109 protein-coding genes and 4 tRNA genes (1 of these 113 running past the window's edge) are annotated in these 112,568 nt (G+C 68.5%); 62 read left to right on the plus strand and 51 right to left on the minus strand.

What is annotated here, in order from left to right:
* The first annotated feature begins 24 nt into the window (after window positions 1-24).
* Window positions 25-783, plus strand: a complete 759-nt coding sequence (locus J4H86_RS15840) for an SDR family oxidoreductase (protein WP_236538487.1) — start codon at window positions 25-27, stop codon at window positions 781-783.
* Window positions 784-893: 110 nt separating this feature from the next.
* Here J4H86_RS15840 and J4H86_RS15845 read toward each other — a convergent pair whose 3' ends face one another.
* Both J4H86_RS15845 and J4H86_RS15850 read right to left on the minus strand, forming a co-directional pair.
* Window positions 894-3,422: an ABC transporter permease gene (locus J4H86_RS15845; protein WP_236538489.1), complete on the minus strand. Its 2,529-nt coding sequence runs from the start codon at window positions 3,420-3,422 to the stop codon at window positions 894-896.
* A complete protein-coding gene (locus J4H86_RS15850) occupies window positions 3,422-4,183 on the minus strand; it encodes an ABC transporter ATP-binding protein (protein WP_236538491.1) in 762 nt (253 codons plus the stop codon). The genes J4H86_RS15845 and J4H86_RS15850 overlap by 1 nt, the downstream gene beginning before the upstream one ends.
* Before the next feature lie 433 nt (window positions 4,184-4,616).
* On the opposite strand from J4H86_RS15850, the gene J4H86_RS15855 reads away from it, so the two are divergent.
* The 3 genes from J4H86_RS15855 to J4H86_RS15865 all read left to right on the plus strand — a co-directional run bounded on the left by J4H86_RS15855 (window position 4,617) and on the right by J4H86_RS15865 (window position 6,891).
* Window positions 4,617-4,862: an FAD-dependent oxidoreductase gene (locus J4H86_RS15855; RefSeq protein WP_236538492.1), complete on the plus strand. Its 246-nt coding sequence runs from the start codon at window positions 4,617-4,619 to the stop codon at window positions 4,860-4,862.
* Window positions 4,863-4,934: 72 nt separating this feature from the next.
* Window positions 4,935-5,576 carry a PAQR family membrane homeostasis protein TrhA gene (trhA, locus tag J4H86_RS15860; RefSeq protein WP_236544048.1) on the plus strand — a complete coding sequence of 214 codons (642 nt, stop codon included), beginning with the start codon at window positions 4,935-4,937 and terminating at the stop codon, window positions 5,574-5,576.
* Between the two features lie 64 nt (window positions 5,577-5,640).
* Entirely contained in the window at window positions 5,641-6,891 is a 1,251-nt protein-coding gene (locus tag J4H86_RS15865; protein ID WP_236538493.1) for a sensor histidine kinase, read from the plus strand.
* Between the two features lie 21 nt (window positions 6,892-6,912).
* On the opposite strand, the gene J4H86_RS15870 is transcribed toward J4H86_RS15865, so the two are convergent.
* Window positions 6,913-7,485, minus strand: a complete 573-nt coding sequence (locus J4H86_RS15870; protein WP_236538496.1) for a TetR/AcrR family transcriptional regulator — start codon at window positions 7,483-7,485, stop codon at window positions 6,913-6,915.
* A gap of 102 nt (window positions 7,486-7,587) precedes the next feature.
* On the opposite strand from J4H86_RS15870, the gene J4H86_RS15875 reads away from it, so the two are divergent.
* The 3 genes from J4H86_RS15875 (at window position 7,588) to J4H86_RS15885 (ending at window position 10,320) form a co-directional block, all read left to right on the plus strand.
* Complete coding sequence (locus J4H86_RS15875; RefSeq protein ID WP_236538497.1) at window positions 7,588-8,004, plus strand: VOC family protein; 417 nt, start codon at window positions 7,588-7,590, stop codon at window positions 8,002-8,004.
* A gap of 112 nt (window positions 8,005-8,116) precedes the next feature.
* On the plus strand, window positions 8,117-8,788 hold the full coding sequence (locus J4H86_RS15880; protein WP_269134587.1) for a response regulator: 672 nt from the start codon (window positions 8,117-8,119) through the stop codon (window positions 8,786-8,788).
* 206 nt (window positions 8,789-8,994) lie between these two features.
* Window positions 8,995-10,320: a uracil-xanthine permease family protein gene (locus tag J4H86_RS15885; protein WP_236538498.1), complete on the plus strand. Its 1,326-nt coding sequence runs from the start codon at window positions 8,995-8,997 to the stop codon at window positions 10,318-10,320.
* A 126-nt stretch (window positions 10,321-10,446) separates the two neighbouring features.
* On the opposite strand, the gene J4H86_RS15890 is transcribed toward J4H86_RS15885, so the two are convergent.
* The 3 genes from J4H86_RS15890 to J4H86_RS15900 form a co-directional block, all read right to left on the minus strand.
* On the minus strand, window positions 10,447-11,016 hold the full coding sequence (locus tag J4H86_RS15890; protein WP_236538500.1) for a methyltransferase domain-containing protein: 570 nt from the start codon (window positions 11,014-11,016) through the stop codon (window positions 10,447-10,449).
* Between the two features lie 18 nt (window positions 11,017-11,034).
* Window positions 11,035-11,940 carry a PrsW family intramembrane metalloprotease gene (locus tag J4H86_RS15895; protein WP_236544050.1) on the minus strand — a complete coding sequence of 302 codons (906 nt, stop codon included), beginning with the start codon at window positions 11,938-11,940 and terminating at the stop codon, window positions 11,035-11,037.
* A 193-nt stretch (window positions 11,941-12,133) separates the two neighbouring features.
* Window positions 12,134-12,997 (minus strand): putative RNA methyltransferase, encoded by an 864-nt coding sequence (locus J4H86_RS15900; protein WP_236538502.1) that lies wholly within the window; start codon window positions 12,995-12,997, stop codon window positions 12,134-12,136.
* Between the two features lie 72 nt (window positions 12,998-13,069).
* Here J4H86_RS15900 and J4H86_RS15905 point away from each other — a divergent pair, with 72 nt between their 5' ends.
* Complete coding sequence (locus tag J4H86_RS15905) at window positions 13,070-13,270, plus strand: Arc family DNA-binding protein (RefSeq protein ID WP_236538503.1); 201 nt, start codon at window positions 13,070-13,072, stop codon at window positions 13,268-13,270.
* A gap of 73 nt (window positions 13,271-13,343) precedes the next feature.
* On the opposite strand, the gene J4H86_RS15910 is transcribed toward J4H86_RS15905, so the two are convergent.
* Complete coding sequence (locus J4H86_RS15910) at window positions 13,344-14,432, minus strand: C40 family peptidase (protein ID WP_236538507.1); 1,089 nt, start codon at window positions 14,430-14,432, stop codon at window positions 13,344-13,346.
* Window positions 14,433-14,541: 109 nt separating this feature from the next.
* Entirely contained in the window at window positions 14,542-15,489 is a 948-nt protein-coding gene (locus J4H86_RS15915; RefSeq protein WP_236538508.1) for a hydroxymethylglutaryl-CoA lyase, read from the minus strand.
* A 203-nt stretch (window positions 15,490-15,692) separates the two neighbouring features.
* Between J4H86_RS15915 and J4H86_RS15920 the strand changes: the two genes are divergently transcribed.
* Entirely contained in the window at window positions 15,693-17,033 is a 1,341-nt protein-coding gene (locus J4H86_RS15920) for an MFS transporter (protein ID WP_236538510.1), read from the plus strand.
* Window positions 17,034-17,160: 127 nt separating this feature from the next.
* The gene (locus tag J4H86_RS15925) at window positions 17,161-18,354 is read left to right on the plus strand and encodes an LCP family protein (RefSeq protein WP_236538512.1); all 1,194 of its coding nucleotides are present in this window, start codon (window positions 17,161-17,163) and stop codon (window positions 18,352-18,354) included.
* Between the two features lie 36 nt (window positions 18,355-18,390).
* Here J4H86_RS15925 and J4H86_RS15930 read toward each other — a convergent pair whose 3' ends face one another.
* From J4H86_RS15930 to J4H86_RS15945, 4 genes are all read right to left on the minus strand, one after another.
* Window positions 18,391-19,149: a hypothetical protein gene (locus J4H86_RS15930; RefSeq protein WP_236538513.1), complete on the minus strand. Its 759-nt coding sequence runs from the start codon at window positions 19,147-19,149 to the stop codon at window positions 18,391-18,393.
* A gap of 261 nt (window positions 19,150-19,410) precedes the next feature.
* Window positions 19,411-20,187 carry a hypothetical protein gene (locus J4H86_RS15935; RefSeq protein WP_236538515.1) on the minus strand — a complete coding sequence of 259 codons (777 nt, stop codon included), beginning with the start codon at window positions 20,185-20,187 and terminating at the stop codon, window positions 19,411-19,413.
* 851 nt (window positions 20,188-21,038) lie between these two features.
* A complete protein-coding gene (locus J4H86_RS15940) occupies window positions 21,039-22,466 on the minus strand; it encodes an amidase (protein WP_394356382.1) in 1,428 nt (475 codons plus the stop codon).
* Window positions 22,467-22,499: 33 nt separating this feature from the next.
* Entirely contained in the window at window positions 22,500-23,483 is a 984-nt protein-coding gene (locus J4H86_RS15945) for a D-2-hydroxyacid dehydrogenase (protein WP_236538516.1), read from the minus strand.
* A 290-nt stretch (window positions 23,484-23,773) separates the two neighbouring features.
* Here J4H86_RS15945 and J4H86_RS15950 point away from each other — a divergent pair, with 290 nt between their 5' ends.
* The 4 genes from J4H86_RS15950 (at window position 23,774) to J4H86_RS15965 (ending at window position 27,002) form a co-directional block, all read left to right on the plus strand.
* The gene (locus J4H86_RS15950) at window positions 23,774-24,256 is read left to right on the plus strand and encodes a DUF3830 family protein (RefSeq protein WP_236544052.1); all 483 of its coding nucleotides are present in this window, start codon (window positions 23,774-23,776) and stop codon (window positions 24,254-24,256) included.
* 244 nt (window positions 24,257-24,500) lie between these two features.
* Window positions 24,501-25,388: a maleate cis-trans isomerase family protein gene (locus tag J4H86_RS15955; protein ID WP_236538522.1), complete on the plus strand. Its 888-nt coding sequence runs from the start codon at window positions 24,501-24,503 to the stop codon at window positions 25,386-25,388.
* 98 nt (window positions 25,389-25,486) lie between these two features.
* Window positions 25,487-26,242, plus strand: coding sequence for a maleate cis-trans isomerase family protein (locus J4H86_RS15960; protein WP_236538523.1), 756 nt, complete (start codon window positions 25,487-25,489; stop codon window positions 26,240-26,242).
* Window positions 26,243-26,321: 79 nt separating this feature from the next.
* Window positions 26,322-27,002, plus strand: coding sequence for a GntR family transcriptional regulator (locus tag J4H86_RS15965; RefSeq protein WP_236538524.1), 681 nt, complete (start codon window positions 26,322-26,324; stop codon window positions 27,000-27,002).
* A 127-nt stretch (window positions 27,003-27,129) separates the two neighbouring features.
* Here J4H86_RS15965 and J4H86_RS15970 read toward each other — a convergent pair whose 3' ends face one another.
* The gene (locus J4H86_RS15970) at window positions 27,130-28,599 is read right to left on the minus strand and encodes an NAD-dependent succinate-semialdehyde dehydrogenase (RefSeq protein ID WP_236538525.1); all 1,470 of its coding nucleotides are present in this window, start codon (window positions 28,597-28,599) and stop codon (window positions 27,130-27,132) included.
* Between the two features lie 155 nt (window positions 28,600-28,754).
* On the opposite strand from J4H86_RS15970, the gene J4H86_RS15975 reads away from it, so the two are divergent.
* From J4H86_RS15975 to J4H86_RS15985, 3 genes are all read left to right on the plus strand, one after another.
* Entirely contained in the window at window positions 28,755-30,014 is a 1,260-nt protein-coding gene (locus J4H86_RS15975) for an aspartate aminotransferase family protein (RefSeq protein ID WP_236538526.1), read from the plus strand.
* Window positions 30,015-30,236: 222 nt separating this feature from the next.
* A tRNA-Arg gene (locus J4H86_RS15980) sits at window positions 30,237-30,309 on the plus strand.
* Between the two features lie 99 nt (window positions 30,310-30,408).
* On the plus strand, window positions 30,409-30,771 hold the full coding sequence (locus tag J4H86_RS15985) for a metallopeptidase family protein (RefSeq protein ID WP_236538527.1): 363 nt from the start codon (window positions 30,409-30,411) through the stop codon (window positions 30,769-30,771).
* 33 nt (window positions 30,772-30,804) lie between these two features.
* Here J4H86_RS15985 and J4H86_RS15990 read toward each other — a convergent pair whose 3' ends face one another.
* From J4H86_RS15990 to J4H86_RS16015, 6 genes are all read right to left on the minus strand, one after another.
* Complete coding sequence (locus J4H86_RS15990; protein WP_236538528.1) at window positions 30,805-31,569, minus strand: class I SAM-dependent methyltransferase; 765 nt, start codon at window positions 31,567-31,569, stop codon at window positions 30,805-30,807.
* 37 nt (window positions 31,570-31,606) lie between these two features.
* A complete protein-coding gene (locus J4H86_RS15995; protein ID WP_236538529.1) occupies window positions 31,607-31,948 on the minus strand; it encodes a hypothetical protein in 342 nt (113 codons plus the stop codon).
* Window positions 31,949-32,227: 279 nt separating this feature from the next.
* Window positions 32,228-32,539, minus strand: coding sequence for a DUF6506 family protein (locus J4H86_RS16000; protein WP_236538530.1), 312 nt, complete (start codon window positions 32,537-32,539; stop codon window positions 32,228-32,230).
* Window positions 32,540-32,607: 68 nt separating this feature from the next.
* Window positions 32,608-32,979: a MerR family transcriptional regulator gene (locus J4H86_RS16005; RefSeq protein WP_236538531.1), complete on the minus strand. Its 372-nt coding sequence runs from the start codon at window positions 32,977-32,979 to the stop codon at window positions 32,608-32,610.
* A gap of 18 nt (window positions 32,980-32,997) precedes the next feature.
* Window positions 32,998-33,804, minus strand: coding sequence for an SDR family NAD(P)-dependent oxidoreductase (locus tag J4H86_RS16010; RefSeq protein WP_236538532.1), 807 nt, complete (start codon window positions 33,802-33,804; stop codon window positions 32,998-33,000).
* 63 nt (window positions 33,805-33,867) lie between these two features.
* Window positions 33,868-34,494, minus strand: coding sequence for a response regulator (locus J4H86_RS16015; protein ID WP_236538535.1), 627 nt, complete (start codon window positions 34,492-34,494; stop codon window positions 33,868-33,870).
* Between the two features lie 160 nt (window positions 34,495-34,654).
* On the opposite strand from J4H86_RS16015, the gene J4H86_RS16020 reads away from it, so the two are divergent.
* The 3 genes from J4H86_RS16020 (at window position 34,655) to J4H86_RS16030 (ending at window position 38,178) form a co-directional block, all read left to right on the plus strand.
* Complete coding sequence (locus J4H86_RS16020; protein WP_236538537.1) at window positions 34,655-35,941, plus strand: NAD(P)/FAD-dependent oxidoreductase; 1,287 nt, start codon at window positions 34,655-34,657, stop codon at window positions 35,939-35,941.
* A gap of 94 nt (window positions 35,942-36,035) precedes the next feature.
* Window positions 36,036-37,256: an aromatic amino acid transport family protein gene (locus J4H86_RS16025; protein ID WP_236538538.1), complete on the plus strand. Its 1,221-nt coding sequence runs from the start codon at window positions 36,036-36,038 to the stop codon at window positions 37,254-37,256.
* Between the two features lies 1 nt (window position 37,257).
* Complete coding sequence (locus tag J4H86_RS16030) at window positions 37,258-38,178, plus strand: acetamidase/formamidase family protein (protein WP_236538540.1); 921 nt, start codon at window positions 37,258-37,260, stop codon at window positions 38,176-38,178.
* On the opposite strand, the gene J4H86_RS16035 is transcribed toward J4H86_RS16030, so the two are convergent.
* A complete protein-coding gene (locus J4H86_RS16035) occupies window positions 38,156-38,938 on the minus strand; it encodes an alpha/beta fold hydrolase (protein ID WP_236538541.1) in 783 nt (260 codons plus the stop codon). The genes J4H86_RS16030 and J4H86_RS16035 overlap by 23 nt on opposite strands.
* A 148-nt stretch (window positions 38,939-39,086) precedes the next feature.
* Between J4H86_RS16035 and J4H86_RS16040 the strand changes: the two genes are divergently transcribed.
* Window positions 39,087-39,731 (plus strand): TetR/AcrR family transcriptional regulator, encoded by a 645-nt coding sequence (locus J4H86_RS16040; protein WP_236538542.1) that lies wholly within the window; start codon window positions 39,087-39,089, stop codon window positions 39,729-39,731.
* 60 nt (window positions 39,732-39,791) lie between these two features.
* Here the strand turns inward: J4H86_RS16040 and J4H86_RS16045 are convergent, their stop codons facing one another.
* The 3 genes from J4H86_RS16045 to J4H86_RS16055 all read right to left on the minus strand — a co-directional run bounded on the left by J4H86_RS16045 (window position 39,792) and on the right by J4H86_RS16055 (window position 41,601).
* Window positions 39,792-40,382 (minus strand): peptidoglycan-binding domain-containing protein, encoded by a 591-nt coding sequence (locus J4H86_RS16045; protein WP_236538543.1) that lies wholly within the window; start codon window positions 40,380-40,382, stop codon window positions 39,792-39,794.
* 147 nt (window positions 40,383-40,529) lie between these two features.
* Window positions 40,530-41,207 (minus strand): FixH family protein, encoded by a 678-nt coding sequence (locus tag J4H86_RS16050; protein ID WP_236538547.1) that lies wholly within the window; start codon window positions 41,205-41,207, stop codon window positions 40,530-40,532.
* Between the two features lie 166 nt (window positions 41,208-41,373).
* Window positions 41,374-41,601: a heavy-metal-associated domain-containing protein gene (locus J4H86_RS16055; RefSeq protein ID WP_236538549.1), complete on the minus strand. Its 228-nt coding sequence runs from the start codon at window positions 41,599-41,601 to the stop codon at window positions 41,374-41,376.
* Between the two features lie 211 nt (window positions 41,602-41,812).
* Between J4H86_RS16055 and J4H86_RS16060 the strand changes: the two genes are divergently transcribed.
* The 3 genes from J4H86_RS16060 to J4H86_RS16070 all read left to right on the plus strand — a co-directional run bounded on the left by J4H86_RS16060 (window position 41,813) and on the right by J4H86_RS16070 (window position 45,187).
* Entirely contained in the window at window positions 41,813-43,780 is a 1,968-nt protein-coding gene (locus J4H86_RS16060; RefSeq protein ID WP_236538550.1) for an aconitate hydratase, read from the plus strand.
* A gap of 139 nt (window positions 43,781-43,919) precedes the next feature.
* Entirely contained in the window at window positions 43,920-44,585 is a 666-nt protein-coding gene (locus J4H86_RS16065; protein WP_394356383.1) for a ClpP family protease, read from the plus strand.
* Window positions 44,582-45,187: a ClpP family protease gene (locus tag J4H86_RS16070; protein WP_236538551.1), complete on the plus strand. Its 606-nt coding sequence runs from the start codon at window positions 44,582-44,584 to the stop codon at window positions 45,185-45,187. Before J4H86_RS16065 ends, J4H86_RS16070 begins: the two co-directional genes overlap by 4 nt.
* 67 nt (window positions 45,188-45,254) lie before the next feature.
* Here J4H86_RS16070 and J4H86_RS16075 read toward each other — a convergent pair whose 3' ends face one another.
* Window positions 45,255-45,638 carry a helix-turn-helix domain-containing protein gene (locus J4H86_RS16075; protein ID WP_394356384.1) on the minus strand — a complete coding sequence of 128 codons (384 nt, stop codon included), beginning with the start codon at window positions 45,636-45,638 and terminating at the stop codon, window positions 45,255-45,257.
* Window positions 45,639-45,741: 103 nt separating this feature from the next.
* Window positions 45,742-46,395: a response regulator gene (locus tag J4H86_RS16080; RefSeq protein ID WP_449451348.1), complete on the minus strand. Its 654-nt coding sequence runs from the start codon at window positions 46,393-46,395 to the stop codon at window positions 45,742-45,744.
* A 402-nt stretch (window positions 46,396-46,797) separates the two neighbouring features.
* On the opposite strand from J4H86_RS16080, the gene J4H86_RS16085 reads away from it, so the two are divergent.
* Window positions 46,798-48,168, plus strand: coding sequence for a hypothetical protein (locus tag J4H86_RS16085; protein ID WP_236538552.1), 1,371 nt, complete (start codon window positions 46,798-46,800; stop codon window positions 48,166-48,168).
* Window positions 48,169-48,181: 13 nt separating this feature from the next.
* On the opposite strand, the gene J4H86_RS16090 is transcribed toward J4H86_RS16085, so the two are convergent.
* On the minus strand, window positions 48,182-48,568 hold the full coding sequence (locus tag J4H86_RS16090) for a DUF2511 domain-containing protein (protein ID WP_236538553.1): 387 nt from the start codon (window positions 48,566-48,568) through the stop codon (window positions 48,182-48,184).
* A 271-nt stretch (window positions 48,569-48,839) separates the two neighbouring features.
* On the opposite strand from J4H86_RS16090, the gene J4H86_RS16095 reads away from it, so the two are divergent.
* From J4H86_RS16095 to J4H86_RS16105, 3 genes are read left to right on the plus strand one after another with little or no spacing between them, the layout of a single operon-like run.
* Window positions 48,840-49,385: a hypothetical protein gene (locus tag J4H86_RS16095; protein WP_236538555.1), complete on the plus strand. Its 546-nt coding sequence runs from the start codon at window positions 48,840-48,842 to the stop codon at window positions 49,383-49,385.
* 4 nt (window positions 49,386-49,389) lie between these two features.
* A complete protein-coding gene (locus tag J4H86_RS16100; RefSeq protein ID WP_236538556.1) occupies window positions 49,390-50,118 on the plus strand; it encodes a hypothetical protein in 729 nt (242 codons plus the stop codon).
* A 14-nt stretch (window positions 50,119-50,132) separates the two neighbouring features.
* Window positions 50,133-50,855: a hypothetical protein gene (locus J4H86_RS16105; protein WP_236538557.1), complete on the plus strand. Its 723-nt coding sequence runs from the start codon at window positions 50,133-50,135 to the stop codon at window positions 50,853-50,855.
* A 35-nt stretch (window positions 50,856-50,890) separates the two neighbouring features.
* Here J4H86_RS16105 and J4H86_RS16110 read toward each other — a convergent pair whose 3' ends face one another.
* Window positions 50,891-52,189, minus strand: a complete 1,299-nt coding sequence (locus tag J4H86_RS16110) for a hypothetical protein (protein WP_236538558.1) — start codon at window positions 52,187-52,189, stop codon at window positions 50,891-50,893.
* Window positions 52,190-52,482: 293 nt separating this feature from the next.
* Between J4H86_RS16110 and J4H86_RS16115 the strand changes: the two genes are divergently transcribed.
* The 3 genes from J4H86_RS16115 (at window position 52,483) to J4H86_RS16125 (ending at window position 54,343) form a co-directional block, all read left to right on the plus strand.
* Window positions 52,483-52,935, plus strand: coding sequence for a hypothetical protein (locus J4H86_RS16115; RefSeq protein WP_236538559.1), 453 nt, complete (start codon window positions 52,483-52,485; stop codon window positions 52,933-52,935).
* A gap of 91 nt (window positions 52,936-53,026) precedes the next feature.
* A complete protein-coding gene (locus tag J4H86_RS16120; protein ID WP_236544056.1) occupies window positions 53,027-53,866 on the plus strand; it encodes a DUF2786 domain-containing protein in 840 nt (279 codons plus the stop codon).
* A gap of 57 nt (window positions 53,867-53,923) precedes the next feature.
* The gene (locus J4H86_RS16125) at window positions 53,924-54,343 is read left to right on the plus strand and encodes a PNPOx family protein (RefSeq protein WP_236538560.1); all 420 of its coding nucleotides are present in this window, start codon (window positions 53,924-53,926) and stop codon (window positions 54,341-54,343) included.
* A gap of 129 nt (window positions 54,344-54,472) precedes the next feature.
* Here the strand turns inward: J4H86_RS16125 and dnaN are convergent, their stop codons facing one another.
* The 3 genes from dnaN to J4H86_RS16140 form a co-directional block, all read right to left on the minus strand.
* Window positions 54,473-55,609: a DNA polymerase III subunit beta gene (dnaN, locus tag J4H86_RS16130; protein ID WP_236538561.1), complete on the minus strand. Its 1,137-nt coding sequence runs from the start codon at window positions 55,607-55,609 to the stop codon at window positions 54,473-54,475.
* Between the two features lie 563 nt (window positions 55,610-56,172).
* Window positions 56,173-56,258, minus strand: a tRNA-Ser gene (locus J4H86_RS16135).
* A 55-nt stretch (window positions 56,259-56,313) separates the two neighbouring features.
* Entirely contained in the window at window positions 56,314-58,218 is a 1,905-nt protein-coding gene (locus J4H86_RS16140; RefSeq protein ID WP_236538563.1) for a MinD/ParA family ATP-binding protein, read from the minus strand.
* A gap of 163 nt (window positions 58,219-58,381) precedes the next feature.
* On the opposite strand from J4H86_RS16140, the gene J4H86_RS16145 reads away from it, so the two are divergent.
* Both J4H86_RS16145 and J4H86_RS16150 read left to right on the plus strand, forming a co-directional pair.
* Window positions 58,382-59,371 (plus strand): NAD(P)H-quinone oxidoreductase, encoded by a 990-nt coding sequence (locus tag J4H86_RS16145; RefSeq protein ID WP_236538565.1) that lies wholly within the window; start codon window positions 58,382-58,384, stop codon window positions 59,369-59,371.
* Window positions 59,372-59,385: 14 nt separating this feature from the next.
* Entirely contained in the window at window positions 59,386-59,919 is a 534-nt protein-coding gene (locus J4H86_RS16150; protein ID WP_394356520.1) for a bacterial proteasome activator family protein, read from the plus strand.
* A 106-nt stretch (window positions 59,920-60,025) separates the two neighbouring features.
* Here J4H86_RS16150 and pheA read toward each other — a convergent pair whose 3' ends face one another.
* The 5 genes from pheA to J4H86_RS16175 all read right to left on the minus strand — a co-directional run bounded on the left by pheA (window position 60,026) and on the right by J4H86_RS16175 (window position 64,571).
* Complete coding sequence (pheA, locus tag J4H86_RS16155) at window positions 60,026-60,973, minus strand: prephenate dehydratase (protein ID WP_236538566.1); 948 nt, start codon at window positions 60,971-60,973, stop codon at window positions 60,026-60,028.
* 10 nt (window positions 60,974-60,983) lie between these two features.
* Window positions 60,984-61,430: a DUF4446 family protein gene (locus tag J4H86_RS16160; protein ID WP_236538568.1), complete on the minus strand. Its 447-nt coding sequence runs from the start codon at window positions 61,428-61,430 to the stop codon at window positions 60,984-60,986.
* A gap of 62 nt (window positions 61,431-61,492) precedes the next feature.
* The gene (locus J4H86_RS16165; protein ID WP_236538570.1) at window positions 61,493-62,245 is read right to left on the minus strand and encodes a glycosyltransferase family 2 protein; all 753 of its coding nucleotides are present in this window, start codon (window positions 62,243-62,245) and stop codon (window positions 61,493-61,495) included.
* 3 nt (window positions 62,246-62,248) lie between these two features.
* The gene (locus tag J4H86_RS16170; RefSeq protein ID WP_269134472.1) at window positions 62,249-62,605 is read right to left on the minus strand and encodes an STAS domain-containing protein; all 357 of its coding nucleotides are present in this window, start codon (window positions 62,603-62,605) and stop codon (window positions 62,249-62,251) included.
* A gap of 103 nt (window positions 62,606-62,708) precedes the next feature.
* Window positions 62,709-64,571, minus strand: a complete 1,863-nt coding sequence (locus tag J4H86_RS16175; RefSeq protein WP_236538574.1) for a sensor histidine kinase — start codon at window positions 64,569-64,571, stop codon at window positions 62,709-62,711.
* Between the two features lie 216 nt (window positions 64,572-64,787).
* Between J4H86_RS16175 and J4H86_RS16180 the strand changes: the two genes are divergently transcribed.
* Complete coding sequence (locus tag J4H86_RS16180; protein ID WP_236538576.1) at window positions 64,788-65,438, plus strand: methylated-DNA--[protein]-cysteine S-methyltransferase; 651 nt, start codon at window positions 64,788-64,790, stop codon at window positions 65,436-65,438.
* Window positions 65,439-65,469: 31 nt separating this feature from the next.
* Here the strand turns inward: J4H86_RS16180 and J4H86_RS16185 are convergent, their stop codons facing one another.
* On the minus strand, window positions 65,470-65,796 hold the full coding sequence (locus tag J4H86_RS16185; RefSeq protein ID WP_236538580.1) for a rhodanese-like domain-containing protein: 327 nt from the start codon (window positions 65,794-65,796) through the stop codon (window positions 65,470-65,472).
* Window positions 65,797-65,871: 75 nt separating this feature from the next.
* On the opposite strand from J4H86_RS16185, the gene J4H86_RS16190 reads away from it, so the two are divergent.
* Window positions 65,872-66,390, plus strand: coding sequence for an SSI family serine proteinase inhibitor (locus tag J4H86_RS16190; RefSeq protein WP_236538582.1), 519 nt, complete (start codon window positions 65,872-65,874; stop codon window positions 66,388-66,390).
* 594 nt (window positions 66,391-66,984) lie between these two features.
* Here the strand turns inward: J4H86_RS16190 and J4H86_RS16195 are convergent.
* A tRNA-Leu gene (locus J4H86_RS16195) sits at window positions 66,985-67,067 on the minus strand.
* 323 nt (window positions 67,068-67,390) lie between these two features.
* Between J4H86_RS16195 and J4H86_RS16200 the strand changes: the two genes are divergently transcribed.
* The 8 genes from J4H86_RS16200 to J4H86_RS16235 all read left to right on the plus strand — a co-directional run bounded on the left by J4H86_RS16200 (window position 67,391) and on the right by J4H86_RS16235 (window position 76,808).
* Window positions 67,391-68,149 (plus strand): FhaA domain-containing protein, encoded by a 759-nt coding sequence (locus tag J4H86_RS16200; RefSeq protein ID WP_236538584.1) that lies wholly within the window; start codon window positions 67,391-67,393, stop codon window positions 68,147-68,149.
* 281 nt (window positions 68,150-68,430) lie between these two features.
* A complete protein-coding gene (locus J4H86_RS16205) occupies window positions 68,431-68,910 on the plus strand; it encodes an FHA domain-containing protein FhaB/FipA (RefSeq protein WP_236538585.1) in 480 nt (159 codons plus the stop codon).
* The gene (locus J4H86_RS16210; RefSeq protein WP_236538587.1) at window positions 68,907-70,241 is read left to right on the plus strand and encodes a Stp1/IreP family PP2C-type Ser/Thr phosphatase; all 1,335 of its coding nucleotides are present in this window, start codon (window positions 68,907-68,909) and stop codon (window positions 70,239-70,241) included. Before J4H86_RS16205 ends, J4H86_RS16210 begins: the two co-directional genes overlap by 4 nt.
* Window positions 70,242-71,630: an FtsW/RodA/SpoVE family cell cycle protein gene (locus J4H86_RS16215; protein ID WP_236538588.1), complete on the plus strand. Its 1,389-nt coding sequence runs from the start codon at window positions 70,242-70,244 to the stop codon at window positions 71,628-71,630.
* A complete protein-coding gene (locus J4H86_RS16220) occupies window positions 71,627-73,084 on the plus strand; it encodes a peptidoglycan D,D-transpeptidase FtsI family protein (protein ID WP_236538590.1) in 1,458 nt (485 codons plus the stop codon). Before J4H86_RS16215 ends, J4H86_RS16220 begins: the two co-directional genes overlap by 4 nt.
* Complete coding sequence (locus tag J4H86_RS16225) at window positions 73,081-74,565, plus strand: serine/threonine-protein kinase (protein ID WP_236538592.1); 1,485 nt, start codon at window positions 73,081-73,083, stop codon at window positions 74,563-74,565. Before J4H86_RS16220 ends, J4H86_RS16225 begins: the two co-directional genes overlap by 4 nt.
* A 69-nt stretch (window positions 74,566-74,634) precedes the next feature.
* Window positions 74,635-76,401: a Stk1 family PASTA domain-containing Ser/Thr kinase gene (gene pknB, locus J4H86_RS16230; RefSeq protein WP_236538594.1), complete on the plus strand. Its 1,767-nt coding sequence runs from the start codon at window positions 74,635-74,637 to the stop codon at window positions 76,399-76,401.
* A gap of 149 nt (window positions 76,402-76,550) precedes the next feature.
* Window positions 76,551-76,808, plus strand: a complete 258-nt coding sequence (locus J4H86_RS16235) for a cell division protein CrgA (RefSeq protein ID WP_236538595.1) — start codon at window positions 76,551-76,553, stop codon at window positions 76,806-76,808.
* 139 nt (window positions 76,809-76,947) lie between these two features.
* On the opposite strand, the gene J4H86_RS16240 is transcribed toward J4H86_RS16235, so the two are convergent.
* Together J4H86_RS16240 and J4H86_RS16245 are read right to left on the minus strand one after the other, a co-directional pair.
* Entirely contained in the window at window positions 76,948-77,847 is a 900-nt protein-coding gene (locus J4H86_RS16240; RefSeq protein ID WP_330932424.1) for a rhomboid family intramembrane serine protease, read from the minus strand.
* A gap of 21 nt (window positions 77,848-77,868) precedes the next feature.
* Window positions 77,869-78,384 carry a peptidylprolyl isomerase gene (locus J4H86_RS16245; RefSeq protein ID WP_236538597.1) on the minus strand — a complete coding sequence of 172 codons (516 nt, stop codon included), beginning with the start codon at window positions 78,382-78,384 and terminating at the stop codon, window positions 77,869-77,871.
* Between the two features lie 256 nt (window positions 78,385-78,640).
* Between J4H86_RS16245 and J4H86_RS16250 the strand changes: the two genes are divergently transcribed.
* Entirely contained in the window at window positions 78,641-79,144 is a 504-nt protein-coding gene (locus J4H86_RS16250) for a hypothetical protein (protein ID WP_236538599.1), read from the plus strand.
* A gap of 123 nt (window positions 79,145-79,267) precedes the next feature.
* On the opposite strand, the gene J4H86_RS16255 is transcribed toward J4H86_RS16250, so the two are convergent.
* Together J4H86_RS16255 and J4H86_RS16260 are read right to left on the minus strand one after the other, a co-directional pair.
* The gene (locus J4H86_RS16255) at window positions 79,268-79,885 is read right to left on the minus strand and encodes a DUF1707 and DUF4870 domain-containing protein (protein ID WP_236538601.1); all 618 of its coding nucleotides are present in this window, start codon (window positions 79,883-79,885) and stop codon (window positions 79,268-79,270) included.
* Between the two features lie 170 nt (window positions 79,886-80,055).
* Entirely contained in the window at window positions 80,056-80,847 is a 792-nt protein-coding gene (locus tag J4H86_RS16260) for a DUF427 domain-containing protein (protein WP_236538602.1), read from the minus strand.
* 176 nt (window positions 80,848-81,023) lie between these two features.
* Here J4H86_RS16260 and ligD point away from each other — a divergent pair, with 176 nt between their 5' ends.
* Together ligD and fdhA are read left to right on the plus strand one after the other, a co-directional pair.
* The gene (gene ligD, locus J4H86_RS16265) at window positions 81,024-81,980 is read left to right on the plus strand and encodes a non-homologous end-joining DNA ligase (protein ID WP_236538603.1); all 957 of its coding nucleotides are present in this window, start codon (window positions 81,024-81,026) and stop codon (window positions 81,978-81,980) included.
* A 105-nt stretch (window positions 81,981-82,085) separates the two neighbouring features.
* The gene (gene fdhA, locus J4H86_RS16270; protein ID WP_236538604.1) at window positions 82,086-83,300 is read left to right on the plus strand and encodes a formaldehyde dehydrogenase, glutathione-independent; all 1,215 of its coding nucleotides are present in this window, start codon (window positions 82,086-82,088) and stop codon (window positions 83,298-83,300) included.
* A 39-nt stretch (window positions 83,301-83,339) separates the two neighbouring features.
* On the opposite strand, the gene J4H86_RS16275 is transcribed toward fdhA, so the two are convergent.
* A complete protein-coding gene (locus J4H86_RS16275; RefSeq protein WP_236538605.1) occupies window positions 83,340-84,464 on the minus strand; it encodes a DUF1015 family protein in 1,125 nt (374 codons plus the stop codon).
* Window positions 84,464-85,462, minus strand: coding sequence for an NAD(P)-dependent oxidoreductase (locus tag J4H86_RS16280; protein WP_236538606.1), 999 nt, complete (start codon window positions 85,460-85,462; stop codon window positions 84,464-84,466). The genes J4H86_RS16275 and J4H86_RS16280 overlap by 1 nt, the downstream gene beginning before the upstream one ends.
* A 294-nt stretch (window positions 85,463-85,756) precedes the next feature.
* Between J4H86_RS16280 and J4H86_RS16285 the strand changes: the two genes are divergently transcribed.
* The 7 genes from J4H86_RS16285 to J4H86_RS16310 all read left to right on the plus strand — a co-directional run bounded on the left by J4H86_RS16285 (window position 85,757) and on the right by J4H86_RS16310 (window position 90,685).
* A complete protein-coding gene (locus tag J4H86_RS16285; protein WP_236538607.1) occupies window positions 85,757-86,389 on the plus strand; it encodes a TetR/AcrR family transcriptional regulator in 633 nt (210 codons plus the stop codon).
* Entirely contained in the window at window positions 86,382-86,972 is a 591-nt protein-coding gene (locus J4H86_RS16290) for a GNAT family N-acetyltransferase (RefSeq protein ID WP_236538608.1), read from the plus strand. Before J4H86_RS16285 ends, J4H86_RS16290 begins: the two co-directional genes overlap by 8 nt.
* Before the next feature lie 96 nt (window positions 86,973-87,068).
* Window positions 87,069-88,586: an MFS transporter gene (locus J4H86_RS16295; RefSeq protein ID WP_236538609.1), complete on the plus strand. Its 1,518-nt coding sequence runs from the start codon at window positions 87,069-87,071 to the stop codon at window positions 88,584-88,586.
* A 44-nt stretch (window positions 88,587-88,630) separates the two neighbouring features.
* Complete coding sequence (locus tag J4H86_RS16300) at window positions 88,631-89,257, plus strand: superoxide dismutase (RefSeq protein WP_236538610.1); 627 nt, start codon at window positions 88,631-88,633, stop codon at window positions 89,255-89,257.
* 19 nt (window positions 89,258-89,276) lie between these two features.
* Entirely contained in the window at window positions 89,277-89,378 is a 102-nt protein-coding gene (locus tag J4H86_RS27460; protein WP_330932425.1) for a MerR family DNA-binding transcriptional regulator, read from the plus strand.
* 47 nt (window positions 89,379-89,425) lie between these two features.
* Entirely contained in the window at window positions 89,426-89,809 is a 384-nt protein-coding gene (locus J4H86_RS16305) for a MerR family DNA-binding protein (protein WP_330932426.1), read from the plus strand.
* 75 nt (window positions 89,810-89,884) lie between these two features.
* Window positions 89,885-90,685, plus strand: a complete 801-nt coding sequence (locus J4H86_RS16310; protein ID WP_236538611.1) for an LLM class flavin-dependent oxidoreductase — start codon at window positions 89,885-89,887, stop codon at window positions 90,683-90,685.
* A 49-nt stretch (window positions 90,686-90,734) separates the two neighbouring features.
* Here J4H86_RS16310 and J4H86_RS16315 read toward each other — a convergent pair whose 3' ends face one another.
* On the minus strand, window positions 90,735-91,712 hold the full coding sequence (locus J4H86_RS16315; protein WP_236538612.1) for a helix-turn-helix transcriptional regulator: 978 nt from the start codon (window positions 91,710-91,712) through the stop codon (window positions 90,735-90,737).
* 132 nt (window positions 91,713-91,844) lie between these two features.
* Between J4H86_RS16315 and J4H86_RS16320 the strand changes: the two genes are divergently transcribed.
* Window positions 91,845-92,240, plus strand: coding sequence for a RidA family protein (locus tag J4H86_RS16320; protein WP_236538613.1), 396 nt, complete (start codon window positions 91,845-91,847; stop codon window positions 92,238-92,240).
* Window positions 92,241-92,456: 216 nt separating this feature from the next.
* Entirely contained in the window at window positions 92,457-94,793 is a 2,337-nt protein-coding gene (locus J4H86_RS16325) for an AAA family ATPase (protein ID WP_236538614.1), read from the plus strand.
* Between the two features lie 178 nt (window positions 94,794-94,971).
* Here the strand turns inward: J4H86_RS16325 and J4H86_RS16330 are convergent.
* From J4H86_RS16330 to J4H86_RS16340, 3 genes are all read right to left on the minus strand, one after another.
* Window positions 94,972-95,044, minus strand: a tRNA-Ala gene (locus J4H86_RS16330).
* A 162-nt stretch (window positions 95,045-95,206) separates the two neighbouring features.
* Window positions 95,207-95,329 (minus strand): DLW-39 family protein, encoded by a 123-nt coding sequence (locus J4H86_RS16335; protein ID WP_236538615.1) that lies wholly within the window; start codon window positions 95,327-95,329, stop codon window positions 95,207-95,209.
* Between the two features lie 141 nt (window positions 95,330-95,470).
* Window positions 95,471-96,304, minus strand: coding sequence for a helix-turn-helix domain-containing protein (locus J4H86_RS16340; RefSeq protein WP_236538616.1), 834 nt, complete (start codon window positions 96,302-96,304; stop codon window positions 95,471-95,473).
* A gap of 213 nt (window positions 96,305-96,517) precedes the next feature.
* Here J4H86_RS16340 and J4H86_RS16345 point away from each other — a divergent pair, with 213 nt between their 5' ends.
* Window positions 96,518-96,826, plus strand: coding sequence for a hypothetical protein (locus tag J4H86_RS16345; protein WP_236538618.1), 309 nt, complete (start codon window positions 96,518-96,520; stop codon window positions 96,824-96,826).
* Window positions 96,827-97,342: 516 nt separating this feature from the next.
* Here the strand turns inward: J4H86_RS16345 and J4H86_RS16350 are convergent.
* On the minus strand, window positions 97,343-98,362 hold the full coding sequence (locus J4H86_RS16350; RefSeq protein ID WP_236538620.1) for an asparaginase: 1,020 nt from the start codon (window positions 98,360-98,362) through the stop codon (window positions 97,343-97,345).
* 202 nt (window positions 98,363-98,564) lie between these two features.
* Here J4H86_RS16350 and J4H86_RS16355 point away from each other — a divergent pair, with 202 nt between their 5' ends.
* Both J4H86_RS16355 and J4H86_RS16360 read left to right on the plus strand, forming a co-directional pair.
* Complete coding sequence (locus J4H86_RS16355; RefSeq protein ID WP_236538621.1) at window positions 98,565-99,578, plus strand: tryptophan--tRNA ligase; 1,014 nt, start codon at window positions 98,565-98,567, stop codon at window positions 99,576-99,578.
* Between the two features lie 206 nt (window positions 99,579-99,784).
* On the plus strand, window positions 99,785-100,750 hold the full coding sequence (locus J4H86_RS16360; protein WP_236538622.1) for a bile acid:sodium symporter family protein: 966 nt from the start codon (window positions 99,785-99,787) through the stop codon (window positions 100,748-100,750).
* A gap of 11 nt (window positions 100,751-100,761) precedes the next feature.
* On the opposite strand, the gene J4H86_RS16365 is transcribed toward J4H86_RS16360, so the two are convergent.
* The gene (locus J4H86_RS16365; protein ID WP_236538623.1) at window positions 100,762-101,463 is read right to left on the minus strand and encodes an SIMPL domain-containing protein; all 702 of its coding nucleotides are present in this window, start codon (window positions 101,461-101,463) and stop codon (window positions 100,762-100,764) included.
* A 330-nt stretch (window positions 101,464-101,793) separates the two neighbouring features.
* Here J4H86_RS16365 and J4H86_RS16370 point away from each other — a divergent pair, with 330 nt between their 5' ends.
* The 3 genes from J4H86_RS16370 to J4H86_RS16380 all read left to right on the plus strand — a co-directional run bounded on the left by J4H86_RS16370 (window position 101,794) and on the right by J4H86_RS16380 (window position 109,702).
* A complete protein-coding gene (locus tag J4H86_RS16370) occupies window positions 101,794-102,474 on the plus strand; it encodes a DUF1449 domain-containing protein (protein WP_236538624.1) in 681 nt (226 codons plus the stop codon).
* A gap of 186 nt (window positions 102,475-102,660) precedes the next feature.
* Window positions 102,661-104,679 (plus strand): flotillin family protein, encoded by a 2,019-nt coding sequence (locus tag J4H86_RS16375; RefSeq protein WP_236538625.1) that lies wholly within the window; start codon window positions 102,661-102,663, stop codon window positions 104,677-104,679.
* Window positions 104,680-104,686: 7 nt separating this feature from the next.
* Window positions 104,687-109,702, plus strand: coding sequence for a DNA repair ATPase (locus tag J4H86_RS16380; protein WP_394356386.1), 5,016 nt, complete (start codon window positions 104,687-104,689; stop codon window positions 109,700-109,702).
* Window positions 109,703-109,784: 82 nt separating this feature from the next.
* On the opposite strand, the gene J4H86_RS16385 is transcribed toward J4H86_RS16380, so the two are convergent.
* Both J4H86_RS16385 and J4H86_RS16390 read right to left on the minus strand, forming a co-directional pair.
* Window positions 109,785-110,510 (minus strand): YidC/Oxa1 family membrane protein insertase, encoded by a 726-nt coding sequence (locus J4H86_RS16385; protein ID WP_236538626.1) that lies wholly within the window; start codon window positions 110,508-110,510, stop codon window positions 109,785-109,787.
* Between the two features lie 103 nt (window positions 110,511-110,613).
* Window positions 110,614-110,925 (minus strand): DUF6412 domain-containing protein, encoded by a 312-nt coding sequence (locus J4H86_RS16390; RefSeq protein ID WP_236538627.1) that lies wholly within the window; start codon window positions 110,923-110,925, stop codon window positions 110,614-110,616.
* Window positions 110,926-112,122: 1,197 nt separating this feature from the next.
* Between J4H86_RS16390 and J4H86_RS16395 the strand changes: the two genes are divergently transcribed.
* A protein-coding gene (locus J4H86_RS16395; RefSeq protein WP_236538628.1) for a DUF4231 domain-containing protein crosses the window boundary here: on the plus strand, window positions 112,123-112,568 show its 5' end (the start). 463 nt of this gene lie beyond the right edge of the window; only the first 446 of its 909 coding nucleotides appear in the window; it begins with the start codon at window positions 112,123-112,125; the stop codon falls past the right edge of the window.

The following is a 112,568-nucleotide window of genomic DNA, read 5'->3' on the forward strand; positions in this document are numbered from 1 at the left end:
GAGGCGACGGGGCACGGTGGGGGCATGACCAACACGATCGCACTGATCACCGGCGCGAACCGGGGGCTGGGGTACGAGACGGCGCGGCTGCTCGGGGAGCGGGGGATGACCGTCTTCCTTGGGTGCCGTGACGAGGAACGCGCGGGAGTGGCCGCGGCGGACCTGCGGGCGGCCGGCCACGACGCGCATCCACTCCACCTGGACGTGACCGACGAGAAGGCCGTCCAGGCGGCGGCGGAGACCATCGAGCGGACCCATGGGCGACTGGACGTCCTCGTGAACAACGCCGGCATCGGCGGGTTCGCCGAGAGCGGCGGGCCGAGCCAGACCCCCCTGTCGGCGATCCGGCGGGTGTACGAGACCAACGTGTTCGGGGTCGTGGCCGTCACGAACGCGATGCTGCCGTTGCTACGGCAGGCGCCCGCCGCGCGGATCGTGAACGTCTCGAGCGAGGTCGGCTCCCTCACCACGATGACGGACCCCGGAAGTCCCCTGGCCCAGCTCCAGGCCACGGTCCCGTATCCGTCCTCGAAGTCGGCGCTGAACATGCTGACCGTGATGTACGCCCGTGAACTCGCCGACACGCGCATCTTGGTGAACGCCGCCAATCCTGGCTACTGCGCCACCGACTTCAACGGGAACACCGGCTACCGCACAGCGGAAGCCGGTGCGAGCGTGAGCGTGCACCTGGCGACCCTGGACGCGGACGGGCCAAGTGGACTGCTCTGGGGCGACCAGTCCATGAGCCACAGGACCGACACCTCCGGCCCGCTCCCCTGGTGAGGCGACGAACGGGCCGGTGTGGGTGAGAGGTTCTCCCCTCACCCACACCGGCCCTCGACCGACCGTCCCGCGAGGACCGTCCTCGGTCGGCCGTCCTCAGTCGGCCGTCCTCAGTCGGCCGCCAGCGCCGCGGTGATGGACGTGCTGGCGGCCCGGCGCGCCGGGATCACCGCGGCGAGCAGCCCGGCCACCAACCCCGCGAGGAGGAAGATCGCGACCTGCCCGTAGGGCAACGAGAACACCAGGTCCGACAGCAGCGCACTGCTCGCCGCCCATCCGAAGAAGACTCCGAGCCCGACGCCGATCGCCGATCCGGTGAACGCCAACACGACCGCCTCGACCGCCAGCATGCGCCGGAGGCTTCGCCTGCCGAGGCCCAGCGCACGCAGCAGCGCCGACTCGCGTGTCCGTTCCAGGACCGACAGGGTCAGGGTGTTGGCGATCCCGATCAGGGCGATCACGATGGCCAGCGCCAGCATCCCGGAGATGGTGTAGAGGGCGATGGACAGGATGTCCTCGAACTCCGTCTTCGCCTCCGCCAACGAGGTCACCTGCAGCAACGGATCGTCCGCCACGGCGTCGTAGACGGCGGCGCGGGTGTCGGAGCGGTCGGCGTCCGTGGCCGCACTGACGTACAGCATGGAGTCACCGTCGACGTCGGGGAAGATGTCCTCGAAGTCGCTGGTGTCGACCACGGCTCCCCACAGGTTCTGCATGTCGCCGACCACCGCGGCGATCTCCAGCGTGACCTCACCCTCGCCGGTGTCCAGCACGTAGTCGTCGCCGGCCTCGAGGCCCTCGGCGTATCCCTCGGAGAGGACCACCTTTCCGGGGGCGAGGTCACTCACCTGTCCGGAGATCGGGTCGGCGGTGATGTCGCTGCCGACTGTCGCACCGGGGTAGCTCGAGATCGGCATCCCCATGGCGCCGTCGACCACGGTGACGCTCCGTTGGCCGAAGACGGTTCCGACGCTGTCGTCCGCCTCCAGCGCCGACCGGACCTCCGGAGCGACCGTCGCCTCCTCCTCCGGCTCCTGACCGGGAATGAACTGCGGCGCGATGCCGTAGTCGACAGGGAAGTTGTCCTCCAACTGCTTCTGCGTCGTCTCACTCAGCGACGCGCTCACCACCGAGTACCCGGTGATGAGGGTGGCGCCCACGGTGAGCGCGATCATCGCGGTCGCGGCCCGCTTCGGGCTGCGACGAACATTGTCGGCCGCGAGCTCCGACGCGATCCCGATGCGGCGGAACAGGGGCGCGACGGCCCGCACCGCCCATCGAACGAGCATCGGTCCGAGGACCACCACCGCCCCGAAGGCGATGATCCCGGCCACGACCACCATGACGAGTGGCACTTCCCCGGCCGGCATGGCGAGGGCGAACGTGACCAGTCCCGCGCACACCGCGCTGAGGACGGCTCCTACGGTCAGCCGTTTCCACCCCACGCGTTCCGCGAGCGACATGGACGTGGCGCTGCCGCGCAGCGCGACCAACGGCGGTACCCGCGTCGCCCGAAACGCGGGGAACAGGGCCGAACACACCGTCACTCCCGTGCCGAGCACCAACCCGACGAGAAGCGCCGTAGGACTGACCACGAGCGCGACGTCGTCGGTCGCGACCGCGAAGAGGCCGGCGAGCACGGTCACCGCGAGATAGCCGGCGCCGACCCCGAGCGCGGCGCCCAACAAGGAGGCGACCAGGCCCACGACGGTCGACTCGGCGAGCACGGTGCGGAACACCTGTCCCCGCCTCGCTCCCATGCACCGCAGGAGGGCGAGGTCCCGCTGTCGCTGGGCGATGAGGATGGCGAAGGTGTTGTAGATGACGATCCCCGCCACCACCATGGCGACCAGCGCGAACAGCATCAGCGCGATCCGGAGCAGGGCGACGTCGCCACCGGCGTTCTCCGCCAGCGCCTCGGCGAACTCGTCACCCGTGCGCACGAGCGTCCCGCCACCGGCGACGTCGCTGACCGCGTCGGTCACCTGCGCGTCGGTGTAGCCGTCCGCCGCCAGGACGTCGATCTCGTGGTAGCCGTCGATGCCCGTGAGCGCCCGGACGGCGTCCTCGGTGTAGACGACCGCGCCGTTGGCGGCGTAGGGCTGCTCCACGCCGAAGTCGACGGTCCCCACCACGGTGACCTCGTGCTTGGCGGAGTCGACGTCCAACACCATGACGTCGTCGCCGATCTCGGCGCCGAGGGAATCGACCATGTTGCTGGAGATCGCGACTTCGTCGTCGCTCTCCGGCAGACGGCCGTCGGCGGCCTCGAACCGTCCGGGGTCGCCGACGGACACCGCGGCCGGAGGGGTGAACCCGGCCGGACGGCCGTCCGCGTCGAGCACTGGCGCCAGGTCCGACACCATGCCGTCGGCGGCGGCGACCTCGGGCAGGTTCCGCACCTCGGCGAGGATGTCGGCGTTCAGGGGCTCGTAGTCCCTTTCGCCGTCGGATTCGGAGTGGACGGCCGCGCTCAGCGACTCCGCCGAACCCATGACGCGGGTCTCGAACGCCCCCTCAAGCGTGTCGCTGAAGACCATGGTGCCGCTGACGAACACGACGCCGAGGACGATCGCCAGGACGGTGGTGACGTACCGCGCGGTGTTGCGTCGCAGACTGGCCAGGGTGACCCGCAGCATCAGGCCTCCTCCAGGCGCAGCAGTCGGCCGGAGACCGCCTCCGCGGTCGGCTGGTGGATCTCGTCGACGAGTCGGCCGTCGCGGAGGAAGATCGCGCGGTTGGCGTAGGAGGCGGCCACCGGGTCGTGGGTCACCATGACGATGGTCTGGCCCAGGCGCTCGGCGGACTCGCGCAGGAAGCTGAGGATCTCCGCGCCGGATCGGGAGTCCAGGTTGCCGGTTGGTTCGTCGGCGTAGACGACGTCGGGTGAGGCGAGCAACGCGCGGGCCACGGCGACACGTTGCTGCTGGCCTCCGGAGAGGGCCGAGGGCAGGTGGGTCAGCCGCTCACGCAGGCCCACGGTCTCGACCAGGGCGTCGAAGCGCGCCATGTCGACTCGTCGTCCGGCGATTCGCGCCGGGAGCAGGATGTTGTCCCGCGCGGTCAGCATCGGCAGGAGGTTGAACGACTGGAAGACGAAACCGATCCGGTCCCGCCGCAACGTCGTGAGCTGGGCGTCACGCAGCGTCGTGATGTCGGTGTCACCGACGTGCACACTCCCGGAGGTCACCGTGTCCAACCCCGCGAGGCAGTGCATCAGCGTCGACTTGCCGGACCCGGACGGGCCCATGATGGCGGTGAACGCCCCACGGGCGAACTCCACGTTCACGTTGACGAGAGCGTGCACCGGGGTGGCGCCGGAGTCGTAGGTCTTCGACACCCCGCGGGCGACGACCACCGGCGGTGTCGCGACACGCGTTGGATCGGCGACGGCGCTCATGACTGGTCTCCTCGGTTCGTGGTTGTGATCATGAGGAGACGCTACGAACGAACCCCCTGGTCACACATCCCGCGTGTAGCTGATCTTCGCCCCGGCCAATCGGACGGAGCACACCTGCCTCGTCCGACTTTCGGCCGGTTCGTCGACCGACTTTCGGAGGGGTGTCACCGGCGTCGTGCGGATCCCCACGACCACGGCAGGCGGATGGCGCCGGGGGGCGTCCAACGGTTCGACCGTCGCTCGGGGCGTGTTCGCCGTCCCTGCGGGTGGTACGTGCACGGATCGCTCCCTGGGGTTCGATCGAGTGCGCGGAAAACCCACCGCGCCCGGTAGGGGTGCGGGTTGGCTCACCGCCGCGCCGTACCTTCGGACGATCGCGGCCCCTGGCCGTGCCAGCGGCTCGCCCCCGTCTGACATGCGCGAGGAGCGGGTCATGAGCGCAGTACCGAGTGAGGCGGATGTCGTCGTCGTGGGGGCGGGTCCGGTCGGGCTCACGGTGGGTATCACCCTGGCGTACTACGGCGTCGATGTCGTCGTCCTCGACGCCGCTGAGCAGGCGCCACGCGAAGGGGGATCGACCGGCAGCACGACGGGACCCGCCACGTGTGGCCGGCTCAGGGACCCGCCGCCGGACCGCCGTGGCGTAGCCCACATCACATACCTACAGCACTGTAAGTAGAGTGGACACGTGCCGTCCACGCAGCCCTCCGCCGCCTCCGCCGTTCGTTCCGACACCAGTTCGCCGGCTCCCGTGCCCGCGGACAAGCCGAAGCTGCGGGGCTGGTCGCATCTCGGGATGGCGCCGCTCGCGCTCGCGGCGGGGATCGTCCTCGTGTCGCTGTCGCCGACCGTGGAGGCTCGCGTCGCCAGCGCCATCTACGCGGTCACGGCGACGCTGCTGTTCACGACCTCCGCCGTCTACCACGTGGGGCGTTGGCGCCCGGTCACCTTCGCGACGTTGCGTCGAATGGACCACTGCAACATCTACCTGATCATCGCCGGCACCTACACCCCGTTCGTGGTTCTGGTCCTGGACGGACAACTGCGGACCGTGTTGCTCTGGTTGATCTGGGGGGCGGCACTGGCGGGTGTCGGGTTCAAGGCCGGGTGGGTGAACGCACCCCGGTGGCTGTCGACGTCGCTCTACCTCGCCCTGGGCTGGGTGGCGATCCTGTTCTTCCCGCAGCTCATCAACGGGACGCACACCGCGACCTGGATCCTTCTGCTGGTCGGGGGCGGACTGTACAGTCTGGGCGGCGTGATCTACGCGACCCGGTGGCCGAACATCGCGCCACGGTGGTTCGGGTTCCACGAGGTCTTCCACGCGTTGACGATCGCCGCCTACGTGTGCCAGTACATCGCGGTGTCCTTCGTGACCTACAGCGTGAGCTGACAGGAGCCCCGCGGCGTCGTCACGCTCCGGTGTCGACCTGATCCCGCTGCGTAGACTCCGGACCATGTCCTCCACCGTCGCTCCCCGCACCGGTCCACCCAACGCGGCCACGTCACGGTGGCCGGCCTGGGCTCGACGGTGGTGGGGTCGACGGCACCGGGTCGGCGACTGGCTCTGGGCCGGTGTGGTGTTCTGGTTCACCGGACTCGGCCAGTTGATCTTCGCGGTCGGTCTACTCAGAGGCGCCCTCGAGCGAGTCCTCCTCAACGCCACGGGAGTCCCCCTCGACGTGGCGATCATGGTCGCACTCTTCGTGGTAGTCCCCGCCATCGCCTCCGTCATGACACTGTTCCGCCGCAGCCGTCCCTGGTTGCTGCTGACGACGGCCGTACTGATGCTGCTGCTGTTCGGGAACCCCTTCCCCGCGGCGATGGGGATCTACTCCTACGCGGCGTGGTTCCCGCGCCGGGACCGGTTGGTCGCGTGGACGTCGGCGATGGTGCTCGCCTGGGTGATCGCGGCCGGGGGCGTGCCGAGCTCCATTCCCGAGTTCCTCGGCGGAATCGTCGCCGTGTCCACGCTGATCGTCCTGCCGCTCTGTTTCGGCCTGTGGATCGGCACCCGCCGGGAGCTCATCCGCAGCCTCCACGAACGGGCGGAGCGCCTGGAGCGTGAGCAGCACCTCCTCGCGTCCAGCGCGGCGGCGGAGGAGCGTACCCGTATCGCTCGGGAGATGCACGACGTGGTCGCGCACCGGGTCAGTCTCATGGTTCTGCACGCGGGCGGACTGGAGGTCTCCGCCTCCGACGAGAGGACGACGGAGACGGCCGGCACCATCCGCAGCGCCGGACGTGAGGCGCTGACGGAACTCCGCGACATCCTCGGTGTGCTGCGCGCGGAGCGGGCTCCCTCCGAGACCGCCCCGCAGCCGGGGCTTTCCGACCTGGACGGCCTCGTCGCCGGGTGGCGGTCCGCGGGGATGCGGGTCGAGCTCTCTCGGCGGGACACCAAGGAGTTCTCGTCCTCGCTCCAGCGGACCGCCTACCGGGTCGTGCAGGAGGGCCTGACGAACTGCGCCAAGCACGCACCGTCCGCGGCCGTCGACGTGGCTCTGGAGGACGGGGCCGACTCACTCGTGGTGTCGGTCACCAACGGCACGTCGCCGGGCAGCGAGGATCTCCCGGCGCCCGCGAGCGGTTACGGCCTGGGCGGTCTCGGTGAGCGCGTGAACGTCGTCGGCGGCACCCTCACCTGGGGAGCGACTCCCGGCGGCGGGTGGGCGCTACGCGCCGAGATCCCCATCGGTTCGCCCTGACCGGCGAACCCGGGCGGCGTCTCACTCCGGGATGACGCGGTCCACGATGTCGTCGATCACCGCGTCGAATTCGGTCCCCTCCCACGCGGCGGGGAGGGTGAGGTGTTCGGTCAGCAGGCCCGTCATCGCGAGGTACAGGGCGGTGAACGCCGCGACGCCTCCCGGGTAGTCGCCCTCGACGTGAAACTCGAGGTTCGCCCGGATGTTGGCGCCGATGGTGTCGAGGAGCACGTCCCCGAGTTCCGGGCGTCGGGTGCCTTCCAACCGGAGCTCCAGCAGGGCCAGGTACGCGCGGCGATCGGCACTGACCCGGGCGTAGAGGTCGTGCATCCCCCACCGGACGACCTCTCGGCCGGGAGGTCGGCTCGCCATCTCCGTCAGGACCTCCGGTCGGGGCGCGAGGCGTTGGTGCACGTGAGCGGCGGCCTGGGCCAGCATCGCGTCGCGGTTGGGGAAGTAGTTGGTGGCGGTGCCGACGGGAACACCAGCCCGTTCGTCCACCGCGCGGAAGGTCAGCTTGCGGGCGCCGGCGTCGGCCAACACGTCGATGACCGCGTTCACCAGTGTCGTGCGTCGCTCAGGGTTCTCTCGCATACTCCCAACTTAGTACTTCAGTTGACGTGGTTTAAATGAAGTACTATGTTCATAGTGGTTCAAGAGACGATCCGTTCCCCAGCCCGAACTTGGAGGACCCGCATGCGAATCAACGCCATTGGAGCTTTCGCCATCGCCACCAACCCCACCGCGAGCGCGGCCTGGTTGGTCAATCACTTCGGCTTCCGGGTCGGTGTGGACATCGGCTGGTACGTCAACACGCAACATCCCGATCATCCGAACCTTCACTTCGACTTCTGTCTCCAGGGCCACGAGTCGGTTCCCGCGGTCGAGCGAGACCACCTCGGTGGAGGTCTCGGGCTCCTCGTGGACGACGTCGACGCGGAGGCGCGCCGACTCGAGGCCGCGGGTGTGGAGTTCCTCCTTGCCCCGGTGACCGAACCCTGGGGACAGCGCCGTTTCCAGGTACTCGGTCCGGACAACCTGTGCGTCGAGGTGATCCAGATGGTGACCCCCGACCCCACGTGGCTGGCGGAACACGGTCTCGCTCCAGAGTGACGCGCGCCCGGCGTGTCACTGTTCGCCGCCCGCCGCCCACGCCCCGTGCGCGGCGGGCGGTTAGGGTGTGCCGTCGGGACGACGCGACGCGAGCTGAGGGGGACCCGTGGCACTGGGGGCCGACCAACCGGAACCGGCGACCGTCCGGGTCCTGATCGTCGACGACGAGCAGCTCGTCCGTGCGGGGCTACGGATGATCCTGGACGCCGCCCCGGACATCACGATCGTGGGAGAGGCCGCCGACGGTGCCGAGGCGGTAGAACTCACCTCGTCCGTCGGTCCGGACATCGTGCTTCTGGACATCAGGATGCCCGGGACCGACGGGCTCACGGCGGCCGAGCGACTCGCCACGCTCCCCGCACCGCCCCGTGTCGTCCTGCTGACGACGTTCGACCTGGACGAGTACGTTCACCGCGGGCTTCGCGCCGGAGCGGTGGGGTTCCTGTTGAAGGACACCCCGCCGCGGGACCTGGTCGACGCGGTACGAACCATCCACGCGGGCAACGCCATGCTCGCCCCGAGCGTGACGCGCCGGATGCTGCACCACTTCTCGTCACACGCCGACGGTTCCGCCCCGGCGGAGCGTCGTCTCGCCACCCTGAGCGACCGCGAACGCGACGTCCTCCTCGCGGTGGCCCGCGGCAGGTCCAACGCCGAGGCCGCTCGTGAACTCGGCATGCGCGAACCGACCGTCAAGGCCCACGTGAGCCGCATCCTCGCCAAGCTCGAACTCACCAACCGGGTCCAGGCGGCGATCCTCGCCCACGACGCCGGCTGGGTGTGACCGAACGTAGGGGCCCCTGGAACGTGGCGGCCGAACACCGACGCACGCCGCGGCGCGACGGCGATAACGCACCAATCGCCACGGGCGAATTGAACAATCTCGATGATCCTTCTGACGATGATCATTCCGTAGCGTGCTCGAAACGCGCGTCCCACAGGGTGTGCACGAATCACCCCCAATTCGCAGCGCGTCGCGGAAGGAACATCGTGTCGAACAACGAGCACGACCCCCAGGCCTCCGAAACATCCATCACCTACGGCGTCAACGACATGCCTCCCCTGCGGAAGGCGATCCCGCTCGGTATCCAGCACGTGCTCACGATGTTCGCGAGCAACGTCACCGTCCCCATCCTGATCGCCGGCGCCGTGGGCGCGACGGTGGGAGAGACGGCTCTCCTGGTGCAGGCCGCCCTCCTGTGCGCGGGTCTCACCACATTGCTGCAGACCGTCGGAATCGGCCGCGTCGGCTCGCGACTGCCCATCGTCCAGGGCACGAGCTTCGGTTTCCTGGTCGTCGCCGTCTCGGTCGGCCCCACCTACGGGCTGCCCGCGATTCTGGGCGGCGCCATCGTGGCCGGCGTGGTCCAGTGCCTGATGGGCCTGGTCATGCCGTGGCTGAAGCGCCTCTTCCCGCCCCTGGTGAGCGGAATCGTGGTGCTCACCATCGGCGTGGGCCTCTTCCCGTCCGGACTCAACCTCATGGCGGGGGGAGCGGGCGCGGAGGACTACGGTTCCTACACCAACCTCGGCTTCGCGTTATTCGTCTTCGTCCTCGTGATCGGGATCAGCCAGTTCGGACGCGGGTTCTTCGCCACCTCGGCGGTGCTCATCGGGCTGACGGTCGGCTACCTCGCCGCGATCCCGTTCGGACTGGTCGACTTCAGCGGTGTCGCCGAGGCGGCCTGGTTCGACATCCCCCGCCCGATGCAGTTCGGCCTGTCCTTCCCGATGGCCGCGGTCGTCGCCATGGCGGTGATGGGAATCGCGACCACGGTCGAGACCATCGGTGACCTCTCCGCGGTCACCAAGGGCGGCGCCGGCCGGGAGGTCACCAACCGGGAAATGACCGGCGGTGTACTCGCGGACGGGGTCGGAACCATCATCTCTCCCTTCCTCAACGCGTTCCCGAACACCACCTACGCGCAGAACGTCGGGCTCGTGACCCTCACCGGTGTCATGAGCCGCCACGTCGTCTCCATCGGCGCGGGGTTCCTCCTGATCTGCGCCCTGTCGCCGAAGCTCGCCGCGGTCATCACGGCGATGCCCTCCTCGGTCCTGGGTGGTGCCGGCATCGTCATGTTCGGGCTCGTCGCCGCCTCGGGAATCCGGCTGATCACCGACCGGCCGATGTCCCGACGCAATCTCACGATCATCTCGGCGTCCGTGGGTCCGGGCCTCGGTCTGGCGATGGTCCCCGACGCGATCGCGGTGCTGCCCGAGACGCTCTACATCCTGCTGGAGACGGGCATCGTTCCCGCCGCGACCATCGCGGTGATCCTGAACCTGGTCATCCCGGACCAGGCCGACCGGTGAGGGTTGGCCCGCCGGCGTCGGCGGGCCAACCCAGGGACCGGTCCGCGGGTGGGTGTGCCACCCACCCGCCGTTCGACTTCCACGCGGCCCGGACCTTCGCAGGAAGGGCGCGCCCCGGTGCCGGACTCAGTGGGTCCGACGCGCGAGCAGCCGGGTGGTACGGGCGTGGCCGGCGGTGAGCTGGCGCTCGGTCAGGATCGCGAAGCCACGGGGCAGGCGGGCGCCCAGCGCCCCGTGGCGCACCCGGAAGCGCGTGGTCTCGCCGTCCACCGCCGCGAGGGCCTCCCACCCGAACAGCCCGCCGGGACTCACCGCGGCGGCGCCGACGTCGAAGGCCCCCTCGTCCCAGTAGCGTGTCGCCAGGACGATCGCGTAGGACTCCTCGGGGCGGAACCGGGTGGCGTCGGCGAGGACACAGTGGACGCGGTCGCCGAGGTCCCGGCGCTCCGCCTCCTCCGTCAACTGGTCCAGTGCCACGTCGGACACGTCCACGACGGTGACGGTGCGTCCCATCGCCGCGAGCTCCAGCGCGCTGCCGGAACGTCCCGCGGCGAGTTCGAGGACGGGGCCGGGAGGAGGATTGGCCTCCATCGCGTCGGCGGCGAGGGGGTGAGGTGGGAAGCCGGGGGGATCATCAGCGAAACGAGCGTTCCACCGGCGTCGGTCTGGGTGATCGCGCAAGTCTTCTGGAACCACCCCACCAGTGTGACGCAGTCACTCGGGGACGCGTTGGGCGCGGTTCGCCCAATAGCGCAACCACAGCAGGTTCACGAGGATGACGACGAGCAGTCCCAGCGCGTAGAGGATCCCCACCATCGCCTGCTGTTCCGAGGTGAAGTGGGCGTTGCCGTCCCGGGCGACCAGGCGCAGTTGTGCCTGTGTCCCGGTCAGGAGCAGCACGATGCCCGTGACGAACGGATGCATCGCGTCCCACACCGCGTGCAGCACCGACACCCCCAGGTAGACGAGGAGGAACCATCCGGTGACGCGGTACCGGCGCCCGTGCGCGGCCTGGAACAGCGCCGCGACCGCGATCGCCGTCCACAGCCCGTGCATGAACGGGCTGAGCATGCCGCGGAGTACCTCCACCTGGACCACGGCCATGATGTCGAGCCCACGTTCGGTGATCACCGCGCTCAGCGCGTATCCGGCCGACTCGAAGGCCGCGAACCCGAACCCGACCGCGGCGCCCAGGAGCAGCCCGTCCCGGACGGTGTAACGCGTCAGGTGCCGGGCGACGATCGCCGCGGCGAGGATCTTGACGGCCTCCTCGATGAGCCCGACGCCCAGGAAGAGGAAGAGGTTCGGGCGCAGGAGGTAGGACTCCAGTACGGAGGCCCCGAGGACCCCGATCAGTCCACCGATGATGAACGCGCGGACCATGAGGACGATGCTGACCTCGTCGCTCCGCGCACGTTCGTAGGCCCAGACCACGAACGTGACCGGAACCAGGAAGCTCCCCAGCAGCACGATCGTGGGGACGAGGTTGGTGTTCCGGGTCAACAGCGTGATGACGACGGTGGCCAGCCAGAGCAAGAGACCGATCCAGAACACCCGGGACCACGCGCTTCTGGCCCGCCGGCGCCGATGCGGTACCGATCCGCCCAGCGGCGCGTTCATGTCCGTCACGGCCCAACCACCACTCCGTTGCGGGGATCCACGACCGGACGGCGCCGCCTCCAGCGACGACACCACGACCTTCGCCGCGGAACGACATCAAATGATTACTTTCCGCAATGAACGTGTGTGAACCCTGACGAGGCGACCGCGAGGTCGGCACGCCCCCGGTGGCCAAGTGTCCGCAGGAGCGGGGTCAGCGTGGCCGGTAGGCGGTCACCAGCACGGACACCGTCACGGAGATCGGTTCCTCCGCCCGCCCCAACGCGGCGAGTCGCTCCCCGTCCAGATGGTGCGCGGAGGGTCCCATCGACACGGCGGACACGGCGAGCTCCGGCGCCAGGTCGACGCTGTACTCGACCCGGCGCTCGACCACGGAGGTGAACCGGGAGCCGAGTCCACGGTCGAGGCGTTCCTCCTTGTCCGCGTCCACGCTGACGAGGCCGAGACCCTCCCGCAGCTCGCCCAGGTGACGGCCGGTCGGACGCGCGACGACCAGAAGCCCCTTCGCGGTGAGGACCCTGTGGAACTCCGCGGGGTTGCGCGGCGAGAAGACGTCCAGGAGCACGTCGACCGACGCGTCCCGGAGCGGGAGCGTCTGCCACACGTCACTCGCGACGGCGGCCGCCCGTGGGTGAACCCGCGCGGCACGGCGCAACGCGAACTTCGACACGTCCAGGCCGAGCCCGACCGCGTCGGCGTGCCGATCGAGGAACGACGCGAGGTAGTAGCCCGTCCCCACACCCGAGTCCACCACCACCTCCGGGTGCGCCTCGCATTCTCCCGCGACCTCGGCCACCGCCGTGGCCACGGGTGCGAAGTGCCCCGACCCCAGCAGTTCCTCCCGAGCGCGCACCATCGCGGCGGTGTCCCCGGTCCCCGCGGTCGGACGCCCGGTCAACAGACTGACGTAGCCCTGCCGGGCCAGGTCGAAGGAGTGCCCCCTAACGCAGCGAAGCGCGCGTCCGTCCAGTGCCAACTCCGCGCCGCACACCGGACACACCACGACACCCAGCACCCGCCGCAACACCGGCGACTCCCCACCCTGCCCACCAGTCATGACTCCATTGTCGAGTCCCCGCTCCACCAGCTGGACCATGACAGTGATGCCAATTTCTGACACCATCCGACTGTGAACACGCGGCGACGCCCTCCCCAGGAAGTCCACACGCGCGTGAAACGCGCCGCGGAGGAGGATGGAAACAGCGTCACTTCCGAGGCCGCGACCGCGATCGAGGATTGCCTGGAACGACGCCAGACGGAACGAGTACGGGAAATCGCACGAGAGATCGCTCGGCGTGACGCCGAACTCCTCGACCTGCTGGCGCAGTGACCGGCTATCTCACCAAGAACGACCTTCTTGCCGTAGCGGACGACGTGCTTCCCGCGCCCCACACCCTCATGGTCTAGTTCGGGCTGATGCGCACCACGCCGGCGAAGCCGGAGAAGCGGACGTCGGTCACGCGGACGACCTGGCCGGAGCTGGGTGCCTCGATCATCTGCCCGTCGCCGAGGTAGATGGCGACGTGGGAGATGTAGTCCGGCTGGTTGGGATCGGTGCGCCAGAAGAGGAGGTCGCCCCGTTCGGCCTCGGAGTAGTCGAGGCGGGGACCGACCGTCCACTGCTCGTGGGTCACGCGGGGGAGCGAGACTCCCGCCTGGGCGAAGGCCCATTGCACCAGCCCGGAGCAGTCGAAGTTGTCCGGACCGCTGCCGCCCCACACATAGGGTGCGCCGAGTTTGGACTCCGCCGCGTCGATCGCGGACTCGACCGACTCGGAGCTGAGTCGGTCCCCGTCCCAGCGCGCACCGTCGTCTCCGGTTCCCTCGGTCTCCTCGAGCTCCGCACCGGGGAGGAGCTGCACTCCGCTCTCCGGTGGGAGCTTCTCGGTGAGCTCCTCCTGCAAGGCGATGACGTCGGCCCCTGGCGCGCTGACCAGAGCCGCGTTGCCGACCGGCATGCCGAGCTCCTCAGCCCGGTCCGCGGCGACGTAGCCGTCAACGCCGGGGATACGTGAGTCCACCGCGTCGCCGACGGTCAGTCGCCAGGTATCGTTCTCCTCGTCCTCGCCCAGTCGTTCGCCGGGCTCCAGCCCGCCGTGTTCGGCGGGCAGGATCGTCCCCTCGCGCAACGCGGACACCGTGGCGTTCTGGACGTCGGACAGTTCCTCCTCCGAGCCGCCGAACCGCGCCAGGGACTCGGGGTCGGCGCCGACGACCGCCGTGTCCCGGTCGTCCACGCCCAGGCGGGCCGCGGAGGCGAGAAGGACGTCGTCCACCCCATCGCGTTCCGTCAGCTCGCTGAGCAATTCCTCGGGCAACGCGTCCGCCGAGGCGATGAACAGGTCGGCGTCCGCCGGCAGCGGGACCGCTGCCTCCTGGGTGTCCGAGCTCTCCGCGTCCGTGGGGTCCGCGGCCGCCGGCGTGGCGACCATCGTGGTCGCGGCGACGGCGAACAGAGTCAGGGACGACAGCATCGTCGGCCTTCGGTGCACGTGGTTCCTCCCGTTCCGAGGATTTCGCCCGGGCATGCCGGACCACCACCGAATATAACACTTCGTACTTGTTTGACTACGTACAGGAATGTCCGTGTTGCTCTGATTCTTACTGTTCTCTCTGAGCGAGTGCGGCGACGACCCGCGATGGACTGGGTCGCCCGAGATGCTTCGCCATCCACAGGCTTGTGGACACCAACGCGTCCAGGTCCACACCGTGGTCGATTCCGAGACCGGTCAGCAGCCAGACAAGATCCTCCGTGGCGAGGTTCCCGGTGGCGCTACCGGCGTAGGGACACCCTCCGATGCCACCAGCGGACGCGTCGAACTCCGCGATCTCCGTCGACAGCGCTGCGTAGACGTTGGCGAGAGCCTGCCCATAGGTGTCGTGGAAGTGCATGGCGACCTGCGACGGCGGGATACCCGCTCCTCCCAGGGCTTCCACCATTCGTGTCACCTGGCCCGGTGTCCCGACCCCGATGGTGTCGCCGATCGAGATCGTCCCGCAGCCCATCTCCCGCAGCCGCAGCGAGACCCGCACGACGTCCTCGACCGGGACCGGTCCCTCCCACGGGTCACCGAAACACATGGATACGTACCCGCGCACCGGGATCCCATGCGCCGTCGCACTCGCGACCACCGGCTCGAACATCCGCAGGACCCCGTCGACGTCCCGGTTGAGGTTGCGACGCGCGAACGTCTCGGTCGCGCTCGCGAACACCGCGATCTCTCTCGCCCCCGCGGCCAGGGCCCGCTCCAACCCCTTTTCGTTGGGGACCAGCACGGGATAGCTCACTCCCGGCCCCGGTTCCAGGGCGAGTGTGACCTCCCGGGCGTCGGCCAACTGCGGAATCCAACGCGGCGAGACGAAACTCGTGGTCTCGATCGTGCGCAGCCCGGCGGCACGCAGCCGGAGAATCAGCTCGACCTTCACCTTCGTCGGGATGACCGCCGCCTCCGCCTGCAGTCCGTCCCGCGGGGCCACCTCATAGACCCGCACGGATCTCGGCAGACCCGTGCGCGGTTCGACGGCGGGAAGTCCGGGATTTGTCGACACGCTACCTCCTGTGTCCACGTCAGTCGCCTTTCGCCTGACGCGATGCCGAGTGTGTTTCGAAGTTACGTGAACCTGGCCCAAAAATGGCGTGCGAGTTGCGGAGCGGATTCCTCCCGCGGGAATTCCATCCCTATGAGCACGGGGAGGAAATCCTGAGCGCGCACCGGCAGCCAGCGAAAGTGCGCAGACTGGAACATCGCACCGTGCGGCGCGCCGTTTTGGCGACCGCGATCGGAAATGCGACCGAGTGGTACGACTACGGCGTCTACAGCTACCTCGCGGTGACCATTGGGCTCGTCTTCTATCCCGGTGGCTCACAGGCGACCCAGCTCATCGCCACGTTCACCACTTTCGCGGCCGCGTTCCTGATCCGTCCGATCGGGGGCCTGATCCTTGGCCCCCTCGGCGACCGCGTCGGGCGCCGCCAGGTGCTCGTCGTGACGATGCTGATGATGGCCGGCGCGACCTTCGCCATCGGCCTCATCCCGTCGGCCGCGACGATCGGGATCTTCGCCCCGATCCTATTGTTGTTGGCGCGCCTGGTGCAGGGCTTCTCCACTGGTGGTGAGTACGCGGGCGCCGCGACGTTCATCGCCGAGTTCGCGCCCGACCGACGGCGTGGATTCTTCGGGTCCTGGCTGGAGTTCGGCACCGTGGCGGGCTATATCACCGGAGCCGGACTGGTCACCATCTTCACGTTGCTGCTGACCCCGGAACAGATGATCGACTGGGGCTGGCGGATCCCGTTCCTCCTCGCTCTGCCCCTCGGCGCGATCGGACTTTACCTGCGTTTCACCCTCGGAGAGACGCCCGTCTTCGAGGAGTCGAAGGGGGGTTTCAAGCGCGGCGAGGACGGAGGCGTCGGGGGACAGTTCAAGGCCACGTTCGCCGACCAGTGGCGCGCGATCCTGCTGTGCATCGGCCTCGTGATGGCGTGGAACGTCGTCAACTACACGATGACGGCGTACCTTCCCAGCTACCTCGACGCCGTTCTCGGCTACACGAGTGCCCTCGGAACACTCCTCGTGGTCATCGCGCTGACGGTGACGCTGGTGACCGTGACCCTGTTCGGCCGCCTCAGCGACCGGTTCGGGCGCCGCCGTGTCCTCATGTCCGGCTGTCTGGGGTCGATCGTCCTCGCGGTACCGTCGTTCTGGCTGATCCAACAGGGCCACATCGTGACGGTGCTGGCGGGGGTGGTCATCCTGTCCTTGATCCTGGCCCACTTCTCCGGAGCGGGCCCGTCGACCGTCCCGGCGTTCTTCCCCACCGCGGTGCGGTACGGCGCGCTGGCGATCAGCTTCAACGTCTCGGTCGCGGTCTTCGGGGGCACCACACCCCTCGTCGCGGAGTCGCTGATCGACCTGACCGGCAACACCTATGTGCCCGCGTTCCAGGTGATGCTGGCTGGCGTGGTGGGACTGATCGTGGTGCTGACCATGAGTGAGACGGCGAATCGTCCCCTGCCCGGCTCCCAGGCGATGGAATCGACAGAGGGTCCAGGGAGAATCACCGACCCAGGACAATCCACGTCAAAGACGTGAGTGCCACCGGATACGTTTATTCTTCGCGCCACGTGGGAACGGTGGTGATTCCAGGAGAGAGGCAGGGACGCTAGAATTGGGCGCCCCGTCTTCCCTATACCCGAACGTGGAAAGCGCCCCATCAGCCATGGCCGAACGGACCCAGCGAAAAGGGCGCGCCCGCGTGATCCGGTTGGTGCTCGCGACATTCGCCGCGTGCCTCGTCCTGGTCCTCCTCGCGGCGGCATCGATCGCCTACTCCTACTACCGTGACCTGCGCGACGAGGTCGCCCAGCACGACCTCGGCTCGGTCCTGGACGAGTCCGAACGGCCCGAGAAACTCAACGAGGCCATCACCATCCTGCTCATCGGATCGGACGACCGCGCGGAGAACGAGGAGTACGGCGGGCACTACATGGAGGGCGAGCGTTCCGACTCGTTGATGCTGGTCCACATCTCACCGGACCGCGACGAGGTCACGGCGATCAACTTCCCCCGCGACTCCCTGGTTCAGCTTCCCGAGTGCGGCCCCTACGCGGGACACGACGGCACCGACGGCTACTACGGGATGATCAACGCGGCCCTGTTCCATGGTGGACCGCCCTGTGTGGTGCGCACCATCGAGTCCCTGACCGACATCCACATCGACCACTTCGCGCACATGGACTTCAGTGGCTTCCGCGACATGGTGGACGCCGTTGGTGGTGTCGAGATGTGCGTCCCCGAACCCATGCAGGACGAACGCGCCCACCTGGACCTCGAGGCCGGCGACCAGCGCCTGGACGGTGAACAGGCCCTGGCTTTCGTCCGCGCGCGGTACGAGATCGGTGACGGTGGCGACATCGGGCGGATCGACCGCCAGCAGATGTTCCTCGCCGCGTTCGCCAGCGAGGTACTGGACGACGACCTACTGGTCCAACCGAACCAGCTCCGGGCGTTGCTGGACTCGGTGATGGAGCACGTCACCACCGACACCGAACTCACGTTGACCACGATGCTCTCCCTCGGCTCCACGCTGTCCGACGTGGAGCTCGATGACATCTCCTTCTACACCGTCCCGTGGTGGCAGGCCCCGTCCGATCCCAACCGCGTGATCTGGAACGAGGACCTCGCCGCGGCTCTCTTCGAGTCCGTCGCACAGGACGATCCGATCGACCCGGAGCTCTTCATCGAGAGCGGAGAAGAGCCCGACGAGCCGACCGACAGCCCGACGGCGGAGTACCCCGCTGAGGAAGAGGAACCGAGTCAGGCCGCGACGGCCCCCGGCGACCTGGACCGCCGGGACGCGACCGCGAACCCCTGCGAGGAGGGCCTGGGCTCGGGCACAGAGGCCGAGTGGTGACCCAAAACCCTCCGCGCGACATGGTGGGGTCGGGTCCTAGCCCAGCAGGGACCCACCAAGGCCACCCGCGACACCCTCGACCAGGGACTGCACGCCACCGGTCGCGCTCTGCGGCGTGACCTCGGCACCCTCGACCTCGGAGGTGTCCGCGACGCCCTCGCCGGTCTCGGTCGCACCGTCCGCGACACCCTCGCCGGTCGACACGACGTCGCCCGTCAGGTCATTGTCGGTCACCTGGCCGCCGAGGTCGCTCACGACCCCGTTCACCTGGTCGCCCACGGGCCCGACAGTGCCGGAGACGTCGCCGAGCGGGTTGGCCTGCTCCTCACGCTGCGGCGTGGCCGAGATCTCGCCGGGCTCCACCTGCGCCGCCGGGGAGACGACGTCCTGCAGGCCGCGCACCACGGACTCGGTGTCCACGGCCGCCGCCAGGTCCTCCACACCGGAGCCGACCCGCTCGGACTGCTGCGTGGTCGAGGGGACACCGTCCACCGCGCCGGTCAGCTCGCCCAGGTCGGCCAGGTCACTCACTGACGACATCGGCACCGTCCCGGTGGGGTCGAGGCCGGCGAGGGTCGACTCGTCGAGCAGCGCGGTCGGGTCGGCACTGGCGGCGTTCTGCGACACCGCGTCGTCGCCGGGCCCGTTGATGTTCGTGTTCACCGCGTCGCCGAGGTTGACGGTGTCGAGGACCTCGTTCAGGTCCTGCGCGCTCGCGCTGGCCGATCCCAGTCCGAAGACGGCGAGGGCACCGACGGCGACGAGGGCGGAGCGGGTGAAGAACGAAGTACGCATGTGTGCTTCCAATCCACGTTGCTGACTGCGGAACAGTCAGGTGTGTTCGATCCCGGTTGGAGAAGGGTGACTGAGCGAGGATGGGCCCTATCCGGCACTCGACATCGCCTTCACGGTCAGCCTCGGGATCTGGCAGATCTCGGGCTGACGACAGCCACGCCATACGTGGCTCTCGTCAACTCGCAGTGACACGGCACTGACCGAAGACCGCTGGGCGGGTGCACGACGCGCGCCGAGACGTGGCGCGGCCCGTGCTCGGGGTCAGTCCGGGGAGAAGGAAGGTTCGCCGGCGTCGTACGCGGGCGGCGGGCTCGCGGCGCCGCCGAGGGCGAGCGCCTGCCCGAGGTCGGCCGGGGCCGCCTGGTGGTGGGTGAGGTCCGCGAACGCCGGCCCCTGGGCCGCGGAGCCCCCGCTGACCACGGCGCTCGCACGGTCGGAGGTTCCGGCCGGAGAGTCGTCATCCGACGGCGCGGAGTCGTCCGCGTGGTGATGCGCCCCACCGTCGTCCGGGAGGACGACCACGCTTCGCGGCAGGGGCTGGGCCCCGTCACCGTCCGTCGCGTCCTCCGCCTCGTCGGACCGGGAGGTCTCGTCGGACTCCTCGGAAGCCTCGTCGCTCGCCTCCGGCGGTTCGGAGGCGTCGTCCTCGGCGGGAACCGACTCCTCCCGGGGAGGATCGACGTCAACGAGATCGGTGGACGTGTTGACCACGTCCGTCACGGGTGCCAACGACCGGTCGGAGGTCGCCGCGACAGCGCCCACCGTGGAACTCACCGGCTCACTCTCGCTGACCGCGGAGGTCGACGACCCCACGGCGGAGCCCGCCGTGCGCACCACGTCGGTGACGGGTTCCACGGCATCGGTGGAGGTGTCGGCCAGGTCCTGGGCCGTGGTGGAGACGTCCGCGCTCTCGACAACACTCGTCGTCGAGAGCACGTCCCCCGCGAGCCCGTCATCCGCGCTCGCGCCCGCAGACCCGGCGACCCATGCCGCGAAGAGAAAACCGAAGAAGAGGACGATCCGCCGAATCCCGGACATCAAGGGGCGCTCTCGGCGTAGGTCACGCCTGAGGCCATGAACCAACACCGCACACCCCCGATCACCGCTCACAACTTCAGGACTACGGATCGTGACCGTAGCACAGAAGAGTCAACGCGCGGCAAGCCTTCCCCGAAACCCGGCCGGAATCGCACTCGAGATTGGCACGCGGAATCACGTTCGCAGGGCGAATGCCACCCACCGACAGGGTGTTCACCAAACCTGGAATCCCATGATTGGGACCACACCACACTCCGCATCGGCAAAACCACCCCATGCCAGCGGAAACACAAATCCCATTGGTCGCATTTTCCGGAAACATATGGGCAAGCCGGTCGGTCGATCGCTATTCTGGACCCTCGGCGCGGCAGCGCGGAAAGAATGGCCGTGCGAGCCGCATCTCGCCGTGTGTCTTCGGGAGGGGTACACACGGCGCGTGTGGCTCGCACACCGCGCCGGAACCAGGCCGATGATCCCCGCGGGCCCGCGGGCACTGCCGGGTAACGCCCCGCCCCGCCCGGGATAGCACTCGACCTCGCCGCTCGAGCGGCCCGCCCGAATCGGAGGGTTCGGGTCAGCGCCCAGGACGCACACGGGGACGGGTCCGTCCCCACACGGTGGGCGACCGCCGCACCCAGCCTCGCGGTGGGACCCGACCACGGACGACCACACGTCGTGGTAACCGTACGCCTCAACCACACCGGGCCCGTAGGGGCGTTGGACCGACCGCGGCGCGTCGGATCCCCGCGGGACTGCGCCCACGACACACCGCGGTCAGGATCGAGGCCGCCGGTCGGCCCGCGCGGGGAGTGAGCGTCCCCCTGGGCCCGAGCCGGCGGCGGGTCGACGTGTCAGGGCCAGTCGGAGGCCCAGGGACGTGCCATCTCCACGGCGTGGGCGGCGCGGAGGATCGCCGCGTCGTGGTGGCGGGCGGCGACGATCTGCAGGCCGACGGGAAGCCCACCCGGCGTGAAGCCGCAGGGAATGCTCGCGGCCGGCTGCTGGGTCATGTTGAACGGGAAACTGAAGGTCGCCCACTCCAGCCAACGCTTGGCACCGGAGTCCGCGGGCACCTCTCGGCCGGCCTCGAAGGGCGGAATCGCGACGGCCGGCGTCAGCAGGAGGTCGTACTCCTCGTGCAGCTCCCCCATCCGCTTGCCCATGGCCATACGGGTCGCCATGGCGGTGAGGTAGTCCTGCGCGGAGTAGGTAAGGCCTACCTCGATGATTTCCGCCAGCCCCGGGTCGAGCAGTTCGCGTTCCTCGACGGAGAGGTGTTCGGTGGCCTTGGCCGCACCCGCGAACCACAACACCTGGAAGTCGTCGATCGGGTTGGCGAACCCGGGGTCGACTTCGTCGACCTTCGCTCCGAGGTCCTCGAACACCGCCGCCGCGCCGGCGACGACACCGGCGACGTCGGGGTCCACACTCGCGTAGCCCAGAGTCGGACTGAACGCGATCCGGAGGCCCGCCACGGAGGCGCCGTCGAGGTCGGCCAGGAAACTCCCGGTGGGAGGAGCCAACGCCGCCCAGTCCCGGTGGTCGGGGCGGGAGATGACGTCCATCATGAGCGCGGTGTCCGCCACCGTCCGCGTCATCGGCCCGGTGTGCGCGAGCGTCCCGTAGGGGCTCGCCGGGTAGTGCGGGACGAGACCGTAGGTCGGCTTGAGGGTCACGATGCCGCAGAACGACGCGGGGATCCGCACCGATCCGCCGCCGTCGGTCCCCAAGGCGAGCGGCGCCATCCCAGCGGCGACGGCCGCGGCCGCGCCACCACTTGACCCACCCGCCGTGCGCGTTGTGTCCCATGGGTTCCGGGTAACGCCGGCGAGTGGGCTGTCTGTTACGGCCTTCCAGGCCAGCTCCGGTGTGGTCGTCTTTCCGACGAAGACCGCGTCCGCCTCACGCAGACGCGCCACCGCGGGGGAGTCCTCCGTCCACGGGCCCGCCGCGTTGACCGTGCGGGAGCCCCGGAGGTTGGGCCAGCCGCGGGTGTTGAACACGTCCTTGATCGAGGTGGGAACCCCGTCCAGGACGCCGTTCGGCTCACCCCGCGCCCAGCGGTCCTCGGACTCGCGCGCCGTCCGCAGCGCCTCCTCGCCATGCACCTGGCAGTAGGAGTTGATGCGCGGGTCCTCCCGCTCGATGCGCTCCAGGACCGCGGCGGTCGCCTCGACGGGCGACAGGTCCTTCGCGGCGTACGCGGAGAGGAGTTCGGTCGCGGACATGGCGGTGGGGTCGCCGGGTTCACGGCTGGTGCCGGGGGGCTGGGGACTCACACACTTCTCCGTTCACTGCGGTTCCACTGCGGGTCAGCCATGCGGCACGTATCCGCGCCGCTTGTCCACGATGTTCCTGAGTTCCCGACCGTCGAGGTAGCGGTCCAGGTTGTCGTAGAAGAGCTGGGCGAGGTCGGCGCGCCATCCCACGGTGTCGCCGGACATGTGCGGTGAGACGATCACGCCGGGCATGTCCCACAGCGGGGAGTCCGTGGGGAGGGGCTCGGACTCGAAGACGTCGAGAGCGGCGCCGGCGATGGCGCCGTCCCGAAGCGCGGCGACCAGGTCGCGCTCCACGACCAGCGGTCCCCGACCGATGTTGATCACGCGCGTGCTCGGGCGCATGGCCCGCAGGGCGGCGTCGTCGATCATTCCGTGCGTCGCCTCGGTGAGGGGCGCGGCCAGGACCACGAAGTCGGCCTCCGACACGGCGGTGTGCAGCTCCTGTTGCGGATGCACTGTGGTGAAGTCCGGGTCGTCGGTCCGTGCCGTCCTGCCCAGACCCCGCACCGTCAGTCCCACGGCGGAGAGCTGGCGGGCGATGGCCCGCCCGATGGGCCCGGTGCCGATGACGAGAGCGCGCTTTCCGGCGACGCGTTCCGTCTCGCGGTGCTCCCACTCGTGGCGTGTCTGCCGGGAGAGGGTGCCCGGCAGGTCCTTGGTGTAGGCCAGGACGAGACCGAGGACGTACTCCGCGATCGACTGGTCGAAGATGCCCCGGGAGTTGGTGAGGACCACGTCGCTCGCGGTGAGCTCGGGGAACATCAGGTTGTCCACGCCCGCCGTCGCGGCGTGGATCCATCGGAGCTGGTCCGCCTTGCCCCAGGCGTCGACCAGCGCACGCGAGAACAGGTCCCACACCAGCAGGACGTCGGCCCCAGGCAGGGCGCCGGCCAGCTCGTCCGCGGACACGTAACGCACCTGCGCGAGGCGCGCGTCACTGTCGAGCCGAGCGGCACCGGGGGGAGCGGCGCCCCCGCTCAGGACCACCACTCGGGGGGGTGTTTCCACAGCCACGAGGTAATTCCTCCCCTTCACAACGGACAGCACACCGGATGACCTGCGGCGCGATGCCTTGACGCAGAGTTAACGATTCGGAGCCGAAGAAACCATTGACACGCTAGAGAGCAATCGTATGATTGTCAACAATCGGCGGATGTGCTCCGCGCGGTCACGTGGATGAATGTTGTCGAGTTGTCGAACAGCTTCTCCCGTCCAGGGCGGAGCGCTACTGACGAGTTCTCACCTCACCACCAGGAAACACGACGAACCGTGAACGGAGGAACCTTCCGGCGATGCCCAGATACATGTCCATCTCCCTGGAACGTCGCGGCGTGAGCTGCGTCGCGGAGCTCCTGGACAAGGAAGCTCCCCGCACCTGCGACGCGGTCTGGCAGGCGCTCCCCCTCGAAGGTCCGGCACAGCACGCCAAGTACGCCCGCAACGAGGTGTACACGATGGTGCCCCGGTTCTCCCCCGAGGAAGTCGGACAGGAGAACCCGACGGTTACCCCCATTCCCGGCGACGTGGTGTACTTCTCCTTTCCCGGTGGGATGCTCGACCGGGAGTTCAAGGAGGACAAGGGCGTCGAGCACCTTCCGGGGGTGATTGACCTGGCGATTTTCTACGGACGCAACAACCTCCTGATCAACGGCGACGTCGGCTGGGTCCCCGGCAACGTCTACGCGACCATCGTCGAGGGGCTGGACGCCATGGCGGAGGCCTGCCACGACGTGTGGCGATCGGGCAGCGTTGGGGAACGGCTTGTTTATCGCAGGCACGAGGAATAGCCACAGCGAACAGAAAAGGGCAGTCGGCAGGTCCACCGATCATTGGTGGTGCTCTCGGTCCGCGGCACCCAGAACCACCGAACGTCACGACCCCGTGTAAACACGGGGAAGTAGCCGTCCTGGACCGCGCATCGGACCTCACCACCCGTGCGCGGAACAGGACGTCGCCGCGACCAATTGTTCATGCCCCCACGGGGGCGCCAGGGGGAACCGCCAGGACGCGAACGAAGGAGGTGAGTGACCAATGCGGACCGATCGGCTGGCCGGATACCAACCGGATGAGACCGACCAGGAGGAGCGGGTCATCCAACGCCGAGCCGCTTGGACAGCGGAACCGGTGACCATCATCCCGGCCGCGGGGGAGCCGACTCGCGACAGGTTCGTCGAGTTCGTCACTCCGGTGGAGCCACCCGGCCAGTCCGGCGTGGGCATCGTGGCACCATTCGACTTCGCCCTTGATCGGGAGCTGTGGCGATGGACGCCCGACAACGTATCCCTCTACGTCACCCGCCTGCCGTACACCACGGCGCCGGTGACGGTGGAGATGGCGTCGTCGCTCGCCGATGACGAGAACGTGGCGCGCGCGACCCAGGACCTGCTCGTCCCCGAGCCCCTCGTGGTCGCCTTCGCCTGTACGTCAGGCAGCTTCATCAACGGGCGTGAGGGCCAGGCCCGGTTACAGAACAGCATTACGGGTGCCGGCGCTCCCGCCGCGGTGACCACCTCGGGCGCGATGGTCGACGCGCTCAAGGCGCTGGACGTCAGCAAGGTCGCCATCGTGACGCCGTACGTGGACAGCGTGACCGAACGCCTCCTGCACTACCTCTCCGAGCACGGCGTGGAGAGCGTGTCCAGCGTCGGTCTGGGTCTGCTGAACCACATCTGGCGGGTCAGCTACTCCGAGGTCGTCCAGGCGGTCCGCGACGTGGACCGCCCCGAGGCCGAGGCGGTGTTCATTAGCTGTACCAACGTACTGACCTACGACATCATCGCTCCGCTCGAGCGGATGTTGGGAAAACCCGTCCTCACCGCCAACCAGGTGACCATGTGGGGCGCGCTGAACACCATCGGTCGCCAGGCGATCGGGTACGAGCAGCGGCTCATCGAGGACACAGCTCAGACGGACGTCTGAGAACCGAGTAGGACGACCGGGCGGAACACACTGCCCGGTCCGTTTGTGACCGGTCCTTACCGAGCGACCGGTCACCCATCAGCGTGAAGGGAGACCGCGTGGGCACCACGAGTCAGACGATCGGGTTCCTCTACCCCGGATACAGCGCCGAGGACGACTACCCCGCCTACCAGGAACTTCTCGGTGGGACACCCGAGCTGCGCGTCGTGCACACACTGATGCGCGAGGACGCGCACCGCGTGGACGCGCTCCTCGACGTCGGCGGTGCCGACGTGCTCGCCGAGGGCGCACGTCAGCTCACGGGCGCCGCGGCGGTGGTCTGGGCCTGCACCAGCGGAAGCTTCGTCTTCGGATGGCAGGGGGCCGAGGAGCAGGTCGCCGGCGTGGCCGACGCGTCGGGGGTTCCCGCCTCCAGCACGTCGTTCGCCTTCGTGAACGCGGCCCGACACCTCGGCGTCCGACGTGTCGCGGTCGCCGCCACCTACCCGGAGGACGTCGCGGGACACTTCCGGGAGTTCCTCGCCACCGCCGGCATCGAGGTCCTGTCCCTCTCCAGCCGTGGGATCGTCACCGCGGCCGAGGTCGGACTGCTGGAGCGGGCCGACGTCATCGACTTCATCAGTGAGAACGACCACCCTGAGGCCGACGCCGTCCTCGTCCCGGACACGGCGCTGCACAGCGCGGGCCTCCTCGCCGATGCGGAGAAGCGGCTCGGCAAGCCCATCCTCACCGCGAACCAGGTGAGTGTGTGGGAGGGAATGCGTCTGGCGGGCGAACCCCTCCAGCGGGACGGACTCGGTCAGCTCTTCGCCAGTGAGGCCCCGGCCGCCACCACGGCGGTACTGCCGGGCTGACCGTCACTCAACTACCAACCGACGAAGGCAATCCGGACAAACCGGTAATTTAGGACAATAAGGCAGGTGATGGAATGTTATGAGTGCTCCTGGAAATCTTGTCCCCGTCCCCCGGAAGTCCACGGCCGCGCTGATCGCCGATCAGTTGCGGGCGGCGATCATGAGCGGTGTCCTGGCTCCCGGGGACCAACTGGGCGAGACGGAGCTCGCGACTCGGCTCGGCGTGAGCCGTGGCCCCCTGCGCGAGGCAATGCAACGTCTCGTCCAGGAAGGACTGCTGCGTTCGGAACGACACCGGGGGCTGTTCGTCATCGATCTGACGCACAACGACGTACGGGACATCTACACCGCCCGATTGGCAGTGGAACGCTGTGCCTGCGAACTGGTGATGCGCGGCAACCGCGGCGAGGCCGTCGCACGGCTCACCGAGGCGCTCACCCGACTCCGGGAGGCCGCCCGAACCAGGGACCGGCTCGCCATGAGCGAGGCCGACCAGGCGTTCCACCAGACCCTCGTGAGTTCCTCGGGTAACTCCCGACTGGAACGCATGACCGAGACCCTGCTCGTGGAGACACGGATGTGCCTCACCGCGATGCAGAAGGTCTACCCCGAGCCCGCGGAACTCGTGGAGGAGCACGAGAAGCTCGTCGACGCCATCTCCGACGGCGACGAGGAGCTTCTTCTGCGCCTCATCGAGGAACACATGACTGACACCGTGCAGCGCATGAACCTACGCCACGACGACCAGCAGGCCAGTTGACGGGAGGGGCACCCCGCACACCACGCGGGGTGCCCCCTTTCACGTTCTCGCCCCGTTCGATCGGTCGCCTGGACGGAACCGGCTCCCCTCTCCGGAGAGCCGGTCCATCAGTGTCACCGTTCCGGGGTCAGACGTTCCCGATCCCGACGTACTTCAGGTCCAGGAACTCGTCGATCCCGACCCGGCCTCCCTCGCGGCCGAGGCCCGACTGCTTCACCCCACCGAAGGGCGCGGCCGGGTTGGACACCACTCCCTGGTTGAGGCCGACCATTCCGGTCTCCAACGCCTCGCTGACCCGCAGGGACCGCGCGAGGTCCTGCGTGAAGACGTAGCTCACCAGACCGAACTCGGTGTCGTTGGCGAGCGTGATCGCCTCCTCCTCCGAGTCGAAGGTGAGAACCGGAGCCACAGGGCCGAAGATCTCGGTGGTCGACAGCTTGCTGGAGGGTTGGACGTCAGCGAGAACGGTCGGACGGTAGTAGTACCCGTCACCGTCGCCCCGCTCACCGCCGACCAGCACCCGCGCCCCGCGCTCGACCGCGTCGTCCACCAGCCCCTGCACCTTGTCCAACGCGGCGGAGTCGATCAGCGGACCGACCTGGACACCGTCCTCGGTGCCGCGCCCGACAGTGAGGGCCCCCATCCGCGCGCTCAGCCGCGTGGAGAACTCCTCGGCGACGCTGGAGTGCACGTAGATACGGTTGGCGGCGGTGCACGCCTCACCGATGTTGCGCATCTTGGCCTGCATCGCGCCCTCGACCGCGGCGTCGAGGTCGGCGTCCTCGAACACCAGGAACGGCGCGTTCCCGCCCAGTTCCATGGACGTACGCAGAACCTTCTCCGAGGCCTGCCCCAGCAGCAGTCGCCCGACGGCGGTGGAGCCGGTGAACGACAGTTTCCGGATCCGCCCGTCCTTGATCAGCGGTTCGCTGACCTCTCCGGCGCTCGTCGTCGGCAGGACGCTCAGCACGCCCTCGGGCAGCCCGGCCTCGCGCAGGATGTCGGCGAGGGCCAGCGCGGACAGCGGGGTCTGCTGCGCCGGCTTCAGCACCATGGTGCAGCCGGCGGCCACGGCCGGTCCGATCTTCCGCGTCCCCATGGCCATGGGGAAGTTCCACGGAGTGATCAGCAGGCAGGGGCCGACCGGCTGACGCATGAGAAGAAAACGCGACTGGCCATTTGGGGCGACCGAATAGCCACCATCGATGCGGACCGCTTCCTCGGCGAACCACCGGAAGAACTCCGCGGAGTAGGCGATCTCACCCTTGGCCTCGGCCAGGGGCTTGCCCATCTCCAACGTCATCAGCAGGGCGAGGTCGTCCTGCCGCTCCAACAGGAGGTCGTAGGCACGGCTGAGGATCTCGCCGCGCTGGCGCGGTGGATACTTGGCCCAACTGTCCTGGGTCGCGGCGGCGATGTCGAGGGCGGCGCGGGCGTCCGCCTCACCGGCGTCGGCCACCTCACACAAGGTTCGTCCGGTGGAGGGGTCCTCGACGGCGAACGTCCGCCCGGTCGAGGCGTCCCGCCACTGACCGCCCATGAAGAGCTGCTTTGATACCTGGTCGACGACCACGGATTCACGTTCCGTCACTGCCATGCCCAACCCTTTCCAGCAGCGTCGGGGAAACATCCCAGTTCAGGCCCGGATTTACGGGTTACCAGGGAGTTTCCTGGACACGATGTCTGTCGCGTTCGCGATGCACGCAGTATATTGTCAACAATCCTACTAACCGTTGGGAACGAGGTTCGAGAATGGCTGAGGAGACGGCCCAGCTCTCCGCGCGACTGAAGCAGGCTACGCCGGTGCTCGCCGCTCGCGGCGAGGGCGTGTATCTGTACGACGAGGACGATCGTCGCTACCTCGATTTCACGGCAGGAATCGGGGTCACGAGCACTGGACACTGCCACCCCCGGGTGGTCGAGGCCGCGCAGAACCAGGTCGCCACGCTGATCCACGGCCAGTACACCACGGTTATGCACCGTCCCCTCCTGAAGCTCACCGAACGACTCGGCGAGGTTCTTCCGGCCGGCATCAACCGCCTGTTCTACGTCAACTCCGGCAGTGAGGCCGTGGAGGCCGCGCTGCGCCTCGCCCGTCAGGCGACCGGCCGGCAGAACGCGATCGTGTTCCAGGGGTCCTTCCACGGGCGCACGATGGCCGCGGCGTCGCTGACCACCTCGGGGGTCAAGATCCGGGCCGGGATCGGCCCGCTGATGCCGGGAGTCGCCGTCTCCCCGTTCCCCTACGCCTACCGGCTGGGAATGACGGAGGACGAGGCGACCGAGTACGCGCTGCGGGAGCTGGACTACCTGTTCGCCACGGTGAGCGCGCCGCAGGACACCGCCGCGTTCTTCATCGAGCCGGTCCTCGGCGAGGGCGGATACGTCCCGGTGCCGCCCGCCTTCCTGCAGGGACTACGGGAGCGGGCCGAGCGACACGGGATCCTGCTGGTCGCGGACGAGGTCCAGACGGGATTCGGACGCACCGGAACCTTCTGGGGGCACGAGCACGCCGGCATCAGCCCTGACGTGGTGATCACCGCGAAGGGTCTGGCCAGTGGCTTCCCGATCTCGGCCATCGCCGCCCCGGCGGACATCATGGACAAGGCATGGCCGGGCTCCCAGGGAGGCACCTACGGCGGAAACGCGGTCGCGTGCGCTGCCGCGCTCGCCACCCTGGACGTGATCCAGGACGAGAAGCTGGTGGAGAACGCCGCCCAGATGGGCCGTCGACTGCGCCAGGGTCTGGAGAAGGTCGCCTCCACGAGCCCGGTCATCGGGGACGTCCGGGGAATCGGCCTCATGCAGGCGTCGGAGTTCGTGGACGCCGACGGCCAGCCCGACGCGGACTCCGCCACCCGTGCCCACAAGGCCGCCGCCGACGCCGGCCTCCTCCTGCTGACCTGTGGTCCCCACGGCAACGTGGTCCGCATGATCCCCCCCCTGGTCGTCAACGCCGACCAGGTCGACGCCGCCGTCCAGATCTGGGACGACGCCGTCAACGGCCTGTGACCCACAGCCCGAACCAGTCGAACCCCCATGGCTCCCACCCAGAGCCGGCGGCGAAGACACCGAGTGCCCCTGGTGACACCCACCAGGGGCACTCCCCTATCCCGTCCCACCGCCACCCCGACGGCGGCGGTTACGCCGGAATAATGTGGTGTCAGCCCACTGTGCGCCCGTGGTAAAGTTGTCACCGTTGCCAGTTGGCGCAGGTCAACCGGCAGAACAACTGCACTCGTAGCTCAACGGATAGAGCATCTGACTACGGATCAGAAGGTTGGGGGTTCGAATCCTCCCGAGTGCGCCGCCTTGAGACAGCGCGACGAAGGCCCCGAGCAGAGGAAACTCACTCGGGGCCTTCGTCGTTTCGCGTCCGGCCCTGGGTCCTGGGTAGATCCCTCGCATGGACACTGGAGCGATGGGCGCGCAGGAGTTCGAGGACCTGGTCAGTGCGTCGTTCGCCGAGTTGCCCGCATGGGTACGGAGAGCGGTGTCGGACGTGGCGCTGATGACGGATGACGACCCGCCCGCTGACTGGACTGGTCCCGGCCAGCTCTTGGGGCGGTTCTCCGGGGTTCCGACGACGGCACGCGGTGAGCGCGCCGGCGGGAGCCTGCCCAACCGCATTGAGCTCTACCGCGTTCCGATTCTGCGAGTGTCCCACTCCCGCATGGAGGTGGTGGAGCAGATTCGTCGAGTGCTCCGGCACGAGATCGGCCACGCTCTTGGCCTGGGAGACGAGCGCCTCCGGGAGCTTGACTACTGACCGACGGCCCTCCCTCCGGGAGCTCACACCCGCTCACCCGGCTTTCTCGACCTCGACGAGGAAGCGGGTGGAGTGGGCCACGAAGGAACCGTCGCGGTTGATCTGGTCGTGGAGGTCCTCGAGTCGGTCGCGGTAGCGCTCGACGGTGAAGTCGGGCACGGTCCAGATCACCTTTCGCAGAAAGTAGACCACCGCCCCCACGTCGAAGAACTCCATGCGCAGACGTTCGGAGCGCAGGTCCCGAACGGTGAGCCCGGCCGTGGCGGCCTCGGCGGTCTCGTCGTCGGGATGCCGGCGACGACGCACGTCCTCAGGCTGGGGTCCGAGGAAGAACTCGACGAGCTCGAACGCGGTCGCGGGACCGACATGCTGCGCGAAGTAGGTTCCCCCCGGCCTGAGGACCCGTGCGATCTCCGACCACCACACGGTGGCGGGGTGCCTACTGGTCACCAGATCGAACGCACCGTCGGCGAACGGGAACGGTGGCTCCTCGGGGGCGGACACGACCACCACACCGCGCGGGTGGAGTCGAGCGGCGGCTCGGGCGACGTTCGGTGGCCACGCCTCCGTCGCCGCCATGGTGGGCGGGAACGCCGGGACCGTGGCGAGGACCTCCCCGCCCCCGGTCTGGAGGTCCAGGGCGCTGGTGACCGTCGCCAACCGCGCCGCGAGGAGACGGTGGTACCCCCACGACGGCCGCTCCTCCGTGGCGCGCCCGTCCAGCCACGAGAAGTCCCACCCGTCCACGGACGCGGTAGCGGCCTCGGTCACCAGGTCGGCGAAGGTTCTGGAAGGCATCGACGTGAGCTCTCTTCCTGGTCGTGTCCGGGCGGCCTCACACCCCCATCGGTGTGTTGATCAGCGCGATGGCCCCGACGAGGAACAGCACGACGTAGAGGGCCAGCATGGTCCATCGTGCCGGCGTGAACGTCGGCCGCCTCGGAAGCAGCCACCCGACGACGACCGGGAGCAGACCCGCTCCCAGCATAGCCCTCCCGACACCACGGTACGCCTCGGCCCGCGGGCATCCGTCCGCGCCACAGCTCGCGAGCGCCATGGCGGAGATGCCGAGAAGTGAGATGAGGACGATGGAGCCGGGGATGAGGAGCACGGTGGTGATGAGGGGCGGGAGCCACCACAAGTGGGCCCGCGGTGGGGGAGTTGGCGCGGGGTACATGCCTCCAGTGCAACACACCCGTTAGCCGGTCGCGCCCTTAGGGCCCCCGGGACCCTCGGGGCGTTCCGCTCCTTCGGTCTCGCCGGTCCGGGTGCGGAGAACACCTCCTGGTAGACCTCGGCCGTGCGCACCCACGTCGGCGTCGGAGCCTCTCCCCCAGGCCACCGTGCCCATCGGGGTTCTCACTCCCCGACGGGCATCGTGAGAACACATGCCCCCTAGTGCAACACACCCGTTAGTTAGGCCATGTTCGGCGCGGGGCGCGCGAAGCCCCCCGCCTCAGTCCGTGAACTGCTCGGCGTAGGCCGCGGCGGGCCGTATGGCGTCGACTGAGTAGGTGACGTGTCCGACCGCGACCCGGTCACCGACCTCGGCGATCACCGCGGCGACGGTGGCCGTGGCGAACCCGCCGCACAGCTCGATCAGGCTGACCCCCTCCCGCTCCACCAGCTCCTTGGCGACCCGCGGGGCGTCGGCTTGGTCGGCCACGGGCACGAGGAGCGTACGTTGGCCGGCGCGGTCGATGACGGTGCGATCGGCGCTGGGGTCGGTGTCGGGGTGCTCGAAGACGCTCGCCCAGGTGGTGTTCATGGTGGATGCCTCTCGTCGGTGGTGATCTCGTGGACGGGACCACGTTAGAACTTCAAGCAACCTTCAGGTCAAGGTGTCCGTGGGGTCTCTCCCGCCTCCGTCCGGTCGAGTGCCGCGGCGAGCCGGTCCCGTACCTCGATCTGCGCCGCGATGCGATCGTTCAGGGTGGCCAGCCGGGTGCGCGCGAGCGCCAACTTCTCCGGGTCGGGCGGCGCGGCGGCGACGTCTCCGTCCAGGCAGGGCAGGAACTCCCGCACGTCGGCGAGGGTCAGGCCGACCGACACCAAGTGAGCGATGTTGGCGACGCGGGTCACCGCCCCGTCCGGATAGACGCGGTAGCCGTTGCCCGCACGCGTTGAGGTGACGAGGCCAGCCTGCTCGTAGTGCCGAACGGCCCGGGCCGAGACCCCGGCACGTTTCGCGACCTCACCGATGTACACCTGGCACCTCCGCCCGGATTATGCCACCACGGCACCTCCGTCCACGGGGAGCACGACGCCGGTGACGAAGCTCGCGGCGGGGGAGAGCAACCGGGTCACGGCCCAGGCCACCTCGTCCGGTTCGCCTCGGCGCCCCAAGGGTGTCCGCTCGACCTGCCACCGGCGGATCTCCTCCTGTCGTTCCGGCGGGATCCCGTTGTTGTCACCGATCGTGGTATCCACCGCTCCCGGTGCGACGGCCACCACGCGGACGCCCCGCGGGGCCAGTTCCACGGACCAGCTCCTCGTCAGCGACTCCAGAGCCGCCTTGGACGCGACGTAGGGTCCGCTGCCGGCCCATCCCCGCTGTCCGACCGAGGTGGAGACGTTGACGATCACGCCGTTCCCCCGCTCCAGGTGGGGGAGGGCGGCTCGGCTGAGCAACATCGGGGCGACTACGTTGGTCTCCCACAGCGGTGCCGTACTTTCGCGGGTGGTCTCGGCCAGTGGACCTCCACCCAGCACCCCGGCGTTGTTGACCAGCCCATCCAACCGCCCGAAGGACTCGAGCGCGGCGTCCACGATCCGGTCAGGGGCGTCCGGGTGGGTGATGTCGGCCGTGAGGGGGATGACGGAGTCGGAGTCGTCGGCTGTCGCCCGCAGCGGTTCGAACCGCCGCCCGACGGCCAGCACCCTCGCACCCGAGCGGGCGGCCCGACGCGCGGTCGCCCGCCCGATCCCGCTGCCCGCGCCCGTGACCACGATGGCCATTCCGCGCAGGGAGCCGTCCCCGCGCTCGGTGTCCGCTTCCTCGGCCGACACCTGCGTGTTCCTCACGATGTCCATGCGGAGAGACTGCGACATTGACGCTGACGTCAAGGTCAAGTCGCCGACCGGAGATGCCTGTGCTCAGGAGGCCGTGTCCAGGAACAGTTCCTGGCGGCTACGCAGCCCGAGCTTGCTCAGAATGTTGCTGACGTGCGTCTTCACCGTGGGGAGCTCGATGAAGAGCTCGTGGGCGATCTGCGCGTTGGTGAGGTGCTGCAGCATGAAGCCCAACACCTCCCGCTCCCGCTGGGTGAGCCCGGACCGTTCGACCGCCGCCGCCAGCCGGGCCGACTGGTCCTGGGTCTCCGCTCCCAACAGCCAGGTGCGGCGTCCCGCGCTGGTCGACCGGATGGTGTCGAGCAGGCGGGCGGAGTCCTCACCCTTGTGGACGAAGCTGTCGGCACCGGACAGGAACGAGGCGGAGGCGTCCTGTGAGGAGTTGTACGAGGTGTAGATGAGCACCCGCACGCGCTGCGGCAGTGCCTTCAGCTCCCGACACAGCTCGACGCCCCGGGGTTCGCCCCCCAGTCGCAACGGAAGGATGACGAGGTCCGGGGAGAAGCTGCGGACGGAGACGAGCGCGCTCTCGGCGGCGGCGACCTCCGCGACCACGCGCATGTCCGGCTGGGCGTCGATCACCGTCTTGAGGCCGAGACGCACGACCGGATGGTCCTCGACGAGGAGGATGTCGATCACTCGCTGTCCCACGTGCACCTCCGCGGCGGACGAATCCCCCGAAACCAACCTCCTACGTTACCGGTGTAACGGCTCCGACCAGCAATCTCGTTCCTTAAGAATGATCACATTGCTCCAACGGGGACCTAACGTCTGCGTAGCCGACCCGTCCCAGTAGAGGAGTGATGTGACCGTGCCTGCGACCTCAGCCGATGTCGTCGTGATCGGTGCCGGCAATGTGGGTGCCGCCATCGCGTATGAGGTGGCGTCTCGCGGCGCGTCCGTCATCGTGGTGGAGGCGGGGGAAGACGTCGGCAACGGGTGCTCCTACGCGAACGCGGGTCTCCTGGCACCGAGCCACGTCGAACCGCTCACCACGCCGAAGAACGTGTTGTCGGGCATGCGCTACATGTTCCAGCCGGACAGCCCGTTCCACATCCACCCCGCGCCGCGGCTCGCGCCGTTCTTCGCCCGCTTCGTTCGGTCCTCCGGCCCGGGACGTGCCCGGGAACTGACGGCCCGCATGCAGGAACTGGCGATGTACAGCACGAACCGGCACCGGGACTACGCCGAGCGCGGCCTGGACACCGGGTACCGGGCGGACGGCGCCCTGGACGTGTTCCTCACCGAGAAGGCGTTGAGCGCCGCCGCCGGGAAGCTGGGCTCGTCGGTCGAGCGCAGCGAGCTGCTGAGCGCCGACGAGGCCCGCGAGCGGGAGCCCGCCCTGGGAGAGATCGCCGGAGCCGTGCTGCGTCCGGACGAAGCACAGGTCGGTTCGCAGCAGTTCGTCCGCGCGACGTTGAAGGCCGCGGAGGAGCACGATGCGGAGATCCGCTGGGGAACCCAGGCCCGCCTCCTTCCAGCACCGCACGGTCGTATCCGTGGGGTCGACACTCCGGACGGGAGGATCGTGGCCGACACCTATGTCGTCGCGGCCGGCCTCGGCAGCAGTCGCCTCTGCGCGAACGTTGGCGTCAACATGCCCATGGAGGGCGCCAAGGGCTACGTCGTCGACCTGGAACTCGAGGGGCGGGGGCCGGCGATGCCGCTGTCCTTCCGCGAGCCGAAGGTCGTCGCCACCCCCTACGCGGACCGTCTGCGCCTGTGCGGCACCTTGGAGCTTGGCAGTGACCCCCGCGCCGTGACCGCATCCCGCGTGAACACGATCCGGGCGGCGGGCCACAAGGGACTGCCCAACCTACGGGTCCGGCGCACCATCCAGACGTGGGCCGGGTTGCGGCCCTGCACCGCGGACGGTGTCCCCTCCATCGGCCGTAGCGCCATCCGCAAGGAACTCGTCGTCGCCGCCGGGCACGGAATGTGGGGCCTCGTCCTCGCACCGGTGACGGGTGAGCTCATCGCTCGGGGCATCGTCGAGTCCGCGCCCACGATGCACGAGGCCGCTTTCTCACCGGACCGGTTCGGCCGGACGCGCATCTCCTCATCCCTCGGGGATGAGCGCCGCCCGCTCGCCGCCTGAGCGCGGCCTTTCCCGCACCGTCATCCCCCACACGCGCCCGCGCAGGAACATGCGCCGACCTGGGAGCGTGCTCCTAAGAGAGGATCCACCGTCCATGTCCAAACAAGCGACCGGCCGTCTCGGGTTGAAACCCGAGACGATCACCTTCTGGCAAGGTGTCGCCATCATCTTCGGCGCCAACATCGGCGCGGGAATCCTGAGCCTGCCCTACGGGGCACGCAACGGTGGCTTCCTGGCGCTTCTGGTGGCGCTGACCATCGCCGGAGTGCTGACCACGATCTCCATGCTGTACGTGGCGGAGGTCTCGCTGCGCACGAAGGAGCCCCTGCAGCTGGCCGGTCTGGCCCGTAAGTACCTGGGCAACGTGGGCTCGTGGCTCATCTTCGCGGGTGTGGTGATCAACGGCCTCGGGGCCATCACCGGATACGCGAACGCCAGTGGGGACATCCTCGCGGACCTGATCGGGATCCCCGAACTCGCGGGCAGAGTCCTCTTCTTCGTCGCGGGCCTCGTCGTGATCTGGCTCGGCCTCAAGGCCACGGGCCGCTCCGAGCAGGCCATCACGATCAGCATGCTGGCCATCATCCTGATCCTCATCGGGTGGACCTTCGTCGGCGGCGTCCACGTCGAGAACCTGCTCTTCGTGAACCCGTACTTCGTGGTTCCGATCATGAACCTCGCGGTCTTCGCCTTCATCGCGCAGTACACCGTTCCGGAGCTGGCGCGTGGCCTGGCCGCGCACTCGCCGCGCAAACTGCCCGGCGCCGTTGTCGGCGGGATGTGCGCCACCGGATTCCTGCTGGTCCTCGTGCCCCTGGCGGCCCTGGGCATGCTGGGCGCCGACGGCGTCACCGAGGTCATCACGATCGCGTGGGGGACCGGGCTTGGTCCGGTCGCCTACTACCTCGCGAACGCCTTCGCCTTGCTGGCGATGCTGACCTCGTTCTGGGCCATCGGCCTGACCCTCATGAGCAACGTGTTCGACCGGTTCAACTGGCCCGCGCACAACGCCCCTGGTTACCGGCTCGCCGCGATGGCGCTGATCGCCGTTCCGCCGTTCATGATCGCGACGTTCAAGTTGGCGGGCTTCGTGTCCGCCCTGGGCTACGCCGGAGGGTTCGCCGGTGCGATCATGTCGATCGTGCCGGTACTCATGCTGCGCAAGGCCCGCCAGTACGGCGACCAGGATCCGGCGTGGCAGGCAGGGAAGATCTCGCACCCGATCGTGCAGGGCGTCCTCATCACCGTGTTCGGACTCGGCTTCCTGTACTCGCTGCTGTCCGCGACCGGTCTCGTGCCCGAGGGCTGGAGCTGACATGCGGGTCTTCACCGCGGACTCCGCGGTGACGGAGTTCTCGCCGCGCTTCGGCGCGGCGGGAACGGTCGCCTTCGGTGAGAGCTTCGTCCTGCGGACCGTCGACTGTTACGACGGGCAGATCGCCACGAGCGACACGCTTCGCCCCGGCATCGACATGGCACGCTTCAACCGCGCCACGGGCCCGGTGGCGGTCGCCGACGCGCGACCCGGCGAATGGGTCCGCGTCGTCATCGAGCGCATCGACGTGGCGGGGGACGGGGTGATGGCGATGACGCCCGGGCTCGGTGTCCTCGGCGACCGTGTTCCCGACTCCTCGACCCGAATCCTCCCGGTGCGCGGGGGGAAGGCCTGGCTCACCCCCGATGTCGGGGTACCGCTGCGACCCATGGTGGGCATCCTCGGGGTCGCCACGGCGAGCGAGACGGTGCCGTCCTCCACTCCCGGGTCACACGGCGGAAACCTGGACACCCGCGTGCTGACTCCGGGGGCCTCCCTGGCGCTGCGGGTGAACCAACCGGGCCTCGGCCTGGCCGCGGGGGACCTACACGCGGCCATGGGGGACGGCGAACTCGGCGGTACCGGGATCGAGATCGGTGGGGAGGTCCAACTCCGGGTGGAGCGCCTTCCCGGCCACGACGGCACCTGGCCGCTGGTCCTGTCGCCCGAGGGGGTCTCCGTGCTGGCCTCGTGCGCGACGCTCGACGAGGCCATCCGCGAGGGTTTCGCCGAGGCGGTGCGCCTCATGGCGCACTGGCACGACCTCCCGTGGCCGGATGCCTATCGCCTGACCAGCGTCGTGTGTGACCTCCGCGTCAGTCAGGTCGTGAATCCCCGCGCGACGGCACGGATCGCGCTTCCGGCCGAGTGGTGTCCCGGTTCGTTCGCCGCCCCGGGGGCTACCAGTCGAGCTCTCGGATGAAGTCCCAGACGACGCGGTTGAACGTCTCGGGCTGGCACAGGTTGGTGGGGTCGAAGGAGTTCTCCACCACGCGAAGCCGCGAGTCTGGGAGGGCGTCGACGATCCGCTGGGACAGTGGCCGGAGCCAGGGAGAGTCAGCGACGATCGCTAGTGCCGGCGAGCGAACCCGTGACAGCTCCGACGTCATGTTGACCCAGTTCAACGCGTAGCGAAGCTTGACGGTCTCCACCCTGCGGATCGACGCCAGTCCGTCCTCCATCACCGAGAGCGCGTCAGGCCAGGGCGCGTACAGACGCCTGATCGCGGGTCGCATGAGACCGGGAAACAGCCACAGCCATCCAGTCAGTTCCATGGCGACACGGTTGACGGTGGTGGGTATCGAGTGCGGGCGCGTCTCGCTGAAGGAATCGACCGTGATCAGGCCGGCCGTTCGGTCGGGATAGTCCACCGCGAATCGCTGCGCGAGCACGCCGCCGTAGCTCACTCCACACACGACTGCGCGCTCCACGTCGAGCTGGTCCAGAAGCGCAACGATGTCATTGGCCTGGCGCCGGAGGAGTCCACGCCAGCCATGCAGCCGCGAGGACGTTCCGACGCCACGTGGGTCCAGGGCGAGCACCCGGTAGCCGGAGGACAACACCTGGATCTGTTCCCGCCAGATGGTGTGCGAGTACCCCAGTGGTGGGAGGAGCACGACGGCGGCCCCCTGCCCCTGATCCACGTACCGGACGAAGCCGTCAGCGATGTCCATGGACCTCATCGCCCACCTCCTTTTTGACGAATCAGTCAAAATTGACTGTCCCGTCAAACTCTACGATCGGGCCGCGTACGGTTCAACACCGCCCCACCACGCGGGCGCATAGGCTGACGAGAGCCAGGACAGTGGAGAGGAAGGCATGGAGGCATCCGTGACTGGCCATGCGCCGGGGAACGCTCTCCCATCCCGGCGCCAACGGCAACAGCGGCGTAAACGCGCGGCGCTGCTGACCGCCGCCAAGGAGATATTCCAACGGCAGGGCCTCGCGGGGGCCACGATCAGTGGCATCACCGAACGTGCCGACGTCGCGCACGGGACGTTCTACAGCTATTTCTCCGGCAAGGACGAGATCTTCACCGAGATCGTCACTGTCGTTCTCGATGACCTGCTCGCCTGCCTCCATGACATCGGCGAGGCACACAGCGCCAAAGAACGGCTGCTCGCGGGCATCGGAAGGCTCTACGAACGTTGCGCGCGGGAACGAGAGATCGTCCTCGCGCTGCACCAGGCCAGCCAACTACGCACCCAGTTCGTGATCACCTGGGAGAGTTTTCGGACCCGGCTCCGGGAACTCGTCGCACAGGACCTGGGATGGCTCAGTCGCAACGGATTCATCAGGCCTCTGCAGAATGATCTCGTTCCCACCGTCATCGCACGCATGGTCGAAGGCGTCGTGCTCGAGATCGTCGGTCGGCCGGATGCCGACGTCGAGGCACTGACGGTCACAACCGTCCAGCTCTATTACGACGCCGTGTTCCGACCCGCGACAGGTGAGGACGACATCATGCTCGAATGAAACGGGTGGCCCGGTTCGCTGAACCGACCAGGCCACCCGTTCGCAACGTCAGCCGAGACCTCAGCCCTCGTCCAGGGTGTCGTAGTCCTGGTACTTCACGACCGCCTCGAAGGTCAACGGGCCGTACTTGCCGTCGACGTCGATGTCGTGGAACTCCTGCGCGGCCGCGACGGCCTGCTCGGTTCCATCGCCGTACTGGCCGTCGACCGTGATGTGCGCCTGGTACTTGGCGTTCATCTGACGCTGGATCATCTCGACCACGTGTCCCTCGTCTCCGGGGACCCAGGCCTTCCCACCCGCGAACGCCTCCTCCGTCAGCCTGTCCCAGGTGTCCTGGTCGAGGCTTCCCGTCACATCGAGGCCTTGGTCCTCCTGGAACGCCTCGACCTGGGCCACCACGCTCTCGTCGAAGGCGTTGTCCAGGTTCGCCAGTTCGTACCCCAGGTAGTGCAACTGGTGCTTGGCCGCGCGCACGTCGACGTTCTCGTCTCCGATGGAGTACTCCGGCCACGCCTCGGCCTGGATCTCCGCGACGACCTCAGGGTCGGTGTTCGGACCGTCGGCCAGCGCCGGCGTCACCCCCAGGAAACCCGCCGCCCCAAGGAATCCCCCCGCTACGACCGAAGCCAGCACACGCCGTCCCTTGCTCATGACATCCCCCTCGTGATTCGTGGGTCGATCGGTACACACGGGGAGATGCGCACCCCACCGCCCAGGGTTGGCGTCACGAAGCGTCGCGGCCGGATACGGACAACTCACGCAGCGTTGTCAACCAGGACGTGCCGGCGGGAGACGTGCTCAGCGGAGCGTGAACGCGGCTGTGCGGACCGTTCCGTCGTGCTGGAAGTCCAGGAACAGTCGGTACGCGCCGTCACCGGGCAGTTCGGCGTGGAACCGCACCTCGGGGCCTGGTGGCCCGTCCTGGGGATGGACGTGGAGGAAGGCTAGGTCCGCCACGCGGAGGGCCACGAGGTGGCCGTAGGCGCCGAGGTACGGCTCGAGGTCGGTCACCGGTTCCCCGGCCCTGCGGATATCGAAGCTCAGTTCCCCCGCTCCCCCCGGACGTGCGTCCCCTCCGAGCGTGACCTCGTAGTCGTCCACGTCCACGCTGGGCGCGGGCTCGGGCAGGGCGCCGGGACGGTGGTTCCTCGCGACGGTGAAGTCCGCACCACGCACCACCCCCTCGCCGGTGGCCGTGGGCACGAAGTCGGCGAAGGCTCGGTACGGCCCCGGGGTGTCCAGGGTGATCGGCGCCCGCCAGCCGCCGTCCGACGTCGGCGTGGGATGCAGGTGTCGGTACAGCGTGAGGTCGTGCCCGACGACGATCAGGTGCAGCCGCTTTCCGTGCTGTTCGGCGAGGTCGGTGACGACATCACCGTCAGGACCGATGATGCGGACGACCAGTTCCTCGTCCCCGCCGGTCCGTTGGGGGCTCGATACGACGTCCACCCGATAGTCGGTCGTGTTGCCGGTCATCTCCGTACTTCCTCTCACTCACCGAACGGCGGCGTGACACCCCGCCTCCTCCTGCCGGTGGAGGTGTTCCGCCACGCGGCCCCACGTCATCCGGGCGGGCCCGCGCGTTGGGCCCACCCGCCGCTCGCGCGTCGACCCTTGGGCCGGGCGCGTTCCGCCCCAGACGTCACACGCGGCCTGTCACCGTGTACCCCGCTTCGTCGACCGCGGCACTGATCGCGGCGTCGTCGAAGGTCCCGTCGCCCGTCACCCGCAGCCGGCCGGTCGCGAGGTCCACGTCGACCTCGGTGACGCCGCGCACGGCGCCGACTTCCTCCGTCACCGCGGAGACACAGTGTCCACAGGTCATGCCCTCGACGGCGTAGCTGGCCGTGGTCGCGGCTGCCTCGTTCATTCGTCACTCCTCGGTCGCTCTCTCCCCGTTCTCGGGGTGTTCCACCTTTCTACACCATACCCCTAGGGGGTATGCAACCCCGTTGGCGGATCTCACGACCCCCCTCGGGACGACACCCCGGAAATCCTGGTGCCGACCACTCGGCGGAGCATCGAAACCGCAGGTCCCGGGAATGGACGAACTGATGACACCCGATCGAGAGGGACGCCCGATGGGACACACCGTTGCCCACAAACTGATCGCCTCCCACCTCGTCTCCGGTGCGATGACACCCGGTGAGGAGATCGGGATCCGGATCGACCAGACACTCACCCAGGACGCCACCGGCACGCTCGTCATGCAGGAACTGGAGGCGATCGGACTGGACCAGGCCCGCACCCAGGCGAGCGTGCAGTACGTGGACCACAACCTGTTGCAGGCGGATGAGAAGAACGCGGAGGACCACGTCTTCCTGGAGTCGGCGTGCCGCCGGTTCGGCCTGTGGTTCTCCAAGGCGGGAAACGGCGTCTCCCACCCCACGCACATGCAACGATTCGGCGTTCCGGGGGCCACGATGGTCGGTTCCGACTCCCACACCTGCGCCGCCGGCTCCCTGGGGATGCTGGCCGTGGGCGTCGGGGGCTTGGAGGCAGCGCTCGCCATCGCCGGCCGACCCCTGCACATCCGCATGCCGGAGATCTGGGGAGTGCGTCTCACGGGCGAACTCCCACCGTGGACGTCCGCCAAGGACGTCATTCTGGAGATGCTGCGCCGCCACAGCGTGCAGGGCGGCGTCAACCGCATCATCGAGTACCACGGCCCCGGTGTCGCGACCCTGAGCGCGATGGACCGCCACGTCATCGCCAACATGGGCGCGGAACTGGGCGCCACGACCACCGTGTTCCCGTCGGACGCCGCCGTCCGCGAGTTCCTGCGCTCGGAGGAACGCGAGGACGACTTCGTACCCCTCACCGCCGATGACGACGCCGAGTACGACGTCACCGAAACCATCGACCTCTCCACGATCGAGCCCCTCATCGCGATGCCGTCCGCCCCCGACAACGTGGTCCCCGTGCGTGACGTCGCCGGGACCGAGGTCGCACAGGTCGTCGTGGGCTCCTCGGCCAATCCGGGCCTGCGGGACTATGCCATCGTGGCCGCGATGCTGCGGGGACGTCAGGCGAACCGGGAGGTCAGCCTCGACATCAATCCCTCATCGCGACAGATCCTCGCCGACATGACCCGGATGGGCGCCACGATCGACCTGATCACGGCGGGCGCTCGTCTCCACCAGACGGGGTGCCTGGGCTGTATCGGGATGGGACAGGCTCCCGCCGTCGGACAGAACTCCCTGCGCACGTTCCCCCGGAACTTCCCCGGGCGTTCCGGAACCAGGGAGGACTCCGTGTGGCTGTGCTCTCCGGAGACCGCCGCGGCCACCGCTCTCACGGGAGTGATCACCGACCCACGCGACGCCGCCGACGGACTCGGCCTCACCTATCCCCGCATCGAACTCCCAGAACGCAGCAGCGTGAACCGCGCCATGGTGACACCGCCCCTTCCCGCGGAGGAGGGACGGCGTCAGGCCCTGGTGAAGGGCCCCAACATCTCGTCCCTCCCGGACTTCCCACCGCTCCCCGACACGATCGCCGCCCCCGTGCTTCTCAAGGTCGGCGACGACGTCTCCACAGACGAGATCTCACCCGCCGGGGCCGCGGCGCTGCCCTTCCGCTCGAACATTCCGCGCCTCGCGGAGTTCACGTTCACCCGCATCGACGACACCTACCCGTCCCGTGCCCACCAGGTCGCCGACACCACGGGCCACATCGTGGTGGGCGGCGCGAACTACGGCCAGGGATCCTCCCGGGAGCACGCCGCCATCACACCGCGCTACCTGGGTCTTCGCGCGGTCATCGCCAAGACCTACGCGCGGATTCACTGGCAGAACCTCGCGAACTTCGGGATTCTCGCGCTCGAGTTCACCGACCTCACCGACTACGACCGCGTCGCCAGGGGCGACACCCTGGCCGTGGAGGACCTGACCAATGTCCTGCGTTCCGGCGACCGCGAACTGGAGGTCCACAACACCACCCGCGGCGAGCGGTACCGGGTACGCCACAGCCTGTCTCCCCGCCAGGTCACCATGGTCCTCGCGGGTGGCCAGATCCCCCTCCTCGCCCGCGACCACCGCGACACCTGACAGCGGAGCGCTCCACGTACGCCCTCTGCCCACGGCAGATCTCCTACCGGCAGAAACGCTCGATCCCAGTGTCAGGAGTGCCACAGGGTGGTGAGTGGAGCCCGGGTCGGCGACACGCTCGGGCAGAGGAGGAGACGTCATGATCGACACACGCCCACGGATGGCCGAGGCGCCCCTGCCCGGCCCATCCTTCGATGACCAGCTCGCGGCACGGCTGCTCCACAGCCGGATCGTCACCCTCGGCTCCGAGGTGGACGACGCCGTCGCCAACCGCATCTGCGCCCAACTGGTCATCCTGGCCGACGAGGACCCGAAGCGAGACATCACGTTGTGGATCAACAGCCCCGGCGGGTCCGTTTCCGCGGGGATGGCGATCTACGACACCATGCGGTTCGTCCCCAATGACGTCGCCACCCTGGTGCTGGGGTCCGCGTACAGCATGGGGCAGTTCCTGCTGTGCACCGGAGCCCCAGGCAAGCGGTTCGCCCTGCCCAACGCGCGGGTCATGATGCACCAGCCGAACGGCGGCATCGCCGGAAGCGCGGCCGACATCGCGATCCAGGCGGAGAACCTCGCCCACACCAAGAAGACGATGCAGCGCCTCATCTCCGAGCACACCGGGCAGGACGAGGCCAGGGTCGTTGCCGACCAGCGGCGCGACCGCTGGTTCACCGCCGAGGAGGCCAAGGAGTACGGCTTCGTCGACCGGATCGTCAGCGATCCGCGAGAGATGCGTGAGTCGACGCCCCACGGGTTCGGGTTCACCACGGTCGGCCCGTCCACGAAGGAGGGAGACGACCAATGAGCGGCTACCCGATCCCGATGGTGGTCGAGCGCAATCCCAACGGGAGTCGCTCCTCGGACGTGTTCAGTCGGCTCCTGACCGAACGCATCGTGTTCCTCGGCACTCCCATCGACGACGACGTCGCTAACGTCGTCATGGCCCAGCTCCTCCACCTGGACTTCGAGAACAACGAGCGCGACATCCAGCTCTACATCAACTCCCCCGGTGGCAGCAGCACCGCGTTGACCGCGATCTACGACACGATGCGGTTCATCCGCGCCGACGTCGTCACCGTCTGCATGGGCCAGGCGGCCTCCGCCGCGGCGGTCCTGTTGGCGTCGGGCACACCGGGGAAGCGCATGGCGCTGCGTCACTCGCGCGTGGTGCTCCACCAGCCGTCCACCCAGGCCCGGGGGGATGCGGCCGACCTGGAGATCCAGGCGCAGGAGGTGATGAGGATCCGCGCCGAGATCGAGGGGATCCTCGCCAAGCACACGGGCCAGACCGTGGAACGACTGCGCGAGGACACGGATCGGGAGCGGATCTTCACCGCGGAGGAGGCGCGGGAGTACGGGCTGGTCGACGACGTGATCCTCGAACGGCAACTGCCCAACGGCGGTTGACGGTCGGGTCCCGGCGCCGCCCGGTGCTCGCCTCCACACGGCCCGCCGTGGGGGGCGAGCGCCGGGCTCAGGCGGCGAGGAGCATCGCCGAGGAGCCGTCCTGGCGTGGGGCACGCATCGAGGGCAGCGTGGCGACGGGAGCGGCCGGACGCAGATCGGCGGTGAGGGTGCCGAGGAGCTCGTCCAGTCCCATCCCCAACGCACGGTTCACGGCCGCCAGGACCTCCGACGACGGTTCCTTGCGGCCCCGTTCGATCTCGGAGAGGTAGGGCAGCGACACCTGCGCGGCGTCGGCCACCTCTCGCAGCGTCTTGTCCTGCGCCTTCCGGGCCCGGCGCAGAGCCTGACCGATGAGGTCCCGAAGCAGCGGATCCTCCGGTCGGTTCTCCCGGCCCTCAGGGCCTGGCTCCGGCGGGCTCGGTGGGTGGACGTTCGCGGCGTGGTCGGTCACGACGCCTCCTGGTTGGGCGAACGGACGGTTGTCGACCAGCGTATTCGGGCAACGGCGTCCGAACCATGGGACGGGGCGTATTCCGCGTACGGCGTATCGGAGGCTACTCGCCCGAGATCATCTGTGTCCGCAACGCATAGATCGCCGCTTCCATCCTGGAGTGGACGTGCAGTTTCTCCAGGATGTTTCGGACATGATTCTTCACGGTGTTCTCGGTGATAAAGAGCGTCCGACCGATTTCCCGATTTCCGAGCCCCCGCGCGACGAGCTTGAGGACCTCGCGCTCGCGCGCGGTGAGCTCCGCCATCGGGAGGTCACGTGTCTGCGGCTTCTGGCGAGCGAGTTCGGTGAATTCCGAAAGAAGCTTCGTCGCCATCGACGGCGTGATGAAGGACTGCCCCTCGAACGTGGCGCGCACGGCCTCGGGCAACTGCTCCACCGAGTTGTCCTTCAACAGGTACCCAGTAGCGCCCGCCTTGATCGCCTGGAACAGGTCGGCCTCTTCGTCGCTGATGGTCAGTATGACGATATTGGTGCTGGGCACAGCCGCCTTGATGCCGGAACACGCGTCGATGCCGCTGGCCTTGGGCATGCGAATGTCCATGAGCACCACGTCGGGGATGAGCTCCTCCGCCTGGCGCACGGCTTCGGCACCGTCCGCGGCCTCCCCAACGACGGCGATGTCCGTGCAGGGTTCCAGGACAGCGATGAGACCACGACGGAACAGGGCGTGATCGTCGACCAACAGCACCCGAATCGGTTCGGTTGGTCGCCCGGCCAACGCGGATTCCGTGGCGGCTGATATGGGGGAAGACCCGCTCACGACCGTGATTCCTTCCTCGGAAGATCCCTATCACCTTATGTGGTGCCCGTCCTTTGTGTCGCCATTCCGGAAAAACCGGGGCGCGACCGCGGAGCCCGCGCCGGCGTACATCTCGACGTGAACGCCCCTGGAGGCTGTTTCCACAGGAAGGTGAATATTTCTGGTCATTGGCGGACGCTCGGCCTACCCTTGACAGTGCTGGTGCCCTTCACGGTGCCGGCGGCGGTGATAGCGACCAGGGCAGTACAACCCACGAACAGTGTTGACCCCGAACAATGGTGACCTCGGAAAGCGTGTCGGTCCTACGAACGAACGCACTGTTGGGGGTGGAGCCGGGTGGAAGTCGTCACCATGGCGGCACTCATCACGTTGGCGATCCTTTCGACATGGTACGGCTTCGATCGGCGAGCCCGTCGGCGCGCGCTGTCCCAGCGTTTCCGGCACACGACCCACCGGCTCGATGAACTGACCGTCCCCCTGGCGAGCCTCGTCGACAACCTCGACCGGCAGATCGAACTCGTCCGCGGAGCCTACGCCGAGGACGAGCTCCCCCGCGTTCTCGGCGGCAGCATCGAGACGTTGCGCTCGGGAACGTCGCTCCTGCTCCGCCAGTCCGACCTCACCACCGACCGGGAGAGCCTCCTGCGGGCACGCGACCTCGACGGTGTGTCCGAGACGATCCACTCCTGGCAGGACCTGGAGGCCAGTGTGCGCCGGGTGCTCCCGGCGTTGCGCGCCGAAGAGGAACGCCTCACCCAGGCGATCGCCCGCAGCCTGGACGTCGCCGACCACTTGCACGAGATCTCCTCCCTGACCGTCGACCTCCGCTCCCGGATCGACTCCGCCGCAGAGCAGGGCTTCGTCACCACGGCCGCGACAGCCGTCCTGGATGGGGCCCCGGGCCGTGTCACCCAGGTGAGACACCTCATCGCCCACCGGCAGATCCTCGCGGCACAGGACGCGCTCGACGGACTCGTCGCCGACCTGACCACCGCCATCGACGACGTCCTCCGCCTCCCGCGCAGGCGGCAACACCTGGCGACGCGCGTGGACACCCAGACCCGTGACCTACGCGAACTGGACGAGCTCACCGGACAGGCGGCGGTCGCCCAGGCGGAACTGACCACCCACTTCGCCGCCACCCTCTCGGTCGACCTCGCGTCGAGCCGGGCCCTGGCCGACGAGCACGCCACCCGCGCGGCGCGACAGCTCGAGCGCGCCCGGCACCGACTCGCCGAGGGCGACCTGGACGACGCCGAGCGTCTGGCCGACGCGGCCGACGTCTCCCACGACGCCGCCCGCACCCAACTCCAGCACCCGACGCGCCGCCTCGCCGCCGTACGGGACCTGCGCGACCGGCTCCCGGAACGAAGGACACGACTGTACGAACAGACGGTGGAACTGGAGAAACACGCCGAGCGGGAGACCGTCACCGCGTCGTTCACGGCTGTCGCACGGGAGATCCGGGTACAGCTCGACCGGGTCGACCTCGCCTCGGAGTACCCCGACTGGTTGGAGTGCGACCGCCGCATCGACGAGATCGAGACCCTGATCGACAGGACCGACGCTGGTGTTCGGCACTGCCTGACCGCCATCGGCCAACTTCGCGGTGAGGCACGCAGCCTCACCCGTCGCCTCCGTGAGGAACGATCGGCCCGATACGAGGCCGAGGGCATCCGACGCTGGCGCTCCGAGCCGGCGTTCTAGCCACGGGCGGGGACTACTCCCCGCACTCCTCTTCGCCCAGCTCGATCATGTCGTCGAGCGGAACCTTGGGGGAGAGCGCCATCCCCTCGTCCCCGTCCTCCTCGCTGTCGCCCTCCGCCTGGCCGGTGTCGAGCCAGATGGGGTCGGGCGCGGCGTAGGAGTCCGACTCGACCGCGGCCTCGTTCACGGCGTACTGTTCGCCGGACCGCGCCCGGAAGAACACCGCGCCGTCGTCACAGTGCAGCGAGCCTTCCTCCACGGAGAAGGGCCAGTCGAGCCCGTCGTCCTCGAACGCCGCGCGAGTCACGGACGCGCCTCCGTCCCCGCCTTCGCCGCACGCCGTTGCCAGTGCCGCCAGCACCGCGACGGAGGCACCCACCGTGACTCGCTTGATCTGCACGGGCTCTACTCCCAGGGGATCGTGGAACTGAGAAGCCGACACCGCCGGGATCGTCAGGGGAGTGTCGGAACACCATTGACCCTAACCACACCGTGCGGCGGCGCCAACCACGGTGGGCGATGTCCCGTCGGCGCACACGGGCCGCGTTCCTGGTGGGGTGTCCAGTCGTCCCGTTTCGCCATAAGATTCCCCCGTGGCTCACCATCAATCGGAGCAGCGAATACAGCGAGGCGGCTGGCTCCCCGGCAACCGTCTCGTTCGCGCTTTGATCGTGGGGCTCTTCGTTCTGTGCGTGATCCTGCTCGCCGTCCCTCTCGGATTGAACGGCGGCTTCGCCACCGCCGAACCGGCACCGGCCGCGGTCGAGACCGAGGAGACGGTGCGCACCGACCTCTTCGACATATCGCTGGAGAGCGCCGAGCTCGCCCAGGGGGACCTGGGGCACGTACTGCGCCTCAACGCGGAGTTGACCTCGCACCTGACGGAACCGGAGAGCGCACGGAGCTTCGTCCGGTTCCTCGAGCCGGTCGTCGAACCGGGAGGGACCGAGGTGGAGAGCTTCGACACTCTCTACTTCGACCGCCGCCCCGAGGAATCGGTCTCCTACGTGCAGCCGAAGTCCAGCGAGTCGATCGCCGCCCAGTGGAACCTGCCGGAGGAGCTGGGCGCGTTCGGCGACGCCGAGGCCGACTACGTACGCGTGCGGATTCTCGTTCCGGAGTACGCTTCCGGGTTCACCGACCAGACGGAACAGTGGCGACCGACCCTGTCCGACGACGTCGCGGCCGAGATCCTCGTTCCGCTCGAGGGAGGGTGAGCCGATGGCCGGTAAGGGACCGCTTCGCCATGCGCCGACCGTCCTGCTCTGCGCGGGGCTGCTCGCGCTGATCGGCGTCGCACAACACCTCGAGATCTCCTTCACGGACCGGACCGCGCCGATCGCGACCTCCGGTTCTCCCGAGGAACCCGTCGACACCGGCACCTTCACACTCACCGTGGACGACGTGCGGCTGGCCGCCGCCGTCGCCGACGCGTCCGACCTCCCGGAGGAGACCGACGCCGACGCCGGCGTGGACCCGGGCACGGACCCGGACGGTGACGGGGAAGACGGTGCCGTCGACGACGGACTCGACCCGGCGGCTCTCGACGACGACGGGGCCGGTCTTCTCGGCGACGGTGGCGCCCCCCTCGAGGCGGAGGGCCTGTGGGTCGTCGTCGACCTCACCGTGACCGCCACCGACCGCGGCCTGACCGTGGACACACCGGCCCTTCTGGACGTCGCCGACGGTCTGAGCTATGGCAGTGTCGGCCTCGACTACACGATGGAGAACTACCAGATCTCCCCGGGAATCCCGGCGTCGGGCTCCCTGGCGTTCGAGGTCCCCCAGGAGCGACTCGAGGATCCCACGCTTCGGTTCGTCGCCGGCGGGATCGACAGTCGCCTGGCCGGTGAGGCCAAGGTCGACCTCGGGCTGGAGGAGTCCGACCTCGACGCGATGACGAACGATCCGGTGGAGGTCGCCCCGATCTCCGCCCCGGCGACCAGCTAGGGAGGAGGTCCACCGTGCGGCACCCCGTATCGCCACCGGTCCCGAGCACACCACCACCGGCACCGATCCCCGGAGGGTCCCGACGCCGCCCCTGGTGGCGCCGGGGGCAGGTTCCTTACATCCTCGCCCTGGTCGTCCTGCTCCCGGTGACCGCCGGGGTCCCGTGGTGGCTGGAGCGGGAGAGCGCCCGGGAGTCGGGCAGTATGCCCGCGCCCCCCGTGGAGATCCCGACCGGTGCCGCGGAGTTCTCCGACGTCCATTGGGAGTTCCGCGGCGCGGCGGTGGGAGCGGTGGACGAATCGTCGACCATCCCCCCGCCCGAGGGGACCGAGCTGGTGGACGCGGTCTTCACCGCCACTCCGCTCACGGAGAACGGGGCCAACCTGCTCGCACAGAAGTGCGACATCCGCGCTGAGGATGACGCCGGCCGCGAGTGGCGGACGAGCGCGGCCGGTGGACTTCGCGACGCCTTGGACGACACCATCGAGCCCGGACGGTGCGTCGACGACGACTTCGAACCGCTCGCCGTGGACGAGGAGCACGTCGTGGTGGCGACCTACGAGATCCCCGAGGACGCCGTGGACTCCCTCAGCTTCGTGCTCACGATGGACCGCACCTACTTCGAGCCCAGTGACGTGGATCTCGAGGAGTTCGCCTTGGAACTCGAGTGGGACCCCGACGATCTTCCGGAGCCTCCGTACCCGCAGGCGGTCCGCTTCCGCGAACCCGTTCTCTAGTCACCGCACCAGCGGCACCACGGGCGTCGCGTCCGTCATCCCGCTTCGTCCACGACGTTCGCCCGTGCCCGTCGCCCCGAGGTCCGACGGCCCAGACGGCGCAGGGTGAGTTCGAACGCGGCCGCGAGGAGGCAGATCCGCAGCAGCTCGTGCAGTCCGTCCACGGCGAAGCTGACGGAGTTCAACCACTGCCACCACCAGCCGTGGAAGTCGTTGGCACCCACGACCACGTAGACCGCGCGCTCCAACCAGCCGAATCCGAGTTCCAACAGCATGTAGTAGAGGCAGAACGACAGGTAGAAGACCGGGCTCACGCTGAGGATGAGGCGGAACGCGTTCAGGAACGGCCAGTACTTGTCGTTGAGGTTCTGGCGCGCGCCGTGGGTCATCAGGTCGATCAGCCGCGGGAAACGGCCGCGCAGGGTCACCGCCGCCTCGTGCACGCGTCGCGCGCGTCCTTGGAAGAGGGCCTCGGCGCTGTCGATGTGCTTGGCGCCGAAGGCGACGGCGGCGATGGTCAGCCACAGGAGCGGCTCGAACAGGCCGTCCTTGACCAGGCCCCATCCGGTGGCGAGGAAACCGAACGCGACGGTGAAGAAGTTCAGCAACGGCAGGGAGACGAGGTCACCGAGCCAGGTCAGGAAGTCCGCACCGACCTGGCGTGTCTCGATCCACACCGCGCGCGAGCTCGTCCACGCGGTGACGTCGCGGAGCACGGCCTGCACCGTGTAGATCGCGAAGAAGACCCATCCCGCCTCCAGGATCGCGGTCACGACGCCCAGGAGCGGATTGTTGGACTTGCGGTAGAAGTGCTCGACGACGACCCGCGCCACCAGAAGCCCGACCGCGATACCGATCAGAGCCGTCGAGTAGTCGAGATCCCCGACGTACTCCAACGCCTCGACGCCGCCCTCGTTGAAGGCGCTCACCGCGTAGACGCGGAACTCTTCGGTGATGAGGCCCCACGCGCTGTAGAAGATGAGGAACGGCAGGATCGCCATCGCGATCGCGTCGACGACCCGCCGCTCGCGCATCCGCATCGAGTTCGGAGATCCGTCGGCGCTGGCGCTGAGTTCCCGCTCCAGCACCGGCAGCCCGGGCCTCAGCATGTGGAACATGATGATCGTGGTCGTCAGCGTGACCAGCAAGGAGAGGCTCAGGGCTGCCATGCCCAGGAGCTGGTTGGTCAGCCCGAGCCGCACGATCTGCCGCAGCAGCATGGTGTGCAGGAAGGTGCCGACGGCATAAGCGCACAGCAACGGAGCCCAGTACCGCCTCGCCAAATCGAGGGTGTACAGGGGAAGGGCTGCCGCGGACGTCACCATTCTGGCCATGACAGGCACATCCTAACGATCTGTCAGCTCCATAACCGTCTCGGCCGGAAGCGGCCAAGCGACCGGGTTGGCCAGCGAAGAACCAGGTGCCTCCACCGCCGGGGGAACGTAAGGGGCGCCTGTCGCGTTGCACAGGTGGACGAGCGGTACGGGAGACGCCGACTCGGGACTCCGACTCGGGGAAGGGTCAGGGAAAACCCCCCATGTGTTCCGTCGCCGCACAGGGCACACTGGAGGGTGGCCCCCGGCGGCAGTGCCGGAGGGACCACAGGCAACTTTCGAGGAGAGCGAACATGACGCTGGAGCGCGGAAACTCAGGACTCTCTCCCGCCGTGGCTTCGACCACTTTTCTCTGGCCCTGGGGCTGGGCGGTGGGTGGGGGCGCGGTGGCCGCCGCGGCCAACGCGTTGATGAACCTCAGTCCCAACGTTCTGATGATGCTTCCCGGAGCTCTGTCGACCGGTGTCTTCTTCTTCGCGCTCATCGGCGGCGGTGTGATGTTCCTCAGCGGCAAGGGCGACCGGCGCGCCCGCCGGTACGCGGGGAAGCACCCGTGGCAGACCGCGATGGTTCCGGCCGGCATCGGCGCGGTCGGCGTCGCCGCCTTCAGCTACATCGGCTTGGCACTGAGCGGGAGCCTGTTCCTGGGGTTGTTCGCGGCGGCCGCGGCCGGCATCGGCGCGGGCATCGCGCTGTGGGTCATCCTGGGTCTGATCGCCTCGGTCGCGGGCAACAAGTCCGCATGACACACCGTAGAATGTACCGCTGATGCACACTGCCGGCGATGCCGGTCAACGCGGGGGGACGGCCGCACACAGCATGTCGACCAAGGCCCGGATGATCGAACGTGTCCGCGGACTGCTGCGTATGGCAGAGGATCCCGCGGTCACCGACGCCGAGAGCCAGGCCTTCACCGCGAAGGCCGCCGAGCTCATGACGCGGCACGCGATCGCCGAAGCCGAGGCCCGCGCGGAGCAGGGCCTCGGCGCCGAAGAGGTAACGCGCTTCGACTTCCTGGTGTCCGGCAAGGGTGGGCACGGGAAGGCGCGTGTCAAGGCGCTGGGCATGATCGCGGGCGCCTACGGCTGCAAGTCCGCGGTGCGCGGCAACCAGGCGACGAACACCGATCGCACGCTCATCATCCTTGGGACGCAGTCGTCCCTGGACTCGCTCCAACTGCTCCTGCCGTCGGTCACCCTCCAGATGGAGTCCTCCGCGCGGTTCTGTGCCAAGGAGCACATCGACCGCATCCGCGAACGGCGCAACGTGGACCGGTCGACCCTGGCCACCGAGCGCAACCGTTTCTACCGCTCGTTCGTGCGCGCGTACGGTGAGGCGGTCGCGCAGCGGATCCAGGAGTTCCGCGCCCGACTCGCCGAGGAGAGCTCCGCCGCGGGGGCCGCCGGGGGGAGTTCGGACGCGAGTGGTGGCGCGCCCTCGGCGGCGACCGGGGCGGAACTCATCCTCCGTACCGACGCCCATCGCGTCGAGGAGGAGTTCGAGCGCCGCTTCCCGCAGCTACGTCCCACGCGCAACGAGCGCACCCTGCACCGCGACGGGTACCGCGCGGGCTATGTCCGGGGCAGTCGGGCCGAACTGGGCCTGTACTCCGCGGTGGGGGCGGACGGTCGGGCGGGACTGCCCGCGGAGTCCGAACCAGCACACGATGGTGAGTGACACACCACACATTTTCTGCGACCGTGGTATGTGGCGGACGACACCCCGGGAGGCCCGGTGCCAGCCACGACCATCCTCAAACCGCTCAGTCGGCATCGAACCGCGGTCCTGACGACCTACGGTCCCGACGGCCTCACCCCCCAGACAACGCAGGTGCGCTTCGTCATCGACGGTGACCGGGTGTTGGTCGGCGTTCCGCGCGGATCCGCCCACCAGGCGCGCCTGGACGAGCACCCCGTGGCCGACCTGACGCCGTGCACGCTCCGCGGCACCGTGGCCGGATCGCCGGTTCGGGCGCGGGTCCGTGGCCTGGACGGCGGCGACGCCCGACGCGCGGGCATGCTCCTGACCAAGGCGGACCCGTTCCGGATGGTGCGCCCGCTCACTCTGACCCAGTTCGCGACACGACTGGTCTGCTACGCGCTCGAGCCGCTGCCGGACCAGGACAACGAGTCGGTCGAGGGCGCTCCCGAGTAGCGGGGGGCAGGAAGGAGTCCGACGTTCCCCTGCCCCATTCAGGAGGAACGCCGGAGCCGAGGCCCACGCGAAACACCGCGCGGCCGCGGGGTGTGTCGCCCGGGCACGTGTGCACGGCCCGCTCGTCCGCTACGAGGGCGGACGCAGCGGCATCGTGAGGTACCGGAACGACGGATCGTCCCGCCCGTCCTCGGTGACTCCGCCGAGGACCGCGGGCCGTGTCGGGGACGTGAGACGCACTCGGACGGTCTCGGACTCGACCGCGACGAGGCCGTCGAGCAGGAACTGGGGACTGAAGGACACGTCCATCGCGTCTCCCGTGAGTTCGGCGTCGACCGTCTCGATCGCCTGTGCCGACTCGTGGGATCCGACGCTGAGGACCAACAGCCCCTCACCGAACGACAACCGCAGCGGCGCGTGCCGTTCCGCGACCGAGGCCACCCGTTTCACCGCCTCCGCCAGCGTGGCGGCGGGTAGGTCGACGTGAGCCGCGAAGTCGTCCGGGAATCGGGACTCGTACCCCACGTACGGACCGTCCAGGAGGCGGACGGTGCTGGTCCAGCCGCTCCCGGTCAGCCCGATCATGGTCGCCGCCTCCGCCTCACCGGCGACCGCGAGGGCCACGTTGCCGTCACTGGGGAACGACCGTACGACGTCGAGGAGGGATCGGGCGGGGACCAACGCGGTGGTGTCCTCAGTGCCTTCGGCGGCCTGCCACCACAGGTCCCGAACCGCGATGCGGTACCGGTCGGTGCTCACCAGGCGCAGTTGTTCGGGTGAGAACTCGACGTGGATCCCGGTCAGGATCGGCAGCGTGTCGTCCTTGCTGGCCGTGGCCGCGACCTGTCGGACCGCGGACGCGAGCGACGTCGAGGCGACCGACCCCCGCGCCTGCGGCAGCTCCGGAAGCCGAGGGTGGTCCTCCAACGCCAGCAGCGGAACGGTGAACACCGTACGCCCGACCTCGATCCGCACGTGCCCACCCTCGAGCGTGACCGTGGCCGTCTCCGCCGGCAGGCGACGCACGATATCCGCCAACAACCGCCCCGGCACGAGCACCCCGCCCGGTTCCTCCGCCCACACCGCGACGGACCCCTGCGCGGACACCTCATAGTCGAAACTCGAGACTCGGAGCTCCGCCTCCCCCGCGGTCGAAACCTCCAGGCGCACCCCGGCCAACACGGGCACCGAAGGACGACTGGGAAGGGCCCGCGCCGCCCAGGCGACGGCATCGGCGAGGGCCGCACTGTCGGCCTGAAAGCGCATCGTGACCTCCTCGGTCATGGATATCCGCCGATCACCATAGGTCGAGGGAGTGACATCGCCCCTCAGTCCCGGCGAGCGAGGTCCGCGTGCCCTAGGTGTTGTGTCCTGTGTGGTCGCTGCGCGGATGGTGCCGCAGCGGGGCCCGGGCTTCGGCTCGCACGGCGATCCGTGAGGGGCACCACTGGTTGGCTGTTGGAAAGGATCGACGCGGCGAACGTCGTCCTGGCGGTCGCGAGCCCTCAGCACCCCCAACGGTGCCTCCCCACGAGGCACAGCGGTTCAAAGACACGACCTACCGCCGTATCCACCCCAGGCCAACCACACCATCGTTGGAAGCCCGTCGACATCCTCCCTCCACCCCTTGCGCAACGTGCCCTCAATGGGAGGCACGCGATGGCCGTCCGTTGTGGGTGGGGCGGGGGAACGCCTCACTTCCTCGTCTCTCGAGGCGGGGAACGGCCTCACCCCCGCCGGGCCGGGAATGAGGTCTCCGGAAAAGGTTCAGGCCCTGCTCCTCGCGCCATGGAGCAGGGCCTGAGCTGGTATGACACCAGGTATTGGGGCGGAGGGTGTGGGATTTGAACCCACGGAGCCCAAAGGACTCAACGGTTTTCAAGACCGTCGCACTCGGCCGCTATGCGAACCCTCCTGGTGCACAACCACCGACTACGATGCTAGCCCACCGCGAGGCGGGAGAGTGCCGGTCATCGGGGCCAGGCGAAGGCCTCCCCCACGTAGGCCGCGAGTTCCAGGTAGGCGTCCCGCGTGGCCGGGTCGAGGCGGTCGAGGTCGATCTCGGCTCCCTCCTCCAGGTGGGTGTCCCACGGGATCTTCACGACCGAGCGGCAGCGCCGCCGGAAGTGCTCCTCAAGTTGGGCCAGGTCCACGGCGCCGCGCCCCTTGGGATTCACCATGGACAAGACGACCAGGCCACCGCGCACCAGGTCTCCGTACTGGTGGGCCTCCAACCAGTCCAGGGTGGCGCTCGCGCTACGGGCGCCGTCGACGGACGGGGAACTCACCAGGACGATCTGGTCGGCCAGTCCGAGCACGCCGGCCATCGCCGAGTGGAGCAGGCCCGTGCCGCAGTCGGTGAGACAGATCGAGTAGAAGTGCTCCAGAATCCGCGACACTTCGCGGTAGTCCTTCTCGCTGAAGGCCTCGGACACGGCGGGATCGCGGTCGGAGGCGAGGATCTCCAGCCGGCTCACCGCCTGTGAGGTGTAGGCGCGGAAGTCCGCGTACCGCTGAATGCTGTCGCGTTCGTTGAGGAGGTCCCGGATCGAGGCCGCGGACTCCAGGCGGACCTTGTCCGACAGCGTGCCTCGGTCAGGGTTGGCGTCCACGGCGAGCACCCGGTCGCCGCGCAGCGAGGCCAGCATCGACCCCAGGGCCGCGGTCGTGGTCGTCTTGCCCACCCCACCCTTGAGGCTCAACACCGCGAGACGGTAGTGGCCACCCGCGACGGGGGTCTTCACCCGGTTGATCAGGTCCCGGCGGCGCAGCTCCTCCGCGGACTCCCCCGGATGGACGAGGCCACCGGTCAGCGTGTAGACGGCGCGCCGCCAGCCGCCCCCCGGCGCTTGGCGACGTCCGCGGACCAGGGTCTCCGGGCGCAACGACTCCGCCGTCGGGGTAGGACGTTCCGGCAGTTGCGAGGGTGCGGCGGGCCATGGGGAGTTGGACCGGGCGAACCCGCCGGTGTCCCGCGCGTCGCCGTCGCTCGTCCCGTCCCCCCAGAAGTACGCGTCCGGCACGCCCGCCCCGGACCCGACATTGGGCCCCGGATCCGCGGACTCGGACCGTAGGGGTTCCGGCCGTCCCGATTTCGGCTCCGGCTCCGCCGTGTCGAGGATCTCCGTCGGAGACTCCGCCTCGGCCTCCGTCGTGGGGGCGGGTATCTCGGCCTGCGGCCAGAACGTCTCCGTCCGCGCCGGTTCCCCCCGGTCCGGCTTGACCGGAGGAGGCTCAGAGGGCGCCAGTTCGGTGGGTACTGGCGGCTCGAACGCCGAGGGCGGCAGCTCGGTCGTGGTCGGATCGTCCACAACCGGCCGTGGGTTGTCCGGCGTCTCCCAGACAGGGGGCGCCCAGGCGTCCTCCGGAACCTCAGTCGTCGGCGGTTCGGTCAGTGGCGGCCTGGGGTTGTCGGGGGTCTCTCGAACCTGGGGAGCCCACGCCTCGACAGGTGGTACGTCGTACCCCGCCGCGGCGTACGGCGGCGTGGGGGCCGGTGTTCCGTTCGGCGGGGGAACAGCGGTCGGCGTGGAGGCCGAAGGGGGGAGCGGTTGGGGTTCGGGGATGTCCTCGTCGTTGGCCAAACGCCGCGACGGGGTCGGTGGCGGGGGGTCCACCGGCGCTGGGGGTTGGTCCTGGGTTGATTCGGCGCGGGTCCGCCGCGCCGACGGAGGACCCCACAGTTCGGCGGCCGACGCGGGAGGGGGCAGACGCTCCGAGGTGTCCCGAGCGTACGGTGGCGGCGGTGGCGCGCCCTCACCGAACCAGTCGAGGGCCTCCCGCCCCGGCTCCGTGGTCTCGCTCTCCCCGGAGTTACGCCAGCCCTCCGTGGATTCGACGTCGCGTTCTATGTGGCCGTCCTCGCGATCTGCCACCGGAGCCCCCTCGGCGTAGACGGTGGAATGGATGGGACGGCGGTCCCGTGTCCGATAACCCCGCCGTCGCGGTCTAATCCAACAGGTCTGTCCCTATTCGTCAACTCCCTGCTCCTCTCCCCGTGGACGCACACGGCACAGCACGCTCGATAGCGTTGACCCCATGCACGCAATCGTGGTGGAGGAACCCGGCGGTCCCGAGGCGCTGACCTGGCGTGAGGTGCCTGACCCGCGCCCAGAGGCCGGTGAGGCGCTCATCGAGGTCACGGCTACGGCGGTCAACCGAGCGGACGTCATGCAACGTAGGGGCGCTTATCCGCCTCCCCCGGGCGCTCCCCCGTACCTCGGTCTGGAGTGTTCCGGCCGGATCGTGGAGCTGGGCCCGGACGTCACCTCCTGGCAGGTCGGCGATGAGGTGTGTGCCCTGCTCAGTGGAGGCGGCTATGCCGAGAGGGTCGCCGTGCCCGCGGGCCAACTGCTGCCCGTCCCCTCGGGTGTCGACCTCGTGCACGCCGCGGCCCTGCCCGAGGTGGCCTGCACCGTCTGGTCGAACGTGTTCATGGTGGGCGGACTCACGTCCGGGGAGAGCGTCCTGGTCCACGGTGGGGGCAGCGGCATCGGCACCTTCGCGATCCAACTCGCCCACGCCCGTGGCGCACGGGTCCTGACCACCGCGGGCAGCGATGAGAAGCTGGCGACCTGCCGATCGTTGGGCGCGGACGTCACCATCAACTACCGCGCCGAGAGTTTCCGGGACCGGGTCCGGGCGGAGACCGACGGCGCCGGAGTCGACGTGATCCTGGACATCATGGGCGGCTCCTATCTCGAGGACAACGTCGCCTCGCTCGCCACCGACGGCGACCTGGTGGTGATCGGCCTCATGGGTGGGCGGCAGGCGGAACTCGACCTGGGCCGCATGCTCGTGAAACGCCTGTCCGTCCACGCGACGACGCTACGGGCCCGCCCCGAGGCAGAGAAGGCGAGGATCGTGGCCGAAGTCCGAGAACACGTGTGGCCCCTCATCGAAGCGGGCACGATTCGCCCTATCGTGGACCGCACCATGCCACTGGCTTCAGCGGCGGAGGCCCATCGAGTGCTGGAGTCCAGCGAACACATCGGCAAGATTGTGCTCACGTCGGACCGCGGGGTTTGAGGAGTTGTCGCGTGATCAGCCAACCTAACGGCGAAGAACAGCCACACGTCCTGATTGTCGGGCCGGACGCCGCCCACGGGGACGACGACGGACCGGAGGGGAGCGAGGGCGAGGAACGCTCCATCACCGACATGGTCGAGCAACCGGCCAAGGTGATGCGCATCGGAAGCATGATCCGTCAGCTTCTGGACGAGGTCCGGGCCGCGCCTCTGGACGAGGCCAGCCGCCAGCGCCTGAAGGAGATCCACGAGAGCTCCATCAAGGAACTCGAGGACGGGCTGGCGCCGGAGCTCGTGCAGGAACTCGAGCGGTTGTCCCTGCCGTTCACCGAGGCCGAGGCACCGTCGGACGCGGAATTGCGGATCGCCCAGGCACAGCTCGTCGGCTGGCTGGAGGGCCTGTTCCACGGAATCCAGACGACCCTGTTCGCGCAGCAGATGGCCGCACGTCAGCAGTTGGAAACCATGCGCAAGGCGCTCCCGCCGGGGATGACCCCGAACGCGCAGGAGCAGGGCGGGCACACCGGGGGCTCTGGTCCCTACCTGTGAGGGTGACCGCCGGGCGTTGAACGTGCTGTGGGGTCGGATGCGCGACGGGCGCGCGTCCGGCCCCTTCTCCCTCTCCGTGACCCGTGGGCTCGGGAGCAGGAGAGCGCTACTGTGCCTGGCCGGCGCGGACGCGCGACAGCCAGTCGGCCGCCTCGGCGAAGTCCGCGTTGGTGGTCTCGCGGCGTGGAACGAGCCGGTCCACCTCGGCGGTGGCGTCGGTACGTGGATAGCTGCCCAGGAACAGGACGTCACGGCAGATTCGCCGGCTGCCCATGAGGGCCTCGCCCAGGCGCGCGTCCGCCACGTGGCCCTCCGCGTCGATGAAGAAGCAGTAGCTACCCAACGCGTCCCCGGTGGGACGGGACTCCAGGCGGGTGAGGTTCACGCCACGCACGGAGAACTGGTTGAGCAGTTCGACCAGTGCGCCCGGTTGGTCCCCGTCGAGAAACGCCACCAAGGACGTCCGGTCGTGTCCCGTGGGCTCCGGGACGCTGCCCGGGAGCGCGAGGTGCACGAATCGGGTCGTGGCTCCGGCCCGGTCCGCGAGGCGCTCGGCGAGCGGGGTGAGCCCGTAGTGCTCGCCCGCGATGCTCGAGGCGATCGCGGCGTCGTAGTCCGACCCGGGTTCGGCGGCGAGCTGCGCGGCGGCAGCTGTGGAGGGAGCCGTGAAGGTCTGGGCGTCAGGGAGGTGGTGCCACATCCATCCCCGGCACTGCGCGAGGGCGTGCGGATGCGTGACGACCCGCTTCACGTCCTCCAGTTGCACCTCCGGTCGGGCGAGGAGGCTGAACTGCACCTCGACCGCGCCTTCCGCGGTGATGAGCAGCGGCTCTCCCGTCACCATCTCGGCGAGGGTGGAGGTGACGCCTCCCTCGACGGAGTTCTCCAGCGGGACGACGCCGCCCGCCACGTCGCCACCGCGAACCGCCGCGAACACGGCGTCCACGCTGGGACAGGCCAGCCGATCCCCCGGACGCACGTCCGGCTTGAGTTGCCGCAGTGCGACTTCGGTGAACGTGCCCTCGGGACCCAGATACGCGTAGCGGGTGGCCATGACTTGCAGGTTATACCTCGGTAACCGCCGTACGGGACGAGCCGGCCTCGGCCGACCGCCTGGCCTCGCTGCCCGGCCCCTGCCCCATCCGGGCGGCCCGCACGGCGCGGTACTCCTCAGGCGAGAGCTCCTCGCGCGCGTTGCCCTCCTCCACGAGCTTGGCGTAGGTGCGCGTCTCGCTTCGACCGTTGATCGAGGTGAGCACGATGCCGTCGCCGGACGCGTTGAGAAGCGCGAGCGAGAAGGAACGCGCCCCCGACATCTGTTCCAGTGCGTCGTAGCGCACCATCCCGATATCGCGGACCGCGCGTTCGTCGACCAGCCCAGAACCGCTGGGCACAACGCGGTCGGACCGCTTCCTGGCGGGACGCCGACGGGACCGGAAGTAGGCGGCGCTTCCGAAGAGGAAACCGGCCACGCCGGTCACCGCTCCTATGGTGGCAAGCGTTGTGATCATCACGCTTCGAGGATAATCGTTACTCTCCGAATTTTCGTGGATACACAACGGCGTTGGCCTGATCAGTGGGGAAGGGATTCCGGCACGTCGCCCCGCCGCCACCACCGCCGCGCCGCGAGCGCGCGCGACACGTCCACGAACTGTCGTCCTCGGTGTATCTGGGACCGCAGCCCGGTCCCCGTTGGCCGGTGTTCCAGCGGGACCGGCACCTCCGCCACCCGAAAACCACGCCGCAGCAGGTCGATCGTCAGCCCGGTCTCCACACCGAAGCCCGGGGCGAGGGGCCGGGCCGCCTCGAACGCCCGGCGGGTGAGACAGCGTTGACCGTTGAGGGGCTGCTCTGGTTCCCACTCCGTGGCGCGCCGAATGCCGTTGCGGGACAGGCGCACCACGAATCCGTGTCCCCCGAGCCGGGGGCGGGTCGGCGGGAACAGGGCGATCGTCATGTCGGCCTCGCCCCGCTCGACGGGACCGACCAGATCCGCGGCGCGGCCCGCGGAACGGCCGAGGTCGGCGTCGAGGAACAGCAGGAGCCGATGCCCCGCCCCCACGCCCGTCTTGGCTTCCCGGTCCTCCACTATGCGAACGCCCGCGGCCCCCGCTTCCATCGCCGCGCCCTTGCCGGCGTGCCGCGACTGGCGCAGGACGATCGCCCCCGCCGCCTCGGCCCGACTGGCCGTCTGGTCAGTCGAGCCGTCATCGACAACGAGGACGAGGTCCACGCTGGGAAGAGTCCACGCCGCCTCGACGGTCGCGGCGACGGTGGCCTCCTCATCCTTGGCGGGGACGACGACCGCCACTCCGCCCCGTGCCACCGACTACTCCGCTGGCGCGGCGGTGGCCACCCGCACGGTGTCCAGGGTCGGATGGATCCTGAAGACCGCGTCGAGCCCGGTCACCTCGAGAATCTTGGAGACCGTCCCACTGGGCGCCACGATCTCCAGATCTCCGCTCCGTTCCCGTGCCCGCTTCAACCCTGAGAGCAGCACGTTGATGCCCGTGGAATCACAGAACTCCACCTGGGACATCTCCACCAAAAGCCGTCCCCCACCGGCGTTGTCCAGGGCTGCGACGAGTTCGCTGTGCAGCCGCGGGGCCGTGTACAGGTCAATTTCACCTCGGACGGCAACCAATGCGTGATCCGAGTGTGCGCTGGTCGAGATCTTTAGCTCCACATCGCAGACTGTAGTCCTCTGACCACGCTTGGACCACTCGACGCGACGCGTTTCGCGACATCCCACCCAAAAAAAGAAATAACGGACGCAACGGAAACGCCGGTCATGCCGGATGTTCGACCGTTTTCGCGCAGGCGAGCCGAAGTCGCATACACGTCCCGCTCGGCGTGTTGGGGTGCGCCGTGACATCGCCGCCCTGGACGCGGGCCAGCCGGCGGGCGATGTACAGCCCGAGGCCGATACCGCCGAACCGCCGTCGGTCCCCAGGGTCGCCCTGCACGAACCGATCGAAGACGCGTTCCCGGTCGCCGTCCTCGATGCCGACTCCGTTGTCGGCGACCTCCACCGTGATCTGGTCACCGGACTGCCGCGCGGCGACGACCACTCGGCCGCCCTCCGGTGAGTACTTCAGCGCGTTCTCCAGCAACTGGCCGACGATCAGGTCCGTCGCGGTGGAGTTCCCGTACACCGGCGACAGTCCGTCCGGGATGTCGAGCACCAACGTGTGCCGCTCGGTGAGGGACTCGAACGCGGTGGTCGTCTCCTTGAGCACCGAGGCGAGGTCGAACTCCCACCGGTTCTCCGTGAGTTCCGTCGTCGCCTCGGGAGACCCCAGGAAGAGGTTGTCCACGATCCGGGCCAGTGTCTCCGACCGGTCGGCGATCGTGGAGATGGCGGAGCGACGATAGTCCTCGTCGAGCTGGTCCCAGCTCCGCTCCAGGGTCTGGGCGAATCCGCGCACGACGGTGATCGGGGTGCGGAGCTCGTGACTGGCGGTCGCGAGGAAGAGGTCCTTCTCGTCCTCCAACGCCTTGGACTCGGTGACGTCCCGGAAGTCCACGACCCACTCGTTGGTCTCGGGAATCTCCTGGCTGAGGATCTCCAGCCAACGGCCGTTCGGCAGCAGGTGCGTGACCGGGTCGCCGTGGGGCAACGGAACCGGGAAGAAGGGCCGCTTGTCGAGCACCTCCTCGAAGGGACGCCCGGTGAGCTCCGCGGCGACACGGTTCCACTTGCGGATCCGACCACGGGAGTTGAGCACCGCGATCCCGTCCGCGCTGCCCTCGAACACGGCACGCTCGTGGCCACGCTGGCGGGCGGTCTCCTGGTAGCTCATCGCGTTACCGAGCGCCACGCCCGCGTGCCCGGCGAGCAGCTCCACCAGCTCCAACTCCGGGTCCCCCACCCGTTGCCCGCTGTAGAGCGCGTAGAGGCCTCCGCACGGACGCCCGTGCACGTTGGAGACGCCCAGGGCGATGGTGTGCAGGCCGTCCAGGTCCGCCCAGATCAGGTCGTCGAGGTAGCGGGTCTCGGCCGTGGCCACCATGACCGTATCCCCGGTCTGGAGCAGCTCACCGAAGAGACTGGTGGCCAGGTTGGACTCGAAGTCGGCGCGCTCGTCCGGCAGGTCGACCATGCTGACGAGACGCACCATCTCGCCTTCGATCAGGACGAAACCCGCCGCGTCGGCACCCGTGAGTTCGGTGAGGCTCTGGGCGATGCGGGAGAAGATCGTTGAGATGTCGAACTCGGCGTTGATGTCGACGATGACCTCGGCCAGGCGGCGGACGAGCTGGGCCCGCTCCTGCATCTTGTTGGGAGCGACGATGGCGTCCTCCACTTCCTCGAAGACGTTGACCCAGCCGCTGATGTCACGCTCGGGTCCCATGCTGGAGGTGTTGACGCGGACGGAGACACACGTCCCGTCCTTGCGGAGCCGGCGCGTGGTCATGGACACCGAACCGTCGGTGCGGACACGCTCCATGGCTGCCTGGTACTCGGCCCGGAGCTCCGAAGGCACGTAGGGGGCGGGCCCACCCAGTACCTCGTGGGCGCTCCAGCCGAACATTCGCTCGGCCGCCTCATTCCAGACAACGACCTTGAGCTCGGAGTCAATGGCGACGATCGGGCTGGCTGCTCGGGCCAGCACCGTCTGCGCGTCGAGGGGTGCGGCGTTGACGCTCACCTTGTCATAGTGCCACCAAACGGGCAGGCCGGCAGGGGATTCCGAAGGTTCACATCATGGATCGTCCACGGCGACGCGGCGAACAGGGATATTGACAATTTCGGAGGGTGTCCCGCGCGGATATTCGGAACGCTGGATTATCCGTGCCATGCTCTAACGCGTTCGTGAGGGGGAGTCCCGGCAGATCTGACGGAACCGGCTGAACAGGAGGCAACAGTGCACAGCACGCGCAGCGAGGAAGAGTCGGACCTCCTCGCCGTCCTGGAAGCCACTCACGGCACGGCGTCGTCGCCCCCCGCGCAGGTCAGTAGGCCGGTCACTCCCGAACGGAGCTATCCCGTGGTCGTCGGGGTGGCGGAGACCCCGGTGGGGTTCCTGTCCGTCGCGGTGACCAACCGCGGCGTCGCGGCGTGTACGTTCGACCCGGAGGAGGTACTGACGGCACGTCTCGCTCGGACCGTGTCCGCCCGGATCGGCACCTGCGACCGTCGCCTGGACCCCGTCCGCCGTCAGTTGAACCGGTACTTCGACGGGCAGTCCGTCTCGTTCTCGCTCACGCTTGACCTACGTCTGGTCAGCGACTTCGGTCGCGCGGTCCTGCGAGCTACCCGGGACATCCCCTACGGCGGGGTGACGACGCACGAGTCGATCGCGGAACGCATCGGCCGACCGGAGGCACTTCGCGCGGTGCGCAACTCGCTGCTGACCAACCCGCTGTGTGTTCTACTGCCGTGCCACCGGGCCGTGTCGGTGGACTATCCGCACGACGTCGGGGAGTACGCGGGCGGCCATGCGGCGAAGCGCTACCTGCTGAGCTTGGAGGAACGCGCGGATCCTCCCGTCACCCTGGAACCCACCACGGTGTGACGCCCCCCATGGCGGGGGACGTCCACGCCCGTCAGGCGACCTGAGGATCGTTGCCGTTCTCGGAGGTCATGGCACGCCCGGACATCTCCCATGCCTTCATTCCGCCGGCGACATTGGTGGCCCGCCATCCGGCGTCGTTGAGCGCGTCGGTAGCCTGTGCCGAGCGTCCGCCGGAGCGGCACACCACATAGACATCGCGGTCCTGTGGAACGTCGCTGACGCGCGCGGCGAGCTGACCGAGCGGGACGTGCACGGCGTGTGGGGCATGCCCCGCGTTCCACTCCACGTCCTCACGCACATCGAGAAGGAACCCGTCCTCCGGTACGGAGGCTGCGTCGATCTCCGGCGTTTGGTGCATACGGGAATCCCCTCAACAACAGACACATGACACTAAGGCGGAAACCTTATGTCGATCATTCCCGTCCAACAGAGTATGCGGAACAAACATTCGATCTCTGCCTGGCATCTCCTCTTGTCGGCGGTCCTGTCCGGTCTGCTGCTCACCGCCTGTGGTGACGACGGCACCGAGGTCGCTCCCGAGGACGCCGACCCGGCGGAGACCGAGGCGGAGGACTCGACCGAGGACGGCGGTGACGCCGAGGACGCCGGCGGCGAGGCCGACACCGAACTGACCGTCGTCGTGACGCTCGACCCGGAGGGGGAGGAGCTGCCGGACGAGGAGCGTGAACCGGCGGAGTGGACTCTCACCTGTGGTCCGGAGGGTGGGGACCATCCGGACCCTGAGGCCGCTTGTGCGGATCTGGAGGACCTTGACCTGGAGGAGGTCGAGGAGGCGGGCGGTGACGAACCGTGCACCATGATCTACGGCGGTAACGCCCAGGCGACCGTTTCCGGCCACATCGGCGAAACCGAGGTTGACCTGGAGTTCGACCGTACCGACGGCTGTGAGATCCACCGCTGGGACGTGATGGGGACCGTTCTGGACGCGTAGTCGACTCGGATGACGGCCGGGCCGGAATCCGGCTCCGACCGATCTCTCTCGGGGGCGTGGACGATCGTCCGCGCCCCCGAGCGCGTGCGTACTCCGGGGACGTGTCGGACGAGTGCGCGCTCGCCTCCGGGAAGCGACTTCCAACGGGCGGGCAACGTGTCCAGGCCGCACGAAGGGGTCACCCGCGGGGACGAGAGGGAACCCGAGGCAACCGACACCGCCCCACCCCGAGTGAGGCGCGCGGCGCAAAGGACCACCCGGCGGCGCAGGGCTCCAGGCCCGTCACCCCGACCGGCGCGCGACCAACGTCGCCGCGCGGGGTCCGGCGCGGAGCGGCCCCAGCCAACAGAGTGGGGAGCGTCCCCCCGAAAGACGCCCCTGCGAGGCTGCCCTAGCAGCCCGGCACACGAACGCTTTCAGGCGCGCAGCGCCGCAGAATCACCCGGCGATGCAGGGCTCCAGGCCCGTCCCTCCGACCGGTGCGCGACCAACGTTGCCACGCGGGGGGCGCGGGGGGTCGTCCCCCCGACCAGCACAAAAAGACGACCTTGCGAGGCTGCCCTAGCAGCCGAGCAAGGTCGTCTTAGAGTCGCGTGGGCGAGGAGGGATTTGAACCCTCACATCCTTTCGGACACACGGACCTGAACCGTGCGCGTCTACCGTTCCGCCACCCGCCCAAGGGGTACTTATCTGTGGATAAGCTGTATCTGTGTCGGACCGCTGGTCTTGCGGCCCGTGCTGGCGATGGGATCAAGGCTAACACGGTTGTGGGACCGGTTGCGCATCGTTTGTTTGTGGCTGGGGTGGACTGACTGCCGGGCTGAGTGTTGACACTCGTGGCACGATTGCACGGTTACGATCGTCTCAGTGCTTGTCTCGCGGCTTTTTGGGGCCTTGGTCCGGCCGCGTGTACCGATGGGAAGGCGGTTTCCCGGAGTGTTCCTGGGCGGGAACCGCGGCGTCGCTCGCTCGCGCGCGAGTTGGGCAGGGGAGGTGCCTTGTGGGAGTGCTCCAACGCTTCGAGCGCAGACTTGAGGGCATAGTCGAGGGAGGCTTCGCCTGGGCGTTCAAGTCGGAGCTTCAGCCCGTCGAGGTGGCGAGTGCGGTCCAGCGTGAGATGGACGAGCGCGCGGCCATCGTCGCCAAGGGTCGGACGTTGGTTCCCAACGATTTCGTTGTGGAGTTGTCGGCTCCGGACAAGGAACGTCTCGAGGTGTACTCGGACAACTTGGGTGAGGAGTTGGCGAAGCTCGCGCGTGAGTACGCGAGTGAGCAGGAGTACTCCTTCGTTGGCCCGGTCCGGGTACGGTTTGACCAGGCGGAGGACCTCAAGACGGGTCGGTTCCGGATTCGTTCTGGCGTGATCCGGGGGTCCACGGTCGAGGGCGGCGAGATTCGCCAGCCGACGTCGGACCATCCGCAGAGCGCCTCGGGGATCCGGGGTAACCCGCGGTTGTTGTTGGCGTCGATGGACGATCCGTCGGGCGCGGCGGAGCGCGGGGCTCAGCAGTCGTTCGAGTTGGCGACTCAGGTCACGTTGCTGGGGCGCGGCAACGACTGTGATCTCCGGTTGGTGGACAACGGTGTTTCACGTCACCACGCGGAGATCCGGGTGGACGACAACGAGGCCGTGTTGGTGGACCTGGGGTCCACGAACGGCACGTTCGTGAACGGCCAGCAGGCGGAACGACCGATTCAGCTTGTGGATGGCACGCGTGTGACTTTGGGACGCACGATCATGACCTTCCGCCGGGACTAATCCCGTTGTGATGACGGGAACCGGCGACGAGCCACAAACGACTAAGGCAGGAGGAGGAGCCCCACATCGGTGACCCCGGTGGCCATGGGGATGAACCACGAAGTCTGGAATGGCCAGGAGTTCTCCCTCCCAACGGCTTGATCCGGTCGGGCACAATAGCCGGGTCTGCCGGTTCTCCTGGCGGATGACGCGGCTTTATCAATGACCATGGTGGAGACGGCGATCCGGTGGGATCGCCGCGACCTCCGGCCGGAGCACGACAGGGACCAAAGAGCACTGCAATGACCGACCTCACCCTCATGGCGTTCAAGCTCGCGTTTCTCGCGGTGCTTTGGTTGTTCGTCCTCATGGCGGTCGGTGTGATCAGAACCGACCTGTTCGGTTCGCCACGCGGCAAGGCCCAGCAGGCACGGCCGGCCGCGGGGGAGCCCAAGCGCCGGGCGTCAGGTTCCTCCCGCGGACGCCGGAAGGAGCCTCGTGCTCTCGTCGTCACCCAGGGCCCTCTCACCGGCACGACCCTCGATCTGACCTCTCAGCCGATTGTGATCGGGCGCGCTCAGGATGCCACTCTCGTCATCAACGACGACTACGCGTCGGGCCGCCACGCGCGGATCTATCCCGACAACGGCCGTTGGATCGTCGAGGACCTGGGATCCACGAATGGCACCTATCTCGGTAACCAGCGCTTGACCCGGGCGGTTCCTTTGACTGTCGGGCAACCAATCCGTATCGGCAAGACCGTCCTGGAACTACGCAAATGACCATTGCACTCCGTTACGCGGCATACTCCGATGTCGGACACCTCCGCGAAGGCAACGAAGATTCCGGTTACGCGGGGCCCCACCTGCTCGCGGTCGCCGACGGCATGGGGGGTTACGAGGGTGGCGAGATCGCGAGCTCGATCGCGATCTCCGCGCTGCAACCACTGGACGGCGACACGCTTGGCAGCGAGATGGTCGAGGTCCTGCGTAGCGCCCTGGACCAGGCGAACCAGGCGATCGCCCAGCAGGTGGTGGAGAACGCCCGGTTGGAGAACATGGGAACCACGATCACGGCAATGCTGTGGTCGGGTTCCCGTTTCGCGTTGATCCACGTCGGGGACTCGCGCGCCTACCGGTTGCGCGACGGCGAGTTCGGGCAGATCACGCACGACCACACTCTGGTGCAGACCCTCGTCGACGAGGGCAAGATCACCGAAGAGGAGGTCGCGACCCACCCGCAGCGGTCCCTCATCCTGCGCGCGCTGAACGGCCAGGGCGAGGTCGACCCGGACATCCAGGTGAGCGAGGCCCAGGTCGGGGACCGGTTCCTGCTCTGTTCGGACGGCCTGTCCGGGGTGGTGAGCAAGGACACGATCGGCGAGACGCTCAGCACCGAGGAGAACCTCGACGCGGCGGCGCGGCGCCTGATCGACCTCGCGAACCGTGGCGGTGGGCCCGACAACATCACCGCCGTTCTCGCCGAGGTGGTGGACACGGCCCGGGATCCGAAGCACATCCCGACGAACTCGGTCGTGGTGGGGGCCGCCGACCAGCGGCGCGAACCCCCGATGATCCCGGACACACCCGCCGGGCGCGCCCAGGGACTCTCCCGGTCCAGCTCCGACACCGCGGAGATGGACCCGATCCGCGACGTCCCCGACGAGGGCGACGCGGAGCCGGAGTATCGGACCTACCGCTGGTGGCCGATGGTGCTGGGATTCGTCGTCGTGCTGGCCCTGGTGTTGGGTGGCGCCTACTACTTCGGCAAGCAGTGGCTGGACAACCAGTACTTCATCGGCCCGGATGACGACGAGACGAATATCGCCGTCTACCGCGGCATCAATTCCACGGTGCTTGGTATTAGCCTGGCGTACGACCCCGTGGACACGGGCATCCCCCTCGATCACCTGCCGGACCAGGACCAGGCCCGGGTGAGCGAGACGATCAACTTCGACAGTCGTGAGGCCGCGGACGACCGCGTGGAGGAGCTGCGCTCCACCGCCGAGGGTTGTGCGGCCGATCCTGGTTCCTGCGGCATCGATCCGCCTTCCGACGCTGACACTGAGGCCCCGGCACCGCAGCGCGACTCCGAGGCTCCTGGGGAGCAGTAGATGAGCGACACCGCACCGGTCACCCTTCCGCCGGTCAAGCGGCGCAACGCTGAGCTGACGATCCTCGGGGTCGCGCTCGGGATTTCGCTGTTCGCCTACATCTCCGCGGGCCTCGCGCTGAACGGGTCCGTCCCGCCGGGGCTGTTCGGCTATGGGTTGACGTTCTGCGGTCTGTCCCTGGCCACGCATTTCGCGATGCGGTGGCTGGCCCCCTACGCCGACCCGCTGATCCTCCCTTGCGCCGTGTTCCTGAACGGTCTCGGCCTTGCGATGGTGTGGCGCCTCAACCAGGGCGAGGCGGGCGACCACGCGGGTGTCGGCACCCAGTTGATCTGGACGGCGCTCGGTCAGGTCGTGTGTCTGGCCATCCTGTTCTTTCTGAAGGAACCGCGCCACCTCCAGCGCTACCCCTACCTGCTGGCCGCGGGCGCGATCTTCCTGCTGCTCCTCCCCGTGGTCCCCGGACTGGGCATCGAACGATTCGGCGCCCAGCGGTGGATCGGCTTCGGGGGCTTCACGCTGCAGCCGTCGGAGTTCGCGAAGATCGCCTTGGTGCTGTTCCTCTCGGGCTACCTGGTGCAGAAGCGGGACGTCCTGTCCCTGGCGAGCCGCCGGTTGCTACGCATCGGCCCGGTCACGCTCCTCACCCTGCCCCGGATGCGCGACATGGGTCCGATGGTGGTCGGCTGGTCGATCTCGATCCTGATCCTGGTGGCGACCACCGACCTCGGAACCTCCCTGATGCTGTTCGGGACCTTCCTCGCCATGATCTACGTGGCGACGCAACGGTCGTCCTGGGTCATCATCGGGCTCACCCTGTTCATGGGGGGTGCCACGCTCGCGTGGTTCCTCTTCAGCCACATCCAGCTGCGCGCGAACATCTGGCTCAACGCCTTCGACGACGAGCTGATGAACTCCGACAGCCACCAACTGGTGCAGGGCCTGTTCGCCATGGCCGAGGGTGGACTGCTCGGTACCGGGTTGGGGAGTGGCTCCCCGGACACCATCTTCGCCGCGGACTCCGACTTCATCCTCGTCTCCTTCGCCGAGGAGCTCGGCCTCACCGGCCTCATGGCGATCCTGTTGGTCATCTTCCTGCTGGTGGAGCGCGGCCTCCGGGTGGCGCTGGCCTCCCGCGAACTCTTCGCGAAGATGGTCGCCACCGGCCTCTCGTTCCTCATCGCCTTCCAGGTGTTCGTCGTTCTGGGTGGGGTCAGCCGGGTGATCCCGCTGACCGGTATGACCACGCCGTTCATGTCCGCCGGAGGTACGTCCCTGCTGGCGAGCTGGGTCATCGTCGCGATCCTGTTGCGTCTGAGCGACAACGCGCGTAAGCCCGCACCGGTCGCCATCCAGAACGAAGGAATGACGCAGGTGATCTCTCGATGAACAAGCCGATCCGTCGCCTCTCGCTGTTCATCATGGTCCTGTTCGGCGTGCTGCTACTCAACGTCAACTACATCCAGGCGATCAAGGCCGACGACCTGCGCAACCACAGTCGGAACCCGCACAACATCGCCCGGCAGCTCAATATGGAACGCGGGCCGATCCTCGCCGCGAACAGCGAGCAGCTCGCCTTCTCCGAGGAGACCGGCGAGGACGCGGCCTACGAGTACCGGCGGGTGTACGAGGACTCGGAGTACTTCTCCCACATCACCGGCTTCATGGTGCTGGGCAACCGCACCGGCATCGAGCGCTACGAGAACTCGTTGCTGGACGGGTCGGACAGCCGCCTGTTCGTCCGCAACTTCATCGACACGCTCACCGGAGTCGAGAGCCAGGGCGCCAGCGTGGAGCTGACGTTGAACCCCGACGCGCAGCGCGCCGCGTTGGACGGCCTGCGGGAGCAGGGTGGGCAGGGCGCCGCCGTCGCGCTCGACCCGACGACCGGCGCCATCATAGCCGCCGCGTCCCTGCCGACCTACGACGCCAACGAACTGGTCACGGAGAACGGCGGCGTCAACGCCGACTACGAGGCGGAGCTCGTCGACGAGGATTCCGACCAACCACTCCTGTTCCGAGCGCTCAACGAGCGGTATCCTCCGGGGTCCACCTACAAGGTCGTGACCGCGGCCGCGGCACTGGAGAACGGCTACAGCCCGGACACGACGTCGGAGGGCCCGGAGACGTTGGAGCAGCCTGAGGGCGGTCCGCCGCTGCCGAACTCCTTCGGTACCGCGTGCGCGGGGGGTAACCCCACCCTGGCGAAGTCGTTGGAGATCTCGTGTAACACGTCGTTCGCGAACATCGCCCTCGACCTCGGAGCTGAGGTGATGTACGACCAGGCGACGGCGTTCGGCTTCAACCAGGAGGGTCTGGAGACCCCGCTTCCCGTCACGGAGAGCCTCTCCCCCAACGAGTCCGGCAGTCCGAACGCGCTGCTCAACTCTGGTATCGGGCAGGGCAACCTGGAGGCGACGCCACTGCAGATGGCCATGGTGGCCGCCGGCGTGGCCAACGGGGGAGACGTCATGGAGCCCTATCTGGTCGAGCGGGTGCAGGGTCCCGACCTCTCCGAGATCGAGTCCGCAAGCCCGTCCGTTTACTCTTCCGCGATGAGTGGGGGGACAGCGAGCGATCTCACTGACATGATGGTTGGTGTCACGGAGGGTCCGGAAGCGACGGGCAGCGCCGCTCAGATTCCGGGAATGCAGGTCGCCGGCAAGACCGGTACCGCACAGGCGGGCACGGACCAAGAGAACCACGCCTGGTTCATCTCCTTCGCGCCCGCCGACGACCCTGAGGTCGCCGTCGCCGTCGTCATCGAGCATGGTGGCGGGTCAGGCGGCACGAACGCGGCTCCGGTCGCCAGAAACATCATGGAAGCGGTTCTCCAGGAATGAGCGACGGCGAGGACGCAAGCGGCCCCACTGAGGAGAGACAGGGAACTCTCCTCAGTTCGCGCTACGAGCTGGTAGAGCTCATTGGTAGCGGCGGTATGGGCGAAGTGTGGCGCGCCAACGACAGCCTGCTCAACCGCGAGGTCGCGGTGAAGCTGCTGCACGCGCGCCACATGGCCGACCGCGTGTCGCGAGAGCGGTTCCGAACCGAGGGCCGGATCACCGCCGTCCTGTCCCACCCGGGGATCGCCCAGGTCTTCGACTACGGCGAGCAGGACGACATCGCGTTCCTGGTCATGGAGTTCATCCCGGGCGAACCGTTGTCCGCCATCCTCGACCGCTACGCCAACGGCCTGGAGCCTCCGATGGTGGTCGACATCATCGTCCAGGTCGCCCGGGCCCTGGGGGCGGCCCACGCGCGCGGGGTGGTCCACCGCGATCTCAAGCCCGGCAACCTGATGGTCACGGGGGACGGGACCGTCAAGCTCACGGACTTCGGAATCGCGCGCGGAAACGAGTCTCTGGGCCTGACCCAGACCGGAATGGTCATGGGGACGGCGCAGTACATCTCACCCGAACAGGCGTCGGGCTCGCCAGCCACGCCCGCCTCCGACCTCTACGCCTTGGGCGTCGTCGCCTACGAGTGCCTGTCGGGGAGCCCACCCTTCCACGCGGACTCCCCCCTGGCACTCGCGCTCGCCCACGTCCGTGACACCCCTCCGCCACTCCCCGACCACCTGCCCGTCGAACTGCGGGACCTGGTGGACTCGCTGCTGCGCAAGACCCCGGAGGATCGCCCCGGCACCAGCGCCGAGGTGATCGCGATGGCACAGGGGCTCCCGTCCGACCCCACCCGGTTGGGCGGAGCCGCGACGTCCGTCATGTCCCAGGTGCCCACCTCCGCGACGCCCGTCCAGGGTGACGCCGTGGGTGACGCGCCCACCATGGTTTCCACCGGCGCGAAGGGCACGACGTCCACCCAGCCCAACCCGCCGATCGACGCCGCAGCGGAAGACGACGGCGACGGCTCCGTTAGGCTTGCCGACAAGCCTGGTTCGGGTATGAGTCGCCGCTCGCGCATCCTGATGGTCGCGATCGCCGCCGTGGCGGTGCTCGCGATCGGAACGGTGGCGCTGAGCCAGCTCTTGAACGGAAGTGGTGACGATGGCCAGGTTGACGGAGGAACGGAACCGAGCCCGAGTCCCATTCGCGAGAGCACGGAAAGCTCACCGACCGACGACCCCGAACCAGAGCCCGAACTCGAGGAACCGCCACCCGCGCCCGACCCCGGTTACCAGGACGACGGGAGCGGCGGCGGGGGCACCCAGTATCCCGAACCCACCCACAGCTACAGTGAACCTCCCCCCGCCGACCCCACCACGGATCCGACCGAGGGTGAGGTCGACCCCGAGCCAGATCCCGATCCGGGAGGCGAGGATCCACCACCGGACACCGGAGGTGGGAACGGTCCCGACCAAGAGTAGGTCCCATACTTCTCATCGGCTCGGCGACGTGATCGTGTCGCCGCAGAGTAACGAGGATTAGTGCACGACATGTCTCAGCCACGGCTACTCGGCGGCCGCTACCAACTCGAAGGGGTGGTTGGTCAGGGTGGCATGGCCGAGGTCTACCGGGGGCGTGACATCCGGCTGGACCGGGTGGTCGCCGTCAAGACGTTGCGCCACGACATGGCCCGGGACCAGACCTTCCAGGCGCGTTTCCGCCGCGAGGCCCAGTCCGCGGCGTCCCTGAACCATGCCTCGATCGTCGCCGTGTACGACACCGGCGAGGACACCCTCGACGGTGTGTCGATTCCCTTCATCGTGATGGAGTACGTCGACGGTCGTACGGTCAAGGAGCTCATCGACGACGGCCGGCGGCTCCTGCCGGAACGCGCGATGGAGATCACCGAAGGCGTGCTGCGGGCGCTGGAGTACAGCCACCGCAACGGGATCGTGCACCGGGACATCAAGCCGGCGAACGTCATGCTCACCAAGCAGGCCGAAGTCAAGGTGATGGACTTCGGTATCGCTCGGTCGACCGACGAGAGCCAAGTGACGATGACCCAGACCGCCCAGGTCATCGGCACCGCGCAGTACCTGTCGCCGGAGCAGGCCCGGGGCGAACGGGTGGACTCGCGCAGCGACATCTACTCCACCGGCTGTCTGCTCTACGAACTGCTCACCGGGCAACCCCCGTTCACGGGTGACACCCCGGTCTCCATCGCCTACCAGCACGTGCGTGAGGACCCGGTTCCGCCGACGCACCTGGACCCCGAGGTCCCGCAGTGGATGGAGGCGATCGTCCTCCGGGCGATGGCCAAGGATCCGGGACAGCGGTACCAGACCGCCGAGGACATGCGTAACGACATCCAGCGTGGGCTGTCGGGGATGCCGACCTCCGCCGCGATGGCGCCGGCCGGCGGCACGACGATGCTGCCTCCCGTGCAGGATGACGACGAGTACGACGACCGCAAGGGCGGGGGCGGTAAGAAGGCGCTGTGGGTCCTCCTGGTCCTCGCGGTGTTGGCCGCCCTGATCTTTCTTGGTTGGCTCTTCCTGCGAAACGGGGTCAACGACGTGTCGGTGCCCGATGTGGAGGGGATGGAGCAGTCCGCCGCGGAACAGCACCTCTCCGACGCGGGTCTCACGAACGTGGTGGTGGAGGAGCAGGCGGACTCCGAGATCGATGAGGGCGACGCCATCGGCACGGAGCCGCAGGCGGGAGCCTCGGTCGCCGAGGACTCCGAGGTCACCCTGTTGGTCTCCACCGGCGCCGACGAGGTCGACGTCCCTGACGTGGTCGGGTTGACGGAGAGTGAGGCCCAGCAGGAACTGCAGGACGCCGACCTCGAGGTGGGCCAGACCACGACCGAGCCGACCCAGGACGCCGAACCCGGTGAGGTGATGCGGACGACTCCGGCGGCGGGGGACACCGTAGAGACCGGCTCCACGGTCGACCTGGTGATCGCGGATGAACCTGACGACGTCGAGGTGCCCGACGTGATGGGCCTCAGCGAGCAGGAGGCCATCAACGCCCTCAGCAACGTCGCCCTGGAGGGGTCGACGCAGACCGAGGTCGACAACGACGCCGACGAAGGGTCCGTCGTCCGGCAGAACCCGGAGCCCGGCAGCGCTCTGCCGCCTGGTTCCACGGTCACCATCACCATCGCCGAGCACAACGAGGACGATGATGATGACGACGATGACAACAACGGAAACAACGGGAACGGGAACGGCAACGACCCGTCCATCCCCTGGCCGCCGGGCGACGATGAGGACTTTCCCTGGCCGCGGGGGCGGGGCGGCGACAACGACTGAGTTGGTCGGGACGGTCACCGCGCCGGGCGCGCCGTGGCTCGTCACTGACCGCCCGGTCCACGGCTCCGTCCCACGTTTCCCGCCAGCGCCCCCGCGGCGGTACCCTGACTAACTGAGCTATCTCGTCCACCTGACCAGGAGCAGCGACCGTGCCCAAGTCCCGGAACGACCGCAAGTCGCGTAAGGCCGTGTACACGCCGCCGCCCAAGACGGACGCACCGAAGGTCAGCCCCAAGTGGTTGGTGCCCACGATGTTGGGCTGCGGGATCATCGGCATCCTGTGGCTGGCGGTCTACTACGTGACCGCGGGGCAGCTTCCGTTGATGGTGGAGTTGGGTCCGTGGAACCTCGCCGTGGGCTTCAGTTTCTTCATCGTCGCCGTGGCGTTGTCCACACGCTGGCACTGAGTGCCAGCAACGGGAAACGCCGGGTGAGACCTACCGCCATGTCGGGATTCACCCTGACTGCGGGTATCTATCCACAGAGTTATCCACAGGGTGTGAGCAGCGGGTTCATCTCCCTGTGGACAGACACCAGCCCAGGGGTTCAGCCGTACAGGGACATACCGGCGACGACGAGCCCCAGCAGTAGCGCCGCGTAACCACCCGTCAGCGCCGCATGGATGCCGGCACGGCTCCGCGAGCGCTTCGTCGCCCCGCCGTGGCCGGCACGCGGCAGGTAGGCGTAGACGAGGGCGAGGACCACCCCCCCGACGAGGCCACCGATGTGCGCGGTCCAGGAGATGCCGGAGACCACGAAGGTGATGACGAGGTTCAGTCCGACCAGACCGAGTAGGAACTTCGTGTCGAGCCCCAAGCGTCGGCCGATGACGAGCGCGGCCCCGAAGAGCCCGAAGATCGCTCCCGACGCGCCCACGGAGAGCTCGTAGGGCGTGGCGAGGAAGCCGAGCACGGATCCGCTCACGGCACTCAGGACCCACAGCGCGACGTAGCGCGCGTGCCCGAGGGCGCGTTCCAGGTTCGGCCCGATCACGTAGAGCGCGAACCCGTTGAACAGCAGGTGCCACCAGCCGACGTGGAAGAACGCGGAGGTGAGGAAGCGGTACCACTCACCGATGAGCACACCGCCGAGGACGTCGCCCGGCAGCAGCCCGAGCCCCAGCATCCCGAAGTCGTACGTCAGCTCGGGCCGGACCTGCTGTGCGAGGAAGCACACCGCGATGAGGCCGAGGAGGGTCCAGGTCGCGTAGGGCGCCTGGGTCAACCGACCCCCGAACACGGTGCGGGCTTGGCGCACCGTGCGATTCCCCTCCGCCACGCAGTCCACGCAGTGGAAGCCGACCGACGCGGTCCGCATGCAGTCCGGGCAGATCGGCCGCTCACAGCGCGTGCATCGGACGTAGGTCTCCCGGTCAGGATGCCGGAAGCACGTCGGTCCCGCCTGGGCGGGATCGGTGGACTCTGGCGGAGGGGATTCAGATGTCACGGGTTACGGTCTCCCGGAGATCTAGCGACGTTCGATGGTCACCGACTGCACGACGATGTCCTCGGCCGGCCGGTCGTTCGCCCCGGTCTGCGCGTTGGCGATCGCGTCCACGACGTCCTGGCCCTGCTCGACCTCACCGAAGATGGTGTGGCGGTCGTTGAGGTGCGGCTGCGGACCGACGGTGATGAAGAACTGCGAACCGTTGGTGCTGGGCCCGGAGTTCGCCATGGCGAGCAGGTACGGACGGTCGAAGCGCAGCTCGGGGGTGAACTCGTCGCCGAACTTGTACCCCGGCCCGCCACGGCCGGAGCCGAGCGGGTCGCCGCCCTGGATCATGAAGCCCGGAATCACCCGGTGGAAGATCGTTCCGTCGTAGAGCGGAGCGTTGCTGGTCTCCCCGGTCTGGGGGTGCCGCCACTGCCGGCTGCCCTCGGCGAGCTCGACGAAGTTCGCGACGGTGTTGGGCGCCTTGTCCTGGAAGAGCCGCAGGACGATCTCGCCCTTGGTGGTCTTCAGGCGAGCCGTTGCCTCTGACACGGTGTGCCTTTCCGATAGTTCATGCTGACGGAGTCCACGGTACCGCCGCGGGGGCCGGGAGCAGCGGCGTGTCAATATCTGTGAATATGGGCATGCCCAGCGTATGTTTGGACATAACAAGCGGATAACGCCCCAGGTTGAGTGTTTGGGGGCGTACCCGCAGGTGGTGCTCGCACGGAACTATTCGTGCATAGGCACCTGTGTCCTCGGGTAGGGCGACCCGGACAACCGAACTCGACACCTAGGGGGATTCGACGTGTCAATCACAGCGCTGCGCAGGAGGCGTACCGCACCGCCGGAGACACGGCTCGAGAAGTTCCAGGGCTTCGCGCGGGACCGGGCCGAACAGTTCGGGCCGTACGCGCGATCGGCCCAACGCAACGCTTCGGAGCGCATTCTTCAGGCGCGCGAGTGGTGCGCGCCGCGACTCGAAGTCGCCGCCAACCGTGTCGAGGACACGGTCGCACCGCGGGTCGCCAGCGCGCTGTCCGCGACGGCCCGCCGGGTTGAGCCCCCGAATCCCCGGTCGAGCCGGCGCCGTGTCCCGCGCGCGGTGATGGTCACCGGGATCATCGCAGCCGGCGCCGTGGTCGCCTTCGGGGTGTACCGCGCCCGGCGTGCCGCGCAGGAGGCGGAGTGGCAGGAGAACCTGGACCGCGTCCGTGAGCAGGTGCGGGAGACCAAGGACCAGGCCTCCTCGCACGGCGACGACACACGGGACGAGCAGGCGAGCGACTACAACGGGCGCGTTCGCACCTAGCGCGACCAACGGCGGGCGCCGGACGTGGATGACCACATCCTCCGGCGCCCGAGTCGTGTCCTCGCCAAGGAAGCGGCGCACGGGCTTGTCCTCGGGGCCCACCGATCCCGGGTGGGCGGGGGCTCAGGAGCGGTGCTTCACCGGTCGCAGGGTGAGGGGATACTTCCAGCTCGCGCCGAGAACGGCCGCGCAGGCGGCGATGGCGGGGAGGAAGAGCCAGCCCACGAGCAGGAGGGCGTAGGCCAAGAAGCCGAGGCCCAGGGTGACGACACCGACCGGCACCACGAGGATGGACGCCAGCAAAAAGGTGAGCTGGTAGTTCAGGGCCTCGGTGGCGTGCTTCTTGACGTAGGGCGAGTCTCCCTTGGCCAGGAGAACGACCATCGGGCCCAGGGCCAGGCCGAGATATCCCAGGGCGTGGCCCGCTCCGGCCCAGAGCCGGTCACCGGCGTCCATGGGAACGGGTTCACCGTCGGAGTCGGTGGGCGTCGAGGCGGGCCCCGCGTCGTGCACCTGAAGGTCGTTGAGCAGCGGTTGGACATCGGTGGGGTACTTCGCGCCCATGGCGAGGCTGAGTCGGTGGTCGAACTCGTCCTCGTCCAGTTGTCCGCGAGCGTAGGCGTCCTTCAGGGACTCCGCGACCGCGTCGCGGTCGGCGTGAGTGAGGCGCTGTTCCGGAGGGCGCCCCACCCTGGAGTGCCCGGGGCGGACCCCCGACTGTCCCACCCGCACGTCACCCATTGGTGCCCCCGAGTCTGGTCGGTCGTCGTACTCGGTTCCATTCTGGGGGACGTCGTGTCGTCCGCGCCATACGGGAAGTCCCCCATGCTTCCCTGACCCGCGTTACCACTTTCGGCCAGGCCGGACCAGCGCGGACCCACCCCCGTGCGGGGGCGGTGCGTCCGGACCAGTCACGGAGACGGCTCCACCGTCGTGGTCAGTTCCGGGTCGCCGAAGCACACGTGCCGAGCGACGTCCTGTCCGTCCTTGAGCGGGGTCGGGAACGACCACGCGGCGTCCGGGAGCTCACTGCCGCCAACCCGAACGGTCCAGTACGTCGCCTCGCCCTTGTAGGGGCAGTGGCGGCGCTTCCGGCTGGGCACGAGCTCCGCCTGGACGTCCTCGAAGGGAATGTAGTGGCGGTTGGCGAGCCCGGTCTCCGACAGCACCTTCGCCTGCCCGGTCAGGGCCACTGTCGTTCCCTCCCAGTCGACGCGCACCAGATCGGTGGTCTCACGGGCGTCGACGCGGTGGAACGGGTCCCGCAGGTGCCCGTGCACGCGTTCGGCCTCGTCGTACCAGGCGTCCGGGGCGTTCCAGTACATCGCCGCCATTCCCCGGAGCCAGGACGCGGCTGGGGTGGGGTTCTCGTAGGCCCACACCGCGTCCGCGGATTCCTTGTCCGCGACGTGCAGCGACCAGTAGGAGGCGTCTCCCTTGAACGGACAGTGTGTCCGATGCTCGCTCGGTTTGAGCTGAGCCACGGCGAGATCCTCGAACGGCACGTACAGCACGGGCGGGAGGTTGGACTCGTGGACGAGGATCCCCCGGTTGGACTTCAGGACCGTCTTCCCGGCCAGCTCGGCGCGGATCCGACGCGGGAACGGATGGGCGTACAGCAGGTGCTGTGGTCCGTCGATCGCGTAGTTCACCGTTTCCGGTCGGTCCGTGGCGAGGGGACCTCCGCCGATCGTCAGCGACATACTCGCTCCCCGAGTCGTGATGCGTCTGTTCCCTCCTGATCGTTCCCCTCTCCGGAGCGGCCGCAACTCCGTTTCGTCGCGTTTGCGACCCGAGTGACGGATACGGCGATTGGGGTGTTTCCGCTGCGTACGTGGGTAGCGCTCCTGGTACGGCCGCAACGGGGAGGCGTCGGACCATGGGCACCGTCCAGGAGGAGTACGTCCACAGTGGACGGCACGCCGTACGGATCGGCAAACCGGACAAGGAGATGTTCGGCGAGGGCGGCGTCACCAAACGCGAACTGGCGGAACACTATGCCGCGGTCGCCCCGTGGATGGTGCCGCTGGTCAGCGGTCATCCGCTCGCCCTGCAGCGCTTTCCGCACGGAATCACGGGTGAGGGGTTCTTCCAGAAGCAGGTACCCGCCGGAGCTCCCGCGTGGGTGGATCGGGTGACGGTCCCTCGGGACGAGGGCGGGACCGTCACCATGGTGGTGTGCGAGAGCGCGGCGACTCTGCTGTGGCTGGCGGACCAGGCCGCGATCACCCTGCACTCGTGGTTGAGCCGTGGGGAGAACCCGCGCTACCCCGACCGGATCATCGTCGACCTCGACCCCGCGGACGGGGACTTCGCGGCGGTGCGCCAGGCCGCGCGTGAGGTGCGCGAGGTACTGGTCGAGGCCGGGCTGGCCACCTACCTGATGACGACGGGCTCGCGCGGCCTCCACGTGGTGTCGCCCCTCCGACCGGAGCAGGAGTACGCGGACGTGCGGGAGCTCGCCCGCACCGTCGCGGACCGGACGGCCGATCGGCACCCTAACGAACTCACCACCCTTGTCAGGAAGAACCGGCGCCGCGGGCGGCTGTTTCTCGACGTCCTGCGCAACTCCTACGCGCAGCACGCGGTCGCTCCCTACTCCGTACGGCCCCTTCCCGGTGCTCCCGTCGCCACGCCCCTGTTCTGGGAGGAACTGGATGACCTGCCCAGTGCCCAACAGTGGACCGTGCGCACCCTCGAGTCGCGGCTGGATCAGTTCGAGCGCGCGGGCGACGCCCCGTGGGCCGGCATGATGCGGCACGCCCGTTCTCCCCGGAAAGCCGCGCGTCTCGCCGCGGCGATCCCGGAACAGCGGGGACCCAGTGCGGATCCCTAGCGATTGATGCCACAATGCCCGAAAACATGTGGCGCACATCACAAAACGGGGAGACTGGGAGATCGTCCTCCCACCGTCCACGCAGTGCCTTCGAAGGGAACAGTCATGGTGGGCAACAAAGTGGTCGTCTATCAGGGACCAGGCCGCGTCAGCGTCGAAAGCACCGACTACCCGAAACTGGAGATCCCCGCCGAGGTCGCGGATGCCTTCGGCATCAAGCGCGCGGCCCCGCACGCGGTGGTTCTCAAGGTCGTCTCCACCAATATCTGCGGAAGCGACCAGCACATGGTGCGTGGTCGAACCACGGCTCCCGTGGGTCAGACCCTGGGTCACGAGATCACCGGTGAGGTCGTCGAGGTGGGTGACGACGTGCTCTTCGTCAAACCCGGCGACATCTGTTCGACCCCGTTCAACATCGCCTGCGGCCGGTGTCGCATGTGCGACGAACGCAAGACCGGCATCTGTCTGAACGTGAACCCCGGCCGCGCCGGGGCCGCCTACGGCTATGTGGACATGGGCGGGTGGATCGGTGGGCAGGCCGAGTACGTCATGGTGCCGTACGCGGACTTCAACCTGCTGCGGTTCCCCGACCGGGACCAGGCCCTGGAAAAGATCATGGACCTGACCATGCTGTCGGACATCTTTCCCACCGGCTACCACGGCGCGTACACCGCCGGCGTCACCTCGGGTTCCACGGTGTACGTCGCGGGTGCGGGGCCCGTCGGACTGGCCGCGGCGCACGCCGCGCAACTGCTCGGGGCCTCCGTGGTCATCGTGGGGGACATGGTGGACGACCGGCTGGCCCAGGCCCGCGCCTTCGGGTGCGAGACCGTGGACCTGTCCTCGGGCGACGCCCTTCCCGACATGATCGAGCAGATCGTGGGGGAGCCGTCGGTGGACGCGGCGGTGGACGCCGTGGGGTTCGAGGCCCGGGGGCACGGAGAGAACGCCGGGGAGGCACCGGCGACCGTCCTGAACGACCTCATGACCATCGCCCGGGCCGGGGCCGGACTCGGCATTCCCGGCCTCTACGTCACCGGAGACCCCGGCGGTGTGGACGAGAACGCCAAGGTCGGACAGATCGGGGTCCGACTGGGGCTCGGCTGGGCGAAGTCCCACCGGTTCACCACCGGCCAGTGCCCGGTGAAGAGCTACAACCGGCAACTGATGAACCTCATCCTGTCCGGACGGGCCCAGATCGCCAAGGCGGTCAACGCCACCCGCATCACCCTGGACGAGGCGCCCCAGGGGTACAGCGACTTCGACCGCGGCGCGGCCAAGAAGTTCGTGATCGACCCACACGGGATGATCCCGGCCTGACCCCGGCCCGTGAGTGGTCCGTGAGCGTGGTCCGTGGTGTCAGGCGTCGGGTGGGACCAACTGCCGGGAGAACAGCCCCTGGCAGGCCTTCGGGTCGAACCAGGTGGACTTCGGGGGCATGACGAGCCCGGCGTCCGACACCGCGACGACATCGGCCATGGTGGCGGGGTGGGGGAGGAAACCCACCCCGTCGTGGTCGGTGAGCAGCGCGTCGAGGGTCTCCGCCTCCGACGCCCCGCGGACGTACCGCACGGCGTGCTGACCGAACAGGGGCACCAGCACCTCGTGGTCCAGACGCACGCTGTCGAGCTGTGAGAGGAGCCCGTCGGTACTGTCCCGCAACCACATGCGGTACCACCGGCCGTCCAGGGCGAGCGCGACCGCGCCCGGGCTCGGCGGCGGGGGGTGGACTCCAGGCCAGTCGTCCACCCGGGCCACAGCGGGGGAGCGCTCCAGTATCGCCAGGATGTCTCGCGCCGTTCGCCCCGCGGGTCGGACCACCGAACGCGGGTAGCCGAGGATCCGCATCTCGTCACTGGGGAAGAGTGCCCCCAGGGTGAACGCGGCGGCGTGGTCGGGGCCGATCTCGGGGTGCCCCGCGGCGAAACGTTCCGCGGCCGCCATACGGTGGTGGCCGTCGGTGATGTACAGGGCGTCCAGCGCCCCCAGTTCTCGACCCACGACGCGCAGGGCGTGCGCTTCGCGGACCACCCAGGCGCGGTGCGTGGCGGGGCCGATCGTGTCCAGGTCGACGTCCGGCTCGGCTGCCGTGATTGTGCGGAGGACCTCACTCAGTGCGGGGCGGGGCTGGTGCGTGAGCATCACCGGTGTGTTCTGGAATCGCGCCTCGGTGAGGTGCTCCAGGACCCCCTCCTCCCGACCGGGGTCGGTCGCCTCGTGGGGTCGCACCCGGCGGTCCCGGTAGTCCGCGATCGGGACTTCGACGACAACGCCGGTCTGCTGGTGTGCGCCCTCCGCGATCTGGTAGACGACCACGGCCGGCTCACGAAGACGGGTCATGGCGCCGACGCGCATCAGCGGGGCCACGTCCTCAGGGTCGTGCGAGTAGCCGGCGTGGTCCCGGTCGGCCAGGAGCAACCGGGGTGGACGCACCCCCACGCCCGCCCGCGTCTCACTGGCCTCGGCGCTCGTCCGGGCCGCCATCAGGAGCCGTCCGCACCGAGTGAGGCGGGGTTGAGGTCCCGATTGACGCAATGGAGCAGCGTGCCGGCGGTGAACGCGTCGACGATCTCCAGCACGCCGTCCGCCACCGACTGTTGCGCCTGTTCGGTGGACGCCCCGATGTGGTGGGTGCCGTAGACGTTGGGGTGTCGGGTCAACGGTGAGTCGAAGTGCGCGGTGGCGGTGGTGGGCTCGTCGGGGAACACATCCAGTCCGACGCGGATGCCTTTGGCGTCCATGGCCTCGAGCAGCGCGGCCTCGTCGATCACGTCGCCCCGCGACGTGTTGATCAGGATCGTGCCCGGCCACATCAGCCCGAGCAGGCCGCGTCCGACCAGGCCGCGGGTGCTCTCTCCACCTGGTACGTGCAGCGAGAGCACATCACAGGTGGCCACCAGGGTCTCCAACGTGTCCACGTAGGTCACGCCGATCGCGCGGGCCCGCTCCAGCGTCGCGGTGTCCCGACCTCGTTTCGCCACCGCGTGCACCGACGTACCGAAGGCGGCGACGCGTTCGGCGAAGGCCAGACCGATGTCACCCAGCCCCACGATCCCGATCCGGCGCCCCTTGACGCCGCGCGCCCGCTGGAACTCCTTCTTGTTCCACTCGCCGGCCCTGAGCTGGGCCACGTTGTCGGGGATGCGGCGATCCACCGCGAGGAGCAGCCCAACGGCGAGCTCGGCGACGGCGACGGCGTTGCGGCCGGGCACGTTGCACACCGAGATCCCGTGCCGGCTCGCCGCCGTGGTGTCGATGGTGTTCGTTCCCGACCCGGCCCGAATCACGAGCTGCAGGCGGTTGGCCGCCGCGAGGGCGTCGGCCGTCACCTTGGTGCTGCGGACGACCAGGGCGTCGTACCCCCGGATCCCCTTTGGCAGGTCCTCGGCGGTGATATCGGGCTCGTACGAACAGTCATGGCCGCGCTGGTGAAGCTCCGCGCGGGACGCCTCTGGAAACGTATCGGCGACAAGGATTCTCATCGGCGCTCCCCTGCCACGGCTTATTGGGTGTGAATACCCATCGCCTCACGGAAACACACTGCTGTTTCGCATGACACAAAGAGTTTCTTATAACGCAATCGTGACAAGCCGTGTGGCACCACGCAACCCCACCACCCCCAGAGATTCCCGCCGCCCCAGCCGGTGGGGTGTGGGTCAGGTCGGCGTTCCGGCGGGTCGATTCGTGTCGACATGGCGCCTTGTCGACGTGACGCCACCCGATCGCCGCGTGCTACCGTTGAATGAACTTATGTTCATTCAACGGGGGAGGGCCGGTTGCCCCGAAGCCAGGAGCAGTTCGAGGCGATGCGCGTCGCCACGCGGGCCCGCGTCCAGGACGCCGGGACACGACTCTTCGCCCGCAAAGGCTTCGCGGCCACGAGCATCCGGGACATCGCACGGGAGGCGGGGACCAGCACCGGACTGATCTACCGCCACTACGCCACCAAGGAGGACCTGTTCGCCGACCTGGTGGGCTACGCCGTCGCCGGACTCGACGCCGTGATCGAGCGATTCGCGACCGTCGCCCCCACCGGGGGTGGACCGAGCACCGCGGCCGGTGTTCTCGGCGATTTCACCGCCGAGTTCGTCCACGACATCGAGCGGGACGAGGGTTTCTCCGAGTTCTTCCTGTTGATGAACCAGCTCTATTCGATGGACGACCCACCAGTGGAGGTCGAACGACTGGCGGACCGCCATCGCCGGCTCCTGCGCGCGACCTCGGCTCTCATCGAACGGGGCCAGGCGGAGGGCGCGTTCCGTGCGGGAGACCCCGCCCAGCTCACCACCTGCTACTACGCCGCGATCGGCGGCCTGGTGAGCATGAGGCTCGCCCTGCGACGGGACTTCGTCGCCCCCTCAGCGCCTCTGTTGATGGGCTTCCTGACCAAGGAGCGCTCCCGTGATTGACGTCGTACCGGCGTCGGAGTTGGGCGAGTCCCACCGTCGCCGCATCACCGAGGTCTTCACCTCAGGGTTCGGGGCGGACTTCAGGTCGTTGTCCAAGGATCCCCAGACGCTCACCGACGCCTTCGAGCACATGCTCGTCCTGGACCTCTTCTACGCCGGGTTGGTCGACGGCGTACCGGCCGGTATCGCCGCCTGTACCGACGGGGTCCAGAAGTCCACCCGCCACGACGGACGCGAACTGCGCCGCCACCTGGGGTTCGTCAAGGGCACCATCGCCGACTTCGTGTTTCGCTCCGAGTTCGGCGGCGGCGTCCCCGACATCACCCCCGGGGCGGCGTCGATCGAGTTCGTCGCCACGGCACCGGAGTACCAGGGCCGAGGGGTCGCCCGCGCGATCCTCACCCATCTGCTCGAGCTTCCGGACTACCGCGAGTACGTCATCGACGGCGTCGCCGACACCAACGTGGCCGCGCTACGGCTGTACGAGAAGCTCGGCTTCACGGAGTTCCGCCGGCACAAGGTGCGACACACCAGGGTGACCGGCATCAACCACTACCTGGCGCTGCGGCTCGTCCAGGGTTGATTCCCGCCGTGCCCCACCGCACCACCAACTTGACCTCAACAGAGGTTGAGGCGGTGTGCTGATCCCGCTCAGAGATCACCAACGAGAGCGAGGATCATGCAGACGGAAACGACGTCGTCGACACCTCCAACCGAGGGTTCACGGGCCCGCCCCTCTCCGCTGACCCTGCCGGTCATCCTTGTCGGCGTCGTACTCGTCGCCATGTCGATCTCCGGGGCGGCGGTCGCCCTGCCGAGCCTCGGGGTGGACCTGGACGCCTCCGGATCAGCCCTCAACTGGGTCGTCGCCGGATACAACCTCGCGTTCGCGGCCATGACCCTCGTCGCGGGCTCCACGGCCGACCGGATCGGACGCCGCAGGGTCTTCGTCGGCTCCGCCATGGTCTTCACCGCCGGGTTCACGGTGACGGCTCTCAGCCCGTCCATCCTGCTGATCGACGTGGCACGGGTCGTGTCCGGGCTCGGTGGCGCCGGGATCATGGCCGCCGGTGGAGCGGTCATCGCCGCCTCCTACTCGGGATCAGTGCGGACCAAGGCGTTCGCCCTGATGGGAACGATGGCGGGAGTCGGGATCGCCCTGGGACCGACGCTCTCGGGGCTGCTGGTCAGCGCGACCGGATGGCGGGGCGGGTTCGCCGTGTTCGCGGTCATCGGGGTCGCCATCACGATCGGCGCGACCCGCCTGCCCGAATCCCGGGCCGCCGTCGCGGGGCGATCGGACTGGCTCGGCAGTGCCCTCTTCGTCGGTGCGCTGACGGCCCTCATGTTCGGGATCCTGGAAGCACCAACCCTGGGCTGGAAGAACCCTCTCGTTCTCCTCACCGTCGGCGGAGGTCTGTTGCTGCTGGTGGTCTTCGGCGTCTCGCAACGGCGCGCGGCGTCCCCGGTGCTCTCCCCCTCCTTGGTGACCAACCGGGGATTCATGGGCTGGTGCCTCGCGACACTCACGACATCCGTCGGTTTCCTGGGCGTGCTGGTGTTCCTGCCGACCTACCTGCAGGCTGTGGGCAACCTCTCACCAGCCACCGCGGGGTTGGCGATGCTGCTCCTCACCGCGCCCGTCCCGGTGACCCCACTGGGAGCGGCGGCCCTGGTCAACCGAGGTGTGTCGCCTCGAATTCTGATCGTCCTCGCCCTGGCCCTGGTGACCGCCGGCAACTTCGGCCTCATGGGCCTCTCGGCCGATCACCCCGTGGCCGCCACGGCCGTGCCGCTGCTCCTGATCGGCGTCGGCATGGGCGTCCTTCGGAATCACCGACGGGCAGGCGATGAGCCTCGTCCCCTCAGACATCGTGGGTATGGCCGCCGGCTTCCTCAACACGCTGCGCGGGGCCGCGGAAGCGCTGGTCATCGCGGTCTTTGGCGCCGTACTGCTCGGCCTGCTCACCGCGCGTCTGGGCGACGCGGACCACGCCGCCAGCGTCGGCGCGGGGCTGCTGGACGCCGGGGGCGGAGTGGCGGAGATCGAGGTCTTCACGTGGTCGTGGGGCATGACCCAGTTGGGAATCGGGGCGTTGTGTCTCCTCCTCTCCGTGGGGGTCGCGTTCCTGGTCTTTCGACGTCCCAAGGCGCACACGGCCCGTCCCACCACCACCCCACGTTGACCTCAACTTAGCTTTATGTCCTAAGTTCGGGGGTGGACCAACCAGAGGAGAACACATGAGCGTCTACACGCTGCCCGAGCTCCCCTACGACTACGCCGCGCTGGAGCCCCACATCAGCGGCAAGATCATGGAGCTGCACCACGACAAGCACCACGCGGCCTACGTCGCCGGTGCGAACAGCGCGCTGGACGCGCTGGCCGAGGCCCGGGACAAGGGTGACTTCGCCGCGGTGAACCTCCACGAGAAGAACCTCGCGTTCCACCTCGGCGGGCACACCAACCACACGGTCTTCTGGAACAACCTCTCCCCCGACGGTGGTGGCGAGCCCGAGGGTGAGCTGGGTGCCGCGATCAAGGACCAGTTCGGCAGCTTCGCCGCCTTCCAGGGTCACTTCACCGCGACCGCGACGGGAATCCAGGGGTCGGGATGGGCGATCCTTGGCTGGGACTCCGTCGGCCAGCGCCTGTCCATCTTCCAGCTCTTCGACCAGCAGGCCAACGTCCCCGCCGGGATCGTTCCGCTCCTCATGCTGGACATGTGGGAGCACGCCTTCTACCTGGACTACCTCAACGTCAAGGGCGAGTACGTGAAGGCGTTCTGGAAGATCGCGAACTGGGCCGACGTCGCCGCCCGGTTCGACCGTGCCCGCACGGCCACCGACGGTCTGATCGTCCCGGCCTGACGCACTCGAGTCGCAGGGAATGCCGCACGCCAGTCCGGGGGACCGTCTCACCATCGGTGAGATCATGCGCCGGACTGGCGTGTCCGCGTCCGCACTCCACTTCTACGAGCGCATCGGCTGATCGTCGCCGAACGCAACAGCGGCAACCAACGCCTCTACCCACGGCACATGATCCGCCGGGTCTCCCTCATCGTCGTCGCCAAACGGCTCGGCATCCCGCTCGCCGACGTCGGCACGGTGTTCGCGACCCTACCCACGGACCAGGCCCCGTCCCACGAGGACTGGCAACGTGTCTCCCGGATGTGGAAGCGACAGCTCGAGGCACGGCGTCGGGAGATCGAGGCGCTCGAGCGGGAACTCACCGGCTGCATCGGATGTGGCTGCCTGTCCATGCGGGCCTGCCTCCTCCTCAACCCCGACGACACGCTCGGCGCGAGCGGCCCGGGACCCCGTCCGGCTCCAGTCCCCCGCACCGGATCAGCCGCGCCGAGCCTCCAGGAAGACACCAGACTCCCCGCGACACTGACTCCCGGCCCCCTCACGGATCGGTGAGTTCTGGTGGACCCGGGACACGGCGGCGGAGCGGGGTAGGGGTTCGGTGTCCGTCCCCGAACCCTGGGAGCTGTGGTGCGCTACGCCTTGTTTCTTCCGCCCTTCGGTGAACTGGCCGATCCGACCGTCCTGGCCGACCTCGCGGCCGACGCGGAGGCCGCGGGTTTCCAGGGGTTCTTCCTCTGGGACCACATCGCCCGCCCGCACCGACCGGAGCTCGCCGTCGGCGATCCCTGGATCTCACTGGCCGCCGTCGCCACCCGGACCGAACGGATGACACTGGGCACGCGGATCACCCCCCTGACGCGCCGCCGGCCACAGGTCGTCGCTCGGCAGGCCGTCGCGCTGGACCGACTCAGCGGCGGACGGTTCGTACTGGGCGTCGGCCCCGGAACCGACAGCGGAGGCGAGCTCACCCGGTTCGGTGAGGTCGCCGCCTTGCGGGAACGAGCCGCGCGGCTCGACGAGGCCCTGGACGTCGTGTGTCAGTTGTGGAGCGGTGAGGAAGTCGAACACGACGGCACGCACTTCCGCGTCGACGGCCTGCGGTTCCTGCCGACGCCCGTGCAGCGGCCGCGGATTCCCATCTGGGTCGCGGCCCAGTCCACCAACCCCGGGCCCATGCGACGCGCGGCGAGGTTCGACGGACTGTGCCCGGAGACGACGCCGGAGGGCCTCGCGGAGATGCTCGCCGGAATCGGGGAACGGCGCGGAGGCCTCGACGGCTTCGACGTGGCCGCCGCCGGCCCACCCGGGCAGGATCCCGAGCCGTACCGCGCCGTCGGCGCGACCTGGTGGCTGGTGCAGCTTCCGGAGATCACGACCGTGGACGAGGTCACCGCGGAGATCGAACGGTTCGCCGCGGTGTCGCGCTGACACGGTGACCCCTGGGGTCGCCCGCGCCACCGAGGCGCGGGCTCCCCGGTCAGGAGGGTGATTCGTAGCGCGCGGCGATCGCGGTGGCCCGTCGGCGCAGGGAGACCCGCAGCCACGAGGGGCTCAGTGCCTCGGCGTCCGTCCCGAGCTGCCACACCGCCCACTCGGCGTGACGCGCGTCTTGGAAGGTCACCTCCAGCCGGAGCCAATCGTCCCGGTCTGCCTCCTCCGCCCAGAGGGAGAGCGCGGTACTCACCAGGTCCTCCCGACGCCGCGGCTCTACTCTCACGTCCACGGTGACCTGTTCGCCGCCGGTACGGAACCCGACGCTTCGCTCTTGCCAGAGGTGGCCCAGATCCACCCGCTCTGGACGCCGTGCCGGCTCGGAGAGTGTCTCAGCGGCCGTCACGCGGGCCAGCCGATACGTCCGATCCGCTCCCGATCTGGTCGCCAACAAATAGGCGCGGTCGCGCACGGAGACCAATCCGATGGGGTCGACGGTCCTCCAACGCGGGGGCTGGTCCACTGCCGCGTAATGGATGCGCAACCGATGGCCGTGGAGTACGGCACCGCGGACCTCAGCGAGGATCTCCTCAGGGATCTCCTCTGCCTCCAATGGCCGCGAGAGGAGGTCGGCCTCGGGGTCGACGAGGAGCCTCTCGGCTACCCCCGCCGCGACATCTCGATGGCTCCTCGGCAGCGCGTCGACCACCTTGAGCATCGCCGAAGCCAGCGCTGAGCGCAGTCCAAACGGCTGGGCGCCGCGCCGTGACCCGGCGATCAGCAAAGCGAGGGCCTCGTCGCGGTTAAGCCCGGTGAGTGCCGTCCGCAATAACCCTGGCACCAGGGCGAACCCGCCGTGTCGGCCGCGCACGGCGTACACCGGAACACCGGCCGTGGACAGCGCCTCGATGTCCCGCAGCACGGTACGGGTGGACACCTCCAACTCGCGGGCGAGCTCCGTCGCCGACAACCGCCCGCGCTGGCGTAGGAGAAGCACCAGGGAGACGAGACGATCCGCGCGCATACGAGAAAAGTATCGCTATACACGACACAGGGTGTCGTGATTCGTTGCGAGGCTGCTCCACATGACGCCGCACGCGGCCCCTCCGGGCCGCTCGGTGTCCGTTACCCATGGATCGAAACGGAGCGAGCAACGATGGAACGAACGGCGATCAACCCGGTGAAGTGGTCGTTGGAGATGGGATTCAACCAGGGTGAAATCGTCTCCGGGAGCTCCCGGACCCTGTACTGCTCCGGACAGACCGCGATGGGGCCCGACGGCACACCCCTGCACGTCGACGACATGGCGGGCCAGGTCACGCTGAGCCTGGACAACCTGGAGGCCATCCTGCACGAGGCCGACATGTCCCTGTCCAACCTCGTCCGCCTCAACGTCTACACCACGGACGTCGATCTCCTCTTCACGCACTACGGCCTCCTCGCCGCCCGCCTGGGAGCCGCCCAGGTCGCCCCCACCACCACGATGCTCGGTGTGACCCGTCTCGCGGTAGCCGGCCAGATGGTCGAACTGGAGGGAACCACCGTGGGGTGAGGTGAACGCCTATCCGGAGCTCGGTGAGTCTCCGGGCCCCGGCGGGAGGGCGGGGGAGAGCGCGCGGAACCACGGTCGGCTCTCGCCCCGCCGCTACGTCCCGCGGTCACGGCTCCAGCGCGCCCCGGCACGGCTCCTCCATTCTGGTGCCGCACATATGACCAACCACTATCGTGAGATTGAAACGGCCTATCCCCCAATCTCACAGGACGTCCCATGGATGGCGATGCCACGTCAACGAATCCTCACGCACCACTCACCATCACCCCGGAATTCGCACAAGCCCTGGAGCTGCTGCACAATGGTAGTAATATCTTTCTGACCGGCAAGGCAGGGACGGGTAAGTCCACGCTTATTCGCCGATTCTTGTCGGAATCGAATCGCAAAACGGTCATTGCCGCGCCGACTGGCATTGCCGCACTCAATGTCGATGGGTACACGATTCATCGTCTTTTCTCGTTTACGCCCGGCGTCACAGAAGACACCGTGCGAGGTGACCGTTATTATCCCGCGCGATTCGTGAAGGTACTGCGAGAGCTCGACACACTCATCGTCGACGAGGCATCGATGGTGCGCGCGGACCTCTTCGACGCGATGGCGACAGCGCTCGAACGCTTCGGCCCGCGACCGGGCGAGCGTTTCGGCGGTGTACAACTCGTTCTCGTGGGCGACCTGTACCAACTGCCGCCCATCGTCCGCGACGTCGAGGCGACCTACATCACCGAACGCTTCGGCACACCGTACTTCTTCTCCGCCCGAGCGTTTGACCGCGAACATTTCCCGACCGTAGAGCTCAATACCGTCTTCCGTCAGCTTGGCGATACCCGCCTTGTCGAATTGCTCAACGCAGTACGAGAGGGAGCCCTGCTGGCGGACGCTCGTGTCGAGTTGAATACCCGCACCCGACCCGATTTCGAACCGGCGACGGACGAATTCTGGCTGACTCTGGCCACCACCAACCGCATCGTCGCAAAGCGCAACTCCGAGATGCTCGAACGTCTCGATTCTTCACCGCGCACCTTCGCCGCGACGTGCACCGGCGAAACCGACTCCTTCGAGTTCCCGACTGACAAGCGCCTCGAGATCGCCGTCGATGCCCAGGTCATGTTGTTGAACAACGATTCTTCGGGGCGCTGGGTCAACGGAAGTCTCGGACGGATCACCGCGATCCGACAGGACGACGATGAGCCGGTTGTCGACGTCCTGCTCCGCGACGGCGGCACGGTGGAGGTACGCCCGCATCGTTGGGAGATCACCCGGCCCGTCATCACGAGCGGCGGTCGCCTCGAACACGAAGTGATCGGCTCGTTCACACAGCTCCCCCTGAAGCTCGCCTGGGCCATCACCATCCACAAGAGCCAGGGGCAGACTCTCGACCGTGTCGTGGTCGACCTCACGGGCGGCACTTTCGCCAATGGGCAGCTCTACGTCGCCCTCAGCCGTTGCACGAGCTTCGAGGGCCTCGTCCTGAAGCGCGACGTGCGCCCGCGTGACTTGAAGACCGACATCGTCATCCGCCGCTTCCTCCACGGGAGCCTCGACACGAGCCAGCCGTCCGGGCATGTGTGTCTGGCCGTGCTCACCGTTGGACACGAAGGCGACCGATACCGTCCTCGACCGGTCGAAATCGCCCTTGTCACCGACGACGGCGACGAGGCCACGACCGTCGTCAACCCCACGAGCGACCTCTACTCCGCGCAGGTTGACTACGACCTCTTCGTCGACGACGTGGCTCTGGCTCCCGTTCTCACCGAGGCGTGGGCCGCGCTCTCGCCCCTCCTGGCCGGACGCGTGCCCGTTGGCGTCGGCGTTGACGAGACTCTTGGCCACATCGACTTCGAGCTCAAACGCAACGGCGTCGTGGAACAGATGCCGCTCGGTACCGATATCCCCGAACGGCTACTGACGGACGGCGAGCGCACCGCTCTTCGCGCCCCGAGCGCTCTGGAGCGTGCCCGGACGCTGAACGGCATCGTGCGGCGCTTGGAGGTCGACTCACCGCGTCCCGCGGCGAGCCCGAGCGGCACCCCTTTCGCCAAACATCCACGCGGACGTGGGTACCTACAAGGACGCCTGAGCGAATCGTCCAGCCCGGCCGATGTCTTCACCGTCGGCGGCCACCTCTCGGCCGAGAGTGATCCGGCCATGGAGCTCGCCGACCTCCTGCGCGACGCCTGGGAGCGCGTCGTCGACCGTGACGCGCGGATCATCGCCAGGCTGCGCGATGCCGAACGGCACTTTGGCGTGACCATCCTGCCTGATGGCGTGGAAGACCTGGCGGAAGTCTCGCTCTCGACAGTGCTGGTCCCCGGAGCACGCGTGTGCTTCACCGGCGAGGTCGTCTCCGACCGGCACGGCGCACACGGCCGCGACGCGATGGAACGCATCGCCCGCGACAAGGGACTCGCGATCTCCAAGAACGTGACCAAGACCAAGACCGACGTGCTGGTCGTCGCGCAGCGGGGCACCCAGTCGGGCAAGGCGAAGAAAGCGGCTCAGTGGGGTAAACCCGTCATCGCCGCCGACGACTTCCTCGACTGGGTGGCCGGGTAGCGGCTGAGCGCCGTCGACGGGTGTGATCCCGGCAAGGACAGCACTCCGTACCACCTTGCCGTCAACGGCGATGACTCGTCTGATCGGCGGCGGCGCCGATGGTCGGGTACATCGCCAGTCGGCCAGAAAACCAAGAACCCCGCCCGACCGGACGGGGTTCGTAGGCTGTGTGGTTCGGTGGAGCCAAGGGGATTCGAACCCCTGACCTCTGGTATGCAAAACCAGCGCTCTGCCAACTGAGCTATGGCCCCCGGGCATGCCGACGGCATGAGCATACAACGAGGAGGACGGAGCCGGGACACGGGTTTTTGAACCGCGGGGGGTGGCTACCCCGCGGCCAAACGACTCCGTACAGACAAAAATGCGGCAGCCGAGCCGCGCCTGGCGCGACACGACTGTCCGCGCGGGCCACCTCAGTTGTCGCTGGCCGCGCCTGCCTCAGTCCACAGGTCGATCTCCGCGCGGTCGGCCTGAATCTTGCGGTAGACAGCGAAAGCCCCGAGGGCAACCAGCACCAGGATCAGCAGTTTCTTCACGGTGTGGACCTCTTCTTAACCTCGTGTGCAGTACCACGTTTCGCCCGATCCGCCGGCAATGTATCCGGGGCGGAAACGAACGTATAACGTTACTCTCTTCGCAGCATAGCTTGTCCGTGGGACGGATCCCGGCACCCCCGGTCACGCGAACAGGGCACGCCTCCGTAGAGCGGTGATCGTGGGCTTCGCCGGTGTCGCGAGCTCGGCGAGTCGCTCCCAGACGGCCTCGCAGCGCGCGACCGCGCCCGGTGACTCCTCGATCCTGCCTCCCGCGGCCGCGTCCAGATAGGCGAGGGCACTCTCGTCCCCGTCGAACTCCAGCAGGCTGAAGGGTCCGGCCGCCCCGGCGTGGGGACCGGCGGCGGTGGGGATGAGCTGGATCGTCACCCCGGGGTTCCTCTCCGCGACGGTGACCAGGTGGCGCAACTGGGTGTGGAGGAGGTCGGAGTCCCAGGCGACACGCTGCAGGGCCTCCTCCTCGAGGATGGCGTGGTAGCGCAGGCCGGTGGGATGCTCCAGGACCTCCTGGCGTTTCAGGTAGCCGGCCACCACCCGGTCCACGGCGGCCCCGTGTCGTCCCTGGGCACGGGCGAGGCACTCCGTGTACTCCGGCACCTGCAACAGGTCAGGAACGACGATCCCGGCGTAGGTCCGAATGGCCACCGCGCCCGCTTCGTTGCCCACGTAGGCCAGGGGGAGGACGTCGGCGTATTCGGTCCACCACGGACGCAGTCGCGACTCTCGGGCAAGCGTGAGGATGGCCTCCCGCTTGACGCCGGTGACCCCGTAGAGCCGCAAAAGTTCCGACACTTCCATGATCGACGGCCATTTGCGGATTCCGGACTCTATGTGGCCGAGTTTGGCGGGTGACCATTCCAGTTCCCCGGCCACGGCGTTGACCGTGAGGCCGGCACGCACCCTTTGCTTGCGCAGTTCAGTGGAGAGACGGCGACGGCGAACGGTGGGACTCGTCATCACTTTGTCCGCGAATTGCTCCTGACGATGTGCTTCAAGCGAAACACTCTCCCCAGCGTCTGGCAATCCATTGCCCGAATCTGGTCACCGCGCCAATTCCACCGACCTTGGTCGCTCAAGGGTGCGCACCAGGGTACGGTGCGCATACAACTTCGGATTCTGACCGGGTGACATCGCCGTGGAATCCAACCACGTCCGTCACCACTGGAGACGATGAGACACCAAACCGACGACGCCGAGAACTCAGCCGCCAACGCGGAGCGGGAGCTTCCCCCCTCTGTCCGCGGCCGCCTGATCGCCAAGCTTCGCACGGGCGTGCACGTCGAGGACGCGGCCCGCGAGCTGGGGATCAACCCCCAACGGCTGTTCTCCGCGGCCCGCATGCTGCCGTCGTTCGAAGAACAGTTGGACGCCACCCTGATGGCCGAACGCGACCCGGACCTGCCACACGGCACGGTGACCGGCTACAACAAGCGGTGTCGCTGTCCCGAGTGCCGGGCGGCGATCAACCGACGATTCTGATCCGGGGCAACGTCACCCGCGATCCGCCGGTACCCCCGCCCTGCCGCGGGCGCGCGCCGATACGCCGGTTCCGGACCACGATTCGGATGGCCAATTCCTGACGAGTGCGACGGAACGTGCTTAGGTCGTCCGAATCGGGGGAAAACGCTCCACATGAGCGAGAGTGTCGACTGGTCCATCATGAGCGACGAGGAGTTCCTGGCGGTACTGCGCGAATTCCTGCCTGTGGACTCACCCACCGCGATGTCCGACAGCGGAGACGACTGAGGGCGCGGAACCAAGCACCTGGAAGCTCCCCGACCCTGACCCCCGACCCACCAGACCCCGTTCCACTGACCAGGAATGACCCCTGGCCACAAGCCCCTGCCAACCGGCTGTCCGTTCGGATCCGCCCATGGGCTGGAGCGAGGAACGCGGTCCCCTCGCGGTCGGCGGTACGGCCGTGTGCGTGTGCCCACGACCCACGGCCCGGCGTCGTGTGGCCACCTACGGCCACCGACGATCGCGGAGTGTCCGTTATTCGTCCTCGGTGTCGCGGGGTGGCATTCCCCCGATGGCTTCGAACGCCGCGCTGATGGCCGCGCCGTCACTGGCCACGGACAGCAGAGCGAGCAGCAGGACCCGCGCCTTCAGCGGTGCCAGGAACCCCGCACCGATGAGCCCACGGTCCAACAAGTCGCTCTCCGATCCGGGGAATCCGTAGGTGCTGCTCATGACCGAACCGCCACCGGTGCGGGAGGCCAGGACGACGGGAACCCGCGCCGCCAGCGCACCCAGCGTTTCGGCCAGGTGCGCCGGCACGTGCCCCCCGCCGAATCCCGCGACGACCAACGCGTCCAATTCCTCCGCGCCACGCAAGGAGTATCCGTCGTCGGCGAGCGTCACGGTGACCAGGCCGACGCGAGGCCAGTCCGCCGACTGGGGACGCGGCATCGCCACCCGGCGCTCCAGGCGGTTGACGATGCGGGGGTCGCCCTCCACCACATAGCCCAGCGGCCCACCGTTGGGTGACTGGAACGCCGCGGGGGACGAGCTGTGGGTCTTCAGGACCCGCCGCGCCGCGTGGATCTCGTCGTTCATCACGACCAGCGCGCCCTCGCCGCTCGCCGTGTCCGACGCGGCGACGCGGATCGACGCCAGCAGATTGGCGGGGCCGTCCGGACCGGCGTGGGCGGGGGAGCGCATCGCCCCGGTGACGACGAGCGGCTGCGGCCCGGTGTGCCACAGGTCCAGCAGGAACGCGGTCTCCTCGAGGGTGTCGGTTCCCTGTACGACGACGGCTCCGTCGGCCCCCTCGGCCAGCCGTTCCTCGATCGCGGCCGACAGGGCCGCGAGGTCGTCCAGTCCGAGACTCGCGCTGGAGATCCGCTTGAGGTCCACCACGTCCACGGTGACGTCCGTGGCGCGGATCCCCGGAATCGCGGCGACGAGGTCGTCTCCGGTGAGCATGGGGACAACGGGTCCGCTGTCCTGCGGCCCCATGGCGATCGTGCCGCCCAGGGTGAAGACAACGACATTCTTCGAACTGGACTCCACCGGCTCACCCTCCTCGAATCCCGCCGTTCGGCGCCGGCCACATTACCCGGATCCGGTACCGCGCCGGCCGAGGCGGAGCACGGGGGGAACACGCGTCCGGGTACGGGACGGCACACCTGGCGGGCGGCGTCCTCCACGTTCTGGGTGGTGCGGCCGGTATCCTTGGGCCGAATCCCGCGGCGCAGAGGCAGAGCACTCGATCATGACAGACTCCACACGCAAGACGTCCCTCACCGGCATCAAGCCGACAGGTGACCCGCATCTCGGCAACCTCATCGGTGCGATCCGTCCCGGCCTGCGACTGGCGGAGTCCTACGACGCCCTGTACTTCATCGCCGACTACCACGCGCTCACCACGATCCGGGACGCCGCGGAGATCCGGAACTACACGCGTTCGGTGGCCTCGGCGTGGATCGCGGCGGGTCTGGATCCGGAGCGGATCACCATCTACCGGCAGTCGGACGTGCCGGAGACCTTCGAGCTGGCCTGGGTGCTGTCCTGCGTCACCGCCAAGGGCCTCATGAACCGGGCCCACGCCTACAAGGCCGCGCGGGACCGCAACCTCGAGGCGGGCGACGCCGACCTCGACGCCGGCGTCAACATGGGGTTGTTCAACTATCCCGTGCTGATGGCCGCCGACATCCTGATCATGGACACCGACGTGGTTCCGGTCGGCCGGGACCAGGCGCAGCACGTGGAGTACGCGGCGGACATCGCCGGGTCCTTCAACCACGCCTTCGGTGAGACGGTGCGGGTCCCCAGCTCGGTCATCCCGAGTGAGGAGACCGGGCGCACCCTGCCGGGGATCGACGGCCGCAAGATGAGCAAGAGCTACGGCAACACCATTCCGCTGCTGGCGCCGGAGAAGCAACTGAAGAAGCTGGTACGGCGGATCGCCACCGACAGCACGGCGGTCGAGGAGCCCAAGGACCCGGACTCCTCCGCGGTGTTCCAACTCCTGGAGCAGTTCGCGTCCCCGGAGGTCACGGCGGACGCGCGCAAGCGGTTGGAGGCCGGCGGCACGGGGTGGGGTGACCTGAAGAACGAGCTGTTCGAGGTGCTCAACCCCCAGCTCGAGCCGATTCGCGAGCGCTACGCGGAGCTGATGGCGCCGGGGAGCGACCTCGACGAGATCCTCGCGGCCGGTGCCGTGCAGGCCCGTGCCCGCGCGCACACCGTTCTCACCCGGGTCCGCGAGGCGACCGGCATCGGCTGACCGCTGTCGGGGCCGCGGCCCCCTTCGGCGCGTGACCCGGCGCGCGTTCTCCGAACCGACCGCGGGGCGTCGCCTGGGCCGGCCGGTCCGCCCAGGTCACAGCGACACGGCGCACCCCTGACACCGCCGTATACTCTGCGTCGTCCCCCAATCCGTCTCATCCCGGACGGATCCCGACAACTCGCACCCCGTTGGGAGGCGGCACAGTGGCGCTCCTCGCTCGGATCGGGGCCTTCGCCGGCCGGTGGTTCGCGGTTCTGACCCTGCTCGGGGCGGTCATCGGGCTCCTGCTGCCCGACCAGAGCGCCCAGCTCGCGCCCCACGTCTCTCTACTGCTCGGCATCATCATGTTCGGGATGGGGCTGACACTGCGGCCGATCGACTTCGCCGTCGTCGTGAAGCACCCCAAAGCGGTGCTTCTCGGTGTCGCCGCGCAGTTCGTGGTCATGCCGCTGCTCGGGTTCGGGATCGCCCACGCTTTCGCGATGGATCCCCTGCTGGTGGTGGGGATGATCCTCGTCGGCGCCGCCCCCGGCGGAACGGCGTCCAACGTGATCGTCTACCTGGCGCGCGGCGACGTCGCGCTCTCGGTCGCGATGACGTCCATCTCCACGCTCCTCGCTCCGCTGCTCACCCCGTTGCTGGTGCTGGCTCTGGCGGGCTCGACGCTTCCGGTGGACGCCGGCGAGCTCTTCCTGTCCATCGTGCAGATGGTCCTCGTGCCGGTGGTCGCCGGGTTGCTGCTGCGTTCCTTCGCCACCAAACTCGTCGAGAAGATCCTGCCGATTCTGCCGCTGGTCTCCGTCCTCGGCATCCTGTTGGTCGTCGCCGGCGTGGTGGGTGCGAACGCCGACGCGGTCCTCTCCGCCGGGCTGCTGGTCGCCCTGGCCGTCATCCTGCACAACGCCGGCGGGCTCGGCCTGGGCTACCTCCTCGCCTGGGTGACCGGCACGCCGGAGAGCACCCGGCGGGCGGTGAGCATCGAGGTCGGCATGCAGAACTCCGGTCTGGCGGCCGGCCTGGCGACCGCGCACTTCGCGCCGCTGGCCGCGCTGCCCGCCGCACTGTTCTCCGTGTGGCACAACTTCTCCGGTGCCCTGATCGCGACCTACTGGGCCCGCCGGGCACCTCGGTCCAGCGAGTCCCTCGAGGTCACGTCGGAGGAGTCCTAGACCCGCTGGTGTCACGCACCTGCCGGCGGCTGCCCCAGAGCGGTGGGCTCCGACATCGTGAACGTCGCCTCCACGTCCGCGCGCAGCGTGATCCGCGGGACCCCCACCTCGACCCTTGGCGGGGGAGCGCCCGGTTCGTCCGGTCGCGCGCCGCGAAACGCTTCCTGTCCGGCCGGCGGCGGGAGGCCCGGCGCGGGTTCGGCCCGCGAACTCAGTCCCACGTCGGCGATCTCGCGGAGTCCGGTCAGCGTTCCCCCGAGCGCCTCGGCGTAGGTCCGCGCACGCGTGACGGTCTCCTCCACCGCCTGTGACCGGGCGCGTCCGTACATCGGCGAGGCGGGTCGAAGTTCCCAGGACGGGCCCACCACCTCGGTGAGGTCCTGGTCCGCGAATTCGCCGATCATCGTGCTCATCGCGTCGAAGTCCCCGACCGTGAGCCGGATCCGGACGCTGCCGTGGTAGCCACGCACCCGCTCCCCCCGCCCGTGATGGAGCTGGGGGTGAACGTTCAGAACGCCCGTTTCCGCGTCCTCGACCGCCTCCCCGAAGGACCGGATCCGTGCCAGCACGGCGTCGTTCCGCGCGGCGAGGCGGTCCAGGGCGCGTCGGCGATCCTTGTCCCGCGCACTCGTGACGAGGGTGAGCCGGGCGATCTCCGGGTCGACCTCCATAACGGCCTCACCTCGGACCCGCACGATGGGCGGTGTCGTCATAGCGTTCCCCTTCCGTGCTCTCCACGACCCCCGGTCGGGAGGTGAGAGTAGCCCGGCGTCGGCGATGTCCTCGTTTCGCCCGTCGACCCGCGTCGGGCGCACCACCGGAGCCCCGGCGTTGTTTCACGGAAAACATCGTGACGACACCGCGCTGTAGCGCCCTGTCGACTTGCCGTGATGCCCAAGTGGCCACATCGCGACCCCATTGGGCCGAATCCGGTCAGGTGACGCCCTGGCGCCATGGGGGTCGAATGGCGTCTTATAGGGTCGTGCTTCCGCATCGCCCGCCGGGTGGTGCAGTGGCGGCGGGCGAAGGCGGCAGAACGGCGTATGGGTGAGTTCCTCGATGCGGCACTCGGGTTCCCCACCGTTCTCTTCTCGTTCGCCTTGGTCGTCGTCCTGGCCTACTGGCTCCTCGCGCTCCTGGGCGTGCTCGACCTGGGTCTGCTCGACTCCTCCGACGACGGCGACGGTCCAGGCATGGGCGCGATGCTCAGCGCCATCGGACTCGGTGGCATGCCGGCCACGTTGTCGCTGTCACTGCTCGTCCTTCTGGCATGGTTCTGCAGCCTGGTTGGGAATGTCGTGATCGATTCCCTCACGGGGTTGTCCACCCCGATCGTCGTCCTTCTCGGTCTGTTGGTCCTGGTGATCGCCGTGACGATCGCGTGGGGGCTGACCAGCGGCGTGGCCGTGGGCATCCGTCGACTGTTTCCGACGCGACGGAGCCCGGAGCAGCAGCGTGAGGGCACCCAGGCCATGGGCGCGTCCGCGCGTTCCGCCGGTGAGCTGGTCGGGCGCACCTGCACCGTGCGCACGCTGCGGGTCGACCAGGAGTTCGGGCAGGCGGAGGTCCTCTCCAAAGACGGCTCCACCATGCTCATCCAGGTCCGCACGATCGACGACGACGCCCTCACGTCAGGCGACACGGCGTTGATCTTCGATCACGACACGAAGACGGGTTTATACCGCGTCGCTCGGTTCGACGCCCTGAGCGCTGGAGAGCCCTGACCCGAAGAGGCTCGGCGGCGCGCACCCGTGTGCCGCCCGCACCGACCGGGGAACGCGACGTTTCGGCGTCGCGCCCATGAGATCCGCACCTCGAGCGCGACCAGCCGCCTGACCGACCGCCCCTCGTACCGCCCGCCCCGACCCACCGCTCACGCATCCCCTCAAGGCCAGGGAGTCCAACCCCGAATGGAAGCCATAGGTATCGCCGGCGGCATCCTCATCGCCGCTCTCGTCGTCATCGCGCTCGTTCTGCCGATCATGCTCATCCGCCTGTTCCGCAAGGTCAAGCAGGGTGAGGCGCTCATCATCTCCAAGGTCCGCGACGTCGACGTGACCTTGACCGGTGCAGTGGTCCTCCCGGTGCTGCACAAGGCCGAGCTGATGGACATCTCGCAGAAGTCCATCATGCTGGAACGGTCGGGGAAGAACGCGCTCACCTGCAAGGACAACATCCTCGCCGACATTCGGATCAAGTTCTTCCTCCGCGTCAACCCGCAGAAGACCGACATCCTGCGGGTCGCGAAGAACATCGGTGTGGAGAGCGCGAGCAGCCAGGACAAACTGCAGGACCTCTTCGACGCCAAGTTCGAGGAGGCGCTGAAGACCGTCGGGAAGTTCTTCGACTTCGAGGACCTGTACACCCAGCGCAAGGAGTTCCGCGACCGGATCGTCGAGGTCATCGGCAACGACCTGTACGGCTACGTCCTGGAGGACGCGGCCATCGCCGACCTGAAGCAGACTCCGCTTTCGGAGCACGACCCGAACAACATCCTCGACGCCGAGGGCATCACCAAGATCACCGAGCGCACGGCCATCCAGCATCGGCGCACCAACGAGCTGCAGAACGAGCGCGACAAGGAGATCAAGCGCAGCGACACGGAGACCGCCGAGACCCTGGCCGAACTCGAGCGGCAGGAAGCCGAGGCGAAGGCGCAGGCGACGCGGGAGATCGAGACGATCCGCGCCCGCGAGGAGGCCGAGACCCAGCGGGTCCAGGCCGAGGAACGCCTGAAGGCGCGCACCGCGGAGCTGCGTACGGAGGAACAGCTCGGGGTCCAGCGGGAGAACCAGCAGCGTGAGATCGCAGTCGCGGAGAAGAACCGCGAGCGGGTCATCGCGGTGGAGAGCGAGCGGATCGAGAAGGACCGCATGTTGGAGACCGTCGCCCGTGACCGCGAGGTCGAGCTCTCCACGATCGCCAAGGACAAGGAAGTCGAGGCCGAGAAGCGCGAGGTCGCCGACGTCGTCCGCGAGCGGGTCGCGGTGGACAAGACCGTCGCCGAGGAGGAGGAAGCGATCAAGCGGCTGCGCGCGGTCGAGGAGGCCGAGCGCGAGCGGCAGGCGATCGTCATCAAGGCGGAGGCCGAGGCGCAGGAGAACCTGGTCAAGGACATCAAGGCCGCGGAGGCCGCGGAACAGTCGGCCAAGCACCGCGCCGCCGAGGAGCTGACCCTGGCCGAGAGCCGCCAGCAGGCCGCCGACCTCGACGCACGCTCCCAGATCCGGCTGGCCGAAGGAAAGCAGGCCGAGGCCGCGGCCGAGGGGTTGGCGCAGGTACAGGTGCGCGAGTCCGACGCCGCCGCCCTCGAGAAGGTCGGCAAGGCGGAGAACACCGTCGCACGTGAGAAGGCCACCATCGAGGCCGACGCGATCGCCGCGAAGCTCAAGGCCGAGGCCGAGGGGCTGAACGAGAAGGCGAGCGCGATGGCCGCACTGGACGAGGTGAGCCGGGAACACGAGGAGTACCGGCTCCGTCTGGACGCGGAGAAGGAGGTGCGCCTGGCCGGGATCGACGTCCAACGGCACGTCGCGGAGGCGCAGGCGACGGTGCTCGCCTCCGGTCTGGAGAGCGCCGACATCAACATCGTCGGCGGCGACGGCATGTTTTTCGACCGGATGGTCAACTCGATCGGCCTGGGCAAGGCGGTGGACGGGTTCGTCGGCAACTCCGACGTGGCGCAGTCGCTCGCCGGGTCGTGGTTGAACGGTGACTCCGACTTCACCGCCGACCTGTCCCGACTCCTGGGCTCAGTGAACACCGAGGACGTCAAGAACCTGACGGTGTCCGCCCTCCTGGTCAAGCTGATCCAGGGTGGCTCCCCGGAGTCGGACAAGCTGCAGGCGCTCCTGGACAAGGCACACACACTCGGCGTGGCGAACCACCGCGTGGCCTCTCTCGCCGCTGTTGACGACACGAAGCGGTGATCGCCGCGTGACCGATGTGAGTGACGGGCCCTCCTCCACCGAGGAGGGCCCCTCCCCCGACTCCGGATCCACCCTCGACGCCGGAACCTACGAGATCCTCCGCGGCCGCCTCGCGGAACAGGCCGCCGAACTGTCCCGGCGCGCCGAGCTGCTGAACACCCGTCGGCTGGAGGTCTTCGGCTCCAGTGAGCTGCGGCTGCTGGGCACCGAACGTATCCGCACCGAGCACAACTGCGTGCCGCGGGACATCGTCGCCGTGGGCGGGCTGATGATGTTCGGCTACAACGTGTTCATCGGCCTCAAACCAGAGACCACGGTCAGCGACGTGTTCGCGACGTACTCCTTCGAGCGGAAGCTCGAGGGTGACGGTTTCCGGTTCGTCGAGGCCGAGCACGAGGAGCTGCCGGGGCTGCTCGCCGACTCCCAGTTCCTCCGCGACTTCGGTGAGCTGTACCGCTACTACAAGGACACCCGGCTCATGCAGCTCCGCCGGGTGGAGGGCAAGCTCCTCGCGGTCTTCCAGATCGGTCTGCGCACCGACGACACGCGGGTGCTGCGTTGGGCGGTGACCCCGCGCGGCGAGGTCTCCTACCGGGACAACCGGGGCGACCGCGATCACGTCTTCCCCGCCCCTCACGACTTCACGTGGGTCGAGACCACCCGTGAGGACCACGTGCTCGGGCGCCATCCCCACATCTCCATCCTGGACAAGGTGTTCGTGGAGACGGTCGGGGGTGACCTGACCGTCAAGGTGGAGAACAACACGGAGGTCGGGGCCGGCATCTACAGCGAGCCGGTCGACGAGCCGCTGCAGAGTCTGGCCGACGCCGACGTCCACTACGCCGAGGTCGGCCCCCTCATCCTGATCAGGATCCGGCCCTACAACGAGACCACGCGGCGCCACCTGGTGTTCAACACCCGCACCAACGAGGTGGTGCGGCTGGACGGCATCGGCCGCGCGTGCCGTCGTCTCCCCGAGGACCAGGGCATCATCTTCCCCGGCGGCTACTACCTGGCCACCGGTGCCTCCACGACCTTCGACACTGACTTCACCGACCTGGAGTTCGAGCGGACCATTCGCTCGCCCAACGGTGAGGACGTGCTCTACGCCTTCCACGGACGCGAGGAGGGACGCAGCCTGCTGCTTCCCTACAACGTGATCCGCAAGGAGGTCGCCAACCCGATCGACTGCCACGGATACTCGCTGTTCGACGACGGCACGCTGGTGCTGTTCCGGAGCACCAGCGACGAGCCCACGCGGGTCCATCCTCTTCAGGTGTGGTCGACACCGTTCGTGTCCGACGTACACGCCGCCGCCCAGCCCACGGGGACCGGTCCGTTGGAGCGGGTCGGCAACGCCGACCTGGTGCGGGGGATCTCCGACGCGCTGTCGATCACCCGCATGGTGGACGAGATGTCCCCGTCCACCGCCGTGTTCGAGGCGCTCATCGCGGCCTGCCGGCGGATCGGCGACCACTACCACTGGCTGGGCGAGGAGGAACTGGAGGCTCTGGCCGAGCCGGTCCAGGAGGTACGCGCCACCGCCCGTCAGGTCCTGGAGGAGTTCGAGAACGTCCAGGCCCTGACCCGGCAGGCCGCCGAGGCCCTGGAGACCGCGGAGACGGAGATCGCCTCCTTGGTCCGCCGCGCCCGCTCCGAGGACGGTGACAGCGCCGACGCCTGGGTCACCCTCCTGGCCGAGGTGCGCCGCGCCCAGGGGCGGGTCGTGACCCTCGGCGAGATGCGCTACGTCGACGGCGACCGGGTCGCCGACCTGGGACGTCGACTCTCCGAGGAACTGGACGCGACCGGCCAGCGGGCGGTGGACTTCCTGCGACGGGAGGAGGCGTTCGCCGCGTACCACGTCGAAGTGCGGCGGCTGAGCGACGACGCCGAGGCGATCACCTCCGTCGCCGCCGCCGAACCGGTCGCGGAACGCCTCGCCGAGCAGACCGAGGGGCTGGAGGTCGTCACCGAGGTCATCGACGCCCTGGACATCGGCGACGCCCAGGTCCGCACCGCGGTGCTCGAACGGATCGGCGAGGTGGCCGGGGCGGTCAACCGGGCCCGCGCCGCACTGGGGGCGCGACGACGCGAGCTGATGGACTCCGAGGGCCGTGCGGAGTTCGCCGCGGAGTTCGCCCTCCTCGGCCAGGCCGTCACCGCCGCACTGGCCGCCGCCGACACCCCCGACGCCTGCGACGACCAGCTCGGCCGGCTCATGCTGCGGTTGGAGAACCTGGAGTCGCGGTTCGCGGAGTTCGACGACTTCCTGGCCGACCTGACCGCCAAGCGCGAGGACGTCTACGAGGCCCTGTCCGCGCGCAAGCAGGCGTTGCTGGACGAGCGATCCCGCCGCGCCGACCGGTTGGCGTCCTCGTCCGAACGGATCCTGTCCGGGGTCCGGCGTCGTGCCGCGGCGCTGGAGACCATCGACGACATCAACACCTACTTCGCCTCCGATCCGATGGTCGCCAAACTTCGGTCGACCGCGGAGGAACTCCGCGCCCTCGGTGACACGGTGCGCGCGGAGGAACTGGACGGCCGGGTCAAGACGGTCCGCGAGGAGGCCGGCCGGGCACTACGGGACCGGGTCGACCTCTACGACGATGGCGGGGAGACACTCCGGCTGGGGCGCCACCGGTTCGCGGTGAACACCCAACCCATCGACCTGACCATGGTGCCGCACCAGGGAGAGATGGCGATCACGGTGACCGGCACCGACTTCCGCCAACCGGTGCGTGACGCCGACTTCCAGGAGACCCGCGCCTTCTGGGAGCGGCTGTTGGTGTCGGAGTCCCCCGAGGTCTACCGGGCGGAGTACCTCGCCGCGGGGATCCTCGCCGACGCCGAGGCCGGTGTGGACGCCCCGTCGATCGCCGAACTGTCCGAGGCGGCGTTGGGGGACGGCGACGCGTTGTCCGCCATCGTGCGCGGGGCGGCCGAGGCCCGCTACGACGAGGGATACGAGCGTGGTGTCCACGACCACGACGCCGCCCTGATCCTCCGGGCGGTGTTGCGCCTGCGCGCGGCGGCCGGGCCGCTCCGCCACGCGGCCCAGGCTCGCGCCGCGGCCCGGCTCTTCTGGGCGTTCGGCGCGGAGCCGGAGTCCCGCACGGCGTGGCAGACCCGGTCGGTGTCCCTGGCCCGGGCCCGCGACGTGTTCGGACCGCGTTCGTCGTCGTCGGCGCTCGGCGCACTGCACGACGAACTGGCCGACGCCGTCGGCCAGTTCCTGGACTCCTCAGGGGTGCCGACGACCGCCGCGACCGCGGCCGGCACCTACCTGGTGGAGGAGCTGGCACAGTCCCCCACCGGCTTCGGGGTCAGCGCGGAGGCCCGCTCCCTGCTGGACGGGTTCCGGTACGCCCTCGGCGGACCGACCGCCGCTGCCTACAAGGAGTTCACCTCCGATCTCGCGGCGCTGGGCGGGCTGGCGGAACGGCACCAACTGGCCTCCGCCTGGATGGGCGCCTACACGGCGACCCTCGACGGCGCCACCCCTCCGAGGGAGGTGGTGGACGAGGCGGTCGCGGTGGAGTTGTGCGGAACCGCGGTCCCGCGGTACGACTCCTCCGCCGAGCTGACGGCGACGGTCGAGGGGGTGCTCGGCGCGCATCCGCGGATCAGCGAGCGCCGGGTCAAGCTGCGTCTGGACGAGTTCCTCGAGCGCACGCGGAGATCGCGCGAGGAGGACGCGCCCGCGTTCCGTGCCTACCTGCGACGGCGCAACGAGCTGGTGGAGGCCGAACGGTCCCGACTCCGCCTGGAGGAGTACACGCCCAAGGTGATGAGCGGGTTCGTCCGCAACCGTCTCCTCGACGAGTCCTACCTGCCACTGATCGGCGACAACCTGGCCAAGCAGCTCGGCGCCACGGGGGACGGCAAACGCACCGACAACAACGGCCTGCTCCTCCTCATCTCTCCGCCGGGGTACGGAAAGACCACCCTGATGGAGTACGTGGCGAGCCGACTCGGTCTGGTGTTCGTGAAGGTCAACGGCCCTGCCCTGGGCCACGCGGTCACGTCCCTGGATCCCGCCGACGCGCCCGACGCCACGGCCCGGCAGGAGGTCGAGAAGATCGGGTTCGCCCTGGAGATGGGCAGCAACGTACTGCTGTACTTGGACGACATCCAGCACACGAACCCGGAACTGCTGCAGAAGTTCATCTCCCTCTGTGACGGCCAACGCCGGATGGAGGGAGTGTGGGAGGGACGCACCCGCACCTACGACATGCGCGGCAAGCGCTTCGCCGTGTGCATGGCGGGCAACCCCTACACCGAGCAGGGACAGCGGTTCCGGATCCCGGACATGCTGGCCAACCGGGCCGACGTCTACAATCTCGGCGACGTTCTCTCCGGCAAGGACGACGTGTTCGCGCTCAGTTACATCGAGAACGCGCTCGCGGCCAACACCGTGCTGGCTCCCCTGTCCGGCCGCGACCGGGGGGACATCGAACTCCTGGTGCGGATGGCCTCCGGCGACGGCTCGGTGCACTCCGATCGCCTGTCCCACCCGTACTCGCAGGTGGAACTGGAGCAGATTCTCGCGGTGCTGCGCAAACTGCTCCGGGTGCAGCAGGTTGTGCTCGCCGTGAACCAGGCCTACATCGCCTCGGCCGCGCAGTCCGACGACGCCCGGACCGAACCGCCGTTCCAACTCCAGGGCTCCTACCGCAACATGAACCGGTTGGCGGAGCGCGTGGTCCCGGTGATGAACGAGGCCGAACTCGAGGCCCTGATCGACGACCACTACCTCGGCGAGGCCCAGACACTCACCGCCGGGGCGGAGGCCAACCTTCTGAAACTCGCCGAACTTCGTGGCACCCTCACCCCGGAACAGGAAGAACGCTGGACCGAGGTCAAGTCCGCCTACCTCCGCACCAAGGCCCTCGGCGGCGACGGCGAGGACCCCGTGTCCCGAGCCATCGGCGCCGTCGGTCTCCTCGCCGACCGGGTCGGCGACGTCCAATCCGCGATCGAACGCGCCTCGGACCGGCCGTCGGGGTCGAACGGGCGGTGAGTTCGACGGGCGGCGGGGCTGTCGGTTCGTGTTCCGCGGGGGCGGGGAGGACGTCGTCTCCTCCCTGCCCCCGCGGTTCGGATCAGTCGGGGAGGATCCGGCGCAGAATCAGCCGCTCGCCCAGGGCCCACCCGGTGGAGACCAGCAGGTAGAGACCGGCGGCCAGGGGGACGAAGGCGGCGACCACCGCGGTCATGTACGGCAGGTAGGTGACGATGCCCGGCATCTGCGGCGTCGCCGCGCCGGTGCTCACGGCGGCGTTGTCCCGCATCGTCGGCACCATGACGTAGCGCCGCTGCGCCCAGGCGATCACCGCGAGGAACGCGATGATCAGCACGAAGACCGGCTCCACCATCGCCCCCTGGGACGTCGCGGTCAGGGTGGCCCCCAGCTCCACACCGCCGAAGGTGTCCGACAGCAAGGCGTTGTCGGCACCGGAGGCTCCGACGAAGACGCCGTACAGGGCGAGGACGATGGGAATCTGCACGAGCCCCGGCAGGCACCCGGCGAAGGGCGAGGACCCCGCCTCGGAGTAGACCTTGCGCTGCTCGGTCATCATCCGTTGGGGGTCTTTCCGGTACCGGGTGCTGATGCGGGCGAGATCCGGTGCGATGCGTTTGCGCACCTTCTCGGCGCGCACCTGGGAGACGGCCACCGGCACCAGCGCGAGACGCACCGCGACGGTCAGGAGCACGATGGACAGCCCCGCCGCACCGGCGGGGACGACGGGTGTGAGTGCTGAGGAGATCGCGACCAGGGCCGAGGACAGTAGGTCCATGGCGGCCGCGACGGGGGCAAGACTGTACAAGGGTGGGCCCTTCGTCCGGAACGGGTGTTGTCACTGGACGTCGGGCCGCTCGCTCCCTCTCCCGTGGAGAGAGACCTACGGTTGGGAGAATTGGGAGAAGTGGTCAGCGAGCGGCCACGAGGGCCGCTCCCGGTGCTCTGGGCCGGGGCCGACCGGGCGTGTCGGGCGCCCGCAGCGGAACGACCTGTAGTCGTTCGGACTTGCGGCGCATGGCACGTACGGCGTCCGGAGCGGCGTCTCCGGCGGGCCAGGACGAGAACCCACGCACCAACCGCAACGCGAGAAACGCCGCCGCGGTAACCGCGAGCAGCGCGAACGCCCCGGACATCCCCGGCGTTCCGGGAGCCGCGGCGGAGAACTCGAACGGCAGGGTCCCCAGGTATAGGAACTCCAAGAGGGCGATGACGAAGTGCACGTTCCCCCTCCTCCCAACCGCGTCACCCGCAGTCTACGGTCACCCCACCCCCCAACGCCGGGGGCCCGTCCACTTCCGGACACCAACGCCGGCCCCGAACCCTCGACCCAGGCCTCGACCGTCTACGGCGGAGGGAGCAGAGACGTGGTTGCCACACGGGCCCGGCGCGGAGCGCCCAAGCAAGCAGAGGGGGTACCCCAACGAGCACACCGGACGCCCCGCGAGCAGGTTCACCACAGCCAGCCCGCGGGCCCACCTGTGTCCAGGCCCTCGATCTCCTGCGGCGCCGAACGGATTCGCTTACGGCAAGCTGCCACGGACCGCTCCAGCCACCAGAGAGCGGGTCCTCCACAGCACGCCGTACACGCAGAGCCACCACCGGACGCTAGACCGAGCCACCTTCGCTCCAGGCCCTCGACCACCACCAACGCCCAGCCAACATTGCCACGCGGGGGGCATGGGGGGTCGTCCCCCCAACAAACACAAACAAGACGACCCTGCGAGGCTGCCTTAGCAGCCGAGCAGGGTCGTCTTAGAGTCGCGTGGGCGTACGTGGACTTGAACCACGGACCTCATCCTTATCAGTTCGATCCGGGTCGATCTCAGAAGTGTGCTGACGTGGACTCGGCGTCCGCCGCCGTCCGCCTGAGTCACGTGGTGTCTGGTCGCGTTGCTGTCACTACTGCTGTCAGACCGCATCATCGCTGAACGTCCGCCAGCCTCGCACATGCACGGACGACATGTGCGTTCCTCACTCGCGTCAGGTGGCGGTCCTCCCATCCCGGCGGCGGGTGACGGCGGTATCGAACCGGCGCGGGTTCTGGCGCGTGCGGTCTGTACCCGGGCACGTCCCGCATCGCGCCAGGTTCCGTGTCGGAACCGGGGGTCCATGGGGGCGGGAGCCCCCTGGTTCCACCAGTCCGCACCCGCGCAAGCGTCCACCGTTCGGGACCGGGCGGCAGCCCGCAGCCCGAGCGGTGGACGGGGCTGGTGCGACGGCGCGCAGCGCCGGCGCCTTGATCCCATACAGCCGGATTCGGCAGCGATTTCTACCTGAGCGCCAATGACCTCGATACATTCTTTCCGATCAAGAGATATCTACAATTGGACCACCAGAAAGCAGACTTCAATCCCGACCCAAACATTGGGCCTCGAACAAACACCAACAAGGCGATAAAATTTCAGATCCATCGGAGGATGACACGATCAAGCACAAAGAGAGGGACAACTTTGGTAAACACAGGCGAACCCGATGCAACCGATGACGCCAATCCGCCTAACAGTACAGAAGGCCCCACCACGGCTGCCTATGATCTTGCTGACACAAGATTCAGATTACATGAGAACCAGAGTGCTATCGAAAAGGAAGAGAACGGCAAGAGATACTCGTCGTGGGCCATTACATCAACCTTCGTGTTTCTGATATTGATAGCGGCACTCAACTACATCGACCCTCCCCACACACCCCTTCTGTGGATCAACATCGGAACAGGGATTGTTGCCATTACCGCGATAATTTGGAGCGGACTAAACGTAACCCACAGAAATGCGAGCATAACAAGACTCCACTCATCACGTCGAAAATTGCGCGACGCAGAGAAGAACGCCAGGATTCGCGTATCCGATCGAGACTTGACACGAAT

The sequence above is a fragment of the Spiractinospora alimapuensis genome, from assembly GCF_018437505.1.
Taxonomy (GTDB): Bacteria; Actinomycetota; Actinomycetes; order Streptosporangiales; family Streptosporangiaceae; genus Spiractinospora; species Spiractinospora alimapuensis.

What these genes read in the sequence shown, in the direction of transcription:
- J4H86_RS15840 (WP_236538487.1), top strand. Translation starts at nt 25, where the DNA reads ATGACCAACACGATCGCACTGATCACCGGCGCGAACCGGGGGCTGGGG.
- J4H86_RS15845 (WP_236538489.1), bottom strand. Translation starts at nt 3,422, where the DNA reads ATGCTGCGGGTCACCCTGGCCAGTCTGCGACGCAACACCGCGCGGTAC.
- J4H86_RS15850 (WP_236538491.1), bottom strand. Translation starts at nt 4,183, where the DNA reads ATGAGCGCCGTCGCCGATCCAACGCGTGTCGCGACACCGCCGGTGGTC.
- J4H86_RS15855 (WP_236538492.1), top strand. Translation starts at nt 4,617, where the DNA reads ATGAGCGCAGTACCGAGTGAGGCGGATGTCGTCGTCGTGGGGGCGGGT.
- J4H86_RS15865 (WP_236538493.1), top strand. Translation starts at nt 5,641, where the DNA reads ATGTCCTCCACCGTCGCTCCCCGCACCGGTCCACCCAACGCGGCCACG.
- J4H86_RS15870 (WP_236538496.1), bottom strand. Translation starts at nt 7,485, where the DNA reads ATGCGAGAGAACCCTGAGCGACGCACGACACTGGTGAACGCGGTCATC.
- J4H86_RS15875 (WP_236538497.1), top strand. Translation starts at nt 7,588, where the DNA reads ATGCGAATCAACGCCATTGGAGCTTTCGCCATCGCCACCAACCCCACC.
- J4H86_RS15895 (WP_236544050.1), bottom strand. Translation starts at nt 11,940, where the DNA reads ATGAACGCGCCGCTGGGCGGATCGGTACCGCATCGGCGCCGGCGGGCC.
- J4H86_RS15900 (WP_236538502.1), bottom strand. Translation starts at nt 12,997, where the DNA reads ATGACTGGTGGGCAGGGTGGGGAGTCGCCGGTGTTGCGGCGGGTGCTG.
- J4H86_RS15925 (WP_236538512.1), top strand. Translation starts at nt 17,161, where the DNA reads ATGGCCGAACGGACCCAGCGAAAAGGGCGCGCCCGCGTGATCCGGTTG.
- J4H86_RS15930 (WP_236538513.1), bottom strand. Translation starts at nt 19,149, where the DNA reads ATGCGTACTTCGTTCTTCACCCGCTCCGCCCTCGTCGCCGTCGGTGCC.
- J4H86_RS15935 (WP_236538515.1), bottom strand. Translation starts at nt 20,187, where the DNA reads ATGTCCGGGATTCGGCGGATCGTCCTCTTCTTCGGTTTTCTCTTCGCG.
- J4H86_RS15950 (WP_236544052.1), top strand. Translation starts at nt 23,774, where the DNA reads ATGTCCATCTCCCTGGAACGTCGCGGCGTGAGCTGCGTCGCGGAGCTC.
- J4H86_RS15955 (WP_236538522.1), top strand. Translation starts at nt 24,501, where the DNA reads ATGCGGACCGATCGGCTGGCCGGATACCAACCGGATGAGACCGACCAG.
- J4H86_RS15965 (WP_236538524.1), top strand. Translation starts at nt 26,322, where the DNA reads ATGAGTGCTCCTGGAAATCTTGTCCCCGTCCCCCGGAAGTCCACGGCC.
- J4H86_RS15970 (WP_236538525.1), bottom strand. Translation starts at nt 28,599, where the DNA reads ATGGCAGTGACGGAACGTGAATCCGTGGTCGTCGACCAGGTATCAAAG.
- J4H86_RS15975 (WP_236538526.1), top strand. Translation starts at nt 28,755, where the DNA reads ATGGCTGAGGAGACGGCCCAGCTCTCCGCGCGACTGAAGCAGGCTACG.
- J4H86_RS15985 (WP_236538527.1), top strand. Translation starts at nt 30,409, where the DNA reads ATGGACACTGGAGCGATGGGCGCGCAGGAGTTCGAGGACCTGGTCAGT.
- J4H86_RS15990 (WP_236538528.1), bottom strand. Translation starts at nt 31,569, where the DNA reads ATGCCTTCCAGAACCTTCGCCGACCTGGTGACCGAGGCCGCTACCGCG.
- J4H86_RS15995 (WP_236538529.1), bottom strand. Translation starts at nt 31,948, where the DNA reads ATGTACCCCGCGCCAACTCCCCCACCGCGGGCCCACTTGTGGTGGCTC.
- J4H86_RS16000 (WP_236538530.1), bottom strand. Translation starts at nt 32,539, where the DNA reads ATGAACACCACCTGGGCGAGCGTCTTCGAGCACCCCGACACCGACCCC.
- J4H86_RS16010 (WP_236538532.1), bottom strand. Translation starts at nt 33,804, where the DNA reads ATGGACATCGTGAGGAACACGCAGGTGTCGGCCGAGGAAGCGGACACC.
- J4H86_RS16025 (WP_236538538.1), top strand. Translation starts at nt 36,036, where the DNA reads ATGTCCAAACAAGCGACCGGCCGTCTCGGGTTGAAACCCGAGACGATC.
- J4H86_RS16030 (WP_236538540.1), top strand. Translation starts at nt 37,258, where the DNA reads ATGCGGGTCTTCACCGCGGACTCCGCGGTGACGGAGTTCTCGCCGCGC.
- J4H86_RS16035 (WP_236538541.1), bottom strand. Translation starts at nt 38,938, where the DNA reads ATGAGGTCCATGGACATCGCTGACGGCTTCGTCCGGTACGTGGATCAG.
- J4H86_RS16045 (WP_236538543.1), bottom strand. Translation starts at nt 40,382, where the DNA reads ATGAGCAAGGGACGGCGTGTGCTGGCTTCGGTCGTAGCGGGGGGATTC.
- J4H86_RS16050 (WP_236538547.1), bottom strand. Translation starts at nt 41,207, where the DNA reads ATGACCGGCAACACGACCGACTATCGGGTGGACGTCGTATCGAGCCCC.
- J4H86_RS16055 (WP_236538549.1), bottom strand. Translation starts at nt 41,601, where the DNA reads ATGAACGAGGCAGCCGCGACCACGGCCAGCTACGCCGTCGAGGGCATG.
- J4H86_RS16060 (WP_236538550.1), top strand. Translation starts at nt 41,813, where the DNA reads ATGGGACACACCGTTGCCCACAAACTGATCGCCTCCCACCTCGTCTCC.
- J4H86_RS16065 (WP_394356383.1), top strand. Translation starts at nt 43,920, where the DNA reads ATGATCGACACACGCCCACGGATGGCCGAGGCGCCCCTGCCCGGCCCA.
- J4H86_RS16070 (WP_236538551.1), top strand. Translation starts at nt 44,582, where the DNA reads ATGAGCGGCTACCCGATCCCGATGGTGGTCGAGCGCAATCCCAACGGG.
- J4H86_RS16100 (WP_236538556.1), top strand. Translation starts at nt 49,390, where the DNA reads ATGGCCGGTAAGGGACCGCTTCGCCATGCGCCGACCGTCCTGCTCTGC.
- J4H86_RS16110 (WP_236538558.1), bottom strand. Translation starts at nt 52,189, where the DNA reads ATGGCCAGAATGGTGACGTCCGCGGCAGCCCTTCCCCTGTACACCCTC.
- J4H86_RS16115 (WP_236538559.1), top strand. Translation starts at nt 52,483, where the DNA reads ATGACGCTGGAGCGCGGAAACTCAGGACTCTCTCCCGCCGTGGCTTCG.
- J4H86_RS16120 (WP_236544056.1), top strand. Translation starts at nt 53,027, where the DNA reads ATGATCGAACGTGTCCGCGGACTGCTGCGTATGGCAGAGGATCCCGCG.
- dnaN (WP_236538561.1), bottom strand. Translation starts at nt 55,609, where the DNA reads ATGCGCTTTCAGGCCGACAGTGCGGCCCTCGCCGATGCCGTCGCCTGG.
- J4H86_RS16145 (WP_236538565.1), top strand. Translation starts at nt 58,382, where the DNA reads ATGCACGCAATCGTGGTGGAGGAACCCGGCGGTCCCGAGGCGCTGACC.
- pheA (WP_236538566.1), bottom strand. Translation starts at nt 60,973, where the DNA reads ATGGCCACCCGCTACGCGTATCTGGGTCCCGAGGGCACGTTCACCGAA.
- J4H86_RS16160 (WP_236538568.1), bottom strand. Translation starts at nt 61,430, where the DNA reads ATGATCACAACGCTTGCCACCATAGGAGCGGTGACCGGCGTGGCCGGT.
- J4H86_RS16185 (WP_236538580.1), bottom strand. Translation starts at nt 65,796, where the DNA reads ATGCACCAAACGCCGGAGATCGACGCAGCCTCCGTACCGGAGGACGGG.
- J4H86_RS16190 (WP_236538582.1), top strand. Translation starts at nt 65,872, where the DNA reads ATGCGGAACAAACATTCGATCTCTGCCTGGCATCTCCTCTTGTCGGCG.
- J4H86_RS16205 (WP_236538585.1), top strand. Translation starts at nt 68,431, where the DNA reads ATGACCGACCTCACCCTCATGGCGTTCAAGCTCGCGTTTCTCGCGGTG.
- J4H86_RS16210 (WP_236538587.1), top strand. Translation starts at nt 68,907, where the DNA reads ATGACCATTGCACTCCGTTACGCGGCATACTCCGATGTCGGACACCTC.
- J4H86_RS16215 (WP_236538588.1), top strand. Translation starts at nt 70,242, where the DNA reads ATGAGCGACACCGCACCGGTCACCCTTCCGCCGGTCAAGCGGCGCAAC.
- J4H86_RS16220 (WP_236538590.1), top strand. Translation starts at nt 71,627, where the DNA reads ATGAACAAGCCGATCCGTCGCCTCTCGCTGTTCATCATGGTCCTGTTC.
- J4H86_RS16225 (WP_236538592.1), top strand. Translation starts at nt 73,081, where the DNA reads ATGAGCGACGGCGAGGACGCAAGCGGCCCCACTGAGGAGAGACAGGGA.
- pknB (WP_236538594.1), top strand. Translation starts at nt 74,635, where the DNA reads ATGTCTCAGCCACGGCTACTCGGCGGCCGCTACCAACTCGAAGGGGTG.
- J4H86_RS16255 (WP_236538601.1), bottom strand. Translation starts at nt 79,885, where the DNA reads ATGGGTGACGTGCGGGTGGGACAGTCGGGGGTCCGCCCCGGGCACTCC.
- J4H86_RS16260 (WP_236538602.1), bottom strand. Translation starts at nt 80,847, where the DNA reads ATGTCGCTGACGATCGGCGGAGGTCCCCTCGCCACGGACCGACCGGAA.
- ligD (WP_236538603.1), top strand. Translation starts at nt 81,024, where the DNA reads ATGGGCACCGTCCAGGAGGAGTACGTCCACAGTGGACGGCACGCCGTA.
- fdhA (WP_236538604.1), top strand. Translation starts at nt 82,086, where the DNA reads ATGGTGGGCAACAAAGTGGTCGTCTATCAGGGACCAGGCCGCGTCAGC.
- J4H86_RS16275 (WP_236538605.1), bottom strand. Translation starts at nt 84,464, where the DNA reads ATGGCGGCCCGGACGAGCGCCGAGGCCAGTGAGACGCGGGCGGGCGTG.
- J4H86_RS16280 (WP_236538606.1), bottom strand. Translation starts at nt 85,462, where the DNA reads ATGAGAATCCTTGTCGCCGATACGTTTCCAGAGGCGTCCCGCGCGGAG.
- J4H86_RS16295 (WP_236538609.1), top strand. Translation starts at nt 87,069, where the DNA reads ATGCAGACGGAAACGACGTCGTCGACACCTCCAACCGAGGGTTCACGG.
- J4H86_RS16300 (WP_236538610.1), top strand. Translation starts at nt 88,631, where the DNA reads ATGAGCGTCTACACGCTGCCCGAGCTCCCCTACGACTACGCCGCGCTG.
- J4H86_RS27460 (WP_330932425.1), top strand. Translation starts at nt 89,277, where the DNA reads ATGCCGCACGCCAGTCCGGGGGACCGTCTCACCATCGGTGAGATCATG.
- J4H86_RS16305 (WP_330932426.1), top strand. Translation starts at nt 89,426, where the DNA reads ATGATCCGCCGGGTCTCCCTCATCGTCGTCGCCAAACGGCTCGGCATC.
- J4H86_RS16315 (WP_236538612.1), bottom strand. Translation starts at nt 91,712, where the DNA reads ATGCGCGCGGATCGTCTCGTCTCCCTGGTGCTTCTCCTACGCCAGCGC.
- J4H86_RS16320 (WP_236538613.1), top strand. Translation starts at nt 91,845, where the DNA reads ATGGAACGAACGGCGATCAACCCGGTGAAGTGGTCGTTGGAGATGGGA.
- J4H86_RS16325 (WP_236538614.1), top strand. Translation starts at nt 92,457, where the DNA reads ATGGATGGCGATGCCACGTCAACGAATCCTCACGCACCACTCACCATC.
- J4H86_RS16340 (WP_236538616.1), bottom strand. Translation starts at nt 96,304, where the DNA reads ATGACGAGTCCCACCGTTCGCCGTCGCCGTCTCTCCACTGAACTGCGC.
- J4H86_RS16345 (WP_236538618.1), top strand. Translation starts at nt 96,518, where the DNA reads ATGAGACACCAAACCGACGACGCCGAGAACTCAGCCGCCAACGCGGAG.
- J4H86_RS16355 (WP_236538621.1), top strand. Translation starts at nt 98,565, where the DNA reads ATGACAGACTCCACACGCAAGACGTCCCTCACCGGCATCAAGCCGACA.
- J4H86_RS16365 (WP_236538623.1), bottom strand. Translation starts at nt 101,463, where the DNA reads ATGACGACACCGCCCATCGTGCGGGTCCGAGGTGAGGCCGTTATGGAG.
- J4H86_RS16370 (WP_236538624.1), top strand. Translation starts at nt 101,794, where the DNA reads ATGGGTGAGTTCCTCGATGCGGCACTCGGGTTCCCCACCGTTCTCTTC.
- J4H86_RS16375 (WP_236538625.1), top strand. Translation starts at nt 102,661, where the DNA reads ATGGAAGCCATAGGTATCGCCGGCGGCATCCTCATCGCCGCTCTCGTC.